Below are 115,343 nucleotides of genomic sequence, written 5' to 3' on the forward strand. Positions count from 1 at the left end.
CGGCGAGCTCGCGCACCTCGGCGGCGTCCTGCTCGGCCCGCTCGCGGGTGTCCGCGGCGTCCTGCTCGGCGGTGGCCCGCAGCGCGGCGATCTGCTCGGCGGCGGCCTCGTGCAGGCCGGCCACCGACTGGCGGACCTCGGCGGCCTCGTCCTCGGCGGTGGAGACCAGCTCGGCGCCCTCGGCCCGGGCGGCGGCCACCACGTCCTGGCCGTCGGCGCGCGCCTGCTCCAGCTCGGCGGCGGCCTCGGCGCGGATGGCGTCGGCGGTGGCGCGGGCCTCGGACAGCTCCCGGCCGGCCTCGGCCCGGACGGTCTCGGCCTGCTCGTCGGCCAGCGCCAGTTCGGCGGCGGCCTTCTCGCGGGTGGCCTTGGCGTCCTGGGCGGCCTCGGCCCGGCGCTGCTCGGCGGCGGCGCCGGCCTGCTCCAGCAGCTCGTCGGCCTCGGTGCGGTGGTCGGCGGCGTACTGCTCCGCCTCGGTGCGCAGCTCGGTGGCGTGCTGTTCGGCTTCGGTGCGGACGCGGTCGGCGTAGGCCTCGGCACTCTCGCGCTGCTGGGTGGTCTCCTGCTGGGCGAGGGCGCGCAGCTCGGCCGCGGCCCGCTCGGCCTCGGCACGGTGCTCGGCGGCGTACTGCTCCGCCTCGGTGCGGTGGTCGGCGGCGTACTGCTCGGCCTCGGTGCGCAGGTCGGTGGCGTGCTGTTCGGCTTCGGTGCGGACGCGGTCGGCGTAGGCCTCGGCACTCTCGCGCTGCTGGGTGGTCTCCTGCTGGGCGAGGGCGCGCAGCTCGGCCGCGGCCCGCTCCGCCTCGGCACGGTGCTCGGCGGCGTACTGCTCCGCCTCCTCGCGCTGCTCGGCCGTCTCGTGGTCGGCGCTCTCGCGCTGCTCGGCGGCGTACCGGTCGGCGGCCGCGCGGACCTCGGTGCTCTCCCGGGCGGTGCGCTCGGTCAGCTCGGCGGCGCCCTGCTCGGCCTGCTCGCGGGCGGTGCGGGCACCGGCCAGCTGCTCGGCGGTCTCCTCGCGCTCGCGCTGCAGCCCGGCGGCGGCCTCCTCGTACTCGCGCCGGCTCTCCTCGCGCAGCGCGTTCGCGGTGGCCTCGGCCTCGGCCCTCGTGCGGGCGGCCTCGGTGTCGGCCTCGGTGCGCACCCGCTCGGCGTCGGCGACCGCGGCGTCCCGGACGGCGTTCGCCTCGGCCTGGGACTCGGCGGCCAGGGCCTCTGCGGCAGCGGTCGCCGCGGCGCGCACCTGCTGGTCGAACTCGGTTGCGCCGCGCCGGAGTTCGGCGGTCTCCCGCTCGGTGGCGGCGCGGTTCTCGGCGGCCGCGGCCTTGGCGGCGGTCACCGCGTCCTGGCCCTGCTGCTCGGCGGCCGAGGTGATCTTCTCGGCCTCGGTCCGGGCCCGGGCCAGGGTCTGCTCGGCCCGGCCCTGGGTCTCGGCGGCCTGCTCCTGGGCCTGGGTGCGCAGCCGCTCGATCTCCCCGGCGGCACCGGCGCGCAGCTCGTCCGCGTCGGCCTTGGCCTTGGTGAGCAGCTCCTCGGCGTTCTTCGCCGACTCCTCGATCTGCAGCACGGCCTGGCGGCGGGCCTCGCTGCGGGCCCGGTCGGCCTCGGCGGCGGCCTGGGCGCGCAGCTCCTCGGCCTCGGCGCGCAGCCGGGCGGCCTCGTCCTGCATCTGCTCGATCCGCTCGCGGATCGCGGCGGCGTCGTCCAGGGCGGCGTTCTGGGCCTGCTCGACGGCGGCCTGGGCCTGCTCGCGCAGCCGCTGGGCCTCGGCGTGCGCCTCGGCGCGGATCCGCTCGGCCTCGGCGGAGGCCTCGCCGCGGGCGGTCTCGGCGTCCTGGTTGGCCCGGCCGAGCACCTCCTCGGCGGTCTTGGCGGCCTTGGCGAGGTGCACGGTGGCGTCCTTGGCGCCGGCCGCGCGGCCGGCCTCCTCGGCCTCGCCGCGCAGCCGCTGGGCGTCGGCCTCGGCCTGGGCCCGCAGCTCCGCCACGTCCCGGTCGGCCTGGGCGCGCAGCTCGGCGATCGCCGCCTCGGCCTCGGCCTTCAACTGGGCGGCGACCGACTCGGCGGTGGCCCGCAGCCGCTCGCTCTCCTCGGCGGCGGCGGCCTTGGCGGCGTCCGCCTCGGCCTGCCGGGTGGCGGCGTTGCTGCGGATCGCCTCGGCCTCGGCCCGGATGGCCTCGGACTCCTTGGTGGCGTTGGCGACCAGCCGGGCGATCTCGGCCCGGGCGGTCTGCGAGCGCTGCTCGGTGGCGGCCTCACCGTCGGCGACCTTGCGCTCGGCGGCGGCCTCGGCGTCGGCCTGCAACTGCTCGGCGGCCTGCTCGGCCTGGACCCGCAGCTCGGTGGCCTCCCGGCGGGCGCGCTCGGCCTCGGCGATCGCCGCGTCGCGCAGCCGCTCTATCTCGGCCTTCGCGGCGCCCAGCTGCTGCTCGGCGCGGGCCTGCTCGGCGGCGGCCTGCTCCTTGAGCCGGCTGATCTCGGTGTGGGCGACGGCCAGCTGCTGCTCGGCGGCGGCGTGGGCGGCGGCCAGCTCCTGCTGGGCCTGGCCGCGGGCCGCGTCCACGTCGGCGGCGGCCTGGGCACCGGCCTGCTGGGCGTGCTCGGAGGCGGCGCGCAGCAGTCGCTCGGCGTCGTTCTGGGCCTTCTGGAGGGCGGCCTCGGCGGCGGCCTGGGCCTCGCCGCGGGCGGCGTCCACGTCAGCGGCGGTCTGGGCGCGGGCGTGGTCGGAGAGGGCGGCGGCCTCGGCGCGGGCCGCGGCGACCATCCGCTCGGCCTCGGCGCGGGCGTCCTGGAGGAGGCGCTGGGCCTCCTGCTCGGAGCCGGACCGGGTCTGCTCGGCCCAGCCGTTGACGTGCTGCTCGGCGGAGCGGCGCAGCTCGGTGAGCTCGTCCTCCAGCTGGCGGCGGCGTGCGGCGAGCTCGGCCTCCAGCCGGGCGGTGCGCTCGGCGGTCTCGGCCATGATCCGCTGGGTGGCGGCCTGGGAGTCGCGCAGCTGGCGCTCGGCGTCGGCGCGCATCTGCTGGGCCTGCATCTCGGCGGTCCGCAGCATCTGCTCGGCCTGGCCGGAGACGGCGTCGAAGGCGCGCGGCTGGGCGAGCATGCGCCGGGATTCGTGCAGCTTGGCCCGGAGCACCTCCACCTGGTAGGCGAGGTCCTCGGCATGCTCGACTGCTTTGTCCCGCTCCTTCCGAGTCCGACCCATCTCGGCCTCGAACTGGGAGAGGTGATCGTCAACCTCGTAGCGGTCGTTGCCCCGCACTCCGCGGTCCCATCCATCTCCTGGTCGCGTCCTCGACCGGGCCGGTCCCGGCCACCCGTGTCCGGGGTCCTGGTCCGACTGGTCCTTGCATCCGCGCCCACCGGACGACCCGCTGCCAAGCCGGAGCCGTCCGCCGCGGTCGTCGGAGTCCTGGTCGCGGGAGCGCGGACGTGCCGCGTTCCCCCGTCCGGGTGGACTCCTGGGCGAACTCTTGCCTGTGGAGAATGGTGACAGATCCGTCTTGCGACTGTTCAGCCGTGCCCGCGTACTGGACTCCCCTGCGACGGGCCGGCCACCGGAGGGCGGACAGGCCTGTCATCGGCCGTGCCCGTCGCCTCCGTCCCCCGGAGTCTTCGCGCACCTGGGCATTGTAGTGGGCGCGCACCGCGGGGGAATGGCCGCGTGGGGGTTTTCCGGCTGCCGGACCACGTTACTGACGGGTCGCTAGTGCCGAATTCCGGTGTGCCGCCCGGTCCCGGGCGGCACCGGGAGCGGTTCCGAGGTCGTTTCAGTGCCCTTCGTGCTCGCCCGGCTGGGCCGAGGTGACCAGCTCGGTCAGCACGCCGCCGCAGTCCTTGGGGTGCAGGAAGGTGATCCGCGAGCCCATCGAGCCGATCCGCGGCTGGTCGTACAGGACCCGGACGCCCTTGTCGCGGATCGCCTCGGCGTCGCCGTCCACGTCGGCGGTGCCGAAGGCGATGTGGTGCACGCCCTCGCCGTTCTTCTCCAGCCACTTGGCGACGGTGGAGTCCGGGCGGGTGGGCTCCAGCAGCTGGAGGTACGAGGCGCCGCCGTCGTCCGTGCCGTTGATCCGGAGCATGGCCTCGCGGACCCCCTGCTCCTCGTTGACCTCGCTGTGGAACACCTCGAAGCCGTAGGTCGCGCGGTAGAACTCGACCGTCTTGTCGAGGTCTCGGCAGGCGATGCCGATGTGGTCGATGCGGGTCAGCACGGCGCCTCCAGGGGGCGGTGGACGGACAGTGGCACCCAGTGCAGCGTACGGCCCCGAGGCGGCGCCAGTGCCGGACGTGCGAGCCTGCTCACACGCCGGGAATCACCCGGACGTTCACCCGGATCGCATTGACACGGTGTTGACTGGACGGTGCCAGTGCGCTCGATCACACCGTCGCTCCGGTGACGGGCGGAAAACGGGTCAGTACCCTGAGCGCATCCTCACCACCTGGCCACGACGTGCGAAGGGGCCCGTCCCATGACCAACACCACCTCTGTGATCGTTGCCGGTGCGCGGACCCCGATGGGCCGCCTGCTCGGTTCCCTCAAGGGCTTCTCCGGTGCCGACCTCGGCGGCTTCGCGATCAAGGGCGCGCTGGAGCGGGCCGGCATCACGGGTGAGCAGGTCCAGTACGTGATCATGGGCCAGGTGCTGCAGGCCGGCGCCGGCCAGATCCCGGCCCGCCAGGCGGCCGTCAAGGCCGGCATCCCGATGAACGTCCCGGCGCTGACCATCAACAAGGTCTGCCTCTCCGGCCTGGACGCCATCGCCCTGGCCGACCAGCTGATCCGGGCCGGCGAGTTCGACATCGTGGTGGCCGGCGGCCAGGAGTCCATGACCAACGCCCCGCACCTGCTGCCGAAGTCCCGCGAGGGCTACAAGTACGGCGCGGTCGAGGTGCTCGACGCGATGGCGTACGACGGTCTGACCGACGCCTACGAGAACATCCCGATGGGCGAGTCCACCGAGAAGCACAACACCCGCCTGGGCATCGCCCGCGACGTGCAGGACGAGATCGCCGCCGCCTCCCACCAGCGGGCCGCCAAGGCGCAGGCCGACGGCGTCTTCGAGGCTGAGATCGTCCCGGTCGCCATCCCGCAGCGCAGGGGCGAGCCGGTGCTGTTCAGCCAGGACGAGGGCATCCGCGCCGACACCACCGTGGAGGGCCTGGCCAAGCTGCGCCCCGCCTTCACCAAGGACGGCACGATCACCGCCGGCACCTCCTCGCAGATCTCCGACGGCGCCGCCGCCGTGGTCGTGATGAGCAAGGCCAAGGCCGAGGAGCTGGGCCTGACCTGGATCGCCGAGATCGGCGCCCACGGCAACGTGGCCGGCCCGGACAACTCGCTCCAGTCGCAGCCGTCCAACGCGATCAGGCACGCGCTGGGCAAGGAGGGCCTGGAGGTCTCCGACCTCGACCTGATCGAGATCAACGAGGCGTTCGCGGCCGTCGCCCACCAGTCGATGAAGGACCTCGGCGTCTCCGCCGACATCGTCAACGTCAACGGCGGCGCGATCGCGCTCGGCCACCCGATCGGGATGTCCGGTGCCCGCGTGGTGCTGACCCTCGCGCTGGAGCTGCAGCGCCGCGGCGGCGGGGTCGGCGCGGCCGCGCTGTGCGGCGGCGGCGGCCAGGGCGACGCGCTGATCGTGCGCGTGCCGAAGGCCTGATCTGTTCCGACCTCCGGGGCTGTGGACCGCCACAAGTGGTCCGCGGCCCCTTCGGCATCTGCCGTCGTTCGCCGCCGTACGCCGCCGCCACCCGCCGGCATCCGCGCAAGGAGCTCCTGATGATCGATGTCGCCACGCTGGTCGAGCAGGCCCGGGAGGGCCGGCCGCGGGCGGTCGCCCGGCTGATCACGCTGGTCGAGAACGCCGCCCCGCAGCTGCGGGAGGCGATGGCCGCGCTCGCGCCGTACACCGGGCAGGCGTACACGGTGGGCCTGACCGGCTCGCCTGGGGTGGGCAAGTCCACCTCCACCTCGGCGCTGGTCTCCGCCTACCGGCGGCTCGGCAAGCGGGTCGGGGTGCTCGCCGTCGACCCGTCCTCGCCGTTCTCCGGCGGGGCGCTGCTGGGCGACCGGGTCCGGATGCAGGACCACGCGACCGACCCCGAGGTGTTCATCCGCTCGATGGCCACCCGCGGGCACCTGGGCGGGCTGTCCTGGGCGGCGCCGCAGGCGCTGCGGGTGCTGGACGCGGCGGGCTGCGAGGTGATCCTGGTGGAGACCGTCGGCGTGGGCCAGTCCGAGGTCGAGGTCGCCGCCCAGGCGGACACCGCCGTGGTGCTGCTGGCCCCCGGGATGGGCGACGGCATCCAGGCCGCCAAGGCGGGCATCCTGGAGATCGGCGACGTCTTCGTGGTCAACAAGGCCGACCGGGACGGCGCCGACGCCACCGCCCGGGAGCTCAACCACATGCTGGGCCTCGGCGAGGCCCGCGAGGCGGGGGACTGGCGCCCGCCGATCGTGAAGACCGTCGCGGCCCGCGGCGAGGGCGTGGACGAGGTGGTCGAGGCCCTGGAGAAGCACCGCGCCTGGCTGGAGGAGACCGGCGAGCTGGCGGTGCGCCGCCGCCGTCGGGCCGCCCAGGAGATCGAGGCGATCGCGCTGGCCGAGCTGCGCGCCCGGATCGGCGACCTCTCCGGCGACCGCCACCTGGTCGGCCTGGCCGAGCGGGTGGTCAACGGCGAGCTGGACCCGTACGGCGCGGCCGACGAACTGGTCGCGGGCCTGACCACGGGCTGAGCGTCGCGCGCGGGGCCCCGGACCGGGTGCGGTCCGGGGCCCCGCCGCTGTCCGCGGTGCGGCCAGGAGCGGCTACGAGCGGCCGCGGAGGCCGCGGAGGTGGTCGGCGACCGGGGCCAGGGCCTCGTAGAGGGCGTCGAGCTGCTCCGGGGTGAAGCGGTCGATGAAGTGGGCCCGGACGCTGCGCACGTGGTCGGGGGCGACCCGCTGCATGGTCTCCCAGCCCTGCTCGGTGAGGTGGGCGAAGAGGCCGCGGCGGTCACCGGGGCATTCCTGGCGCAGCACCAGCCCGGCGTTCTCCATCCGGGTGATCTGGTGGGAGAGCCGGCTCTTGGACTGGAGGGTGGCGGTGGCGAGGTCCGTCATCCGCATCCGGTGGTCCGGGGCCTCGGAGAGCACGACCAGGATCTCGTAGTCGTTGATCGCCAGGCTGTGGGGCTGGAGCTCGCGGCTGAGCTGGTAGTCCAGCAGCTTGGCGACCTCCAGATGGGCGCGCCACATCCGCTGCTCCCTGGCGGTCAGCCAGGGAGTCTCCTCCTCGGGCTGCGACGGAGGAGTGTCCGCAGTGTCGGTCGTGTGCGTATCCATGGGGTCCAGCATAGCCGATTTAGTTCAATCTTGTACGAGTTTACAGGCCGAAACGCCGCCCGAGTTCGCCCAGGTTACCGAGGCCGGGGGTGTTGGGGTGGTCGCCGGCGTGGCCCGGCTGGTTCGGCACCCCGCCGACCGGGACCCCGGCCTCGGCGTCCACCCGGCCGACCGACCGCTCGGCCAGCAGCGTCTCGCTGGACTGCACCAGCACCTGCCCGGCCCCGATGAACTCGAACTGGTGCTCCTCGCCGGAGGCGCCGCCGATGCCGGTCAGCCGGCGCAGGCCGCCGACCACCCCGTGCAGGTAGTCGTGGTCGTAGTGGTGGCAGGGTGCCGGGCAGTCCGCCCAGCCCACCAGCGCCTGCGGGTCCACCCGGACCGGCGGCTCCACGAAGTGCACCGGCCCGTTGGAGGCGGCGACGAAGCGGCCGGTGCCGATCAGGGTCAGGAAACCCGGGATGATCGACTGTTTGAGCCGCAGCGTCGGGTCGAAGGCGAGCAGGTTGCCGGAGCGGACGGTCAGGTTGCCGTCGTCCAGGTCGTAGGAGTTGAGGTCGAAGGCCCGGTCGGCCAGCAGCAGCCGGCCGGAGCCCTGGGCGACCACCCAGTCCGAGGCGTGCAGCGGCGAGTTGAAGTGCTGGCCGAGCACCCGGTCGACCATCCCGGCGCCGACGCCGCGGAAGGAGATGTCGCCGTAGTAGGCGACCATCTTGCCCTTCTGCAGGAAGTAGGAGCCGTTCAGCTCGACCGCGAAGGCGTACGGGTTGACGTTGTCGTTGGACGGCAGGGTGTGCGCGTCGTACACCACCGGGCCGGAGCCGCCGTGGGCGGTCGGCAGCGGGGCCTGCGCGCCGCCGAACTGCTCCTGGGCGTAGGACTGCTGGGGCTGCTGCGGCTGGGCCTGCGGCTGGTAGGGCGGGGGCGGGGGCGGCGGGTACCCGGCGGCGCGGCCGTAGTCCGGCGGCACCGTGAAACCCGGCTGGGTCGGCTGGTCGTGCGGGGAGCCTCCCCCGTACGGCGGCTGCGGAGGCTGCGGCGGGTGGGACATCAGAGCTTCTCCTCGCTCGCCTGGACGTACGCCGTGCCCTGCCCGGACAGCTCCAGCTGGAACGCCTCGCCCGAGCCGCGGCCGATCATCTCGCGCCAGCCGATCGCCGTGGACAGCTTGTTGCGCACCTCGCCGCGGTGCGCCACGTACGCCTGGGGGTCGACGTGCACCGACTGGCCGGGGGTGATCGGCAGTTCGAAGACGCCGCCGTGGGCCATGACCGCGACCGAGCCGTGGCCCTCCAGTCGGGTGGTGAACAGGCCCTGCCCGCTGACCTGGCCGCGGACCATGCCCATCACCCCGCCCTGCGAGCCGAGGAAGACGGTGGACTGGCGCAGGGTGCCCTCGAAGGCGAGCAGCCGGTCCGCCTCGACGAACAGGGTGTCGCCGACCAGGTCGATCACGTGCACGTGGTGGCCGCCGTGGCCGAACATCACCCGGCCGTGGCCCTCGACCGTCATCAGCGGGGTGTCCTCGTTGGCGACCCGCCGGCCGATCATCGACATCACCCCGCCCTGGCCGCCGGTGATGTTCGGGGTGAAGCGGACGTCCCCGGTGTACCCGAGCATCGCCCCGCGCTGGCTGAACAGCCGCTGGCCGGGCACCACCTGGGCCTCGACCATCTTGCCGTTGATCCGGGTGAAGCCCATCAGACGTCACCCCCGAGGGTGACCTTCTCCGAGGGCTGGACGTACACCAGGCCCTCGCCGGTGAACTCGACCTGCACGGCCTCGCCGCCCCCCTCGCCGATCACCGTGGTCCAGCCCGCGCCCGACTTCACGCTGCGGTGCAGGTTGCCGGTGTGCGCGACGTACGCGCCCGGGTCGACCCGCAGCGGCATGTCCTTGCCGACCCGCAGGATGACGGCCGGCCCGTTGGAGGTGACGGCCGCCCAGCCGTGCCCCTCCACCTTGGTGGTGAAGAGGCCGTTGCCCGAGGAGACGCCGTTCAGCCCGGTGAAGCTGGTGCCGGTGTGCAGCCCGGCCTCGGTGCAGAGCAGGTTGTCCGCCTCGACGTAGAGCGTCTCGCCGTCGAGGCGGACCAGGTTGATCTCGGTGGCCCGGTCGGCGAAGTAGCAGGTGCCCTGCCCCTTCACCTCCATGACCGTCATCCGCTCGCCGGTGAGTCTGCGGGCGACCATGCCGCGCAGCCCGTCCCCGCCGCCGGTCAGTTTCTTGAAGGTCATCTGGCCGGTGTACGCGACCATCGAGCCGTGCCGGGCCTTGACGGCGTCCCCGCCCAACTCGACGGCGAGGACCCTTGATCCCTGGAGTCTGAACTGTGCCACGGCCGCAATCTAGCCGCCGCGGGGGCGGCCGGGCGAGAGGGCCGGGGCGGACCGGTACGGACTCGGGACAATCGTTCGCGTCAGGAGCGTGCGTGCGCCCCGTGGCCGTGGCCCGGGTGCGGGACGGTCCCGGCGGCCTCCTCGACCTCCAGCAGCGAGGCCGAGTGGCGCTCCGCCTCGAAGGCCACCACGCCGCCGCGCAGGCCGAACAGCCGCTTGGAGAGCATGATCCAGAGCACCGCGGCGATGTTCAGCAGCAGGGTGCAGACCTTCACGGCGCTGACGTGCTCGTGCAGCTCGTAGCCCTCCAGCGGGAGGAAGGCGGCGGTGGCGACCACGGTCAGGTACTCGGCCCAGCGCCGGCCCAGCCAGAGGCCGACCGCCTCGACGATCTCGATCAGCGCGTAGGCGATCATCGCGCCCGCGACGACCAGCAGGGTCTTCTTCTGGTAGCCGAAGGTCTTGCGGATGGTCTCGACGATCGGGGCGTGGTCGAGGTCCCAGTGGAAGTGGTCGGTGACCGGCTTGAAGATCGTGAGGTCGTCCTCGAAGATCCGCTGCACGGCCTCCTGGCTGTTGGAGAACTTCCAGACGCCCCAGGCCATCAGGATGATGATCACGCCGCGCAGCACCCGCTCGACGGCCAGGAAGCGCAGGATGAAGAGGTCCCGCAGCGCCTTGCCGCGGGGCACCAGCGGGGCGTCCGCCGCCGGGCCGGAGCCGTGCGGGGCGCCGAGCGCGAAGTCGCCGCAGCGCAGGCAGCGCCAGGCGTCGCCGACGGCGGTGGCGGTGTGCAGCCGGGCGGCCAGCTCGGGCTCGGTCGGCGCGTAGGTGGTGTGGCCGCGCTTGGCGCAGGTCCTGCGGTCCCAGTCACGCTTGAACATGTGGTGCTACCCCCGTGGTGCGATGCCGGTGGCGCCCGGTTCCGTTGGGCGCGCGGGCAGCAGGATAGGGGGTACGGGGGACGCCCTGCTGCGGCCGGCGGGGTTCTGGCGCGCGGCTGTGACATCCGGCACGGTGGCCACCCCCGGCCCGGGGCCCGTACGTGTGCTCGGTGATAATGGCCGGAAGGCTTGTGAGTCGCTTCACAAGCGTGCCCACGCCTCCGACCCCCGTATTGAGGTATCCAACGTGAACAGCAGCGCCGTCCACCGCCTGCGCCTGGTCTCCGCCCCCGAGGCGATCTCCTTCGTCCTGCTGCTGATCTGCTCGGTGCTGAAGCGGACCACGTCCTTCGACGCCGTGCCGGTGATGGGCATGGTCCACGGGGTCCTGTTCGTCCTGTACGTGGTCTTCTGGATCCAGGCCTGGCAGGCGCAGAAGTGGGACGTCAAGCGCGGCGCCCTGCTCTTCGTGCTCTCGGTGCTGCCCTTCGGCGGCTTCTTCGCCGAGCGGATGCTCGGCCGCGAGGAGCGCGGCGAGCTGGAGCCCGCCACCGCCTGATCCCGCTCCGGGTGGACGGCCGACAGGCTGCCACGGCCTCCTCTCCCAAAGGGCCGCGGCAGCCTGTCGCCGTTTCTTACCGGGGATGGCTCGTACGGGGCGCGGTCAGTTGACGTTGACCCCGCTCCAGGCCGCCGCCACCGCCTTGTACTCGGCGCCGTTGGCGCCGTAGAGGTCGGCCGCGGCCTTGAGGCTCGCGGTGCGGGCGGCCTTGTAGTTGGTGGTGGAGGTGAAGTACACGGTCAGCGAGCGGTACCAGATCGCGGCCGCCTTGTCCCGGCCGATGCCGGTGACCTTCGAGCCGTTGGAGGTCGGGCTGTTGTAGTTGTAGCCGTTGATGCTCTTGGCGCCGCTGCCCTCGGAGAGCAGGTAGAAGAAGTGGTTGGCGATGCCGGACGAGTAGTGGACGTCCAGGTTGCCGACGCCGGAGTACCAGGAGTCCGCGGACTTGCCGTCCAGCGAGGGCTTGTCCATGTAGCGCAGCGGCTTGCCGTTGCCGAAGATGTTGATCTTCTCGCCGATCCAGTAGTTCGGCGGGTTCGCCGGCAGGTTGGCGTACCACTCGACCATGGTGCCGAAGATGTCCGAGGTGGCCTCGTTGAGGCCGCCGGACTCGCCGGAGTAGTTGAGGCCCGCGGTGGCGGAGGTGACGCCGTGGGTCATCTCGTGGCCGGAGACGTCGATCGCGGTGAGCGGGTTGGTGTTGCCGTTGCCGTCGCCGTAGGTCATGCAGAAGCAGGAGTCGTTCCAGAACGCGTTGACGTAGTTCGAGCCGTAGTGCACCCGGCTGAGGGCGCCCACGCCGTTGTTCTTGATGCCGTTGCGGCCGAAGGTCTTCTTGTAGAAGTCCCAGGTGGCCGAGGCGCCGAACTGGGCGTCCACGGCGGCCGACTGGCGGTTGGAGGTGAGGCCGTTGCCCCAGGTGTTGCTGGTGGCGGTGAACAGCGAGCCGTTGCCCGAGGTGCCGCCCTTGAGGTCGGTGGTCGACTGGTTGCCCCGGGTGGCGTCCTTGAGCGAGTAGGTCGAACCGCTCTGGGTGGTGGTCAGCGGGACGGTGCCGACGTGGACGCCCTTGCCGCTGCCGGCCGCGGTCTGGACCTCCTCGTGGGTGGAGAGCAGGTCGCCGGTGGCCGCGTCGGTGACCACCTGCTGGCTGCTCGGGGTGCCGTCGGCGCGCTCGCCGCGCACCACCGTGCGGTGGGCCAGCCGCGGGTTGCCGTCGGCGGCCCAGACCACCAGGTCCGTCCGGTCGGTGCCGTCCACCCGGCTGAGCGCGGCCTCGTCGTCGTCGGCGGCCAGGCCGACGGTCGCCCGCACCGCGTCGGTGGCCCGTGCGGCGGCCTGGTCGGCGGACAGGCCGGGGGCCAGGCCGTTCGGCAGGGCGATCCGGCCGTCGAAGGCGCGGTCCACCGAGGCCACCGAGCCGTTCGGGCGCTGGTGGACGACCAGGTCGCCGCCCAGCACCGGCAGGCCGGCGTAGGTGCGCTCGTACCGGAGGTGGCGGGTGCCGTCGGCGTCCACCACGGCGTCCTTGGCGACCAGCCGCTCCTGGGCGCCCAGGGCGAGCGCGCCGGCGAGTGGGGCGCTCTGGCCGGCGGCGATCGCGAGCGGCGCGGACTGCGACAGGTCGGCGGCCTGGGCGGCGGGGAGGGCGGCGATCTGGACGACGCCGGCCAGCAGTGCGGTGGCGGAGAGCACCGCCGGGAGGGTCAACTTTCGCTTCACGTGGGGCAGTTCCTTCCACGGGACCCGCGCGTGCGTGCGGGTGCGCCGCGTACCGGGGCGCCGGGGGTGGCGCCGTTGGGGCGGTAGGGCGCGAACGTGCTGCTCCCGTGCGGCCGCTGACGGTCCGTCGGTCGGGTGGGGGCGACGGATCGTCGGGCGGGAGCTTGGTCATAAGCATGACAATCCGTGGCAGGAAAGGACAGGGCGCCTCCCGGGATTGGCCAGGAGTCGCCAGGGGCGGTGCGGATGGTTCGGTTGCCGTCCACTGTCCGGAATCGTCGGTTCGTCCCGGCTGGCGGGACTCCGCCAACCGGGACCGCTTGACGCGCCGCGGGGCGCGGCGGGCCGGCGGCGAGGGGGCGCGGCGGGCCGGCGGCGGACATGGACGGACGCCCGGGGCCTGCCCTCCAACGGGGCCCCGGGCGTCCAGCTCACCTTCCGCCGGGCGTCACTTCACGTTGACGGCGGTCCAGGTCGCGGCGACGGCGCTGTACTCGGCGCTGGTGGCGCCGTACAGGTCCGCCGCGGCCTTGAGGGTGCCGGTGCGGGCCGCCGCGTAGTTGGTGGTGGAGGTGAAGTAGGTGGTCAGCGCGCGGTACCAGATCTTCGCCGCCTTGTCCCGGCCGATGCCGGAGAGGCTGGAGCCGTTGTACGTCGGGCTGTTGTAGTTGACGCCGTTGATGGTCTTGGCGCCGCTGCCCTCGGACAGCAGGTAGAAGAAGTGGTTGGCGACGCCCGAGGAGTAGTGGACGTCCTTGTTGCCGACCGTGGAGGACCAGTAGTCCGCCGAGGCGCCGTCCTTGGACGGCTGGTCCATGTAGCGCAGCGGCTTGCCGTCACCGTTGATGTTGATCTGCTCGCCGATGAGGTAGTCCGGCTTGTCGGAGGGCAGGTTGGCGTACCACTCGACCATCGTGCCGAAGATGTCCGAGGTGGCCTCGTTGAGGCCGCCGGACTCACCGGAGTAGTTGAGGCCGGCGGTGGCGGAGGTGACGCCGTGGCTCATCTCGTGGCCGGCCACGTCCAGCGCGGTGAGCGGGTGGGTGTTGCCCGAGCCGTCGCCGTACGTCATGCAGAAGCAGGAGTCGTCCCAGAACGCGTTCACGTAGTTGGAGCCGTAGTGGACCCGGCTGGCGGCGCCGACGCCGTTGTTCTTGATGCCGTTGCGGCCGAAGGTGTTCTTGTAGAAGTCCCAGGTGACCGCGGCGCCGTACTGGGCGTCCACGGCGGCGGACTCCGCGTTGGAGGCCAGGCCGTTGCCGAAGCTGTTGGTGGTGTTGGCGACCAGGGTGCCGGAGCCGGAGGTCTTGCCCTTGAGGGTGTAGGTCGCCTGGCCGCCGCGGGTGGCGTCCTTGAGCTGGTAGGAGCTGCCGCTCTGGGTGGTGGTCAGCGGGACGGTGCCGACGAAGACGCCCTTGCCGGTGCCGGCGGCGGTCTGCACCTCCTCGTGGGTGGACAGCACCTGGCCGCTCGCCGCGTCGGTGACCAGCAGCTGGCGGCTCGGGGTGCCGTCGGCGCGCTCGCCCTCGACCGTGGTGCGGTACGCCAGGCGCGGGCTGCCGTCGGTGGCCCAGACCACCAGCTCGGCCTTGCCGGTCTGGTGCACCGCCGTCAGCGGCGCCTCGTCCTCGTCGACGGTGATGCCGACGGTGGACTGCACGGCGCCGGTGGCCTGGGCGGCCGCCTTGTCCGCGGGGATCTGCGGGGTGAGGCTGGGCAGCGCGAGCTTGGCGCCGACGGCCTTGTCCACGGCGGTGGTGGTGCCGTCCGCCTTCTGGTGCACGACCAGGTCGCCGCCGAGGACGGGGAGCCCGGCGAGGGTGCGCTCGTAGCGGAGGTGGCGGGTGCCGTCGGCGTCCACCACGACGTCCTTGGCCACCAGCTGCTCCTGGCCGCCGAGGGACAGGGCGTGGGCGACCTTGCCGGACTGGCCGTTCGCCTGGGCGAGCAGGGCGGCGAGCTGCTGGGAGCTGCCGGCCTGCGGGGCGGGGTCGGCCTGGGCCGCGCCGGCCTGGACGACACCGGTGAGCAGAGCGGTGGCGGAGAGTACGGCGACTGCGGCGAGCTTTCGCTTCACGGACGAGTCCTTCCGGGAAACCGCGTGTGGGCGCGGTCGCGCCGCGTCCCGGGGGGCCGGGTTCGGCACCTTCGGGGCGGGACGGGCGCTGACGTGCGAGGACCCCGAACGGTCGTGCGGCTGCCACCGGTTGGGTGGGGGTGGTGGCGGTCGAACGGGGTTGGCGGAAAGCATGACAATCGAGCAAATCAAATGACAGGTCTTCCTCATGAATTGGCCAAGTCCCGCCAAGACGAAGGAATGTGAACGGGCGGACAAAGGGGGCGTTCCGCCCCGACTTTCAGCGGGTTCCGGTCCGAACCGAGGCCTGCTAGCGGGGCGTTCGGGCGTTCGATGGTCAACCCCGTTGTGCCGGGCGGCTGTTGCCCGCAGTTCACACCGACGCAATGTCCAGGTATGGACCTGGCCGTCCGATTGGCGGGATCCCGCCACGCGTCGCGCTTGTCCACCATCAGGACGGCTGGTAGCACACGTCCCGTCCGCCGGTACGGTAAGGAGGTGGCCAAGCCCCTCGCACTCGACTTCGACCCGATCGCCCGCGCCGACGAACTGTGGGCCCGCCGCTGGGGCACCGTGCCCTCGATGGCGGCGATCACCTCGATCATGCGCGCCCACCAGATCCTGCTGTCCCGGGTCGACGCGGTGCTCAAGCCGTACGGACTGACCTTCGCCCGGTACGAGGCGCTGGTGCTGCTGACCTTCAGCCGGACCGGCGAGCTCTCGCTCTCCAAGATCGGCGAGCGGCTGATGGTCCACCCGACCAGCGTCACCAACACCGTCGACCGCCTGGAGCGGGCCGGCCTGGTCGCCCGCCGCCCCAACCCGCTGGACGGCCGCGGGGTGCTCGCCGCGATCACCGGGCGCGGCCGCGAGGTGGTCGAGGAGGCCACCCGGGAGCTGATGTCGATGGAGTTCGGGCTGGAGGAGTACGGCCCCGAGCAGTGCCGGCAGGTCTTCGAACTGCTCAGGCCGCTGCGGATCGCGGCGGGCGACTTCGCCGAGCCGGACGAGGGGGCTGCGGAAGGGCGGCCGTGAGGGCGGCTACCCTCGTGGGAGCGGTGCGCGGATCCGGGCGTACCGGCCGAAAAAGCCGAGCGAGGCGAGGAAGAGTATGAAGGCGACCCCCCTGCTGGGCTGGTACCGCGGCCTGGCCATTGCGACCGGTGTGGCACTCCTGGTGTTCTGCGGCTTCATGGTCGCGAAGTACGGGTTCAGCACCGCCGAGGACCTGACCACCTACGTCGCGATGCTGCACGGCTACCTGTACATCGGGTACTTCGTGGTGACCTTCCTGCTCGGGCAGAAGCTCAAGTGGCCGCTCGGCCGCCTGGTGCTGACCCTGGCGGCGGGCTGCATCCCGTTCCTCTCCTTCGTCTTCGAGCGCCGGGTGGCCCGCGAGGCCGCCGAGCAGCTGCCGGCGGGCGGCGCCCGTCAGCCGGCCGGCGTCTGAGCCGCCCGCGCCACGAGCACGCGCCACGAGCACGCGCCACGAGGGCGCCCCTTCCCCGAGCGGGGGAGGGGCGCCCTCGGCGCATCCGGGTCCGACCGGGCCGGGTCGTTCCCGGCCGCTGCCGTTTCCGCGGGCGGGGCTCCATCGACAAGTACTAGGACGTCCGAGTAAATTAGTAGGACGTCCTAATAGCTGTGCCGCCCGGTGCCGTGGCGGCCGTACGGAGCGGAGTTCGGCCCATGGACGCCGAGGAGATCGAGCGCGGACGGCAGCGCTGGCAGCAGCGGTACGACAAGGCCCGCAAGCGCGACGCGGACTTCACCACCCTCTCCGGCGACGAGGTCGAGCCGGTCTACGGCCCGGCGCCCGGGCAGCCCGTCGAGGGCTTCGAGCGGATCGGCTGGCCCGGCGAGTACCCGTTCACCCGCGGCCTGCACCCCACCGGCTACCGCGGTCGCACCTGGACCATCCGGCAGTTCGCCGGCTTCGGCAACGCCCAGCAGACCAACGAGCGCTACCGGATGATCCTGGACGCGGGCGGCGGCGGCCTCTCGGTCGCCTTCGACATGCCCACCCTGATGGGGTACGACTCGGACGACCCCAAGTCGCTCGGCGAGGTCGGCCACTGCGGCGTCGCCATCGACACGGCCGCCGACATGGAGGTGCTGTTCGCCGGCATCCCGCTCGGCGAGGTCACCACCTCGATGACGATCAGCGGCCCGGCCGTCCCGATCTTCTGCATGTACCTGGTCGCCGCCGAGCGCCAGGGCGTGGACCCGGCGGTGCTCAACGGCACCCTGCAGACCGACATCTTCAAGGAGTACATCGCCCAGAAGGAGTGGCTGTTCGCCCCCGAGCCGCACCTGCGCCTGATCGGCGACCTGATGGAGCACTGCGCCCGGGGCATCCCGGCGTACAAGCCGCTCTCCGTCTCGGGCTACCACATCCGCGAGGCCGGGGCGACGGCCGCGCAGGAGCTGGCGTACACCCTCGCGGACGGCTTCGCCTACGTCGAACTGGGCCTGTCCCGCGGCCTGGACGTGGACGTCTTCGCGCCCGGCCTGTCCTTCTTCTTCGACGCCCACCTGGACTTCTTCGAGGAGATCGCCAAGTTCCGCGCCGCGCGCCGGATCTGGGCCCGCTGGATGCGCGACCGCTTCGGCGCGAAGACCGACAAGGCGCAGTGGCTGCGCTTCCACACCCAGACCGCCGGCGTCTCGCTCACCGCGCAGCAGCCGTACAACAACGTGGTGCGCACCGCGGTCGAGGCGCTCTCCGCGGTGCTCGGCGGCACCAACTCGCTGCACACCAACGCGCTGGACGAGACCCTGGCGCTGCCCTCCGAGCAGGCCGCCGAGATCGCGCTGCGCACCCAGCAGGTGCTGATGGAGGAGACCGGCGTCACCAACGTGGCCGACCCGCTGGGCGGTTCCTGGTACGTCGAGGCGCTGACCGACCGGATCGAGCAGCAGGCCGAGGCGATCTTCCGGCGGATCCTGGACAAGGGCCGGGAGGACCACGAGATCGGCCCGATCACCTCCGGCATCCTGCGCGGCATCGAGGAGGGCTGGTTCACCGGCGAGATCGCCGAGGCGGCCTTCCAGTACCAGCAGTCGGTGGAGAAGGGGGACAAGCGCGTGGTCGGCGTCAACTGCCACCCGCGCAGCGTCACCCCCGACCTGGAGATCCTGCGGGTCAGCCACGAGGTCGAGCGCGAGCAGGTGCGGGTGCTGGGCGAGCGCAAGGCGGCCCGGGACGAGGCGGCGGTGCGGGCCGGGCTGGACGCCATGCTGGCGGCGGCCCGCTCGGGCGAGTCGATGATCCCGCCGATGCTGGACGCGGTGCGCGCCGAGGCGACCCTGGGCGAGATCTGCAACGCGCTGCGGCAGGAGTGGGGGACGTACCAGGAGAACGCGGCCTTCTGACCCGCTGAGCACCCGAGCCGCCGTACGGAGGTCCGTACGGCGGCTCCGGCGTGCCGTCAGCCGATGATCAGCGGTCCGAGCAGCAGGTCGATGAAGCGGCGGGTCCACGCGGGGGTGATCGGCTCGCCGCTGACCAGCACGCGGTGCTCGACGGTGCCGGCGATGGTGTCGAAGATGATGTCGACCTCCTCGCAGGCCGAGGCGGTGTCGGTGTCCGCCTCCAGTTCGCCGCGCGCCTGGGCGGCCGCCCGGCCCTGCCGGACCAGCCGCTTCTGCGGGTCCACGATGGCCTCCCGGATCCGGCGGCGCAGCTGGGGGTCCCGGGTGCCCTCGGCGAACAGGGCGAGCAGCGCGGCCTGGGTCTCCGGGCGGGCCAGCAGGTCGGCGAACTGGCCGACCACGGCCTCGATGTCGGCCCGCAGGCTGCCGAGGTCGGGCATCACCAGCTCGTCGAAGAGGCTGGCGACGGCGTCGACCACCAGCTCGTTCTTGGAGGGCCAGCGCCGGTAGAGCGTGGTCTTGGCGACCCCGGCCCGGCTCGCGACGTGGCCCATGGTCAGTCCGCCCCAGCCGAGTTCGGCGAGGGCCTCGCGGGTGGCGTCGAGGATCGCGAGGTCGGCGGCGGCGCTGCGCGGGCGGCCCTTGGCCCGGACGGCGCCCTCCCGGGCGGTGCCCTCCCGAGCGGAGCCGTCCCGGACGGTGTCGTCCGGTCTCACGGAGGGCTGGGCGGCCGGCACCGGGCCTCCTTGCGATCTACTGGTAAGTAACCTGGGTGGGGCTGGTAACGGTAGCGACTGTTCGCCGATTCGGGCAGCCGGGCGGACCGTGAAAGTGGGGCAGCTCACGTCCCCGAACCGCCGGTGGGGCTTGCGGCCGGGGCACCGGCTCCAGTTACGCTACGACCTGTAGCGAAAGCAGTGACAACCAGGCGCCGATCCCGTGGGACGGGGCGGCGCGGGTGCGGGTGGGGATCCGCGCCGAACGGTTCAGGCTACCGGGGGAAGGGCGCACCGACCGGGAACCCGCACCGCGCAGCCCGCGCGGGGCGACTTTCCGGAGGTTGGTGCCCGCGAGCAGTACGGACGGGGGAGGATGGTGCCATGCAGCCACGGAATTCGCGTCTCAACAGCTCCTCCCTGCGCGGTGCGGTCGACCTCGCCGCGGTGAAGGCGGCCGGTGAGGCCGCCCAGAAGGCCGAGCAGGCCCGGGCCGAGCGGGCCCGTCAGGCGGCCGCCGCCGAAGCGGACGGAGTCGCCGCCCCCCAGCCCGCCTACCCGCTCGTCATCGACGTCACCGAGGACACCTTCGAGACCGAGGTCGTCCAGCGCTCCGCCGAGGTGCCGGTCGTCATCGACTTCTGGGCCGAGTGGTGCGGGCCCTGCAAGCAGCTCAGCCCGATCCTGGAGGGCCTGGCCGAGGAGTACGCCGGCCGCTTCGTGCTCGCCAAGATCGACGTGGACGCCAACCAGCTGATCGCCCAGCAGTTCGGCATCCAGGGCATCCCGGCCGTGATGGCCGTGGTGGCCGGTCAGCTGGTGCCGCTGTTCCAGGGCGCGGAGAGCGCCGCCAACGTCCGCAAGGTGCTGGACCAGCTGATCCTGGTCGCCGAGCAGCGCTTCGGCATCTCCGGCGGCGCGGTCGTCCCGGGCGAGGCCGACGACGCCGCGGTGCAGCGGCCGGCGGACCCGGCGCTGGCCGCCGCGCACGACGCGCTGGACGCCGGCGACCTGAGCGGCGCCGTCCAGGCGTACCGGAACGTGCTGGTCGACCAGCCGGGTAACACCGAGGCCAAGCTGGGCCTGGCGCAGGCCGAGCTGCTCCACCGGGTCGAGGGCCTGGACCTCCAGTCGGTCCGGGCGGCCGCCGCCGCCGACCCGAAGGACGTCGCCGTCCAGCTGCAGGCCGCTGACCTGGACCTGGTGGGCGGTCACGTCGAGGACGCCTTCGGGCGCCTGGTGGACACCGTCGGCCGGACCTTCGGCGAGGACCGGGACACCGCCCGGCTGCGCCTGCTGGAGCTGTTCGAGGTGATCGGCCCGGAGGACCCGCGGGTGGTCGTGGCCCGTGCGGCGCTGGCCCGCGTGCTGTTCTGAGCCGCGTGCTGTTCTGAGCCCGCCGTTCCGAGCCGCTCCCGCGGCGGCCCGGCCCCGGTGCTGGCACCGGGTGCCTGGCACCTCGGATGACCTGCGGTGTCGCCTGGTGATTTGGCGACAATCCGGTCAACCGGACAGAGGTTTACCAAATCTTGATTTCACCCGTGGGTGGTCACTTTCCGTGACCACCCACGGGTGTTTCGTTCCTGTTTCCGGCAGATTTCGCCGTCACGTTTCCTTCAACACGTCACGCACGGTGCAACTCGGGTCAATTCCATGATCAATGCCACCTGGTGTTGCATTACCCGTCAGTAAGGCACCCCTTGTGCTTCGCCCGGGATTCAAGCACGATCGGCCACGCCCGGTCCCAGACTCCACACCCTCCGACAGCCCGTCGGCCACGCGGAGCGCGGGATCCCCACCGGGTGATCCGCCGGCTCCGGTCGGCGGTAGGGAGGGCAGGGGGGTATCCGCGGTCCCACGGCGGTTCCTGTCCTCGACCGGCCGCGCGGCCCTGCGCGGTCGCTGGTTGTCGCTCGGGGGTGATCGCCGATGTCGTCGGTCCGACCCGTCGTCCCGCAAGGACGGCCGGTTTCGGGACGGGAGTGCCGCAGTACGCAGGCCGCTCCCGCGTCCGACGACGCCCAAGGCGCTCTCCGCTACCGAGGACGTAGCTCTCTCCCATCCCAGGCTCCCACCGGCGCGGGACGCGCCGCCGGGAAGCCGGAGATGTACGTCCTAGAAGGAGGACTCGCATGTCCAAGACCTACGGCAAGACCCGCTGGAAGCGCTTCGCCCTGGTGATGGTGCCGAGCGTCGCGGCCACCGCGATGGTCGGCGTCTCGATCGCCAACAGTGCGCTCGCCGCCTCGTTCAGCATTTCCGGCCAGCAGTTCAAGGTCAGCACCGACCAGCTGCACGGCACCAACTTCTCCCAGTTCGGCTCGGTCGACATCGAGGCGAACGGCAAGCCCCACCCGGTCGCGGTCTCGGCCTTCGACCACGCCGACATCACCAACCTGTGCCAGTCGGTGGTGACGGACCTGTCCGGCTTCGGGCTGGGCAAGATCACCCTCCAGCTGCACGCCGGTACCGAGGCGGGCAAGCCGGTCCAGGCCGACAACCTGCTGATCGACCTGGAGCAGCTGAAGGCGGACGCGACCTTCACCCAGATGAACATCGGCCAGGACGCCTCCACCCTCTCGGGTACGGCCACCCAGGGCTGGGCCCCGCACGCGGGTGTCACCAAGGCGGGCGGCGGCGCCGGCCTGCCGACCGGCGCGACCGGCTTCGCCCAGTCCGCCAAGACCGCCGACCTGAGCGGCGTCCAGCAGACCGCGCGGGCCACCTCGGCCGGCACGTTCAAGCTGAACGGCCTCAACCTCGCGCTCAAGAGCGGCGACGGCGCCGGCAACGAGTGCTTCTGAGTCACGTCTGACGGCACGCCGACCGGCGTGCCCGGATGACTGGGCAACCCGGGGCCGGGGGCGGCGGGCGACCGCCACCCCCGGCACCCACCTTTTTCGTTCTTCCCTCGTAGCGACGTCGAGGAGCTGCACCATGTCCAGCGCAACGGTCGAGACGCGGCCCCGTCAGCAGAACCCCGTCGGGTGGCTCTGGCGGCACTTCCGTGAATTCCGCCGCTCCAGGCCCTTCTGGGGCGGCCTGCTGGCCATGATCGCCGGCGTCCCGATCCTCTACTTCCCGTACGCCCACCTCACCTTCGGCGGGCTGACCATCGCGATGTCCACCACGGCCGGTGCCGGGTCGCTGATCATCGGGGTACTGATGATCATCCTCGGGCTGACCGCCTGGTTCCAGCCCGCCGTCCGGGTCTTCGCGGGCATCGCGACCATCCTGCTGACGCTGGTCTCGATCCCGGTCTCCAACCTCGCGGGCTTCGGCCTCGCCCTGCTGCCCGGTCTGATCGGCGGCGGACTGATGGTCTCCTGGGCGCCGCTGCCGGAGCCGTCCACCGCGCCGGCCAAGGGGCGGCGCGCACGGCGCGGTCGGCCGGCGGACGGTGCGGTGGCGGAGAGCGTCGCCACCGAGAGCGCCGCTGCCGAGGCCACCACCGCCGAGGCCACCACCGCCGAGGCTGCCACCGCTGAGGTCGCCACCGCTGAGGTCGCCACCGAGACCGCCGCCGTCGAGGCGCCCACCGCGAAGCTGCCCGCCCAGGGCGGGCCCGTGGAGCAGGCGGCCGAGCCCGCGGCCGAGCCCGCCGCAGAGGCCGCCGCCGAGGCCGCCGTTCCGAAGCAGGGCACCGCCGGGGAGCAGGAGGGGGCGCGGTGACCGGGCCGGCCGAGCAAGCAGAGGGCACGGCCGTCCCCGCGCAGCGCTCCGGCCGGCACGCCGCGCCGCGCACGCCGGTCCGGGTCCGGCTGAGAGGCCGCGCCCTGGCGATGGCCGCGGTGCCGACCGCGCTGCTGATGGCGGCCGCCTACACGCCCAACCCGGCGGTCGCCGAGTCCGCCGCGGGCAAGCCGTGCGGCAACGCGCCGGTGGCCGTGCCGGACGTGGCGCCGGTCGAGGAGACGCCCGTCCCCAAGAGCGAGCTGCCCGAGCCGCCGCCCGCGCCGACCGGTACGCCGGGGGCGACCGGGAGCCCGACGACGACGCCCTCGTCCGGCCCGAGCTCGCTGCCGACCACCACGCCGACCACCGCGCCGACCCAGATACCGACCACGGCGCCGACCACCGCGCCGGTGAAGCCCCCGCCGGCGACGGCGGCCACCCAGTCGGCCGTCCGCTCCGCCACCACCGGCGGCTCCGGCGCGGTCAGCGCCGTCTACCCGGGCACCGGGAGCGGCACGGCCACCGCGAGCCGGGCCGGGCTGATCGACGACCTCGTCGGCGGCATCAACCACCTGCTGAACCCGGGCGGTTCGGCCACTCCTTCGCCGAGCGCGACACCGAGTGCCACCCCCCAGGGCCCGGCCGCCCCCGCCCCGCGGGTCGGCACCCCGGCGCAGCCCGCCCAGCCGCAGGCCCCGGCCGCCGGCACCCAGCAGGCCGCGCCGCCCGCAGCACAGTCCCCGGACGGGAAGTCCGCCGCCGACCAGCCCTCGGGCGGGCAGCCCTCGCCGGCCGCCACCGCCTCGGGCGCCAAGGCGGGCGGCAGGGCGAGTGGCAAGGCGGCTCCGTCCACGACCCCGTCGGCGGGCTCCTCGGCCGCCGCCACCCCGTCCGGCTCGCCCACCGCGAACCCCAACTGCGACGTGGACGCCCGGAACCTGACCGCCGGTGCGGCCACCGCCGAGCACGTCGTCCCGGAGCAGAACTGGACGCTGCAGACCAGCCGCCTCGGCCTGCACGGCGCGGCCTTCCACGGCGTCTACGACGTGAAGACCCCGACCGGCACCAAGCGGGTGCTGAAGTTCGTGGTCGACAGCGTCGACATCGAGAACCTCGACATGTCGACCCTGGAGGGCAACGGCGTCACCTTCCACGTCCAGAGCGCCCCGGGTTCGACCTCGACCATGCGCAACGGCCCGGTCACCATGTACGTGGAGCGGCTGTCCGGCCACCTGTCCAAGCTGCTCGGCCTGCCGATCCCGATCGACCTGGGCGAGATCACCCTCACCCCGGACACCCTGCCGCGCTGGCTGTACGACCTGATCGGCGCCATCCCGATCCCGCTGGACATCGAGCTGACCGGGGTGACGGCCAAGCAGGCCGGCCAGTTCGGCGGCACCCTGCACATCCCGGGGATGCACCTGTTCAACGACGACGCGCCCTACAGCGACAAGTGACCGCCGAGCGGCGGACGCACGGCGCCGGGTAGCGGACGCGGAAACGCCGGTGGGGCGGCCCTCCCGTAACGGGAGGACCGCCCCACCGGCGTTCGTTCTACCGGGGCGTCACTCGCCGTGGCCGCCCACGCGGTGCACCTGCACCATGTTGGTGGTGCCGGGGATGCCGACCGGGACACCGGCGGTGACGATCACGGTGTCGCCCTCGCCCAGCTCGCCCAGCTTCAGCAGCTCGCGGTCGACCTGCGCGACCATCGCGTCGGTGGTGGCCACCTGCTCGGTGACGTACGACTCGACGCCCCAGCTCAGCGAGAGCTGGTTGCGGGTGGCCGAGTCCGGGGTGAACGCGATCACCGGGATCGGCGAACGGTAGCGGGACAGCCGACGCGCGGTGTCACCGGACTTGGTGAACGCGATCAGCGCCTTGCCGTTCAGGAAGTCGCCCAGCTCGCACGCGGCGCGGGCGACGGAGCCGCCCTGGGTGCGCGGCTTGCGGCCCGGGTTGAGCGGCTGGAGGCCCTGGGAGACCAGTTCCTCCTCGGCCTTCTCGCAGATCCGGCTCATGGTGCGGACGGTCTCGACCGGATACTTGCCGACGCTGGACTCGGCGGAGAGCATCACCGCGTCGGTGCCGTCCAGGATGGCGTTGGCGACGTCGGAGACCTCGGCGCGGGTCGGGCGCGAGGCGTGGATCATCGACTCCATCATCTGGGTGGCGACGATGACCGGCTTGGCGTTGCGGCGGGCCAGGGTGATCAGCTGCTTCTGGACCAGCGGCACCCGCTCCAGCGGGTACTCGACGGCCAGGTCGCCGCGGGCGACCATGATGGCGTCGAAGGCGAGGACGATCTCCTCCATGGCCTCGACGGCCTGCGGCTTCTCGATCTTGGCGATGACCGGCACCCGGATGCCGACCTCGTCCATGACCTCGTGGACGTCCTTGATGTCCTCCGCGTTGCGGACGAAGGACAGCGCGACCATGTCGACGCCCAGATGCAGCGCGAAGCGCAGGTCGTCCTTGTCCTTCTCGGACAGGGCGGGGACGTTCACGGCCGCACCGGGCAGGTTGATGCCCTTGTTGTTCGAGAGCACGCCGCCCTCGACCACCACGGTCTTCACCCGCGGGCCGTCGACGCTGACGACCTCCAGGGCGATGACGCCGTCGTTGATCAGGATCGGGTCGCCGGGCTTCACGTCGCCGGGCAGGCCCTTGTAGGTGGTGCCGCAGATGTGCTGGTCACCGGGGACGTCCTCGGTGGTGATGGTGAACTCGTCGCCGTTGTCGACGGTCACCGGGCCGTTGGCGAAGGTCGCCAGACGGATCTTGGGACCCTGGAGGTCGGCCAGGACGCCGATGGCCTTGCCGGTGTCCTCCGAGACCTGGCGGACCTTGCGGTACCGCTCCTCGTGGTCCGCGTGGTTGCCGTGGCTCATGTTCAGTCGGGCGACGTTCATGCCCGCCTCGACGATGGCCTTCAGCTGTTCGTAGGAGTCCGTGGCCGGACCCAGGGTGCAGACAATTTTCGCTCGGCGCATATGGATCAGTCTATCCGTTCGTGTTATAGGTGCATTCGGCACGGACCGGGAGGAATCGCCGACGAATGATCCCGAGGAACGAGACGATTCCGTGTCAGTCCTCGGACAGCTCGCTCTCGCGGTGCACCAGGGCGAAGGCCTGCCGGGCGATCTCCAGCTCCTCGTCGGTCGGCACCACCGCGACCGCCACCCGGGAGAACCCGGGCGAGATGATCCGGGCGTCGCCCGAGCGCACCGAGTTCAGCTCCGGGTCCACGGCGATGCCCAGCTCCTCCAGTCCCGCGGTGGCCGCCGCGCGCACCGGCGCGGCGTTCTCCCCGACGCCCGCGGTGAACGCGATCGCGTCCACCCGGCCGAGCACCGCGTAGTAGCCGCCGATGTACTTGCGCAGCCGGTGGACGTACGCGTCGAAGGCGAGCTGCGCGTCCGCGTCCCCCTCGTCGGCGCGACGCATGATCTCCCGCATGTCGTTCTCGCCGCACAGGCCGCGCAGCCCGCTGCGGCGGTTGAGCAGGTCGTCGATCTGGTCGACGGACAGGCCGCCGACCCGGTGCAGGTGGAACACCACGCCCGCGTCGATGTCACCCGAACGGGTGCCCATGACCAGGCCCTCCAGGGGGGTGAGGCCCATCGAGGTGTCCACGCAGCGGCCGCCGCTGACCGCCGAGGCGGAGGCGCCGTTGCCCAGGTGCAGCACGATCACGTTGACCTCGGCCGGGTCCTTGCCGAGCAGCCGGGCGGTGGCCCGCGAGACGTACTGGTGCGAGGTGCCGTGGAAGCCGTAGCGGCGCACCCGGTGCTCGTCGGCGACGGCCTTGTCGATCGCGTAGCGGGCCGCGTACTCGGGCATCGAGGCGTGGAAGGCGGTGTCGAACACGGCCACCTGCGGCAGGTCCGGCCGGAGCGCCCGGGCCACCTCGATGCCGGTGATGTTCGCCGGGTTGTGCAGCGGCGCGACCGGGATCAGCCGGCGGATCTCCCTGAGCACCTCGTCGGTGATCACCGTCGGCTCGGTGAACCGCTTGCCGCCGTGCACCACCCGGTGGCCGATCGCGGCCAGCTCGGGGGAGTCCAGCCCGATGCCGTCGGCGGCCAGCTCCTCGGCGACGGCCTTCAACGCGGCCGAGTGGTCCGGGAAGGCCTGCACCAGCTCGCGCCGCTCGCCGGCCCGCGGGGTGTGCACCAGCCGGCCGCCCGCCTCGCCGATCCGCTCCACCAGCCCGGAGGCGAGCCGGGCGCCGTCCAGCATGTCGATCAGCTGGTACTTCACCGACGAGGAGCCGGCGTTGAGTACGAGGACGCGCGTCCCTGCGGTCATGCCTGCGGCTCCTTGTCGTCCTGGGCCTGGATGGCGGTGATCGCCACGGTGTTGACGATGTCCTCCACCAGCGCGCCGCGGGAGAGGTCGTTGACGGGCTTGCGCAGCCCCTGGAGCACCGGGCCGACCGCGACCGCGCCGGCCGAGCGCTGGACGGCCTTGTAGGTGTTGTTGCCGGTGTTGAGGTCCGGGAAGATCAGCACGGTCGCCCGCCCGGCCACCGGCGAGCCCGGCAGCTTGGTGGCCGCGACGTGCTCGTCCACCGCCGCGTCGTACTGGATCGGGCCCTCCACCAGGATGTCCGGCCGCAGCGCGCGGACCAGCTCGGTGGCCTTGCGGACCTTGTCGACGTCCGCGCCCGAGCCGGAGGTGCCGGTCGAGTACGAGAGCATCGCGACCCGCGGCTCCACCCCGAACTGGGCGGCGGTGGCGGCCGACTGGATCGCGATGTCGGCCAGCTGCTGGGCGTCCGGGTCCGGGTTGACCGCGCAGTCGCCGTACACCAGCACCTTGTCGGCCAGGCACATGAAGAAGACGCTCGACACGATGGACGCGCCCGGCGAGGTCTTGATCACCTCGAAGGCGGGGCGGATGGTCGCCGCGGTGGAGTGCACCGCGCCGGAGACCATGCCGTCGGCGATGCCCTCCTGGACCATCAGGGTGCCGAAGTAGGAGACGTCGGTGACCACGTCCAGGGCCAGCTCGACGGTCATCCCCTTGTGGGCGCGCAGCCGGGCGTACAGCTCGGCGAACTGGCGGCGCAGCGGGCTGGTGCTCGGGTCGACGACCCGGAGCTGGGCGCGGTCGGCGCCCGGGTCGTCCTGCGGGAGGACGATGCCCAGGCCCGCGGCCTTGCGGCGCACCGCGTCGACCTCGCCGAGCAGGGTGAGGTCGCAGATGTTGCGGCGCAGCAGGATCTCCGCCGCCCGCAGCACCCGCTCCTCGGTGCCCTCGGGCAGCACCACGTGCCGGCGGCCGGCCCGGGCGCGCTCCAGCAGCTCGTGCTCGAACATCATCGGGGTCACCCGCTCGGACCGGCCGACCTCGATCCGGTTGGTCAACTCGGCGGTGTCCACGTGCAGTTCGAACAGTCCGAGGGCGATCTCGGCCTTCCGGGGGCTGGCCGCGGTGAGCTTGCCCTCCAGGTGGGTCAGGGTGGCGGCGGTGGGCCAGCTGCCCTCCGGGACGACCGCGACGGGGGTGCCGGGGGCGAGCCGGGCGGCCAGCGCCATCACGTTCGGGCCGGGGTGCTGGCCGAGGGTCAGCAGCACGCCGGCGATCGGCGGGGCGCCGGCCGCGTGCGCGGCCAGCGAGCCGATCACCAGGTCGGCGCGGTCCCCGGGGGTGACGACCAGGGCGCCCTCGGTCAGCGCGTCCAGGAAGGTGGGCAGCATGGCGCCGCCGAAGACGAAGCCGCGGACGTCCCGGGCCAGCCCGGCCGCGTCACCGAGCAGCACCTCGGCGCCGGTCGACTCCACCAGCTGGGCGACCGTCGGCGCGGCCAGCGCCGGCTCCTCCGGGATCACGTACGCCGGGATCGGCAGCTTCTCGGTGAGCGTGCGCTGGATCCGCTGCTTGGCGCCCGGGGAGGTCCGGTTGGCGATCATCGCCAGGGTCTCGCAGCCGAGGTCGGTGTACGCCCGGTGGGCGTTGCGCACCTCGGCGATCACGGCCTCCGGGTCCTTGCCCTGGCCGCCGACCACCGGCAGTACGGCGGCGCCGAACTCGTTGGCGAGCCGGGCGTTGAAGGCCAGCTCGTCCGGGATGTTGGTGTCGGCGAAGTCGGTGCCGAGCACCAGCACCGCCTGGCAGCGCCGCTCCAGCGCCCGGAAGCGGTCGACCAGCGCGGAGACCAGCTCGTCCTGCCCCTGGGCGGCCTGGAGCGCGGCCGCCTCCTCGTAGGTGAGCCCGTACAGCTCGGGGCCCGGCAGGTCGATCCGGTACCGCCCGCGCAGCAGCTCGACGACGTGGTCGGAGCCGGACTCGCCGGGCGCGGCCGCGTGCACCAGCGGACGGAACACCCCGACCCGGTCCACCTGGCGGGTGAGCAGTTCCATGACCCCGAGTTCGACGGCCTGCCGGCCGTCCCCCCGGTCGATCCCGGTCACGTACACGCTGCGCGCCACGCGGATGTCTCCGTCCCGTCGCCTCGGAAGCTGGTCATCTCGACCATACCTTCGCACCACGAACGCCCGTCCGCGAGCAGAGGCAGGGGGGAGGGGCAAGGGACCAAGGGCCCGGGCCGGGGACTTGCGCCGACGCCTGCCCTTGATGTACCTACCTCATGTAGTTACATTGGCTGGTATGGAGACCATGGGACTGCGTGAGTTGAACCAGAACCCGTCCAAGGCAGTCGCGCGGGTCCGGGCCGGCGCGACGATCGTCGTGACCGACCGCGGGCGGCCCGTGCTGAGACTGGTGCCGGAGACGGCCCCGGAGTCGACCCTCGAACGCCTGGTCGCGGCCGGCGAGGTCACTCCGCCCACCGAGCAGGGCATGCCCGAGCTCGCCCTCGACCTGCTGCCGGACGTCGGCAGCCTGTCGGACCTGCTGATCGAGGACCGGAACCGGGAGCGCGACCGTTGATCTACCTGGACTCCTGCGCGCTGCTGAAGTTCATCAAGCCGGAGCCGGAGACCGCCGCGCTGCGAGCCTGGCGGGAGGCGCTGCCCGACGGCACCGAACTGATCACCAGTGAACTGGCCCGGCTGGAGATCACCCGCACGCTGATCCGTGCGGGCCTGTCGCACCAGCTGGTCCCGTACCACGTGGACCAGGCGCTCCGGGGGGCCTACCGGGTCGACCTCAGCAGCGCGGTGCTGGCCAGGGCGCTCGCCTACCGCACTCCGCGGCTGGGATCGCTGGACGCGCTCCACCTTGCCAGCGCGGAGCCCTTCCGCGCCGAACTCACCGACTTCGTCACCTACGACCGCGAGCTCGGCCGGGCCGCCGAGGAGCTCGGGTTCCCGGTCACGGCCCCCCGGTGACGCCCGCCCGTGGGGGCGGGCGCCCGGGGCTGCTCAGGCCGGGCGGAGCCAGAGGGTGGCGAGCGGGGGGAGGACCAGTTCGGCGGAGCGCGGCTGGCCGTTCCACTCGACCGGATCGGCCTTGATCGGGCGGGAGTTGCCGGTGCCGCTGCCGCCGTAGGCCTCGGCGTCGGTGTTCAGCAGCTCCTCCCAGAGCTGCTCGCGGCCGTCCAGGGCGGGCAGGCCGACCCGGTGGCCGTGGCGGACGACGGGGGAGAAGTTGCAGACGGCGACCAGCGGGGTGCCGTCGGCGGCGAAGCGGACGAAGGAGAGCAGGTTGTCCTCGGCGGAGCCGCCGTCGAGCCAGCGGAAGCCGTCCGGGGTGGTGTCCAGCTCCCAGAGGGCGGGGGTGTCCCGGTAGGCCCGGTTGAGGTCGCGGACGAGGCGGCGCACGCCCCGGTGGTCCTGGTGGGCGGGCCACTGCTCGTCGAGCACCCACCACTGCGGGCCCTGCTCGTGGTCCCATTCCGCGCCCTGGGCGAACTCCTGCCCCATGAAGAGCAGTTGCTTGCCGGGGTGGGACCACATGAAGCCCAGGTAGGCGCGGTGGTTGGCGCGCTGCTGCCACCAGTCGCCGGGCATCTTGGAGACCAGGGCCTGCTTGCCGTGGACGACCTCGTCGTGGGAGATCGGCAGGACGTAGTTCTCGGAGTAGGCGTACACCATCGAGAAGGTGATGTCGTTGTGGTGGTACTTGCGGTGCACCGGCTCCTTGGACATGTAGACCAGCGAGTCGTGCATCCAGCCCATGTTCCACTTGAGCCCGAAGCCGAGGCCGCCGGCGTCGGTGGGCCGGGTGACGCCGTCCCAGGCGGTGGACTCCTCGGCGATGGTGATCACGCCGGGGCAGCGCCGGTAGACGGTGGCGTTCATCTCCTGGAGGAAGGCGGCCGCGTCCAGGTTCTCCCGGCCGCCGTACTGGTTGGGCGTCCAGCCGCCGCCCTCGCGGGAGTAGTCGAGGTAGAGCATCGAGGCGACCGCGTCGACCCGCAGGCCGTCGATGTGGAACTCCTCGCACCAGTACACGGCGTTGGCGACCAGGAAGTTGCGCACCTCGGTGCGGCCGTAGTCGAACTCCAGCGTCCCCCAGTCGGGGTGCTCGGCGCGCTGCGGGTCGGCGGGCTCGTACAGCGGTTCGCCGTCGAAGCGGGCGAGGGCGAAGTCGTCCTTGGGGAAGTGCGCGGGCACCCAGTCGACGATCACGCCGATGCCGTGCCGGTGCAGGGTGTCGACCAGGTACCGGAAGTCGTCGGGGCTGCCGAGCCGGGCGGTGGGGGCGAAGTAGCCGGAGACCTGGTACCCCCAGGAGCCGCCGAAGGGGTGCTCCATCACCGGCATGAACTCCACGTGGGTGAAGTTCAACTCCTTGAGGTAGCGCGGCAGTTCCTCGGCGATGGCGCGGTAGGTGGTGAGCTCGGGCCGCCAGGAGGCGAGGTGCAGCTCGTACACCGACATCGGGGCCCGGTGGTGCGCGGTGCGGGCCCGGCGGGCCATCCACTCGTCGTCCTGCCACCGGTGGGTGGAGGAGGTGACGACGGAGGCGGTGCCGGGCGGGCACTGGGCGGCCCGGGCGAGCGGGTCGGCCTTGTCGAGGACCCAGCCCTGCCGGGTGTGGATCTCGTACTTGTAGGTGGCGCCCTCGGCGACGCCCGGGACGAACAGCTCCCAGACGCCGGAGGAGCCGAGCGAGCGCATCGGGTGGCCGCTGCCGTTCCAGTGGTTGAAGTCGCCGATCAGCCGCACTCCGGCGGCGTTGGGCGCCCAGACCGCGAAGGCGGTGCCGGCCACGCCGTCGACGGTGCGCACGTGCGAGCCGAGCGCCTGCCACAGCTGTTCGTGCCGGCCCTCGGAGATCAGGTGCAGGTCGAGTTCGCCGAGGGTGGGCGGAGTGCGGTAGCCGTCGTGCTGGCGCTGGGGTTCGCCGTCGGGGTAGTCCACCAGCAGGGTGTAGTCCGGTTGTTCGCCGCCCGCCAGCAGGCCGGTGAACAACCCGCCCTGCTGGTGGGTGAGTTCGGCGGGGCCGTGGGCGGTCTCCACCACCACCCGGTCGGCGAACGGGCGCAGCACCCGGATCGCCGTCCCGCCGTGCACCGGGTGGGCGCCGAGCAGGGCGTGCGGGTCGTGGTGCTGCCCGTTCACCAGCCGGTCCACCTCGGCCGGCGGCAGCGGCGCCTCGGGCAGGCGCAGGGCGCCGACCGGGGCGTCCGCGGCGGGACCGGCCGGGGCGGCGGCCCTGCGGTCGGTCCCGCGTTCGGAGCCCCCGCGTTCGGAGCCCCCGCGGTCGGCGGCCCCGGGTTCGGCGGCCCCGGCCAGGAAGGTGGCCGGAACGGGGCGGGTGGGGCGGCCGGTCGGGTCGAGCGGCGTCACGGCGTGGTCCTCCAGCGGCGGGGATGGGCGAACTCGTGGCGGGCGGGCGGGACGGGAGCGCGGGGTCAGACGGACAGGGCGAGCCGGTTGATCGCGGCGAGCGGGATCGGCAGCCAGCTGGGCCGGTGCCGGGCCTCGTACACCACCTCGTACACCGCCTTGTCGATCTCCAGCGCCCGCATCAGCTCGGGTGAGGCGGCCGGGTCGGCGCCGCCCCCGGCGGTGTAGCCGGCGCAGAAGGCGGTGCGGTTGCGCTGGGCCCAGGCGGCGGCGAGGTGGGCCAGCTCGGGGTCGACCGGGCCGCCGGCCAGCAGGTGGGCGGCCGCGTAGTCGAAGGAGCGCAGCATCGCGGCGACGTCGCGCAGGGCGGGCTGGGGTTCGCGGCGCTCGTTGACGGATTTGGCGGGCTCGCCCTCGAAGTCCAGCAGCACCCAGCCGTGCGGGGTGCGCATGGCCTGGCCGAGGTGGAGGTCGCCGTGGATGCGCTGGACCGGCAGGCCGTCCGGGTGGGCGTCGGCGAGCTGCTGGAAGGCGGCGCGCAGGGCGGCGCGGAAGCGCAGCAGGCCGGGGACGGCGGCGACGGCGCTGTCCAGCCGGTCGGCCATCGCGGTGGCGAGCCGGCCGGTCTCGGTGCGGTCGAGCCGGGCGACGGGCATGGAGCGGGCGAGCACCCGGTGCACCTCGGCGGTGGCCCGGCCGAGCCGGTGCGCCTCGATGGCGAAGTTGCCGGGGGAGCGGTCGCCCTTGAGCCGGCCGACCTGGTCGAGGGCGAGTTCCCAGCCGTCCTCGGCGTCCGGCAGGTAGCGCTGGAGCAGTCCGAGGGTGGCGGGTTCGGCGCGTTCCATCCGGCTCTCGAACCAGGCGGCGACCCGGGGGATGCGGGTGGAGCCGGCCCGGGAGAGGGCGAGGGAGAGTTCCAGGTCGGGGTTGGTGCCGGGGTGGACGCGCCGGAACAGTTTGAGGATGTACGAGGTGCCGTAGATGACCGAGCTGTTGGACTGTTCGGCGGTGGAGGCGCGGCCGGGGAGGTTGGCGGGCAGTCCGGAGCCGGGGGTGCGGCGGAAGGAGAGCGAGCCGAACCGGTCGCCGGTGGCCAGGTGTTCCAGGAGGCGTCCGGTGAGTTCGGGGTCGTGCACGGCGTCGTAGAGGGCGGCGCCGTCGTACGGGCCCTGGGTGAGCCGGCCGAGCACGGCGCCGGGTTCGATCCCGGCGGGCCCCTGGGAGCGGATGCCGAGCAGCAGTTGGTAGGTGTCGCCGTGCGGGAGGCCGGCCGTGGTGGCGTGTTCGACCCGCAGCAGCAGGTGCAGCAGGGCCGGGTCGCCGACCTGCAGCGGGGTGCCGACCACCGGGACGAGGCCGGTGATGGGGCGCCCCTTCCCGGCGTACCAGCGCTGGGTGGGGAGCCAGTCGGCGATCAGCGGCAGGGCCGCCTGGACGAGCTCGCTGACCCCCAGGGCCGTTCTCCGGACCCCGGTGCCCCGCGCGCCCGGGTGCGGCGCGGAGCCGGCCGGGGCGTCGTGCTGCACATGGGCTTGCGAACGGGAGGTTTCGGACATGACTCCCTTTCCCCGGAAGCACGCGGACGGCCCGACGGGTCGTGGCCGGGGTCCGTCAGTCTTCCGGATTTCGGCGGCGCGGCGGTCGCGGCACGCGAGCACGGCTCGGGTGTCACGCCTTCGTGTGGGTGGCCGTTGGGCTGTTCTCCGTACGCGGTGGTGCAGAGAACTCCGGGGGCGCGGGGGTCAACTCGCGCCCCCGGAGGGTCTGGTGGTGCTGTGCGGGCCGCTGGTGGCAGGGCTCGGCGGATCGTTACTTCGACCGCCCGGTTCCGCTCGTGCGCGGGGGCTGCCGGAGTTGGAACCAGTAGAAGCCGTGGCCGGCCAGCGTGAGCAGGTAGGGCCACTCGCCGATCGACGGGAAGCGCACTCCGCCGATCAGCTCGACCGGGTACCGCCCGCCGTACTGCCGGAGGTCCAGCTCGGTCGGCTGCGCGAACCGCGAGAAGTTGTTCACGCACATGACCAGGTCCCCCTCGTACTCGCGCACGAAGGCCAGCACGGCGGGGTTGCTGGACGGCAGTTCGGTGTAGGTGCCCAGGCCGAACGCCGGGTTGAGCTTGCGGATCTCGATCATGCGACGCGTCCAGTGCAGCAGGGAACTCGAACTGCTCTGCTGCGCTTCGACGTTGGTCACCTGGTAGCCGTACACCGGGTCCATGATGGGCGGCAGACTGAGCCTGCCCGGGTCGGCGGAGGAGAAACCCGCGTTGCGGTCCGGGGTCCACTGCATCGGCGTGCGCACGCCGTCCCGGTCGCCCAGCCAGATGTTGTCGCCCATGCCGATCTCGTCCCCGTAGTAGAGCACCGGCGAGCCGGGCAGGGAGAGCAGCAGGGCGGTGAACAGCTCGATCTGGTTGCGGTCGTTCTCCAGCAGCGGGGCGAGCCGGCGGCGGATGCCCACGTTGGCGCGCATCCGCGGGTCCTTGGCGTACTCCGCGTACATGTAGTCGCGCTCCTCGTCGGTGACCATCTCCAGGGTCAGCTCGTCGTGGTTGCGCAGGAAGATGCCCCACTGGCAGCCGCCCGGGATCGCCGGGGTCTTGGCCAGGATCTCCGACACCGGGTACCGGGACTCCCGGCGCACGGCCATGAAGATCCGCGGCATCACCGGGAAGTGGAACGCCATGTGGCACTCGTCGCCGCCGGCCGTGAAGTCGCCGAAGTAGTCGACCACGTCCTCCGGCCACTGGTTGGCCTCGGCGAGCAGCACGGTGTCCGGGTAGTCGGCGTCGATCTCCTTGCGGACCCGCCGGAGGAACTCGTGGGTCTCCGGCAGGTTCTCGCAGTTGGTGCCCTCGCGGGCGAACAGGTACGGCACCGCGTCCAGCCGGAAGCCGTCGATGCCGAGGTCGAGCCAGAACCGCAGCCCGGCGATCATCTCGTCCTGGACGCGGGGGTTGTCGTAGTTGAGGTCCGGCTGGTGGGAGAAGAACCGGTGCCAGTAGTACTGCTTGCGCACCGGGTCGTAGGTCCAGTTGGAGGTCTCGGTGTCGACGAAGATGATCCGGGCGTCCGGGTACTGCTTGTCGTCGTCGGCCCACATGTAGAAGTCGCCGTACGGCCCGTCCGGGTCCGCCCGGGAAGCCTGGAACCACGGGTGCTGGTCGCTGGTGTGGTTCATCACGAAGTCGATGACCACGCGCATGCCGCGGGCGTGTGCGGCGTCGGTGAACTCCATGAAGTCGGCGAGGTCGCCGAACTCCGGCAGCACCGACTTGTAGTCGGCGACGTCGTACCCGCCGTCGCGCAGCGGCGAGGCGAAGAACGGCGGGAGCCAGAGGCAGTCGACGCCGAGCCACTGCAGGTAGTCGAGCTTGGTCGTGAGCCCCTTGAGGTCCCCGACCCCGTCGCCGTTGCTGTCCTGGAAGGACCGCACCAGCACCTCGTAGAAGACCGCACGTTTGAACCACTCCGGGTCCAGGTTCTTCTTCGAGGTCTCCGGAAAGGTGTCGGGGACGGGCTCGTTCACTGTCACGCTGGGTTCCTCCGAACCGTGAGGAGGTGAGCCGGCTCGGCTGAGGGATCGAGCCGGACGTAGTTGTGCCGGCCCCAGGTGTAGGCGGCGCCGGTGAGCTCGTCGTGCACCGCGTGGGGCCCGTCGCCGTCGAGCGTGACGGTGGCCTCCTGGACGTGGTGCGGGTCGAGGTTGACCACGGTGATGACCCGGTCGGTCAGGCCGTCGGCGGTGGTCGCGGTCTTGGAGTAGGCGAGCACCTGCTCGTTGTCGGTCGGGTGGAAGCGCAGGTCGCGCAGCTGCTGCAGGGCCGGGTGGCGCCGGCGCAGCCGGTTCAGCACGGTGAGCAGCGGGGCGAGGGTGTCGGTGCGGTTCCAGTCGCGGGGGCGGAGCTCGTACTTCTCCGAGTGCAGGTACTCCTCGGAGCCGGGGTGGGCCGGCTCGTTCTCGAACAGCTCGTAGCCGGCGTAGACGCCGTAGCTGGGGGAGAGGGTGGCGGCGAGCACGGCGCGGATCGCGAAGGCGGCGCGGCCGCCGTGCTGGAGGTAGGCGTGCAGGATGTCCGGGGTGTTGGCGAAGAAGTTGGGGCGCATGTAGGCGGCCGCGTCGCCGGTGAGTTCGGTGAGGTACTCGGTGAGTTCGCGCTTGGTGGTGCGCCAGGTGAAGTACGTGTACGACTGGTGGAAACCGATCTTCGCCAGGGTGTGCATCATCGCGGGGCGGGTGAACGCCTCCGCCAGGAACACCACGTCCGGGTCGGTGCGGGCGATGTCGCCGAGCACCTTCTCCCAGAACACCACCGGTTTGGTGTGGGGGTTGTCGACCCGGAAGATCCGGACGCCGTGCGACATCCAGAACCGGAGGGTCCGGACGGTTTCCTTGACGATTCCGTCCATGTCCTGGTCGAAGTTGACCGGATAGATGTCCTGGTACTTCTTCGGCGGGTTCTCGGCGTACGCGATGGTGCCGTCGGCGCGGTGGCTGAACCATTCCGGGTGCTTGTTCACCCACGGGTGGTCGGGGGAGCACTGGAGGGCGAAGTCCAGCGCCACCTCCAGGTGCAGCGCCCTGGCCTCGGCGACGAAGTGGTCGAAGTCCTCGATGGTGCCGAGGTCCGGGTGGACGGCGTCGTGGCCGCCCTCCGGCGAGCCGATCGCCCAGGGCGAGCCGACGTCGTGCGGACCGGCCGTCAGGGTGTTGTCCGGGCCCTTGCGGAAGGCTCGTCCGATCGGGTGCACCGGCGGCAGGTAGACCACGTCGAAGTCCATCGCGGCGACCGCCGGCAGCCGTTCGGCGGCGGTGCGCAGGGTGCCGGAGCGCGGCGGCTCGACCCCGTTCGGGTCCACCACCGCGCCCTCCGAGCGCGGGAAGAACTCGTACCAGGAGCCGAACAGCGCGCGCTCGCGGTCCACCTGGAGCGGCAGCGGGCGGGAGGCGCTGAGCAGCTCCCGCAGCGGGTGGCGGGCCAGCAGCTCCAGCACCTCGGGGGCGAGCGCGGCGGCCAGCCGGGACAGCGGCGGCAGGCCGGGGTCGCGCAGCGCGTCCGCGGCGGCCAGCACGTGCGCCCGGCCGTCCTTCTTCGGCACCCCGGCGGCGGCCTGCTCCAGCAGCCGGGCGCCCTCCTCCAGGACCAGCGCGGTGTCGATCCCGGCCGGCAGCTTCACCGCGGCGGTCTTCCGCCAGGTGGCGACCGGGTCGCTCCACGCCTCCACCAGGTACGACCAGCGGCCCGGGCCCGTCGGGGTGACGTGCGCCCCCCAGCGGTCGGTGCCCTCGGCGAGCTCGCGCATCGGCGTCCACGGGCCGCTGCGCCCGCGCGGGTCGCGCAGCACCACGTTGGCGTTGACGGCGTCGTGGCCCTCGCGGAAGACGGTCGCGGTGACCGGGAAGGTCTCGCCGACGACGGCCTTGGCCGGGCGGCGGCCGGCGTCGATCTGGGGGCTGACGTCCAGGACGGGGATGCGGCCGATCACGGTGTCGCTCTCTGTCGTCTTGCGGGCGGAGGGCTTGGTGGCGGTCTTGGTGGCGGTCTTGCGGGCGGGGGCCTTGCGCGCGGGCGTCCTCGCGGCGGTTCCCGAGGGCTCCGGCGGGGTGGCCCCGGAGCCGGCCCCCGCGGTGGCGGTGCTGCGGCGCGTGGTGGTGGTGCGCCTGCGCGGTGCCGCCGCCGGGCCCTCCTCGGCCCCGGGTTGGGGGGCCGCTGCGGAGGGCTGCGTCGTGGGAGCCTGTGCTGCGGAGGATTCGGTACGGACCGCCCCGGACACCCGGGGCGACGGCATCGCCGGGTCTGTCCGAGTGTCAGAATCCATCCGTCCGGCGGATTCCGCGACCGCTGCGTCGACGGTGTCGGCCACCGGTGTGGACTGGTCCCGCGTGTCGCCGTGCATGCCAAACTCCTGCCCGAGATCAGCGGCAGCTCCCGCGCGGGCCGGGGGTGGGCCGGGGGGAGTACCGGGAGGACTGCTGGGTGGGGTGGACGTGCGACCGGAAGCCTGCCCGCGCCGCTGTCCCCGGCAACCTGCCCGGCGCCCGCCGAACCGGTGGCGGGGCGCCCCGGAACCGGTGCGCGTTCCGGCGCACGCCTCCGCGGGCACGCCCCCGGGCGGGCCGGTCGACCCGTGAACGAGCCGACCGTGCGCGAGGACACGCGCCGGTGCGCGGCGAGCGCCGAACGGGCTAAGGGAGAAGGGGAAGGATCAACGCGAAAAGGATTCGGACGTGCTGCTCCACGGGGGACGCCACCCGTCGTCGTTGTCCCCGCAGCATCAACGACCTTCGGCCATCCTCGCACCGGCGACACGGTTTTCGCAGCGGTACGACAGTAGTTTCGGGATTTGTCCGGGGCCGTGGATCAGCCGGAAATGGATCTGTTCCGCAGAGTTCACGCATTGGTAGCGCGACGACCGGAAATGTGCGCCTCGCGCGCCCCCCGTGCAGACCAATGCGCCGAATGCGATCTCATCAATAGCCCGAACGGATGCCCAATAGTCCACTTGACCCGTAGTCGGACCGGGCGTCGAGGCTACGCTTCACCGCTGTGAAGGCAATCCGCAGATTCACCGTCCGCACCGTCCTGCCCGAACAACTCCAGCCGTTGCACGAGCTGGCCCTCAACCTGCGCTGGTCCTGGCACCCCGAGACCAGGGACCTCTTCCGGTCCGTGGACCCGGAGGTCTGGGCCGCGACCGGCGAGGACCCGGTGCGGCTGCTCGGGGAGGTCCCGGCCGCCCGGCTGGCCGCGCTCGCCGCCGACCGGCGCTTCCTGCGCAGACTCGGCGACCTCGCCGACGACCTGCGCGAGTACCTCACCGGCCCGCGCTGGTACCAGGCCCAACAGGACGGCGGCGCCACCCCGCCGCCCACCGCCATCGCCTACTTCTCGCCCGAGTACGGCATCGCCGCCGCGCTGCCCCAGTACTCCGGTGGCCTCGGCATCCTGGCCGGCGACCACCTCAAGGCCGCCAGCGACCTCGGCGTCCCGATCATCGGCGTGGGGCTGTTCTACCGGCACGGCTACTTCCGCCAGTCCCTCGACCGGAGCGGCTGGCAGCAGGAGCGCTACCCCCTGCTGGACCCGGACGAACTGGCCGTCAGCCTGTTCCGGGAGGCCGACGGCACCCCCTGCCGGGTCGACCTCGCCCTGCCCGGCGGCCGCACCCTCGCCGCGCACATCTGGAAGGCCCAGGTCGGGCGGGTCCCGCTGCTGCTGCTCGACTCCGACATCGAGGCCAACTCGCCCGCCGAGCGCGACGTCACCGACCGGCTCTACGGCGGCGGCAGCGAGCACCGGCTGCTCCAGGAGATGCTGCTCGGCATCGGCGGCGTCCGGGCCGTGCGGGCCTACTGCCGGCTCACCGGGCACCCCGCCCCCGAGGTCTTCCACACCAACGAGGGCCACGCCGGCTTCCTCGGCGTCGAGCGGATCCGCGAACTGGTCGCCGCCGGGGCCGGGCTGGACTTCGCCGCCGCCCTGGAGTCCGTCCGGGCCGGCACCCTGTTCACCACCCACACGCCCGTCCCGGCCGGCATCGACCGCTTCGACCGGGAGCTGGTCGCCCGGCACTTCGACGGCGACGCCGCGCTGCCCGGCGTCCCGGTCGAGCCGGTGCTCGCGCTCGGCGCCGAGACCTGGGCCGGCGGGGACCCGAAGCTCTTCAACATGGCCGCCATGGGCCTGCGGCTCGCCCAGCGCGCCAACGGGGTCTCCACCCTGCACGGCGAGGTCAGCCGCTCGATGTTCAACGGCCTCTGGCCCGGCTTCGACCCCGCCGAGGTGCCGATCACCTCGGTCACCAACGGGGTGCACGCCGCCACCTGGATCGACCCGGCCGTGGTCCGCCTGGGCGCCGCCGAGATCGGCGCCGAACGCGCCGAGGAGGCGATGACCACCGGCGAGACCCAGCGCTGGACCGGCCTGGAGCGGATCGGCAACACCGAGATCTGGGACCTGCGACGCAGCCTGCGCGCCCAGCTGGTGGACGAGGCCCGCCGCCGGCTGCGCGCCTCCTGGCGCCAGCGCGGGGCCGGCGAGGCCGAGCTCGGCTGGGTCTCCTCGGTGCTCGACCCCGACGTGCTCACCATCGGCTTCGCCCGCCGGGTGCCCTCGTACAAGCGGCTCACCCTGATGCTGCGCGACCCGGTCCGGCTGCGCGCCCTGCTGCTGCACCCCACCCGGCCGGTGCAGATCGTGGTCGCCGGAAAGGCCCACCCGGCCGACGACGGGGGCAAACGGCTGATCCAGCAGATGGTCGCCTTCGCCGACGACCCGACGGTGCGCCACCGGATCGTCTTCCTGCCGGACTACGACATGGCGATGGCCCAGCACCTCTACCCGGGCTGCGACGTCTGGCTGAACAACCCGCTGCGGCCGCTGGAGGCCTGCGGCACCTCCGGGATGAAGGCCGCGCTCAACGGCTGCCTCAACCTGTCCGTCCTGGACGGCTGGTGGGACGAGTGGTACGACGGCCAGAACGGCTGGGCGATCCCCACCGCCGACGAGGACGCCGGCGTGCTCGACCCGGAGAGCAGCGAGGCCGAGCGGCGCGACGACATCGAGGCCGCCGCGCTGTACGACCTGATCGAGGAGCAGGTCGCCGGCCGGTTCTACGACCGGGGCTCCGACGGGCTGCCGCACCGCTGGATCGCCATGGTCCGGCACACCCTGGTCACCCTCGGTCCCAAGGTGCTGGCCGGGCGGATGGTCCGCGAGTACGTCGAGCGGCTGTACACCCCGGCGGCGCTGGCCCAGCGCGAGCTGGCGGTCCGCGACCACGCCTGTGCCCGGGAGCTGGCCGGCTGGAAGGCGAAGGTCCGGGAGGGCTGGCCGGGCGTGCGGGTCGAGCACGTCGAGGCGGACTGTCCGGCCGAGGCCCAGGAGCTGGGCAGCTCGCTGGCGCTGCGGGTGCAGGTCGCGCTCGGCGCGCTGGAGCCGGGCGACGTCGAGGTGCAGGCGGTCTCCGGCCGGGTCGACGAGACGGACGGCATCTCGGACGCCGAGGTGCTCGCCCTCAAGCCGGTCGGCGGGCCCGACCTGGACGGCCGCACCCGTTACGAGGGCGCGCTGGAGCTCGGCCGCACCGGCCCGTTCGGGTACACCGTGCGGGTGCTGCCCGCGCACCCCCGGCTGGCCTCGCCGGCCGAGTTGGGGCTGGTCGCCCTCCCGGCCGAGTCGACGGGGATGGACGCCGGGCTGCTGCGCTGAGGCCCCGGACCGGGTGGCTGCCGTCCGCCGTTGCTACGGACGGCAGCCACCCGCTTGCCCCGGGTGACGGGCGGGGGGAGCGTGAAGGCCATGATGCGAACCCTGCGCGCCGCCGCCCTGGCCGCGCTCTCCGTGCTCCTCGTGGCGTGGCCGGCCCAGGCCGCCACCGCCCCCCTCCCGGCGCCACCGGCGACCGCGCGGCTGTCCCTGGAGGTCTGCCCGCCGCAGGACCCGGTGGTCCCGGGCGGGACCGGGACGCTGGAGGTGAAGGTCACCAACCAGGGGCCGGCCGCCACCACCGACGACACCCTGGTGGTGGTGCACCTCCCCGCGCCGGGCGTGGTGCGGTCGGCCGACCCGGCCGTCACCCTGACCTACTTCGGCACCGGCAGCTCGTACACGATCCCGGCCGGGCTGGCACCGGGGGCGGCCTCGGTCGAGCGGCTGGCGCTGTACGTCGCGCCGATCACCGAGCCCTTCCTCACCATCGACGGCGACGTCCAGGCCTTCTACCCGGGGGACCCGGACCAGTCCGGCCACACCACCGCGTACCGCCTGACCACCGCCGACACCAGGGCCCACTTCATGGTGGGCGCCTCCTCGGCCTGGCAGGCCGGGCACCCCGTCCCGCAGCCCGGTGACCTCACCGGCAGGCCCGGGGCGACGATCGACCTGCCGCTGTGGGTGTACAACGCCGGCCCCTCGTACTCGCGGCACCCGATCGACCTGGCGGTCACCGTGCCCGAGCACACCACGCTGACCGGCACGCCCCCGTACGGCTGCACCGCCACCGGGCCGCGCACGCTGACCTGTCACTACGCGAGCGGGCCGCGGTTCCAGGACGCGGTCTTCATCGACCCGGCCGTGGTGATCGACTCCTCGGCCGTCGCCGGGCAGGTGCTGCCGGGCGGCACGCTGGACGTGGTGGCCGCGGTGGAGGACCGCCCCTCGCCGGACTGGCACACCGACTACGTGGTGACGGTGAACTGACGCGGCCGGGGCCCGCGGGGCCCGGACATGGAGCGGCCCGCCCGGGTGCGTGACGGCGCACCCGGACGGGCACAACTGTGGGGCCCTGCGGCCAGGGCCTTTCTTACACCAGACTGTCCCGCCAGGCACGATGCAGGGTGGCGAAACGGCCCTCCCCCTCGATCAGCTGCCGCGGCGAGCCGTCCTCGACGATCCGTCCCTGGTCCATCACCAGCACCCGGTCGGCGATCTCCACGGTGGAGAGCCGGTGGGCGATGATCACCGCCGTGCGGCCGGCCAGCACCGTGCGCATCGCCCGCTGCACGGCCTGTTCGCCCGGCACGTCCAGGGAACTGGTCGCCTCGTCGAGGATCAGCACGGCCGGGTCGGCCAGCAGGGCGCGGGCGAAGGCGACCAACTGGCGCTGCCCGGCGGAGATCCGGCCGCCGCGCTTGCGCACGTCGGTGTCGAAGCCGTCCGGGAGCGCGGCGATGAACCCGTACGCGCCGATCTCCCGGGCGGCCTGCTCGACCTCGGCGCGGGTGGCGCCGGGGCGGCCGATCGCGATGTTCTCGGCGACGGTTCCGGAGAACAGGAAGGACTCCTGGGTCACCATCACCACCCCGCGCCGCAGCTCCGGGGTGGCGAGGTCGCGCAGGTCCACGCCGTCCAGCCGGATCCGGCCGTCCGTCGGGTCGTAGAAGCGGGCCAGCAGCTTGGCGACCGTCGACTTGCCGGCGCCGGTCGCCCCGACCACCGCGACCGTCTGCCCGGCCGGGATCAGCAGGTCGAAGGGCGGCAGCACCTCCTTGCCGGTGCGGTAGGCGAAGCGCGTCCCCTCGAAGGAGACCGTTCGTCCCTTGGCTGTGACTCGCCCGCTCGCCTCCGGGCGCTCCGACCCGGTGCCGACGTTCTTCGCTCCGGCACTCCCTCCTTCGTCGGTCGCTTGTCGCTCATCGCTTTCGGCACCGGCGCGCCCTTCGGCTCGGGGCGGGGGCGGCAGTTCGACCGGCTCGGCCGGCTCGGCGACGGTCGGTTCGTGGGCGAGCAGGCCGGCGATCTTCTCCAGGGCCGCGGCGGCGGCCTGGTAGCTGTTCAGGAACATCGCCAGCTGGTCGATCGGGTCGAACAGGCGGCGCAGGTAGAGCGCGAAGGCGGTCAGCACGCCCAGCTCCAGCGCGTCGTCGGCGACCAGGTAGGCGCCCATCAGCACGATGCCGGTGAACCAGACGTTGGCGGTGGCGCGGGAGAGGCCGACGTACCGGGCGAGCTCCATGAAGCCCTCCGCGTTGGCCGCCGAGGCCTGGCGGTTGACCACACCGAAGGCGGCGTCGTTGGCCTTCTCGCGGCGGAAGGCCTGCACCGGGCGGATGCCGTTCATGGTCTCGGTGAAGCGCACGATCATCGAGGCGGCGGCCGTCCGCGAGCGGCGGTAGACCCGGCGCGAGCGGGTGCGGAAGGAGTGGGCGACCAGGGCCAGCGGCAGGAAGGCCGCCAGCGAGGCCAGGCCCAGCCGCCAGTCCAGCACCACCAGCAGCACCGAGATGTAGCAGACCGACAGGAAGACCGTCAGCAGCTCCTGGAGGCCCTCGGAGAGCAGTTCGCGCAGCGCGTCGATGTCGCTGGTGGCCCGGGAGATGATCCGGCCCGAGGTGTAGCGCTCGTGGAAGTCCAGGCTGAGCCGCTGGGCGTGCCGGAAGATCCGGCCGCGCAGGTCCAGCAGGACGTCCTGGTTCACCCGGGCGCTGATCTTGATGAACACCCACTGCAGCAGCGGGCTGAGCAGGGCGCAGAAGAGGTAGCCGGCCACCACCGCGACCAGCGGGCCGGAGTCGTGCGCGCGCAGCGCCGGGATGCCGCGGTCCATCGCCACCGCGACCAGCAGCGGGCCGGACTGCAGGGCGGCCTGCTGGACCAGGATCACCACCATGGCGACGGTGATCCGGGCCCGGTGCGGGGCGAGCAGCGAGCGCAGCAGTGCCCGGGGCGCTCCGGGCGGGACGGGGATGTCCTCCTCGTCCGCCGGGGGCGCGGGCAGCTCCTCCTCGGCCGGGACGGTCGGGTCGGTCTGGTCGCTCCGGTCGGCCGCGGCGGGCCCGGCGGGCCCGGCGGGTTCGACGGTGGTGGTCATCGGGTGGAGCCCTCCTCAAGGACGAACGGGCCCTCGGGCACCGGGGCGGCCTCGCCCGACATCAGTTCGCGGTAGCGGGGGCAGTCCCGGAGCAGTTCCTGGTGGGTGCCGACGGCCTCGATCCGGCCGTCCGCGAGCACCGCGACCCGGTCGGCGAGCAGCACCGTGCTGGGGCGGTGGGCGACCACCAGGGCGGTGGTGGAGCCGAGTACCTCGCGCAGCGCCCGTTCGACCAGGGCCTCGGTGTGCACGTCGAGCGCGGAGAGCGGGTCGTCCAGCACCAGGAAGGGCGGGTCGCCGACCACGGCGCGGGCCAGCGCGAGGCGCTGGCGCTGGCCGCCGGACAGGCTCAGGCCCTGCTCGCCGACCTCGGTCCCCACCCCGGCCGGGAGCTTCTCGACGAAGCCGGCCTGGGCGGTGGCCAGGGCGGAGGCCAGCTGCCGGTCGTCCGCGCCGGGGGCGCCCATCAGGACGTTCTCCCGGACGGTGGCGGAGAACAGGGTGGGCTCCTCGAAGGCGACCGCGACGAGCTCGCGCAGCTCCTGCCGGGGCAGCTCGGCGATGTCCCGGCCGTCCAGGGTGATCCGGCCGCCGGTGGCCTCGTACAGCCGGGGGAGCAGGGCGGTGAGCGTGGTCTTGCCGCTGCCGGTGGCGCCGACCAGGGCCATCGTCTCGCCGCTGCGGACGTGCAGGTCGATGCCGGCCAGCAGGTCGGGGGTGTCGTCGGGGGCGTCGGGGTAGCGGAAGCGGACGCCGGTGAAGCGGATGCCGTCCCGGGTGCCCGGCGTGCCCGGCGGGCCGGGGGCGGCGGTCGCGGTGGCCGGGTCGGCGGGCTCGGCGGGTTCGGGCTCGTCGATGACCTCGAAGAACCGGTCGGTGGCGGTGGCGGCCTCGTTGGCGTAGGCGAGCAGCCAGCCGAGCGACTCGACCGGCCAGCGCAGCGCGAGCGCGGTGGAGAGGAAGGCGACCAGGGTGCCGGCGCTCAGCTCGTCGTGGGCGACGAGGTAGGCGCCGACGGCCAGGGCGCAGCCCAGCGCGATCTCCGGCAGGCCGACGATGACCGCCCACAGGTTGGCGAGCTGGTGCGCCTTGCTCAGCTCGGTGCGGCGCAGCCGGTGGGACTGGGCGCGGAAGTGCTCGGCCATCGCGCGGTGCCGCCCGAAGGCCTTGAGGATGCGGATGCCGAGCACCGACTCCTCGACCACGGTGGCGAGGTCGCCGTTCTGGTCCTGGGCGAGCCGGGCGGTGACGGAGTACTCGGACTCGAAGCGCCGGGTGAGCACCAGCAGCGGCGCGGCGGGCAGCAGGATGATCACGGCGAGCCGCCAGTCCTGGGCGAACATCAGCACCGTGCCGGCCAGGAAGGTCACCGAGTTGACGACCAGGAACACCAGCGGGAAGGCCAGGAAGAGCCGCATGGCGTTCATGTCGGTGGTGGCCCGGGAGAGCATCTGGCCGGAGCCCCAGCGGTCGTGGAAGGAGACCGGCAGCCGCTGGAGCTTGGCGTAGAGGTCGGCGCGCATGGCCGCCTCCAGCCGGCCCAGCGGGCGGGACAGCACCACCCGGCGGGTGTAGAACAGGGCGGCCTCGACCAGTCCGAGGAGCAGCAGCAGGCCGATCGGCGGCCACAGCGCGTCGAGGTCGTGCCGGGCGAGCGGGCCGTCGACGATCCGGCCGAGCACCACCGGGACGGCCAGGGTGCTCAGCATGGCGAGGGTGGCGGCCGACACCGAGACCAGGAGCCGGCCGCGGACGGCCCGGGCGTAGGGCCACAGGCGCAGCAGTGAGCGGACCGTGGAGCGGCGTCGCCCGGTCGTGCGGTCGGAGTCTTGTCGGTTCTCGGCCATCGCGGTGAGGGTAGGCAGAGTGCCCGTCATTTCTCATCCGGTTTTTCGCCCCTGTCGGTGAAGGCCGCCGAGAACCGGCCACCCGAACGGGTGAGGCGAGGGCGTGCTGAGGGGCGTGCGGAACCGTTCGTGCAGGGAGGAGTGCGCCGTGCGCCTCTTGCGGGCGCCTGCCGAACGGCCGATTACATCTCCTGACGGATGCTCATCGGCAAGCGAGTGACAGGAGTGTGTGGACATGACGGTCGACACCGAGCCCACCCCCGGCCCAGGATCGGCAACCGTGCAGGTCAGGGCCCAGCTCAGCCTCAGCACCACGGCCGCCCGCAACCTGGCGACGACCACCAAGTCGAAGCCGCAGATGCAGGAGATCACCTCCCGCTGGCTGCTCAGGGTGCTGCCGTGGGTGCAGGTCAGCGCGGGTACGTACCGGGTCAACCGTCGCCTCAGCTACGCCCCCGGGCGCGGCCGGGTGGGCTTCGCCAAGGCCGGTTCCACGGTGACGGTGATCGCGCCCTCGCTGGCCGAGGTGCCGGCGTTGCGCGGGTTCGAGGACCAGGAGGTGCTGGCCGAGCTGGCCCGCCGCTTCGTGCAGCGGGACTTCGCGCCGGGCGACGTCCTGGTGCGGGAGGGGGCGCCGATCGAGGAGGTGTTCCTGATCGCCCACGGCAAGGTCGACCGGATCGGCACCGGCAAGTACGGCGAGGAGACGGTGCTCGGCACCCTCGCGGACGGCGACCACGTCGGCGACGAGGTGATCACCGAGCCCGGCGGCAGCTGGCCGTACACCGTGCGGGCGGGCACCGCCGGCGTCGCCATGGCGTTGAACGCGGCCGGGCTGCAGGAGCTGGTCGACCGCTCCGCGCCGCTGCGCGAGCAGCTGTTGGGCTTCGCCGCCGACGCCGCCCAGGCGCAGAACGCCCACGGCGAGGCGGAGATCGACCTCTCGGCCGGCCACCAGGGCGAGTACGAGCTGCCCGGCGCCTTCGTGGACTACGAGTTGGCGCCGCGCGAGTACGAGTTGAGCGTCGCGCAGACCGTGCTCAAGGTGCACACCCGGGTCGCCGACCTCTACAGCAAGCCGATGAACCAGACCGAGGAACAGCTGCGGCTGACCATCGAGGCCCTGCGCGAGCGGCAGGAGTACGAGATGATCAACAACCCGGAGTTCGGCCTGCTCCACAACGCCGACTTCGACCAGCGGATCCAGACCCACGCGGGCGCGCCCACCCCGGACGACCTGGACGAGCTGCTCTCCATGCGCCGCGACACCGACTTCCTGTTCGCCCACCCGAAGGCGATCGCCGCCTTCGAGCGGGAGTGCACCAAGCGCGGCATCGACCCGGGCACGGTCGACGTCCTGGGCAAGCGGCGGCCGGTCTGGCGCGGGGTGCCGATCCTCACCTGCGACAAGATCCCGGTGGCGGCCGACCGGACCACCTCCTTCCTCGCGCTGCGCGTCGGCGAGGACGACCAGGGCGTGGTCGGCCTCACCCAGGTCGGCATCCCGGACGAGGTCGAGCCCGGCCTGAACGTCCGCTTCATGGGCATCAACGAGCAGGCGCTCTCCTCCTACCTGGTCAGCGCCTACTTCTCGGCGGCGGTGCTGGTGCCGGACGCGCTCGGCGTCCTGGAGAACGTCGAGGTCAGCCACCCCTTCAACTGACCAGGGCGTCGCGGGCGGGTGCGCGCAGCAGTTGCAGCGAGCGCCCGCCCAGTACCACCGCGCCCCGCGGCCGGGCCTCGCCGGTGCCCGCGGCGGCCGTGTCCAGCACCGTCTCGTAGGCGGCCTCCGGCTCCGCCCAGGGTTCGCCGGGCAAGGTGAACGCCACCGGTTCGGGGCCGGAGTTGAGCAGCAGCAGGAAGCTGTCGTCGGCCAGCGGGAGCCCGGTGTCGTCCCGTTCGGGCAGCGCGGCGCCGGAGAGCAGCATGCCGAGGCAGGCCGTGGGGCCGAACCAGTCGGCCTCGGTCATCTCCTTGCCCAGCGGGGTGAACCAGGCGAGGTCCGGCTGTCCCCCGGGAGTGGCGGCCCGGCCGGAGAAGAACGCCCGCCGGCGCAGCACCGGGTGGGCCCGGCGCAGCCGGACCAGCCGTCCGGTCAGTGCGCACAGCTCCTGCCAGCCGGGCTGCTCCAGCAGCGACCAGTCCAGCCAGCTGACCTCGCCGTCCTGGCAGTAGGCGTTGTTGTTGCCGCCCTGGGTGCGGCCCAGCTCGTCCCCGGCGGTGATCATCGGGACGCCCGCGGAGAGCAGCAACGTGGCGGTCAGGTTGCGCAGTTGGCGCAGCCGCAGGGCGTTCACCTCCGGGTCGGTGGTCTCGCCCTCGGTGCCGTGGTTCCAGGAGCGGTTGTCGTCCGTGCCGTCCCGGTTGGCCTCGCCGTTGGCCTCATTGTGCTTGCGGTCGTAGGAGACCAGGTCGCGCAGGGTGAAACCGTCGTGCGCCGTCACGTAGTTGACGGAGGCGTACGGGCGGCGGCCGGCGCGCTGGTAGAGGTCGGAGGAGCCGGCCAGCCGGTAGCCGAGCTCGCGCACGTCCGGGCGGGCGCCGCGCCAGAAGTCCCGGACGGTGTCGCGGTAGCGGTCGTTCCACTCGGCCCACAGCGGGGGGAATCCGCCGACCTGGTAGCCGCCCGGGCCGACGTCCCACGGCTCGGCGATCAGCTTCACCCGGCTCAGCAGGGGGTCCTGGGCGATCGCGGCGAGGAAGGGGTGCTCCATGTCGACGCCGTCGCTCGCCCGGGCCAGGGCGGCCGCGAGGTCGAAGCGGAAGCCGTCCACGCCCATCTCGGAGACCCAGTAGCGCAGCGAGTCGGTGATCAGCCGGATCACCTGCGGGCGGCGGGTGTCCAGGGTGTTGCCGCAGCCGGTGTAGTCGGCGTAGCCGCGCGGGCGGTGCGGGGCCAGCCGGTAGTAGCCGGCGTTGTCGATGCCGCGCAGGGAGAGGGCGGGCCCCAGCTCGGCGCCCTCGGCGGTGTGGTTGAACACCACGTCCAGGATCACCTCGATCCCGGCGGCGTGCAGGGCGCGGACCATCCGCTTGAACTCGCCGACCTGGCCGCCGCGTGAGCCCGAGGCGGAGTAGCCGGCGTGCGGGGCGAAGTAGCCGACGGTGTTGTAGCCCCAGTAGTTGACCAGGCCGCGGGACTGGAGGTGGTCCTCGCTGGCGTACTGGTGCACCGGCAGCAGCTCGACGGCCGTCACCCCGAGGCGGGTGAGGTGGGCGAGGGCGGCCGGGTGGGCCAGGCCGGCGTAGGTGCCGCGCAGGTGCGGGGGGATGTCGGGGTGGCGCATGGTGAAGCCGCGGACGTGCAGCTCGTAGAGGACGGTCTCGGCCCAGGGGGTCTTCGGGCGGTGGTCGTCGTACCAGTCGTCGTCGTCGTGGACGACCACGGATCTGGGCACGTACGGGGCGGAGTCGCGGTTGTCCCGGACGGTGTCGGCGACGTCGGCCTCCGGCCAGTTGCGGACGGCGGAGCACGCGGCGTCGTGGGAGGTGTAGCAGCCGTCGACGGCGCGGGCGTACGGGTCGAGCAGCAGCTTCGCGGGGTTCCAGCGGGCACCCGTCCACGGGTCCCAGCGGCCGTGCACCCGGAAGCCGTAGCGGGTGCCGGGGCGGACGCCGGGGAGGAAGGCGTGCCAGACCTGGAGGTCCTGCTCGGTGAGGCGGTGGCGGTGCTCCCGGCCGTCCTCGTCGAACAGGCACAGGTCGACGGCCTCGGCACCGGCCGCCCAGAGGGCGAAGTTGGTGCCGGGGCCGCCCGGCCGGTCCGTCCGGAAGCGGGCGCCCAGGGGCTGCCAGCTGCCCGGCCGTACCCCGGCCTCCTCGGCTTCCAGGTCCTGGCCTGAGGTCATGGTCGTGCCCTCCCTGAACGGGGGGTCCCGGGCCCCGTTCACCTTCTCTTTCCCGTTTACGCCCCTCTCCGCACCCACCCCTTCCACCGTCCCCTCCCGCAGCGTGTCCCGCTCGCCCCGGTCGGTGGGTGGGGGTGGTCGGTGGGGATGGGGTGGTGCGGGTGGTGGGCGCGTGTCCCGGGGTGGTTCGGGGTCGTTGTTCCCGGAGTCCGGTGTTCCAGGCGTCGGACCCGAGCAGTGGGAGGCCCCGGGATGCGGCGCCGAGGTGGGGTGTGGGCGCGCCGGGTGGCGGCGGCGGTGTGCTGTCTGGCCGTGGTCAGCGGCTGCGGCGGGTCGGCCGGGGCGCCGGCGGGGGACGCGGTGGGGGCCGGGGCGCCCACGCCTCCTCCGCCGCCGTCGCGGGCGGTGCTGGCGGCGGTGCCCGCGGACGGGGCGCAGGACGTGCCGCCGGAGGGGCCGGTGCGGGTGGGCGTGACGCAGGGGCGGCTGGTGTCGGTGCGGCTGGCCGACGCGAAGGGGGTCGAGCTGCCGGGGGCGATCGGCGCGGACGGTGCCAGCTGGGCGCCGGAGGGGGCGCTGCCGCTGGGGACGGCCTTCACCCTGGACGCGGTCGCGGAGGACGACCAGGGCCAGCGGGCGGCCCAGCACTCGGAGTTCTCCACGGCGGCCCGGGCGCACACCTTCGTGGCGTTCTTCACGCCGGAGGACGGGTCCACGGTCGGGGTCGGGATGCCGGTCTCGCTGCGGTTCAGCAGGCCGATCGCCGACCGGGCGGCGGTGGAGCGGGCCGTGCAGGTCACCGCGGACCCGCCGGTGCCGGTGGCGGCGCACTGGTTCGGCAACCAGCGCCTGGACGTCCGCCCGCAGCAGTACTGGGCGGCCGGCACCAAGGTGACGGTGGCGCTGCGGCTCAAGGACGTGCAGGGGGCGCCGGGGGCGTTCGGCAGCCAGAACCGGGACCTGCGCTTCACGGTGGGCCGGGCCCAGGTGTCCACGGTGGACCTGGACGCGCACACCCTGACGGTCCGGTCCGGGCCGGGCGGCAAGGTGGTGCGGGTGCTCAAGGTCTCCGGGGGCAGCCCCGAGCACTCCACCTACCGGGGGGTGATGGTGGTGTCGGAGAAGTACAAGCTGACCCGGATGAACTCGCAGACCGTCGGGATGGGCGACGAGTACGACATCAAGGACGTCCCGCACGCGATGCGGCTGACCACCTCCGGTACCTTCCTGCACGGCAACTACTGGGCGGACCAAGGGGTGTTCGGCACCGCGAACACCAGCCACGGCTGCATCGGGCTGGCGGACGCCAAGGGGGGCGCCGGCAAGGACACCCCGGCGGGGTGGCTGTTCGAGCACACCGTCCCGGGCGACGTGATCGAGGTGCGGGCCTCGGCCGGGGACTTCGTGCCGCCGTCGAACGGGCTGAACGGTTGGAACGTGCCGTGGGACCAGTGGGTGGCGGGCAGCGCGCTGCGGTAGCCACCTCCCCCCAGCCACCTCCCCGGGATCCGCTCGGACCGCACGGTTATCCTGCTCCGACGCGTCGGGCCCGATGCGAAAGATCGGGACCCGGTGCAACTCTTCCGGGCGCCCATCGCGTCAAGTGAGTGAATACCTGGAGGGGAGATTCCGTGAAGACGGGGAACACGGCCGGCGCTGCGATACGCACCGGTGGGCGCTACCGGCGCAGGGGCGCGATGGCACTGGTCATGGGGAGCGTGCTGCTGCTCACCGCGGCGTGCAACGACGACAAGGGCGCCACCTCGGGTGACGCGACGGCGGCGGCCCCGGCGGACGCCGGCGGGACGGCCGCCCCCGGAGGCGGCGGTGCGGCCACGCCGAAGACCTCGGCGGCGGTGCTCTCGGTGTCGGCGAAGGACGGTGCCGAGGACGTCGCGCCGAACGCGCTCCAGGTCTCGGTCTCCAACGGCAAGTTGACCGCGGTCGAGGTGACCGACAAGAACGGCAAGCCGGTCGAGGGCGCGATCGCCCCGGACGGCGCCGGCTGGAAGCCCGCGGCGGCGCTCGCCGTCGGCATGGCGTACAAGGTGAACGCGCAGGCGAAGGACGACGCCGGGCTGGTGGCCGCGTCGACGACCTCGTTCACCACGCTGACGCCGGAGAAGAAGGCCTCCGTCAACGACAACATCGCCGACGGCGGCACCTACGGCGTCGGCATGATCGTCTCGGTGAGCTTCAACAAGGACGTCAAGAACAAGGACGCCGTCCTGAACGGCATCACCTTCGAGGCCAGCGACGGCACCAAGGTCAAGGGCCACTGGTTCGACAGTCGCCGGGTGGACTTCCGCCCGGAGGACTACTGGAAGCCGGGCACCAAGGTGACCATCAAGTACCGGTTGAAGAGCGTCGAGATCGCGCCGGGCGTCTACGGCGACGTGGACAAGGACGAGCCGTTCAACATCGGCCGCTCGATGGTCTCCACCGCCGACGCCAAGTCCCACAAGATGACGGTCGAGCGGGACGGCAAGAGCACCACCCTGCCGGTCACCATGGGCGCGGACGCGACGCCGTCCTGGAGCGGGACGATGGTGGTGATGGCCAAGGAGGGCATCACCCACATGGACTCGCGCACCGTCGGCCTGGGCGGCGAGTACGACATCAAGGACGTGCCGCACGCGATCCGGCTGACCACCTCCGGCACCTTCGTGCACGGCAACTACTGGTACAAGGGCATGCCGTTCGGCAACCTCAACGGCAGCCACGGCTGCATCTCGATGCAGGACGTGCAGGGCGGCAGCGACTCCTCGGTGGCCGGCAAGTTCTACAACGACTCGATGGTCGGCGACGTCGTGAAGGTCGTGAACAGCAAGGAGAAGACCGTCTCGCCCTCCAACGGGCTGGGCGGCTGGAACATCGCCTGGGCCAACTGGTAGGCCCGGTCGGATTTCTGTACGAGCGGCCCGGACTCACCCGTTGGGGTGGTCGGGCCGCTCGGTTTTCGGGGCAGAAAGCCCCTCGAACGGCGCAACCTTTCCGGTGGCCCGGCACATCTATGGGGCGGGTCCGTCGTGACCGCGGGGAGCAAGGGAGGGAATCGGCGATGAGGTCGATACGCAGAGTGGTGGCCGTCGGTTTGGTCGGCGGGGCGATGACGTTGACCGCGGCCTGTGGCGGCGGCAACGGGGGCGGCAGCGGGAGCGGCGCCGCCAAGGCCGATCTGGGGGCCGGTGCCGGGGCCTCGGCGTCCGCCTCGGCGCCCGGCAGTTCGGCGCCGAAGGTGTCCACGGCCGCGGTGAGCATCGAGCCGAAGAACGGCGCGGTGGACGTGGCGCCGGGCACGCTCAAGATCGGTGCGACGGGCGGCAAGCTGACCACCGTCAAGGTGAGCGACAAGGCCGGTAAGGAGGTCCCCGGCACGATCGCCGCGGACGGCGCCAGCTGGACCCCGTCCGCCGGGCTCTCGGTGGGCACCGCCTACCAGGTCAGCGCGATGGCGGCGGACGCCAACGGCGCGGTCGCCGAGGCGGACAGCAGCTTCACCACGCTGACCCCGGCGGCGCTCGCCAAGGCCTCCGACAACGTGGACGACAACGCGATGTACGGCGTCGGCATGATCGTCTCGGTGGACTTCAGCAAGGACGTCAAGAACAAGGACGCCGTCCTGAACGGCATCACCTTCGAGGCCAGCGACGGCACCAAGGTCAAGGGCCACTGGTTCGACGACCGCCGGGTGGACTTCCGTCCGGAGGAGTACTGGAAGCCGGGCACCAAGGTGACGGTGCACTACCGCCTCAAGAGCGTGGAGATCGCCCCCGGGGTGTACGGCAGCGACCGGGACGAGCCCTTCACGATCGGGCGATCCCAGGTCTCGACGGTTGACGCCGCCGCCCACACGATGACGGTGGTCCGGGACGGCCAGTCGAACTCCATCGACATCACCTCCGGCTCGGACGAACACCCCACCTGGAACGGCACGATGGTGGTCATGTCCAAGGAGGGCACGGTGCGGATGCAGTCCAGCACCCTGCCCGGGATGACCGGCGCGTCCTACGACCTCCAGGTGCCGCACTCGATGCGGCTGACCACCAGCGGGACGTACGTGCACGGCAACTACTGGAGCGGCTCCGCCTTCGGCGAGGACAACGTCAGCCACGGCTGCGTGGGCCTGCGCGACGTCAAGGGCGGCGGGGACTCCACCTCGATGGGCAAGTTCTACGCGGACACGCTGGTCGGGGACGTCGTCACCGTGAAGAACTCCATCAAGAAGGAGACGCTCGACCCGGCGAACGGGCTGAGCGGCTGGAACCTGCCGTGGAGCAAGTGGTAACCAGCAGGTCGCTGCGGTGAGACGTCAACCCGGGCTTGACTTCGGTCGGCCCGGGTCGACGCTTTTCCGGGGCCGGGTTGCTGGAGGCATATGCCGACTCGGGCGAGATCGTTTGCTCATTGTCCGTACGCGGCCGCTTGCGTTCCGCAATGATGGACGGCATGGCGGGTTGGGGCGAAGCAGATCAGTCATCGGTTCCCGTGGCCGGCAGGGTCGCGGAGGCGTCGTGGATCGACGTCCAGGGTGCGCTCTCGGCGTTGGAGCGGCTCAGCTCCGAGGAGCTGCAGGAGATGTACTCCGGCAGACTGTGCGACCAGTCCGCGCCCAACGAGGTGCGGCTGCCGTCCCGGCCGGAGTCGGGCCCGGTGGCCCGTCGGCTGGTCCTGAACGTCCTGGAGTCCTGGGAGCTCCACCAGCACCTGGAGGCCGGTGAGTTGCTCACCAGCGAGCTGGTGGCCAACGCGGTGCGGCACGCCGCCGGGCGCACCATCGGGCTGCACGTCAGCCGCAAGCCCGGGTGGCTGCGGATCGAGGTCCGCGATTCGTCGAGGGCGTTGCCCTGCATGATCCTCGCCGAGCCCCGGCCGGTGAACGAGCGCGGGCGCGGCCTGAAGATCGTCGACGACCTGGCGGACCGGTGGGGTGCGGACCTGCTGCCGCGGGGCAAGGGCGTCTGGTTCGAGTTGAAGGTCCGCGAGCGGGGCTGAGGGGCGGGCTTCCGGGTCCTGGTTTCCGGGCCCGGGCGTCAGGGTCCGGATACGCGCAGGGCCCCCGGATTCGCCGTGGTCGGCGGTGGGGGCCCGTGCAGGTCATCGCGCGGCCAAGGGGGTGCGTGTCGCGCGATGGGTGTCGGCAGTGCCAGGTCGGGCCCGCCGAAGTTCTCGATGTCTTGACTATCGCACGGATCTCAGCATGTGGGCAAACCGGGCGTCTTGGATTGCAAGGTTTGTAACCTACTTCACCTTGGGATTTTGCATAGGTTCACGCTCCGGCCTGTGAATATTCACGATCGCGCTGATGTGATCACCGCTCGGCGGGCACGTGCGGCATGTGCGCGGACGGCGGCCGGGGAGAGGTGCCGGTGCGACGGCGGCGGGGCCGTGGGGGTGCCGCGGCAGGTGCGGCAGAGGCCGCCGAGGAGGGCGTGCGGGCGGCACGGGGTGCGGCAGTCGGTGCACTCGGCGATGCGGGCGGCCTGCTGTTGGGGGAGCGGGCGTTCCGGGGGCAGCTTGTCGAGCAGGCGGCGGCGGGTGAAGGCCACCGGGCTGTGGATGCCGTCCGGCGGGAGGCCTGCGGTGAGGGCGGCCGTGAAGAGGGCCGGGGTGGCGCCCCGGGCGAACCACTCGGCGGCGAGCGGTTCGAGGGCCGCGCAGTCGGCGGCGGAGAGCGGGAGGCGGGCGTCCGTGAGGCCGAGGCCGGCGAGGGCGGCGTAAGCGGGGGAGACGACGGCGCGTCGCTCTTCCGGGGGATCGGGCGCCGAATCCGTTGACGCCTCCGGGGCCTGGAGTTCCTCCCCGGTGGCGATGAAGTGGTTCCACCAGGCGTCGGAGCGGGGCGTCCGGGAGAAGTAGGTGCGGAACACCCACTGCGGACGGTCGGCGTTCACGCGCTCGCGGACGCGACGCAGGTGACCTGCGGTGGAGAGGTTGTTGAGGGCCGTGCGGACGGCCATCTGCCCGAAGAGGGGGTTGATGGCGGCGAGGGTCTTGACGTCCATCGCGGCACCGTCGGGGAGGTGGTCGACGAACGAGGCGAGGTACGCCTCGCGGGCCGGGAGGTGGCCGAAGTCGTCGGCGCCCCGGGGGAGTTCCCCCGGGGCGGACTGCTTGCCGTATCCGGGGGAGGCCATGGCGGTAGAGTCGTGGGTAGCCACAGGATCGAGTTCCGATCGATCGGGGTGGTCAGACCCCCGTTCGGTGTTGGTAGCACCGGTCGGGGGTTGTTCTCGTTATGGGCACGCTACACGGCGCGACGGGTGGTGGTGAAGTCGTGACGATAAGTCATATGTGCTGCGTGCAGGGGTGGTTGGAAGGTGGTTACCCACCCATTCGACTAAAGGGTCACTCGGCGTCGGCGGCTTGAGCTTCGGTGGCGAAGGTGACGAATGCGGACCACGCCTCGGGGGAGAAGGTGAGGGTCGGGCCGGCCTTGTCCTTGGAGTCCCGGACGTGGATGGCGGAGAGGGAGGGAGCCACCTCGACGCAGTTGCCGGCGTCGTGGTCGCTGTAGCTGGAACGGAACCACGGCATGGTGGCGTTCATAGTTGCTCCAGTGCCTTTCGGAGGAACTGTGCTGATTCTTGCGGGTTCAGGGCCTGCGAGCGGATCATCGCGTGGCGTCGGCTGAGCTGGCCCACGAGTCGCGGTTCGGAGTGGAGAGCGTTCGTTCCATGCGTCTCAACATACGCATACTGCTCGTTGTTGATCGTTTCCAAGATGATGAGCGATCCCGAGAGGCCTGAAGGGGGAATCTGCTCGGTGGGCACGATCTGAATCTGGGTGTTGCGTGAGTTCTCGAACTCAAGCAGCCGGTGGAGCTGCTCCTTCATGACCTTCCTGCCGCCGACGGAAGTGTGGAGGGCCGCTTCGTAGATGGTGAAGCTGAACATCACCTCGGGCTCCAAGAGCCTCACTTGCCGCTTGAGGCGGATCGCTAGGCGTTCTTCAATGGTGGCGTCGTCCACGGGCGGCATGTGGCGGCTGAGAACCGTCCTGGCGTAGTCCTCGGTCTGCAGCAAGCCCGGGATGTAAAGGGCCTCATAGAAGTAGCAGGCGACTGCCTCCTTCTCGACCTCGAAGAAGACATCGCTGCGCGCAGGCCTGGTCTCCGGGATGAGGTACGGGTGAGCCCCCAGCAGCATTCCCTTCGCGTTGCACAACTCATCCGCCGCCTGGAGCAGCTTGAGTGACGGCCGCCGCCTCCCCGCCTCCATCGACCGCACGCTCTCGTAGTCGTAGCTCGCGGCCTTGCACAACTGCTCGCGGGTGACCCCTGCTTGCTCCCGCCATCGCTTGATCTGATCGCCGCAGTACTTCCAGGCCATCGGGTTCTGCTTCGGCGTGGTCATCCCGAACCCCCTCATCGCCCCTGGTCATCCAGCGGTCGACTCTCACGCTGTACCGACGGTGTGACTACTGAGGGTATGCCCGGCTCCCGACTCTTGAGGGGTGAAATGGCCGAACTCAGCCCTTGCGAGTGACGCCCGGCAATCCATCCCCCCAAGGATTCTGATGATCACTCAGCCCGCCGACGCCGTCGAGTGGACGCTCCCCCGCCACCCCCGCAGTGCGAGCCGTGCCCGGATCCGGCTCCTTCGGCAGGCCTTCGAGTGGGAGATCGACGTCGAGTCCGCCGAGACCGCCCTGCTCCTCCTCAGCGAACTCGTCACCAACGCGTGCCACCACGCCCGCGGCCCGCGCGACCGCCTGATCGGTGTCCGCCTGCTCCTCCCCACCCCCACCCTCCTCCGCGTCGAGGTCTCCGACGCGAGCCCCAAGCTGCCCGTGCCCCGGCACGCCGCTCCCGAGGATGAGTCCGGCCGGGGCCTCGAACTCGTCGCCGCCCTCGCCACCTCCTGGGGTGCCGAGCTGCGCGGCGAGCGCTACATCGGCAAAACCGTCTGGTTCGAACTCGCCCTTCCCTCGCCCGCCGGCCCTGCCTCGGGCGATCTCGTCGCATCGCGGTGAGCGGGCCGACGCCTGTGGGAAATGGTGCTGCGCTCAACGACGTTCTCCGGCGGCTCGGGCCGGATGAGGACTTCGCGGCGGACGTGGCGTCCGCCCGCGCCCTGCACAGGAAGTCGGAGGGGCCGACTTCCTGTGCAGGCCCCAACAGTGTTGGCGCCCATGCGGCGCCGAAAGACATCAATTCGTGATAACCGTGAAGCACTTCCGGGGTGACGCGTAAAAAATTCCCGGTCTTTTCATCCGGGGCATATGGATTTCGTCAACGGCCGTGATCTGGCGGGATTTCGGGCCCTACCATCCAGCTTTACCGAGAAGAAGGATGGAATTGACGTGCAATCCCTGTCCCGCCTGAAACGAGCCCTGGCCTGTGGGCTCGCCGCAGTCGCCGTGTCCGGCGGCCTCGCCGTTCAGGCCCCGACGGCGTCGGCGGCGCCCCCCGTGGACACGACCTGCGGCACCCCGGCCTCCGTGGGCGGCGGCAACTGCATGACGGCGCTGATCAATTCGGCCTTCGACATGATCCGGGGCATGCGCGCCGCCGCGAACAACAACAAGCTGGACAACGCGGAGTTCACCCAGAGCACCGCGTCCAAGCTGAGCCAGAAGTTCCCGGGGTTCAACGTCCTGGTGTCCAAGACGGTGGGCACCGACCTGTACGACACCGAATGGTTCAAGGGCGAGTACAAGGCCGACATGAAGGGCGTGCTGCTCGACACCACGTACAAGCTCAACCATTTCCTGGACAAGGACAAGAAGGACCCCTCCGGCTACGACGTGTTCCGGATCTGGGTCTTCCAGGGGGACTCGACCTTCCGCAACCGCACCGACGGCGGCTTCATGAACTGGGCGTTCGTCGGCCAGGACGGTGACAGCGTCAAGAAGGAGTCGTGGACCTGCCGGTCGGGCACCGCGCGGCCCTACAAGTGCGACGGCGACGTCCGCAGCATCCACTTCCCCGGGCGCTCGGGCTACGGCACCCGGACCGGCAGCCTGACCCCCGACATCAGCCGCGACCACCACGCCTGCCTGGACGTCAGCGGCAACGGCACCGCGAACGGCACCCCCGTGCAGATGTGGGAGTGCAACGGCGGCGACGCGCAGCGCTGGACCTACAACGGGTACCGGCTCCAGGCGGCCAACGGCAAGTGCCTCGACCTGCCGGGCAACAACACCGCGAACGGGAACAAGCTCCAGGTCTGGGACTGCCTGGACAACCCCGGGCAGCGCTGGAACATGTCGGCCAGCGGCGGCTTCCGGCACCTGGTGGACCAGGAGGACCGGTCCAAGGACGTCTGCATCGACGACTTCAACTCGCAGACCGGCAACGGCAGCCCGGTGGTGGCCTGGGGCTGCGGCTCCGAGGACAAGCGGGACGCGCCCAACCAGAACTGGGCCTGGGGCGGCACCCCGCCGACCACCACCCCGACCACGCCCACCAACGGCGCCGACGTGATCCTCAAGCTCGACAACGGGCTGGGCGCCGTCCCGGTCGGCGGTTCGGCCGGCGCGTCGGTCGTCCCGGGCATCCGGGGCGGCAACGAGTCCAAGTGGAAGATCACCTCGGTGGGCGGCGGCCGCTACCGGATCACCAGCTCGTACGGGCTGGAACTCACCGAGAACAGCAACTACATGGCCGAGCTCCAGCCGTGGAGCAACGCCGACCGGCAGAAGTGGCAGCTCGTCCCGGTCGGCAACGGCAAGTACCGGATCCGGATCTCCGAGGACGACTGCCTCGCCCACGACGCCGACTTCAAGCAGCTCGGCGTGTGGACGTGCAAGTCGGGCTGGCAGCAGGAGTGGGTGCTGGAGGGCTACTCCGGCGGCGGGACCACGCCGACCAAGCCCGACCCCGGCACCGGCGGCGGTGGCACGGGCGGTGGCACCGGCGGTGGCGGTGGCGCCAGCGTTCCGACCGAGCGGCCGCTGTTCCTCAAGCTCGCCAACGGGCTGGGCGCGTCGGCGCCCACCGAGACCGCCAGCTGGGGTTCGCCGATCGTGGCCGGGGTCCTGGGGTACAAGGGCTCCAAGTGGACGATCAAGCCGCTGGGCGGGGACCGCTACCGGATCGTCAACGACCTCGGGTACAACCTCACCGAGAACCCCGACACCTACGTCGCCGAGCAGCAGGCGTGGGGTGACACCTCCAACCAGAAGTGGCAGTTCAAGAGCCTCGGCGGGGGGAAGTACCGGGTCCAGATCGACGACGACAACTGCCTCGCCCACGACGCCGACTTCAAGCAGCTCGGCGTGTGGACCTGTAAGTCGGGCTGGCAGCAGGAGTGGACCTTCCAGCTCCTCTGACCGCTCGCCGCTGCCGCACGGGAAGTTGGACCGGCCGACTTCCCGTGCGGCACCGTTTCGGCCCCGCTAGCATCGGGGGCGTGAACCCGTACTGGCGCGTCGCGCTGCCACCCCTCCGCGCCTGATCGGGCGCCCGCTCCGGTGGTTTGATCCCCGCAGCCCCGCCCAGGGGCTCAGCGGCGTGCGCCCGTTCTCGAAACCTTTCCTCTGACGGTCTTCGACGACGGAAGTTCACGACTGTGCCGAATCGTTTCTCCACGCCTACGCCTGCGCCCGCGCGCGCCCGCCTGACCCCCACCCCCCGCCGTACCCGCCCGATCGACGGGCCGGTGCCGATCCTCGTCACCGCACTGCTGTGGGGCACCACCGGGACGGCCAGTTCGCTGGCGCCGGGCGGCGCCCCGGCCACCGGCATCGGCGCGGCCGCGCTGGTGCTCGGCGGGCTGCTGCTGTTCCTCACCGACCGCACCGCCTGGTCGCTGCCCCGCCGCTGCGGGACGCGGGAACGGTGGCTGCTGGCGGCCGGGGCCGTCGCCGTGGCGGGGTACCCGCTGACCTTCTACCCGGCCGTACCCCGCGCCGGGGTCGCGGTGGCGACGGTGATCGCGCTCGGCAGCGCGCCGGTCTTCACCGGACTGCTGGCATGGCTCACCCGGCAGGGGCGGCCCGGCGGGCGCTGGGCCGGGGCCACGGCGCTGGCCGTGCTCGGCTGCGCGGTGCTCGTGCTCGGGCCCGAACTCGCCGGTGGCGGGCGGGCGGTGGACCTCCTCGGAGTGCTGCTGGCGACGCTCTCCGGACTCTCGTTCGCGGTGTACTCGCTGATCGCCGGGCGGCTGATCGGGGGCGGCCGACCGGCCGCCGGGGTGATGGGGGCGATGTTCGGCGGGGCGGCGGTGCTGGTGCTCCCGGTGCTGCTGCTCGGCGACCTCCACTGGCTGGCCTCGGCGCGCGGCGCGGGCGTCGTGCTGCACCTCGGAGTGGTCACCACCTTCCTGGCGTACCGGCTCTACGGCCACGGCCTGCGGCACACCCCGGCCCAGACCGCCACCACCCTGACCCTCGCCGAACCCGCCGTCGCCGCCGTCCTCGGCGTCGCGGCCCTGGGCGAGCGCCTCCCGGCAGCATCCTGGTGCGGCCTCACCGTCCTCGCTGCCGGCCTCGCCTTCCTCGCCCTCCCCGAACGGCGCTAGACGCACCGCTGCACGGGAAGTCGGCCCGGCCGACTTCCCGTGCAGCGGGTGAAACCGGGCCGGGCCCGCCGTCAGTCGATGCGCACGCTGGCACCGAACTCCTGCGTCGTGTGGCCCCCGGGAGGAACGACCGCGATGACCCTTCCGGTGCAGTTCGCGCCGTCGTACACGCGGGCGGGCCCGTCGGTCCTGTTCTCCAGGATCAGCGGAACGATCGGCGCGTTGTAGCAGCCGCTCGGGTTCTTGATGACCTCGCCGGGGGCGAAGACGAGCTCGCCGCGGGCGGCGAAGGCGGTGTCGGGCAGGGTGAGGGCCATGACCCCTGCGGTGGCGAGGGCGCCGAACACGGTCGCGAGACGTCGCACGATGACTCCTGGGGAGTGGGTGATCGGGGCCGGGACGCCCCAGGCCCAAACTCCCCACCCGCCGGAGCACCCGCAATCCCCGCGCGTCGCCCGAGTGACTCGCCTGCGTAGGCCGGCACCGGAAGTCGGCCCGGCCGACTTCCCCTGCGGCGGGGGTGGGTAGGGTGACGGGATCGGGTGATCCGGCGGGGGCCAAGTGGACTGCCGTGCAAGGATCCTGGCGCCCCGCCCGTTGAGGAAGGGGCTTGCTGCCATGTCGGATTCCACCAGGGCCGGTCCAATGGAGCTGCTGGCCCGGTACCGGCGGGCGATGCTCGACCTGGATGCGGACGCGCTGGCCGGGCTGTACGCCGAGGACGGGGTGCACGAGTTCCCGTTCCTGTTCCCGGGGATGCCCGCGCGCTACCGGGGGCGGGAGGAGGTCCGGGCCGGGTACCGGGCCGCGTGGGGTGCGAGCGAGGCCCGGCCGCGGGAGGTCCGGGAGGTGGCCGTCCATCCGGGGGCGGACCCCGAGGTGCTCACCGTGGAGCAGCTGGTGATCGGCACGGTCGCCTCCACCGGCGCGGAGTTCGCCCTGCCGGGGCTGCTGGTGCTGCGCGCCCGGGGCGGGCTGCTGGTGCACGTCCGGGACTACATGGACGGCCTCGGCGTCGCCCACGCGATGGGACGCCTCGGTGCGGTCGCCGCCCGGTTGGAAGCCGGGAGCTAGATGCCGAAGTGGGTGGCGATGCCGTCGAGGACGCAGTCGAGGCCGGTCTCGAAGTGCCAGGCGGGGTCGTCCTTGCGGGTGGCCCGCTGGAGGTACTGCTGGTAGGCGGGGTAGCGGCCGGTGCCCATCAGGTAGGTCATCCGGGGGGCCAGGCCGGCGCGGGTCTCGTCGCCGTCGGACCAGTTGTGGTCGCGGCGCAGGGCGGCCAGGGCGACCTCGGAGGCGACCGAGCCGTGGACGTAGCCGGCCACCGTGCGGAAGATCGCCATGGTGGTGTCGGCGTCCAGGCCGTGCTCGGCGAGGGCGGCGAAGGACCGCTCGGGGACGGCGAGCTGGTGGGGGGTGAGGGAGAACGGGGTGGCCGCCCGGACCATCCAGGGGTGGGCCAGGTTCATCGCGCGCAGGTGGACGGCGAGTGAGCGCATGGCCGCGCGCCAGCCGTCGGCGGGGGCGTCCAGGGGGAGTTGGCCGTAGACGAAGTCGGCCATCAGCTCGATGAGTTCGTCCTTGCCGGAGACGTACCGGTAGGCGGCCATCGGGGCCACGCCGAGCGCGGTGGCGAGCCGGCGCATGGTGACGGCGTCCAGGCCCTCGGCGTCGGCGATGGCGACCGCGGCCTCGGCGATCCGGTGCGGGGTCAGGGTGGTGCGCGGTGCGGCGGCCGGGCGGTCGAGCCGCTCCCAGAGGGAGAGCTGCGGCTTGTCCTGGTCGTCGTCCCCGCTGGGGGCCTGCTGAGCGGGCATGGGGGGCGGGCTCCTTCCGGTGGGAGGGGCCACCGTATCACTCGCGTGTACACCGTATCCGTCCAGTAGACGCCGTACGCATCAGTGTGTACGTTGTATCCATCACTGATACGGCGTACACATCATCTTGGAGGGGGACCCCCATGTCCACGGAGCAGAACCTCAAGGTCGCGGTCGTGCTCGGCAGCACCCGCGACGGCCGCTTCGGCCCGGTCGTCGCCGACTGGCTGCTCGGCCACCTCGACGCCCGCGGCGGCATGACCGCCGACCTGATCGACCTGGCGGCCACTCCGCTGCCCACCGTGATGCCGTCCTGGGGTGCGGAACTGCCGGAGCAGGAACGTGAGCTGCTCGCCGCGGTGTCGCCCCGGCTGGCGGCCGCCGACGCCTTCGTGTTCGTCACGCCGGAGTACAACCACAGCTTCCCCGCGCCGTTGAAGAACGCCATCGACTGGCACAACCAGCAGTGGCACGGCAAGCCGATCGGCTTCGTCTCGTACGGCGGACTCTCCGGCGGCCTCCGGGCGGTCGAGCAACTGCGCGTGGTGATGGCCGAGTTGAACTCCGTCACGATCCGCAACACGGTCAGCTTCCACGGCGCCGCCCAGGCCTTCGACGCCGACGGGAAGCCGAAGGACCCGGCCGCCGATGCCGCCGCCAAGACCCTGCTCGACCAACTGGACTGGTGGGCGCAGGCGTTGCGGGATGCCCGGCAGGCCCGGCCGTTCACCGCCTGAACCGGACGGGACAGGGGGAACCGCCATGACCACGGAACCGACCGACGACCGCCCCAAGCCGCCGCTGCTCGGCGTGCTCGGGCTGATGCTCGGCATCTTCCTCTCGGCCCTCGACGGGCAGATCATCGGCACCGCGCTGCCCACCATCGTCGGCGACCTCGGCGGACTGGAGCACCTCTCCTGGGCGGTCACCGCCTACCTGCTCACCTCCGCCGCCGCCACCCCGCTGTGGGGCCGGCTCGGCGACCTGTACGGGCGCAAGGGCGCCTACCAGTGGGCGGTGGCGGTCTTCCTGCTCGGCTCGGCACTGTCCGGACTCGCCCAGGACATGGGCGAGTTGATCGCCTTCCGGGCGCTCCAGGGGGTCGGCGCGGGCGGGCTGATGGTCGGCGCGCTCTCGGTGATCGGGGTGCTGGTGCCCGCCACCGACCGGGGCCGGGTGCAGTCGGTGATCGGGGTGCTGATGCCGATCGCCTTCGTCGGCGGGCCGCTGCTCGGCGGCTTCCTCACCGACCGGCTCAGCTGGCGCTGGGCCTTCTACGTCAACCTGCCGGTCGGCCTGTTCGCCCTGGCCGCGGTCGCCCTCGCGGTCCGGCTGCCGAAGGCCGAACGGGTCCGCGTCCCCTTCGACTGGGCCGGGGTCGCCCTGCTGACCACCGGCATCCTCGGACTCACCCTGGTCAGCAGCTGGGGCGGGACGACGTACGCCTGGACCTCGCCGCTGATCCTCGGCACCGGCGTGGTCGCGGTGGTCGCACTGGCCGCCTTCGTGCCGGTCGAACTGCGCGCCCCGGGGCCGCTGATCCCGCCCGCGCTGTTCCGCAGCCGCAACTTCTCGGTGGCCCAGGTGCTGGGCTTCCTGGCCGGTGCGGTGATGCTCGCCCTGATCGGCTACCTGCCGCAGTACCTGCAGTTCGTCCAGGGCGCGACACCGACCACCGGCGGGCTGCTCCTGCTGCCGCTGATGCTCGGCATGATGGGCACCCAGCTGGTCACCGCCCGGCTGATGGGCCGGCCCGGCGGCGAACGGCGCTACCCGGTGCTGGGCGGGGCGCTGACCCTGGCCGGGTCCGTGCTGCTGCTGTTCCTGGGGACGGACACGCCGGTGGCGGTGGCCTCCGGGCTCACGGCGGTCGCCGGGATCGGCATCGGGCTGCTGATGCAGAGCACCATGCTGACCTCGATGGGCGCGGTGCCGCGCCAGGACATGGGCGCGGCGATGGGCGTGGTGACCCTGCTGCGCAGCTTCGGCGGCTCGCTCGGCATGGCCGCCCTCGGCGCGGTCTACACGGCGCGGCTGACCGCCGGCCTGGAGGCGCGGCTGAGCCCGGCCGACGCCGCCCACCTGACCGGCGGCGGGGGGCTCACCCCGGCCACGCTGGCGGGCCTGCCCCCGGCCGTCCGGGACGCCGTCGGCACGGCGGTCACCAGCGGGCTGCACGGCGCGGTGGCCGGCGGCCTCGGCCTGGCGGCGGTGGCGACGGCGGTCGCCCTCCTGGCCCGGCCGAACCCGAACCCGGCCGCAAAGCCGACCCCGGCTGCCAACCCGGCCCCGTCGTCGAGCCCCGAGCCGAGCCCGAGCCCGGCGGTGCGGGCGGCCACGCCGTAGCCCTGCCGCCCGCCGGGGGCGGTAGGGGCCCGAGAAAGCGCGAGCGGCCCCCGGGTGGATCGGATCCGCCCGGGGGCCGCTCGTCAGCGGGCCGCGATCAGCACTCGATGACGTTCACGGCGAGGCCGCCGCGCGAGGTCTCCTTGTATTTGATCTTCATGTCCGCCCCGGTCTCCTTCATCGTCTTGATCGCCTTGTCCAGCGAGACGTGGTGGCGCCCGTCGCCGCGCAGCGCCATCCGGGCCGCGGTGACGGCCTTGACCGAGGCCATGCCGTTGCGCTCGATGCAGGGGATCTGGACCAGGCCGCCGACCGGGTCGCAGGTGAGGCCGAGGTTGTGCTCGATGCCGATCTCGGCGGCGTTCTCGACCTGCTCGGGGCTGCCGCCGAGGACCTCGGCGAGGCCGCCCGCGGCCATCGAGCAGGCGGAGCCGACCTCGCCCTGGCAGCCGACCTCGGCGCCGGAGATGGAGGCGTTCTCCTTGAAGAGCATGCCGATGGCGCCGGCCGCGAGCAGGAAGCGGACGATGCCGTCCTCGTCCGCGCCCGGGATGAAGTTCAGGTAGTAGTGCAGGACGGCCGGGATGATGCCCGCCGCGCCGTTGGTCGGGGCGGTGACCACCCGACGGCCGGAGGCGTTCTCCTCGTTGACCGCCATCGCGTAGAGGGTCACCCACTCCATCGCGTTGGCCGGACCGATGCCCTCGGCGCGCAGCGCCCGGGCGCCCGAGGCGGCCCGGCGGCGGACCTTCAGCCCGCCCGGCAGGATGCCCTCGCGGCTCATGCCGGCCCGCACGCACTCCTGCATCACGGACCAGATCTCCAGCAGCCCGGTGCGGATCTCCTCCTCGCTGCGCCAGGCCTTCTCGTTCTCCAGCATCAGGCCGGAGATCGACAGCCCGGTCTCCCGGCTGAGCCGGAGCAGTTCGTCACCGGTGCGGAAGGGGTACTTGAGCGCGGTGTCGTCGGGCTTGAACCGGTCCGCGCCGAGCGCGTCCTCGTCCACGACGAAGCCGCCGCCGACCGAGTAGTAGGTCTTCTCCAGCAGCGTCGAGCCGTCCGCCGCGAACGCCCACAGGGTCATCCCGTTGGCGTGGTACGGCAGCGAGCGGCGCCGGTGCAGGATCACCTGGCTGTCGGGGTCGAAGTCGATGGGGCGCTCGCCGAGCAGGTTGATCCGCTTCTCGGCGGCGATCCGCTCGACGTCCTTGTCCGCCTGGTCGACGTCGACGGTGCGGGGCGAGTTGTTCTCCAGGCCCAGCAGGACGGCCTTCAGAGTGCCGTGGCCGTGGCCGGTGGCGCCCAGCGAGCCGTACAGCTCGGAGCGTACGGCGGTCACCTGCTCCAGCAGGCCTTCGGAGCGCAGGCGGCGGGCGAACATCCGGGCGGCGCGCATCGGGCCGACGGTGTGGGAGCTCGACGGGCCGATGCCGATGGAGAAGAGGTCGAAGACACTGAGGGCCACGGGGGACGTCCTTGTCTGGTCTCGTGGAGGGACTGGGCGGTGCACGGAACGGGGCACCGCGCGCACTTCCAGTGTGCGCGGTGCCCCGGAGTGACAGGTGTCCGGCCGGAGTGAGGCCGGTCACCCGCGGCCGAACTAGAGGTTCGGGTAGAGCGGGTACTTCTCGGCCAGGGCGGTGACCCGGGCCTTGAGCGCGGCGGCGACGGTCTCGTCGAAGGCGGGCTTGAGCGCCTCGGCGATGACGTCGGCGACCTCGCGGAAGTCCTCGGCCCGGAAGCCGCGGGTGGCCAGGGCCGGGGTGCCGATCCGCAGGCCCGAGGTGACCATCGGCGGGCGCGGGTCGTTCGGGACGGCGTTGCGGTTCACCGTGATGCCGACCTCGTGCAGCCGGTCCTCGGCCTGCTGGCCGTCGAGCTGGCTGTTGCGCAGGTCGACCAGGACCAGGTGGACGTCGGTGCCGCCGGACAGCACCGAGGCGCCGGCCTCGGCGACGTCGGCCTGGAGCAGGCGCTCGGCGAGGATCTTGGCGCCCTCCAGGGTGCGCTCCTGGCGCTCCTTGAAGTCCTCCGAGGCGGCGACCTTGAAGGCGACGGCCTTGCCCGCGATCACGTGCTCCAGCGGACCGCCCTGCTGGCCCGGGAAGACCGCCGAGTTGATCTTCTTGGCCCACTCGGCCTTGGACAGGATGACGCCGCCGCGCGGGCCGCCCAGGGTCTTGTGGGTCGTGGTGGTGACCACGTCCGCGTACGGCACCGGGTTCGGGTGCAGGCCCGCGGCCACCAGGCCGGCGAAGTGCGCCATGTCCACCATGAGCAGCGCGCCGACCTCGTCGGCGACCCGGCGGAACGCGGCGAAGTCCAGCTGGCGCGGGTAGGCGGACCAGCCGGCGATGATCAGCTTCGGCTGGTGCTCCTTGGCCAGGCGCTCGACCTCGGCCATGTCGACCTGGCCGGTCTTCTCGTCGACGTGGTAGGCGGCCACGTTGTAGAGCTTGCCGGAGAAGTTGATCTTCATGCCGTGGGTCAGGTGACCGCCGTGGGCCAGGCTCAGGCCCAGGATGGTGTCGCCCGGCTGGATCAGCGCGAACATCGCGGCGGCGTTGGCCTGCGCGCCCGAGTGCGGCTGGACGTTGGCGTGCTCGGCGCCGAACAGGGCCTTCACCCGGTCGATCGCGATCTGCTCGACCACGTCGACGTGCTCGCAACCGCCGTAGTACCGGCGGCCGGGGTAACCCTCGGCGTACTTGTTGGTGAGCACCGAACCCTGGGCCTCCATGACCGCCACCGGGGCGAAGTTCTCGGAGGCGATCATCTCCAGCGTGGTCTGCTGGCGGTGCAGCTCGGCGTCGACCGCGGCGGCGATCTCCGGGTCGAGGGCGTGCAGGGACTGGTTGAGAACCGTCATGGTGTGGTCTTCCCGGGGAGGAGAGCGGAGGGACGGTGGGAGAGCGGGACGGACCGCCGTGCTGCGGCCCGTCCCGGCGGGGCTCAGCCCTCGGCGTGGGTGAGCGCGTCGTACTCGGCGGCGCTGAGCAGCGTGTCGGTGGCCTCCACGCGGACCTTGAACAGCCAGCCGCCCTCGAACGGGGCGCTGTTGACCAGGCTGTTGTCGTCCAGGACGTCCTGGTTGACCTCGGTGACCTCGCCGGTCACCGGGGAGTACAGGTCGCTGACCGACTTGGTCGACTCCAGCTCGCCACAGGTCTCGCCGGCGGTCACCGTGTCGCCGACCTCGGGGAGCTGCACGTAGACGATGTCACCGAGCGCGTCGGCGGCGTGCTTGGTGATGCCGACCGTCGAGACACCGTCCTCGGCGGCGGTCAGCCACTCGTGCTCCTTGGTGTACTGCAGGTGCTGGGGGTTGCTCATGGCGTCATTCTCCAGGATGGGAAGCGGGTACGACGCAGCGGGCCGCCGCACGGACGGCTCCGACGTGCGCCGATGGGAAAACGAGGGGCGGCGACGGCCTCAGCGGGCGCGCTTGTAGAACGGCAGCGCCACGACCTGGACCGGCTCGTGCTTGCCGCGGACGTCCACCGCGACGGTGGAGCCGGGGGCGGCGTGGGCCGCGTCCACGTAGGCCATCGCGATCGGCTTGCCCAGCGTGGGGGACGGCGCACCCGAGGTGATCCGGCCGATCGGGGCGCCCTCGGTGGAGACCACCGTGTACTCCGCGCGCGGGACCCGCTTGCCCTCGGACACCAGGCCGACCAGCACCTTCGGGGGGTTGGTCTCGGCCGCGGCGGCGGCCTGCTCCAGCGCCCTGCGGCCGACGAACGCGCCCTCGTTGGTGGTCTTGTCGAAGCGCACGACCCGGCCCAGGCCGGCGTCGAACGGGGTCAGGTCGGTGGACAGCTCGTGCCCGTACAGCGGCATGCCCGCCTCCAGGCGCAGCGTGTCGCGGCAGGACAGGCCGCACGGGACCAGGCCGCGGCCCTCGCCGGCGGCGGTCAGCGCCCGCCAGACCGGCTCGGCGTCGGCCGGGGCGCAGAAGATCTCGAAGCCGTCCTCGCCGGTGTAGCCGGTGCGGGCCAGCAGCACCTCCCGGCCGGCCACGGTGGCCGGGAGGATCGCGTAGTACTTGAGGCCGGGCAGGTCGGCGTCGGTGGTCTCGGCCAGGATCGCGGTGGCCTCCGGGCCCTGGACGGCGATCAGCGCGTAGGTGTCGCGGTCGTCGGTGACGACGGCGTCGAAGCCCTTGGCCCGGGCGATCAGCTCGTCCAGCACCAGCTGGGCGTTGGAGGCGTTGGCGACGACCAGGAAGGCGTCCTCGCGCAGCCGGTAGACGATCAGGTCGTCCAGGATGCCGCCGTCCTCGGCGCAGATCATGGTGTAGCGGGCGCGCAGCTCGCCGAGCGCGGAGACGAAGCCGACCAGCGCGTGGTCCAGCATCTCGCCGGCCTGCGGGCCGGTGACGGTGATCTCGCCCATGTGCGAGAGGTCGAACAGACCGGCCTTGGTGCGGACCGCGAGGTGCTCCTCGCGCTCACTGCCGTAACGCAGCGGCATGTCCCAGCCGGCGAAGTCGGTCATGGTCGCGCCGAGGGCGCGGTGCAGCGCGTCGAGCGCGGTCAGGCGGAGGGACGACATGGCCAGGAACTCCTCGGTCGGGGCACTCAGGGGTGCGCGCGCCGGACCGGACCCGCTCGGGGACCGACCCCGCGCGCGGGCATGCGGCGGCGTGGGTCTCCCCATCTGTCGTCGAACCTGAGAGCTTCACCGCCCACCTGCCCGCAGCCGGCACCAGCGTCGGCTGGTTCCAGCATCGGGGACAGGACGGCGGCTTGCACCGTGGGTGGGCGCGCGACCGGGTCGTGCGCCGCTTTCCAGATGTGCCTAACCCGCGCGGTAGGGGGGCCTGAGAGATTCCGGGGAGGACTTGCTCCTTCGGCGCCGGCTGTGCCCCCCGAGGGGCATTCCGGGCTCTCCCGCGCGGGTTCGAGCGGCCGGTGTGGAGTTGTGGGGGCCCGCGGCGCATGCCGTCGGACGCGCACATCATGGCACGTCCTCGCGGAGGAGGGGAGAGGGGACCCGGTCACACCGCGGTCGGGCGGACCCGGGCCCTAAAATCATCGCGTCGGTGCAGCAGTGGGCGGCCGACCCGGCCCTGGGCCGGATCGGCGGCGCATGGAGTACCCGGTGGAGCAGCAGCAGGGGTGGGGCGGGCCGCAGGCGGCGCCGTCGGGCGGCGCGTGGCCCGCGAACGAGCTGGAGCAGGTGCTGACGGCCGCGCTGGGCGACCCGGGGGCGACCCCGCGGGTGATCGAGGTGCTGGCCCGCAGCCAGGTGTGGATCCCGCTGCCGGCCGGGGGCGACCCGGCCGGGCAGTCGCTGGACCTGCCGACCGTCGAGCTGGCCGGGGCCCCGTTCGTACCGGTGTTCTCCTCGCAGGAGGTGTTCCTGCAGCAGGCGCCGGGGATGGCCTTCGCCGTCGCGCCGGCCTGGGAGTTCGCCCGCGGGCTGCCGCTGGGCGTGGGCATCGCGGTCAACCCGGAGGCGGCGGTGGGCATCCCGGTGCCCCCGCAGGGCGTGGCGGAGCTGCGCCGCGGCCCCCGGGAGGACCGCTGGGAGCAGCAGCCGGAGGGGCCGACCGGCGGCCGGGTGGCCCTGCGCGAGCCGGTGCCGGGCGAGGACCCGGAGCACTTCCTGGCCGCCTGCCGGGCCGAACTGTCGGCCCTGCCGGGGGTGTTGACCGCGCGCCGGGCGCTGGCCAGCATCGAGGGCGAGCCGACCGTGATGTTCGTGGGCGTGCAGCTCGATCCGGCGGCCCCGGCCGACCCGGGGGCGGTGAACGAGGCGCTCGGCCGAGCCCTGGGAACCGCACCGCTGCCGGGTGGCGTCCACCTCGTGCTGCTCGACCTCGCCGACGACCCGGTGGTCGAGTGGCTGTCGACCCGGGTCATGCCCTTCTACTCGCGGGTGTGAGCGGGGATCCTTCACAGGCACGTCGCCGTGGCGGCGGCCGGTGCCGCGCCATAGGGTGCGTGCAGGCGGCTGACGGGCCGGCGGGTTCAGGAAAGAGGCGCGGCGAGGTGGGCGCATGAGTGCGGGAACGGGAGCGGGCGGGGCGCCGGGGCCCTGGGGCCAGGCACCGGCCGGGCGCCCGGGCGCGGACCCGGGCGGGTTGGAGCAGGCTCTGCGCGAGGTCGCGCCGGAGCGCTTCGACGCGTACGAGCGGCTGCTGCACGCGCTGGCCGACGGCCAGGTCTGGATGCTGCTCTGGCACGGCACGCCGGGCAGCCCGGACGCGCAGTACGGGAACATGGAGATCAGCGGCCACGGCTACGCGCCGGCCGTCACCTCGCCCGAGCAGCTGACGGCCTCCGGCTGGGCGCGGGCCCACGAGGTCATCTCGGGGCGGGAGATCGCCGCCTCGCTGTACCGCACCCGCTGGGGCCTGTGGCTGAACCCGCACGCGCCGGGCGGCGGGGTCGGCGTGCCCTGGGCGGACCTGCGGCGGGTCGCCGCGGGCCTGGACCGGCTGCCGGCCGGTCCGTTGAAGCTGAGCGAGCCGCAGGTCGACGCGCAGCAGTTCTTCGCGCTGCTGGAGCGGCAGGCCGGTGAGGTGCGCGCGGTGCGGGCGCTGCGCCGGGCCTGGGTGCAGCCGGCGGTGGGGGAGCCGTACCTGGCGATCGGCCTGGACCTGTACGAGAGTTCGCCGCCGGCCGTGGAGGCGGTGCGGGCGCTGATGCAGCGCGCGATCGCGGTGGCCCCGGAGGGGCTCGCGGTGTCCACGGTGGCGATGGCGGACGAGTTCGACCCGGTGGCGCTGTGGATGCGCGCCAACGCGCGGCCGTTCTTCGACCGGGAGGCCGGGCGTCCGCAGACCGGCCCGTACCCGCCGGTGCCGCAGCCGTACCCGGGCCAGTCGATGCCCGGCCGGCCGGTACCCGGGCAGTCGATGCCGGGCTACGCGTACGGCACCCAGCCGCCCGCGCCGGGCTGGGGGCAGCCGGCCCAGCCGCAGTGGCCCGGCTACCCCGGGCGCTGATCACCAAACCCGGTAACCACAATCTGTCACCCGAAGCCGACTTGATTCACCATCAGGTCGGCTTCGGTGCTTTCCGGACGAATTTCCCCACTCTCCGCAGAGGCAGCTTGACATGGCAGTTACACCCATGTGAAGAGGTATATGCCGAAGATCGGAGGCGTGCATGCAGGCAGATCACAGTTGGGCATCTGTCGGTTGTCAGGGCTGGCGCAAGCCAGTTCGGATGACAGAGAGTTCTGCGCAACGCATCGCGCGTACTGGAAACCCCACGAAGGTGAACGCGCACGCCGACCGCTCGATCCACGCGACGCCCATCCCGCGTGGAGGCATTGCCCGTGCACGACGCACTGCCGCGACCACCTGCTCCTAGCACCTCCGCACGTCCGCAGCCGTACCGCCGAAGCCGGCGCCCGGCACCCGTGGGCCGGCCACCGTCGGCGAGGGGACCAACTGACCATGACCGCACCCATCACTACCGCCGGGAACGAACCCGAGGCGCCCGCCTCCCCGAGCCCGGCCAAGACGATCGAGGGCCGCTCCCTCGGTCGGATCGCCTGGACCCGCTTCAAGCGGGACAAGGCCGCCGTCGCCGGCGGCGTCGTGGTGATCCTGCTGATCCTCCTGGCCGTCCTGTCCGGCCCGATCGAGGCCCTGTTCGGGCTCGACCCCGACCAGCCGAACCCGGACCTGCTGGACGCCAACCTCGGCGGACTCCCGCTCGGGGACTGGGGCGGGATGAGCGGGGACCACCTGCTCGGCATCGACCCGTTGCAGGGCCGTGACCTGCTCTCCCGCGTGGTCGACGGCTCCTGGGTCTCCCTGCTGGTCGCCTTCGGCGCGACCGTGCTCTCCAACACCATCGGCACCGTGCTCGGAGTGATGGCCGGCTACTACGGCGGCTGGGTGGACACCCTGATCAGCCGACTGATGGACGTCTTCCTGGCGTTCCCGCTGCTGCTGTTCGCCATCGCGATCTCCGCCTCGCTCCAGGGCGGCGCGTTCGGCCTGCACGGCCTGCCGCTGCACATCCTGGTGCTGATCTTCGTGATCGGCTTCTTCAACTGGCCCTACATGGGCCGGATCGTGCGCGGACAGACCCTCTCGCTGCGCGAGCGGGAGTTCGTCCACGCGGCCCGCAGCCTCGGTGCGCGCGGCCCGTTCATCCTGTTCAAGGAACTGCTGCCCAACCTGGTCGGCCCGATCCTGGTCTACTCGACCCTGCTGATCCCGACCAACATCCTCTTCGAGGCCGGGCTGAGCTTCCTCGGCGTCGGCATCCAGCCCCCGCAGGCCTCCTGGGGCGGCATGCTGGCGGACGCGAAGAACTACTACCAGGTCGACCCCCAGTACATGGTGGTCCCCGGTGTCGCGATCTTCATCACCGTGCTCGCGTTCAACCTGCTCGGCGACGGGCTGCGTGACGCCCTCGATCCCAAGAGCAACTGACCCTGCGTCAATGCGCAGGCGCCAGGCCCTCCCTCCTCCACATCCTCAAGGGGTTGATCCCACCCATGCGTAGGTCCCGTACCGTCGCGTTGACCGCCGTGGCCGCTGCCGCGGTCCTGGTCGTCACCGGCTGCTCGTCCAGCCCGAAGAGCGCCAGCGGAAGCTCCAACTCGGCCGACTCCAACGGTGGCGGCGCCGACGCGGCCACCAAGCAGATCGTCAACGCCTCGGACAAGAAGGGCGGGACGGTCACCTACGAGATGAAGGGCACCCCGGACTCCCTCGACCCGGGCAACACCTACTACGCCTACATCTACAACTTCTCGCGCCTGTACGGGCGCCCGCTGACCACCTTCAACCCGGCCGCCGGCGCGGACGGCAACAAGCTGGTCCCGGACCTCGCCGAGTCGCTGGGCCAGCCCAGCGCGGACGGCCTGACCTGGACGTACAAGCTGCGCGCCGGCCTCAAGTACGACGACGGCACCCCGATCAGCTCCAAGGACGTCAAGTACGCCGTGGAGCGCTCGAACTTCGCGCCCGAGGTGAACTCCAACGGCCCGACGTACTTCCACGACCTGCTGGTCGACAACCCCACGCCGTACCAGGGTCCGTACAAGGACAAGACCGGCGACCTCAAGTCGATCGAGACGCCGGACGACACCACGATCGTCTTCCACCTGCAGCACCCCTTCGCGGACTTCGACTACCTGGTCAGCGCCCCGCAGACGGTGCCGGTCCCGCAGGCCAAGGACACCGGTGCCGACTACGTGAAGCACGTCGTCTCCTCGGGCACCTACAAGTTCCAGTCCTACGAGGACGGCAAGCAGGCCGTCCTGGTCCCGAACACCAACTGGGACAAGAGCACCGACCCGATCCGCAAGCAGCTCGCGGACAAGATCGTGCTCAAGATGAACATCGACCAGGCCACCATCGACAAGGACCTGCTGGCCGGCAACGCCCAGGTCGACCTGGTCGGCGGCGGCGTCGACCCGCAGACCCAGGCGCAGATCCTGCGCGACCCGAAGCTCAAGGCGAAGACCGACAACGCCTACGGCGGCCGCCTGGTCTACATGGCGATCAACACCAAGGTCGCGCCGTTCGACAACATCGAGTGCCGCAAGGCCGTCCAGTTCGCGGTCGACAAGGTCGCGGTGCAGACCGCGCTCGGCGGCCCGATCCGCGGCCAGGTGGCCAACACCGTGCTCCCGCCGGACATCCCGGGCCACCAGGACTTCAACCTGTTCGAGACCAAGGACAACAAGGGCGACCAGGCCAAGGCCAAGGACGCCCTGAAGGCCTGCGGCAAGGACGGCGGCTTCACCACCGTGCTGTCCGCCCGCACCGAGCGCGCGACCGAGGTCGCCGCGGCCACCGCGATCCAGGCGCAGCTCAAGAACATCGGCATCAACGCCGAGATCCAGCAGTTCCCGCAGGGCAAGTACCTGACCGACTCGGCCGGTGCGCCGCAGTACACCCAGGACCACAACATCGGTCTGATGATGATGCAGTGGGGCGCCGACTGGCCGACCGGCTACGGCTTCCTGCAGCAGATCGTCGACGGCCGCGCGATCAAGGCCTCCGGCAACAGCAACCTGGCCCAGCTGAACGACCCGGCCGTCAACAAGATGCTGGACGACGCCGCGGTCAACCCGGACCGGGCCGCCCGCGAGAAGATCTACGGCGACATCGACAAGAAGGTCATGGAGAACGCGGTGTACGTCCCGCTGACGGACTTCAAGGTCTTCCTGTACCGCCCGGACAGCGCCACCAACCTGGCGTCCACCCCGGCCTTCTCGGGTGAGTACGACTACCTGAACATCGGCACCACCAAGTAAAGAGCCTGGCTCCGCATCCCTGAAGGCAGGTGAAGGCAGCGGCGCCCGCCGCCGTCCGGAAGACCCCGGACGGCGGCGGGCCGCCGGAGCCGCCCAACTGTGTTTGCCTACATCATCCGCAGGATCCTCGCGGCCGCGGCGCTGCTGGTCGTCGTCAGCGCGGTCACCTTCGCGATCTTCTTCCTGCTCCCGCGCATCGCCGGCGAGACCACCGACCAGCTGGCCGCGCAGTACATCGGGAAGAACCCCTCGCCCGAGGCGATCCAGGCGGTCAAGCAGAACCTCGGCTTCGACCAGCCGCTGTACACCCAGTACTGGAACTTCCTCAAGGCGCTGGTCACCGGCGCCGAGTACAAGTTCGGCCCGGAACCGGCCACCTGCCACGTGCCCTGCTTCGGCTACTCCTTCAAGAACCACCTGGAGGTCTGGCCGGAGATGACCAGCCGGATCCCGGTCACCATCTCGCTCGCCATCGGCGCGGCGGTGCTCTGGCTGGTCTCCGGCGTCACCACCGGCGTGATCTCCGCCCTCAAGCCGCGCTCGATCTTCGACCGGCTCTCCATGGGCATCGCCCTGGCCGGCGTCTCGCTCCCGGTCTTCTTCACCGGCGCCCTGCTGCTGACCGTGTTCAGCTACGAGTGGCCGATCCTGGACAACCTGGAGTACGTCGACTTCTCCGCCGACCCGCTGATGTGGGCCCGCAACCTGATCCTCCCGTGGGTCTCGCTGGCCTTCCTCTACTCCGCGCTCTACGCCCGGCTCACCCGCGCCGGAATGCTGGAGACGATGAGCGAGGACTACATCCGCACCGCCCGGGCCAAGGGCCTGGCCGAGCGCAAGGTGGTGGTCAAGCACGGCCTGCGCTCCGCGCTCACCCCGATCGTCACCATCTTCGGCATGGACCTCGGTCTGCTGCTCGGCGGTGCGCTGATCACCGAGCAGGTCTTCTCGCTCAAGGGCATCGGCCAGTTCGCCGTCCAGGCGATCTCCGACAACGACCTGCCCAAGATCCTCGGCGTCACCCTGCTGGCCGCCTTCTTCATCGTCGCCTGCAACCTCGTGGTCGACCTCCTGTACGCCCTCGTCGACCCCCGCGTGAGGCTCTCGTGACCGACCTCCAGAAGAACCCGGCGGACGCCGCGTCCAACTCTCCGGGCGACCCCTTCCTGTCCGTGCGCGACCTGCGGATCCACTTCGACACCGACGACGGCCTGGTCCGCTCGGTGGACGGGGTCAGCTTCGACCTGCACAAGGGCCGCACCCTCGGCATCGTCGGCGAGTCCGGCTCCGGGAAGTCCGTCACCTCGCTCGGCATCATGGGCCTGCACCGCTCCAAGCGGGCCCGGATCAGCGGCGAGATCCGGCTGGACGGCGAGGACCTGATCGCGGCCGGGCCCGACCGGGTGCGCCAACTGCGCGGCCGGGAACTGGCGATGATCTTCCAGGACCCGCTGACCGCGATGCACCCCTACTACACGGTGGGGCAGCAGATCGTCGAGGCCTACCGGGTGCACCACCCCCAGGCCTCCAAGCGGCAGGCCAGGACCCGCGCGATCGAGATGCTCGACCGGGTCGGCATCCCGCAGCCGGACCGCCGGGTGGACGACTACCCGCACCAGTTCTCCGGCGGCATGCGCCAGCGCGCCATGATCGCCATGGCCCTGGTCAACGACCCCTCGCTGCTGATCGCCGACGAGCCCACCACCGCCCTGGACGTCACCGTCCAGGCGCAGATCCTGGACCTCATCCGGGACCTCCAGCAGGAGTTCGGCTCCGCCGTCATCATCATCACCCACGACCTCGGGGTGGTCGCCGAGCTCGCCGACGACATCCTGGTCATGTACGGCGGCAAGTGCATCGAGCGCGGGCCCGCCGAGACCCTCTTCGACGCGCCCGAACACCCCTACACCTGGGGCCTGCTGGGCTCGATGCCGCGACTGGACCGGGAACTGCAGGACCGGCTGGTGCCGGTCCGGGGCACCCCGCCCAGCCTGATCAACGTGCCGTCCGGCTGCGCCTTCCACCCGCGCTGCCCGTACGCCGACCTGACCGGCGGGCGCTCCACGGGCGAGGTCCCGGTGCTGACCGAGGCCGCGCCCGGGCACTTCGCGGCCTGCCACCTGGCGGCCGACGAGCGGCACCGCATCTTCGCCGAAGAGATCGCGCCCCGGCTGTGAGCCCGGCCCCGTACCACCATTCTGGAGAGAACCGATGACGGACACTCAGGGGGCCACCATCCCTGCACCGGCGCCCGCCCCCGAGCGCGAGCCGCTGTTGAAGGTCACCGGCCTGACCCGGCACTTCCCGATCCGCGGCGGACTGCTGCGGCGCCAGACCGGCGCGGTGCGGGCCGTCGACGGCATCGACTTCACCGTCAACGCCGGCGAGACGCTGGGCGTCGTCGGCGAGTCCGGCTGCGGCAAGTCGACGATGGGGCGGCTGGTCACCCGGCTCGACGAACCCACCGGCGGGACGGTCGAGTTCGAGGGCACCGACATCACCCACCTGGGCACCGGGGCGATGCGGCCGCTGCGCCGCGACATCCAGATGATCTTCCAGGACCCGTACTCCTCGCTGAACCCGCGGCACACCGTCGGCACCATCGTCAGCGCGCCGTTCAAGCTGCAGGGGGTCCACCCCGAGGGCGGCGTCAAGAAGGCCGTCCAGGACCTGCTGGAGCTGTGCGGGCTCAGCCCCGAGCACTACAACCGCTACCCGCACGAGTTCTCCGGCGGCCAGCGCCAGCGCATCGGCATCGCCCGGGCGCTCGCGCTCAAGCCGAAGATGATCATCGCGGACGAGCCGGTCTCGGCGCTGGACGTGTCGATCCAGGCGCAGGTGGTCAACCTGCTCGACGACCTCCAGCAGGAGCTCGGCCTGACCTACCTGATCATCGCGCACGACCTCTCGGTGGTCCGGCACGTCTCCGACCGGGTGGCGGTGATGTACCTCGGCAAGATCGTCGAGATCGCCGACCGCGACTCGCTCTACCGCAGCCCGATGCACCCGTACACCACCGCCCTGATGTCGGCCGTCCCGGTGCCGGACCCGCGCCGGCGCCAGCAGGGCGGGCGCGAGCGGATCCTGCTCAAGGGCGACGTGCCCTCGCCGATCAACCCGCCCAGCGGCTGCCGGTTCCGCACCCGCTGCTGGAAGGCACAGGACGTGTGCGCGAGCCAGGAACCGCCGCTGACGGCACTGCGGACCGGCCACCAGGTGGCGTGCCACTTCCCCGAGGGGACCGAGGGGAACGATTAGGCACAGCCCCGAGGGGACCGAGGGGAACGCGTAGGCACTTCCCCGAGGGGACCGAGGGGAACGGTTAGGCACAGCCCGGAGAACCGGGCCGACCGACGATGCGAGCGGAGGGGAAGGTTCCGCGCAGGTCATAGTTGTTCCCGTGACCTCGCAGATCTTCCCCTCCGACGTGCAGCAATCGTTGGACCTCGTCGGCATCTTCGTCTTCGCCCTCTCCGGGGCGCTGCTCGCCGTCCGCAAGAACATGGACATCTTCGGGATCTGCGTGTTGGCGGAGGTCACGGCCCTCGGTGGCGGGGTGATGCGCGACCTGGTGATCGGCGCCACCCCGGTGGCGGCGTTCACCAACCTCGGCTACTTCGTCACCCCGCTGGCCGCCGGCCTCGTGGTGTTCTTCCTGCACCCCGAGGTCGAGCGGATCAACCGCTCCGTGCAGACCCTGGACGCCCTCGGCCTCGGCCTGTTCTGCGTCACCGGCACCGCCAAGGCGCACGACTACGGGCTCGGCGCCGTCGCCTCCATCGCGCTCGGCATGGTGACCGCGGCCGGCGGCGGGGTGATCCGCGACGTGCTGGCCGGGGAGATCCCCTCGCTGCTGCGCTGGGACCGCGAGATCTACGCCGTCCCGGCCCTGGTCGGCGCCGCCCTGGTGGCCGTGCTGATCGGGGCCGACCGGCTCACCGGCGCCACCGGCACCGCCGCCGCGCTCACCGCCTTCGTCCTGCGGATGCTCGCCCTGAAGTACGGCTGGCGTGCCCCGCGGGCCTGGCACCGCAACGGTTCTCGCACCAGCGAGGAGTAGGCGAGCCGCCGCAGGCCAGCGAGATCGCCTCGGCCGTGCAGAGCAGCTCCGGCAGCATCCGGGCCAGCTCGGCCGGCGGCACCTGGCCGGCCGGGGCGCTCAGCGCGCAGGCCGCGACCGTCCGCCCGCCGCTGCCCGCCACCGGCGCGGCCACGCAGGTCACCGGCTCCCGGTGCTCGGCCGACTCTGCCGCCCAGCCCCGGCGGCGCACCGCCGCCAGCTCGGCCGGCAGCTCCTCCTCACGGACGCCGTCCTCCGGCAGCCCGGCGAGCAGCACCCGCCCGACGGCCGTCCCGGTCACCGGGGCGCGGCGCCCGATCCGCGGCGGCCGGGCGGCCGAGGGCGCGGCCACCTCGTCCAGGTAGAGCACCTCGCCGTCGTGCAGCACGGCCAGCTGGACGGTGTAGCCGCAGCGCGCGTTCAGCGCGGCCAGGTACGGCGCGGCGACCTGCCGGACGTCGAAGTCCTCCAGCGCCCGGTGCGCCAGCGACAGCACCCGGCCGCCGACCCGGTAGCGCAGGTCGGGCTGGCGCCGGACGAACCCGTGCTCCTCCAGGGTGCGCAGCAGCCGCAGCGCGGTGGACTTGTGCACCCCGAGGCTGCTCGCGGCCTGCTCCAGCGAGAGCGGCCCGTCGCCGAGCGAACCGAGCAGGGTCAGCGCGCGGTCGACCGACTGCGACATGGCGCCCCCTGGAACGCTGGAACCCGATGGAGAAGTGGCCGTCAGGCTAACCGCTGGGCGGCGCAGTGGTACAAACCAGTGCCGGACGCCGGCGTCCGCCGGCCGCGGCCGTGGCCGGATCGGTGCGCACCCGGGCCCGGGCCTGGTGGGGCCCCGGGGCATGCCCTCTACAATCGGATGGTTATGCCATACCTGGACCATGCGGCGACCACGCCGATGCTGCCCGAGGCGATCGCCGCGATGTCGGCGCACCTGGGGGTGGTCGGCAACGCCTCGTCCCTGCACGCGGCCGGCCGCCGGGCCCGCCGGGTGGTCGAGGAGTCCCGCGAGTCGCTGGCCGAGTCGCTGGGCGCCCGCCCGAGCGAGATCGTGCTCACCGGCGGCGGCACGGAATCCGACAACCTCGCGGTCAAGGGCCTCTACTGGGCCCGCCGGGACGCCGACCCGGCCCGCACCCGGGTGCTGTCCAGCCCGGTCGAGCACCACGCCGTGCTGGACGCGGTGCACTGGCTCTCCGAGCACGAGGGCGCGACGGTCGAGTACCTGCCGGTGGACGCACTGGGCCGGGTGCACCCCGGGGCGCTGCGCGCCGCGATCGAGCGTGACCCCGGCTCCGTCGCCCTGGTCACCGTGATGTGGGCCAACAACGAGGTCGGCACCGTCCAGCCGGTGCGCGAACTCGCCGCCGTGGCGGCCGAGTACGGCATCCCGATGCACGCCGACGCGGTGCAGGCGCTCGGTCAGGTCCCGGTCTCCTTCGCCGACTCCGGCCTCACCGCGCTCACCGTCACCGGGCACAAGATCGGCGGCCCGTTCGGCATCGGCGCCCTGCTGCTCTCCCGCGGCGCCACGCCCGTACCGCTGCTGCACGGCGGCGGCCAGGAGCGCGACGTGCGCTCCGGCACCCTGGACGCCCCCGCCGCCGCCGGCTTCGCGGCCGCCGCCGCGCTGGCCGTCGAACGGCGCGAGGAGCACGCGGTGACGCTCGGCGCGCTGCGCGACGAACTGGTCGCCGGGGTGGCCGCGGCCGTCCCGGACGCGGTGCTCAACGGCGACCCGGCGGGGGAGGGGCGGCTGCCCGCCAACGCCCACTACTCCTTCCCCGGCTGCGAGGGCGACGCGCTGCTGATGCTGCTCGACGCCCAGGGCATCGAGTGCTCCACCGGTTCGGCCTGCTCGGCCGGGGTGCCGCAGCCCAGCCACGTGCTGCTCGCGATGGGCGTCGACCCGCTGCTGGCCCGCGCCTCGCTGCGGTTCTCGCTCGGGCACACCTCGGTGCGCGAGGACGTCACGGCGCTGGTGGCGGCCATCGGCCCGGCGGTGCAGCGGGCCCGCAACGCGGGGCTGGCCTCGGTCCGCCGGTAGCCCCGTCCCTCGGAGCACCGGGGCCCCGGGCATGTCCGGCGGCCCCGTAGGCTTGTACTCACCATGACTGACTTCCCGGGTGCCCCGACCACTCCGTCCACCGGCCGCCTGCGCGTGCTCGCGGCGATGTCCGGCGGGGTCGACTCCGCCGTCGCCGCCGCCCGCGCCGTCGAAGCGGGGCACGAGGTGACGGGCGTGCACCTGGCGCTGTCCGCCAACCCGCAGTCCTTCCGCACCGGCGCGCGCGGCTGCTGCACCATCGAGGACTCCCGGGACGCCTGGCGCGCCGCCGACGTGATCGGCATCCCCTTCTACGTCTGGGACCTCGCCGAGCGCTTCCGCGAGGACGTGATCGACGACTTCGTCGCCGAGTACGCGGCCGGGCGGACCCCGAACCCCTGCCTGCGCTGCAACGAGAAGATCAAGTTCGCCGCGCTGCTGGACAAGGCGATCGCCCTCGGCTTCGACGCCGTCTGCACCGGCCACTACGCCCGCGTCGTCGACCGGCCGGACGGCTCGCGCGAGCTGCACCGCGCCGTGGACGCCGCCAAGGACCAGTCCTACGTCCTCGGCGTGCTCGACGCCGACCAGCTCGCCCACTCCCTCTTCCCGCTCGGCGACACCACCAAGGACGCCATCCGGGCCGAGGCCGAGCAGCGCGGCCTGGCCGTCGCCAAGAAGCCCGACAGCCACGACATCTGCTTCATCGCCGACGGCGACACCCAGGGCTTCCTGGCGCAGCACCTCGGCACCGCCACCGGCGACATCCTCGACGTGGACGGCACCAAGCTCGGCGAGCACGACGGCGCCTACGGCTTCACCATCGGCCAGCGCAAGGGCCTGCGGATCGGCCGCCCGGCCGCCGACGGCAAGCCGCGCTACGTCCTCGACATCTCCCCGGTGAACAACACCGTCACCGTCGGCCCGGTCGAGGGCCTGGACGTCACCGCCCTGACCGCCATCCGCCCCCGCTGGTGCGGCACCGAGCCCCTGGCCGACGGCCGCTACACCGCCCAGCTGCGCGCCCACGGCGAGGAGGTGCCGGTCGCCGCCTCGGTCGTCGACGACACCCTCCACGTCCGCCTCGACACCCCCGCCCGCGGCATCGCCCCCGGCCAGGCCGTCGTCCTCTACGACGGCACCCGCGTCATCGGCTCCGCCACCATCGCCACCACCGAACGCCCGGCGGCGCACCCCGTCGGGAGCTGACCGGATCGGTTCGAACGCCGTGCTGCACCGACATGTCGGCCCCTACGCTGGAGGCATGTCAGTGCAACCCGAGATCAGCCAGCGGGACCTGCGCAGCAGGCCCGAGGAGATCATGGACGCCGTCCAGGCCGGGCAGTCCTTCACCGTGACCAGGGACGGGCACCGGATCGGCGAGCTGATCCCGCTCAGGCGCCGTCGCCGGTTCGTTTCCCGGGCCGAATTCTCGGCCATGTCGCGCAGCGCTCCGGACCTGTCCCTGGAGGCCTTCCGGGCCGACCAGGAGGCCACGGCCGAGCAGTGGGCGGACGGCCGCCATGGCTCCTGAGCACCAGCAGGGCCTGCTCGACACCAACATCATGATCCTGCGCAAGTGGGTGGACCCGGCCGAACTCCCGGCCGAGATGGCCGTCAGCGCCGTCACCCTCGCCGAACTCTCCGCCGGACCGCACGAGGTCCGGCGGAACGAGGACCAGAACGACTACGACGAGCACGCCGAACGGGCCCGGCGCCTCGATGTGCTCCAGCGGGCCGAGAACGAGTTCGACCCGATTCCCTTCGATGCCGAAGCGGCTCGGATCTACGGTCGGGTCTGCGCCGCCGTGGTCGGGTCCGGGCGCAAGCCCAGGCGTCGGGTGGCGGACCTGATGATCGCGGCGATCGCGATCGCCGAGGAGCTGCCCCTGTTCACCACGAACCCCGACGACTTCAAGGGCCTCGAAGGGATCCTCACGGTGGTCCCGGTGACCAGGCCGCTGGTCGAGCACGCCTGAGGCCCGGTCACCACCACCGAACGCCCGGCGGCGCGGGTCTGAGGGGGTCGCGGGGGGGTGTCATCCGGAGGGATGACGGGGCTGGGCCGGGGGGATGAGCGGGGCCGGAGAGGGCATTCGGTCGGCTGATCCGGGGGGTCGGGGCGCGGACCTACCGTCGGGGACATGACCCGAATCCGCCGCATCGCGGCTGTCGCAGCGCTCGTTCTCGCCCTTCCGCTCCCGCTGGCCGGGGCCGCGTCGGCCGCGTCGGCCGCGCCTTCGCCCACGCCCGCGTCCGCCGCTGTCGCCGCCTTCCACGGCGAGCTGCCCGCCCCGACCGGGCGGTACGCGGCCGGGGAGGAGGTGCTGCGGCTGACCGACCGCAGCCGCATCGATCCGTGGGTGCCCTCCGCCGGGCCGCGGCAGCTGGCCGTGTCGATGTTCTACCCGGCCCGGCAGGGCACCGGGGCGCCGGCCCCGTACATGACCCCCGGCGAGGCACAGGGCTTCCTGGCGACCCGGGTGCCGGCCGGCACCGGGCTCACGGCGCAGGACCTGGTCGACGTCGACACCCACGCCTACACCGGGGCGAAGGCCGCGGGCGGGAGGTTCCCGCTGGTGGTGCTCTCCCCGGGCTTCGAGAACCCGCGCGCCACGCTGACCGGCCTGGCGACCGACCTGGCCGCCCACGGCTACGTGGTGGCGCTGGTCGGCCACACCTACGAGGACTCCGGCGAGACGCTCGCCGACGGCAGCACCCCCGGCTGCGCGCTGTGCGACACCGGCGCGCCGGACTCGCTGCCGGACAGCCGGGCGAAGGACGTCTCCTTCGTCCTGGACCAGCTGACCGGGCAGCACCCGGTGTGGCGCCTGTCCCACCTGATCGACCGGGACCGGGTCGGCATGGCCGGGCACTCGATCGGCGGCGCGTCGACGCTCAACGCGATGGCCGAGGACCGGCGGATCCTGGCCGGGGTGAACATGGACGGAACCTTCTTCCAGCCGGTCCCGGCCGACACGCTCGAGGGCCGCTCGTTCCTGCTGCTCGGGAAGGACAGCAACCACTCCACGAACGGCGGGGACACCTCCTGGGCGCAGACCTGGGCGGGCTGGAAGGGCTACAAGCCCTGGCTGACCGTCGCCGGCACCAACCACGCGAGCTTCACGGACGTCACCGTGCTGGCCGCCGAGGCCGGCCTCCCCGCCCCCGCGGGGTCGACCACCTCGCCGGAGCGCGGGATGCAGCTGACCCGGGAGTACGTCGGGGCCTTCTTCGACCGGACCCTCAAGGGCCTCCACCAGCCCCTGCTGGACGGCCCGTCGGCGGCGAACCCGGAGGTGCTCTTCCAGCACCCGTGACCGTCCTCCGGGGCCCGCTGTGACCGGGCCGCCCGGTCACAGCGGGCCCCTCACTGCACCTGCCGGTACCAGCGCCGGTGCACCAGGGGTTCGACGCCCAGCATGGCGGTGCCCGCGATCGCGCCGACCAGCAGGCCGGACGCACCGCCGCCGCCCAGGACCGCGCCGAGGCAGGCGGCGGCGACGGCGAGCGGGCGCAGCAGGGTGAGCGGGCCGAGGCCGATGACCATGGCGAGCGTGCTGGCGCGGAACGGCAGGGCGAAGTAGGCGGCGAGGGAGAGCAGTACGGCGCCGGCGTAGGGGACGAGCGGGAGCAGGTACCCGTCGCCGCCGGCGGCCAGGGCGGCGTAGGCCCCGGCCCGGTCGGTCGCCGTCAGCAGCAGCAGGGCGGCGGTCAGCGCGGGGGCGAGCAGCAGGAGGGCCCCGACGGCCAGCCCGCGCAGGGCGGCCCGGGCCGCGGCCCGGTGTTTGCGGATGCGGGCGTCGCGTCCGGCGTAGGCGCGGAAGCCGCTGCACGTCGCGTCGACCAGGCCGAGGAACGCGAGGGGCACGGCGGGCGTCATCGGGTGGCCCCGGCGAGGTGCTCCGGGCCCACCAGGCGGCGGGCGGCCCGGCCGAGGGTCCGGCGCAGCGGTGCCTCCAACGGTGGGCGCACACCGATGACCGGGCGCAGCGTGGTGCAGAACGGGTTCGACAGGCCGCGCGGTTCGTACACCAGCGCGCGCATCCCGGGTGCCGAGGCGGCGCGCAGCAGCAGTTCGTCGCTGTGCGCGCGCAGCGCGGAGACGACGCCGTCGTGGCGGCCGAGCGGGTGGCGCATCCGGGCGAGGTGGAAGATCCAGGCGCCGACGGGCGCCAGTCGGGTCGAGGCGATGTCGAAGTGGCAGAAGGCGAGTGCCGGTGAGGCGGCCTGGGCCCGGAAGAACTCGGTCAGGGCCGGGCCACGGAAGTGGTGGAGGACGCCGGTGGAGACGTAGACCGTTGCGGCCTCCGGCAGTTCGAAGGCGTTCCCGTGCACGAAACGGCAGTCGAGTCCCTCGGCGCGGGCGAGGCGCTCCGCCTCGCCGACCAGCGCGGCGTTGAGGTCGACCCCGACCAGTTCGACGTCGGGGCCCAGGGCGTCGGTGGCCGCCAGCCAGCGGACCAGGTAGCCGAGACCGCACCCGATGTCGACCAGGCGGTACGGCCCGGGCTGCCCGGTGGCCGTCCGGATCGCGGTGAAGAGCGGACCGAGGACGTGGACCAGGCGTTCGCCGATGCGCAGTTCCTCGCTCAACTGCTGGAGTTCGGTGTGCACGCTGATCAGCAGGCGGTCCACGGCACCGGGGTCGAGTGCGCCGTCCCGGTCGGTGGGCAGCCCGGCGACGATCCGGGCCGCGCGCCCGTCGCCGCTCTCGCGCAGCTGCCGGACGACGTCGTCGCGCCGGACCGGGAGCCGTCGGCCGTCGCGCGGGTCCACGGCCGTGATCAGGTCGGATATCTCGAGGTGGCGCACGGACAGCACCCTAGGGGTTGCGGGGAGTCGTCGGTGAGGAGGGAGCCGGGGGTAAAGCCGGTGAGCGGCGGCGGGCGGACGTGATAGACCGGACGGCATCATGAACATCTGCGTCTTCTGCTCCGCGTACTCGCTCGACGACCGCTACTCCGCCCCCGCCGCCGAATTCGCCCGGCTGCTCGGGGAGGGCGGGCACACCCTGGTCTGGGGCGGCTCCAACGCCGGCCTGATGGGCCTGCTCGCCGACGAGGTGAAGGCGGCCGGCGGCCGACTCGTCGGCGTGCTGGTCGAGATGCTCAGGCACAAGGGATACGACGGTGCCGACGAGCTGGTGATGACCGCCGATCTGGCCGAGCGCAAGCGGGAGTTGGCCGCCCGGGCGGACGCCGTCGTGGTGCTGGTCGGCGGGCTGGGCACGATGGACGAGGTCACCGAGGTGCTGGAGCTCAAGAAGCACGGGATCTTCGACAAGCCGGTCGTCCTGCTGGACACCGAGGGCTTCTACACGGGCCTGCGCACCCAGCTGGAGCGGATGGACGCCGAGGGCTTCCTGCCGCGGCCGCTGGCCGAGCTGGTCGGCTTCGCCGACACGCCGGCCGAGGTCTTCGCGCTGCTCAAGGCCTGAGAGGATCGGGACCATGGCTGCACACCTGATCACCGGTGCCGGTTCCGGCATCGGCGCCGTCCTGACCGAGAAGCTCGCCGAGCGCGGGGACGAACTCTGGCTGCTCGCCCGGGACGCCCGGCGGGCCGGCGAGCTGCGGGACCGCTTCCCCGGTGCCCGCACCCTGGTCGGCGACCTCGGCGACCCCGCCAAGCTGTCCTGGGCCTTCGGGCACCAGGCCCTGCCCGTCGAGCTGGACTCCGTCCTGCACGTGGCCGGCGCGGTGGAGCTGGGCACGGTGGGCGACCTGCCGGTGAAGGCCTGGCAGGACACCCTGAACGTCAACCTGGTCGCCCCCGCCGAGCTGACCCGGCTGCTGCTGCCCTCGCTGCGCCTGGCCAAGGGCCACGTGGTGTTCGTCAACTCCGGCGCCGGCCTCACCGCCCACGCCGAGTGGTCGGCGTACGCGGCCAGCAAGCACGGGCTCAAGGCGCTCGCCGACGCGCTGCGCCAGGAGGAGCACGGGAACGGCGTGCGGGTCACCTCGGTCTACCCGGGCCGCACCGCCACCGCGATGCAGGCCAAGGTGCACCAGCAGGAGGGCAAGGAGTACGACGCCGCCCGCTGGATCGAGCCGGAGTCCGTCGCGAAGGCCGTCCTGGCGGCCCTGGACGCCTCCCGGGACGCCGAGATCACCGACATCACCGTCCGCCCCGGCCGCTGACCGGCGGCGCTGACCGGGACACCGGCGAACGTCGGCGGCGCCGCGCACTAGGCTCGGACGGGTGAGCACCGGACACCCCTTCCCCGACCTGCGCGGCGCCGCCACCGGCGTCGGCTCGCTGCCCGGCACCGACGCCCGGGAGGCCGCCAGGACCTCCACCGGGGCGCTGGAGCAGCTGCCGTTCCTGCCCGAACTGCCCGCCCGCGGGCCGGGCGCCGACATGATCGGCCGCAGCGCCGGCCTGCTGGTCGAGCTCTTCGCGCAGACCGAGCCCAGCGGCTGGCGGTTCGCCGACCGCCCCGGCCGGGACACCCGCCGCGCCCACTCCTGGCTCGGCGAGGACCTGGACGCCCTGGAGGAGTACACCCAGGGGTACCGGGGGGCGCTCAAGCTCCAGGCCGTCGGCCCCTGGACGCTGGCGGCCGCCATCGAGCTCAAGCACGGCGAGAAGGCGCTCGCCGACCCCGGTGCCTGCCGGGACGTCGCCGGCTCGCTCACCGAGGGGCTGCGCCGCCACCTCGCCGAGGTCCGCAAGCGCGTGCCGGGGGCCGAGGTGGTGCTCCAGCTGGACGAGCCCTCGCTGCCCGCCGTGCTGGCCGGGTCGGTGCGGACCGCCAGCGGCTTCCAGCGGCTGCGCGCCGTCGACCGGCAGGTCGCCGAGGAGGTGCTGCGCGAGCTGATCCGCGGCCTGGACGCGCCGGTCGTGGTGCACTCCTGCGCGCCGGAGGTGCCGGTGCCGCTGCTGCGCCGGGCCGGAGTCGCCGGGATCTCGCTGGACTTCTCCCTCCTCACCGAGCGCCAGGACGACGACCTGGGCGAGGCGGTGGAGGGCGGCACGGCGATCCTCGCCGGTGTCGTGCCCTCCGTTGACCAGGCGGTGTCCGACCCGGCCGGTAGTGTCCAGGGGATCAGGACCTTGTGGCGCAGGCTCGGGTTCGCTCCGGAGCTGCTGGGCCGCCGCGTGCTGGTGACGCCGACCTGCGGGCTCGCCGGGGCCTCCCCTGCCTACGCGCGCACGGCGCTGCAGCTCGCTGCGCGGGCGGCGCAGAGCCTGGTGGACAACCCGGAATGAGAACGTAGGAGGGCTTGCGGTGACGGCTGTCGAGGGCTGGGAGGACGTCCCGGCGGAGGTGCGCCGGCGGCACGCCGAGCTGGCGCAGGAGATCACCGACCACCGCGCCCGGTACTACGAGCAGGACGCGCCGGTCGTCAGCGACGCCGAGTTCGACGCGCTGATGCGCGAACTGGAGGAGCTGGAGGCCGAGCACCCGGCCCTGGTGACGCCGGAGTCGCCGACCCAGCGGGTCGGCGGCGCCCCCACCGCGCTGTTCGCCGCCGTCGAGCACCGCGAGCGGCTGCTCAGCCTGGACAACGCGATGGACGACGAGGAGCTCGGCGCCTGGGCGGACCGGGTCGCCACCGAGCTGCACGGCATCGAGTACCACTACCTGTGCGAGCTCAAGGTGGACGGCCTGGCCGTCAACCTCACCTACGAGAACGGCCAGTTGGTGCAGGCGGCGACCCGCGGCGACGGCCGGGTCGGCGAGGACATCACCGCCAACGTCCGCACCATCAAGGAGATCCCGCACCGGCTCAAGGGCGACGACCTCCCGGCGCTGGTGGAGATCCGCGGCGAGGTCTACTTCCCGACCGAGGAGTTCGACGCGCTCAACGCCTCGTTCGCGGCGGAGAACGAGCGCCGTCGGCAGGAGAACGAGGAGCGCGCCAAGGAGGGCAAGCGGCCCCGGGCGATGATCCGGCTGTTCATGAACCCCCGCAACGCCGCGGCCGGTTCGCTGCGCCAGAAGGACCCGCACGTCACCGCCTCCCGCCCGCTGCACATGGTGGTGCACGGCATCGGCGCCCGGGTCGGCTTCGACATCGACAACCAGTCGCACGCCTACCGGCTGCTGCACGACTGGGGTCTGCCCACCGCCCGGCACAACAAGGTGGTCGGCACGCTGGCCGACGTGCGCGCCTTCATCAAGTACTTCGGCGAGCAGCGGCACTCGGTCGAGCACGAGATCGACGGCGTCGTGGTCAAGGTGGACGAGATCGCCCTCCAGGGCCGGCTCGGCGCCACCTCCAAGTCCCCGCGCTGGGCGATCGCCTGGAAGTACCCGCCGGAGGAGGTCACCGGCAAGCTGGCCGAGATCAAGGTCGGCGTCGGGCGCACCGGCCGGGCCACCCCGTACGCGGTGCTGGCCGAGCCGGTGAAGGTGGCCGGCTCGATGGTGCAGTACGCGACGCTGCACAACCAGGACGTGGTCAAGGCCAAGGACGTCCTGCTCGGCGACACCGTGGTGCTGCGCAAGGCCGGTGACGTCATCCCGGAGATCCTCGGCCCGGTCTACGACCTGCGGGACGGCACCGAGCAGGCCTTCGTGATGCCCTCGCACTGCCCGGAGTGCGCCGCCGAGCTGCGCCCGATGTCCGAGGGGGACATCGACCTGCGCTGCCCGAACGCCCAGCACTGCCCGGCCCAGATCCGGGAGCGGATCGCCTTCCTCGGCGGCCGGCAGTGCCTGGACGTCGAGGGGCTGGGCTACGTCGCGGCGACCGCGCTGACCCAGCCGCTGGAGCCGGCCGAGGCCCCGGTGCACAACGAGGGGGACGTCTTCGGGCTGACGGCGGAGCAGCTGCTGCCGATCAAGGTGCTGGTGCGCGACCAGAAGACCGGCATGCCCAAGCTGGACGACCGGACGGGCAAGGAGAAGGAGGTCTTCTTCTTCGCCACGACCAAGGGCGAGCCGAAGAAGTCGCTGCAGACCCTGCTGGACAACCTGGAGGGGGCGAAGGACCGCCCGCTCTGGCGCTTCCTGAACGGCCTGTCGATCCGGCACGTGGGCCCGGTGGCGGCGCAGGAGTTGGCGCGCGAGTTCCGTGACCTGGACCGGGTCTTCTCGGCCACCGAGGAGGAGTTGGCGGCGGTCGAGGGCGTGGGCCCGACCATCGCCCGCTCGATCCGGGAGTGGTTCGAGGAGGAGTGGCACCGGGAGATCCTGGAGAAGTGGCGGGCCGCCGGGGTCCGCTTCGTCGAGGAGTTCGCGGACGAGGAGGAGGCGGAGCGCCCGCTGGAGGGCCTGACCGTGGTCGTCACCGGGACGCTGGCGGGCCACACCCGGGACGGCGCCAAGGAGGCGCTGACCTCGCGTGGAGCGAAGGTGACCGGTTCGGTTTCGAAGAAGACCGACTTCGTGGTCGCCGGTGATAACCCAGGGTCCAAGTATGACAAGGCAGTTCAGCTCGGCCTGCCGGTCCTGGACGACGCGGGCTTCGCGGTGCTGCTCGCCGACGGACCGTCTGCCGCCCGCGCCCACCTGGGACTTCCGGAGCCCGCCGCGGCGGAGGAGGTCGTCGAGGCACCCGCGGAGGGCTGACCCCGGGCGGACCCGGGCCGCCGCCGGCCGGATCCGGGTTGTTATCGTCCTGATGCGGCGTCACCGGGTGCCGCCCGGTGAAAGCGGGCATTGTGTCACTGTGCGACACCCGGGCGCGGTGGCGCGTTTCCGGTTGTCCGAAAGTCTGCCCACCGGGGAGACCCCGGCATACCCTGGAGCGCAACAGAGTGTCAGCAGGGGTGGGGGCACCGGCCGAGCCGGTGCTCCTCGGGGTCGCTCCATGCCCGGCAGCTGTCGGTACCGGCACGGTGCCTCACCGTAAGGCGGCCTGACGGGGCGGGCCCGACGGAGGACAGGGCTTATGGATCGTTCGACCGGCGGCGCGCCCACACGCCCGCCGCAGGGGGTGGCAGGTGCGGTCCTGCTGCTCGGCGTGCTGCTGGCCGGAGCCGCGCCGCTCATCCCGCTGGCCGTCCTGGTCTACCGGTTCGAACCCGAACTGCTGCCGCTGTTCGCGGTACCGCTGGCCGTCCTGGTGGCGGCCTGGCGGATCGCCCGGGACCGGGCCCGCGACCAGCTGACCGATCCCCTGACGGATCTGCCCAACCGTCAGGCCTTGCTGCTGGCCGCCCAGGAGGCGATCGTCGAGCGCGAGGAAGGGTACAGCGTCGGTCTCATCCTGCTTGACCTCGACCGCTTCCGATCACTCAACGACACACTTGGTCATACGGCCGGTGACCGCCTCCTGGTTCACATCGCCCGCCGACTGCACCGGGCGCTGCGTTCCGGCGGCCCGGCCGGCAGCGCCACCCGGGAGTCCATCGACGACGTCTTCGCCGGCCTGCCCCGGCACTACCGGCGCGGACGCCCCATGGTGGCCCGGATGGGCGGCGACGAGTTCGCCGTCCTGCTCCCCGGCATCAACTGCCCCGACAGCCTGGAGCGGGTCGCCAAGGCCCTGATCGCCGAACTCGCCGCGCCGATCCGGCTGGACGGCCTGCTGCTGGTGCTGGAGGCCAGCGCCGGCGTCTGCGTCTACCCGCAGGGCGCCCAGGACGCCGAGTCGCTGCTGCGCCGCGCCGACGTGGCGATGGGCCACGCCCAGCGCGAGTGCAGCGGGGTCGCCCAGTACGACGAGACCCAGGACGCCGACACCCCGTACCGGATCGGCCTGCTCGGGGACCTCCGCCGGGCCCTGGAGACCGGCGAGGTGCAGCTGCACTACCAGCCGAAGGTGGCCTTCGACGGCCGGGTGGTCGGCCTGGAGGCCCTGCTGCGCTGGGAGCGGCCCGGACAGGGGAAGGTCTCCCCGGACGAGTTCGTCGGGCTCGCCGAGTCCAGCGGACTGATGCCCCGGCTCACCGACTACGTGCTGGAGGCGGCGGTCGGCCAGCTCGCCTACTGGCGCGAGCAGGGCCTCCAGGTGCAGGTCGCGGTCAACGTCTCGCCGCGCGACGTGCTCAACCCCGGCTTCGCCCAGCGCGTCGCCGGGCACCTGGTCCGCCACCAGGTGCCGGCCCACGCGCTCCAGCTGGAGATCACCGAGCGGCTGCTGCTGGACGACTCCCGGCGCGCCGCCGACACCCTGGCGGAACTGCGCGGCTACGGCGTCGGGATGTCCCTGGACGACTTCGGCACCGGGCACTCCTCGCTGGTGCGGCTGCGCAGCCTGCCGGTCGGCGAGCTCAAGATCGACCGTTCCTTCGTCTCCCGGATGGTCGCCGACGACCACGACGCGGCGGTGGTCCGCTGCTCGGTCGAGCTGGCCCACTCGCTCGGCCTGACCGTGGTCGCCGAGGGCGTCGAGGACGACGAGACCTGGGAACGGCTGCACTGCATGGGCGTGGACGCCGTCCAGGGCTGGCTGGTGTCCGCCGCGCTGCCCGCCGAGCAGGCCACCGCCTGGCTGCGGGTGCACCGCACCACCGGCGCCCCGACGGTGGAGCGGCTCGGCGCGCCGCCGCAGCTCCCGTCGATCATCAAGCCGGTCGACCGCGCCGCCGCGGTCAAGCCGGCCGACCGGCCGTCCCCGCTGTCGCCGGTGCGGCCGCCGACCCTCCCGCCGGTGCTGCCGCCCGCCCTGCAGGCCGGGCAGCGCGGCCAGGCGCTGCCCGCCGCGCAGGTCGGCTTCCAGACGCCGGGCGCGCAGGGTTGGGCCCGCACCGGGCCGCAGTAGCGGCGGGGGTGACGGGGGCGACGGGGACGGTAACGGGGCCGCAGGTCCACTCGTTGGCCGGTGGCCGGGCCGGGCCCCATAGGATGGGGTCCAAAGACCACGAGGACGGAGCGCCGAACCCGGCTGCTCCTGCCCGGGCCCGGCACCGCCGCAGGCGTCGCCGGGTCTCACCAGAACTCACCCTGAGGATCGCTGCATGCCTGGCATCACGCGCGAGGAGGTCGCCCACCTCGCCCGGCTGTCGCGTCTTGAGCTGAAGCCCGAAGAGCTGGACCACTTCGCCGAGCAGCTCGACGTGATCATCGGCGCGGTCGCCCGCGTTTCCGAGGTCGCCGGACAGGACGTCCCGCCGACCTCCCACCCGCTGCCGCTGACCAACGTCATGCGCGCGGACGAGGTGCGACCGTCGCTGACCCCGGAGCAGGCGCTGTCCGGCGCCCCCGCCGCCGAGGAGCAGCGTTTCCGTGTGCCGCAGATCCTCGGGGAGGACTGACCGAGATGACCGAGCTGATCAAGTACACCGCGGCCGAGACCGCGGGCGCCATCGCCAAGGGCGAGGTCTCCGCCGTCGAGGTCGCCCAGGCGCACCTGGACCGCATCGAGGCCGTCGACAAGAAGGTCAACGCCTTCCTGCACGTCGACACCGAGGGTGCGCTGGCCGCCGCCAGGGCCGTCGACGACAAGCGCGCCAAGGGCGAGGAGCTGGGCCCGCTGGCCGGCGTCCCGCTCGCGCTCAAGGACGTCTTCACCACCAAGGGCATCCCGACCACCTGCGGGTCCAAGATGCTCGAGGGCTGGATCCCGCCCTACGACGCCACCCTGACCACCCGTCTCAAGGACGCGGGCGTGGTCATCCTCGGCAAGACCAACATGGACGAGTTCGCGATGGGCTCCTCCACCGAGAACTCGGCCTACGGCCCGACCGGCAACCCGTGGGACCTCACCCGCATCCCGGGCGGCTCCGGCGGCGGTTCGGCCGCCGCGCTGGCCGCCTTCGAGGCCCCGCTGGCGATCGGCACCGACACCGGCGGCTCGATCCGCCAGCCCGGCGCCGTCACCGGCACCGTCGGCGTCAAGCCGACCTACGGCTCGGTGTCCCGCTACGGCCTGGTCGCCTTCTCCAGCAGCCTGGACCAGGGCGGCCCGTGCGCCCGCACGGTGCTGGACGCGGCCCTGCTGCACGAGGCCATCGCCGGCCACGACCCGCTGGACTCCACCTCGATCGACGCGCCCGTCCCGGCCGTGGTCGAGGCCGCGAGGATGCGCGACGTCCGCGGCATGCGGATCGGCGTCGTCAAGGAGTTCGCCGGCGAGGGCTACCAGACCGGCGTGATGCAGCGCTTCGACGAGTCGGTGGAGCTGCTGCGCGAGCTGGGCGCCGAGGTCGTCGAGGTGTCCTGCCCGTCCTTCACCCTGGCGCTGCCGGCGTACTACCTGATCGCGCCGTCGGAGTGCTCCTCCAACCTGGCCCGCTTCGACGCCATGCGCTACGGCCTGCGGGTCGGCGACGACGGCTCGCGCTCGGCCGAGGAGGTCACCGCGCTGACCCGCGAGGCCGGCTTCGGCGACGAGGTCAAGCGCCGCATCATCCTGGGCACCTACGCCCTCTCCTCGGGCTACTACGACGCCTACTACGGCTCGGCCCAGAAGGTCCGCACGCTCATCTCGCGGGACTTCGACGCCGCCTTCGCCGGTGTGGACGTGCTGGTCTCGCCGACCACGCCGACCACCGCCTTCCCGATCGGCGAGCGCGCCGACGACCCGATGGCGATGTACCTGGCCGACCTGTGCACGATCCCGTCCAACCTGGCGGGCAACGCGGCCATGTCGCTGCCGGTCGGCCTGGCGCCGGAGGACAATCTCCCGGTCGGCCTGCAGATCATCGCTCCCGCGATGGCGGACGACCGCCTGTACCGCGTGGGCGGTGCCGTCGAGGCCGCACTCAACGACAAGTGGGGGCACACCCTGCTGGAGGAGGTACCGGCACTGTGAGCAAGATCGAGAAGGCCAAGGCCCCGAGCTCCGTCAAGGCCCAGAGCTCCCTCAAGGCCCAGAGCTCCCTCAAGGGGTTCAAGCACAGCAAGCCCGGGCTGTGGCTGTCCATCGGTACCAGCGCGTTCGGTGCGATCTCCGTGGTCAAGGACGTCCGCAAGGCGCGCGAGGAGAGCGACACCCTCAAGCTGGTCAACGCCCTGGTCGGCGCCGCCGCGCTGATCACCGGCACCGCCCTGCTGGTGCGCGAGCTGCGTCAGCTCGCCTCCGACGACGTGCTGCTGGGCTGAGTCGATCCGAGCGCCCCGGCCCGGCCCCGCGCGATGCGGCGGCCGGGCCCGTACCTCCCAAGCTTCAAGTGAGAAGGGACGCTGTGAGCGTCATGAACCTGGTCTCCTACGAGGACGCTCTCGCGTCGTACGACCCGGTGATGGGCCTTGAGGTCCACGTCGAGCTGGGTACCAAGACCAAGATGTTCTGCGGTTGCTCGACCGAGCTGGGCGCCGAGCCGAACAGCCAGACCTGCCCGACCTGCCTGGGCCTGCCGGGCTCGCTCCCGGTGGTCAACGCGATCGGCGTGGAGTCGGCCGTCAAGATCGGCCTCGCGCTGAACTGCGAGATCGCCGAGTGGTGCCGGTTCGCGCGGAAGAACTACTTCTACCCGGACATGCCCAAGAACTTCCAGACCTCGCAGTACGACGAGCCGATCGCCTTCAACGGCTACCTCGACGTGCAGCTGGAGGACGGCACGACCTTCCGGGTGGAGATCGAGCGCGCCCACATGGAGGAGGACACCGGCAAGTCCAGCCACGTCGGCGGCGCCACCGGTCGCATCCACGGGGCCACCCACTCGCTGCTCGACTACAACCGGGCCGGCATCCCGCTGATCGAGATCGTCACCAAGCCGATCGTCGGCGCCGGCGAGCGCGCCCCCGAGGTCGCCAAGGCCTACGTGGCCGAGCTGCGCGAGCTGATCAAGGCGCTGGGCGTCTCCGAGGCCCGGATGGACAAGGGCCAGATGCGCTGCGACGTCAACCTGTCGCTGCGCCCGAACGGCACCGAGACCTTCGGCACCCGCTCGGAGACCAAGAACGTCAACTCCCTGCGCAGCGTGGAGCGGGCCGCCCGGTTCGAGATCCAGCGGCACGCCACCGTGCTGACCGACGGCGGCACCATCGTCCAGGAGACCCGTCACTTCCACGAGGAGGACGGCTCCACCACCTCGGGCCGGATCAAGGACAACGCCGAGGACTACCGCTACTTCCCCGAGCCGGACCTGGTGCCGGTGGCCCCCGCCCGGGCGTGGGTCGAGGAGCTGCGGGCCGGGCTGCCGGAGCTGCCGCGGGTGCGCCGCGCCCGGCTGCAGGCCGAGTGGGGCCTGACCGACAAGGACATGCAGTCGGTGCTCAACGCCGGTGCGGTGGAGCCGATCCAGGAGACCATCGCGGCCGGCGCCCCCGCCGACCAGGCCCGCAAGTGGTGGATGGGCGAGCTGGCCCGTCGCGCCAACGAGACCGGTACCGAGCTGAGCGAGCAGCCGATCACCCCGGCGCAGGTCGCCCGGGTCACCGCGCTGGTCGCCGAGGGCAAGCTGAACGACAAGCTGGCCCGCCAGGTCATCGAGGCCGTGCTGGCCGGCGAGGGCGAGCCGGACGAGGTCGTCGAGAAGCGCGGCCTGGCCGTGGTCTCGGACGACTCCGCGCTGGGCGCCGCGGTCGACCAGGCCATCGCCGAGAACGAGGCGATCGCCGCCAAGATCCGCGACGGCAAGGTCGCCGCCGTGGGCGCGCTGGTCGGCGCGGTCATGAAGGCCACCCGTGGCCAGGCGGACGCGGCCCGGGTCAAGGACCTGATCCTGGAGAAGCTGGGCGTCTCGGCCTGAGCCACCTGAGAAGGCTCGGCGGCCTAGGCCGTCAAGCCCGCCTTCCTAAGGCGTCTAAGGCGTCTAAGGCCCCCTAAGTAAGGCCTAAGGCCCCGTCTCACCTACGTATCTAGGTGAGGCGGGGCCTTAAACCTTTTCTGGCGCCGAATCTAAGGCACTCGGCCTTCGGAAGATGGGGCACGCTCCCGATGTGGCACCCCCCACTGGGGGAGGAAGCTCTTACATGTCAGGGAAACGAAGGCGAAACCCCAGGGGGGAACCCGAAGTGATCGAGTACCAGCTCATCCAGCAGCACGCCCACGAGCTCGAAGCCCGCGCCGAGCACGAGCGTCTGGTCCGCGAGGCCAAGCAGGTCGCCCGGCTGCGCCGCCGTCCGGTGGCCGCCCGCTTCCAGCGTCGCCCCGTGCGTCAGACGGAATGCTGACGACCCGGCACCAGGACGGTGCCGATGCAGTTCCGGAGGGGGAGGCGCCGCGGGGGAGCGCCTTCCCCTCCGGGCGTTCGCCCCGCGAGATAACCCCTCTCACCAGTGGCTCCGGCTATGGCATGCTCGCCTCCATGCAGCAGATATCGGTGAGTCCCGTCTTCGTCGGCCGCGGCAGCGAGATCACCGAACTGACCGACGCGCTGCGCCGGGCGGGCACCGGCAGCCCGCAGGCCGTGCTGATCGGCGGCGAGGCCGGGATCGGCAAGACCCGGCTGCTGGAGGAGTTCCTCCAGCGGGCCGCCGACGGGGGAGCGGTCACCACGCTCGGCAGCTGTCTGGAGGTCGGCGCCGAGGGCCTGCCCTACGCGCCGCTCGCCGCCGCGCTGCGCCGGCTGCACCGCGCGCTGGGCGCCGAGTTCGAGGCGGCCGCGGCCGGCAGCGAGGGCCATCTCGCCCGGCTGCTCTCCGAGTTCGGCGAGGGGGACGGCGAACCCAACGACGAGTACGGCCGGGCCCGACTGTTCGAGCACACCGCAAGACTGTTCGAACGGTTCGGCGCGGAACGTACCCTCGTGTTCGCCGTGGAGGACCTGCACTGGTCCGACCGCTCCACCCGCGAACTGCTCGCCTTCCTGGTGCGCACCCTGCACCGCTCCCGGGTGCTGCTGGTCGCCACCTACCGCACCGACGACCTGCACCGCCGCCACCCGCTGCGCCCCTTCCTGGCCGAGCTGGAGCGGCTGCGCACCGTGCAGCGCCTGGAGCTGGAGCGCTTCGGCCGCCGCGAGGTCGCGGCCCAGCTGGCCGGCATCCTCGGCACGGGCGCCCCCGACCGCCAGCTGGTGGACCGGATCCTGCGCCGCTCGGAGGGGAACCCGTTCTTCGTCGAGGAGCTGGCCACCGCCTTCGAGGACGGCTGCGGCGCCGGCCTCACCGACTCGCTGCGGGACATCCTGCTGGTCCGGGTGGAGAGCCTGGACGAGGAGGCCCAGAAGGTGGTGCGGATCGCCGCCGAGGGCGGCTCGCACGTCGAACACGCCCTGCTGGCCGCCGTCCTGGCCGACGACGAGGAGGCGCTGATCGAGGCGCTGCGGGCGGCCGTCGGCGCCAACATCCTGCGCCCGGACAGCGAGGGCGAGGGCTACCGGTTCCGGCACGCGCTGGTCCGCGAGGCCGTCTCGGACGACCTGCTGCCCGGCGAACGGCACCGGATCAACCGCAAGTTCGCGCTCGCCGTGGAGGCCCGGCCGCAACTCGTCCCGGCCGACGCGCTGCCCGCCCGGCTGGCCAACTACTGGTACCACGCCCACGACCCGGCCCGGGCCCTGCCGACCGCCCTGGACGCCGCCCGCGCGGCCCGGCGCCGCAACGCCTTCGCCGAGCAACTCGGCATGCTGGAGCGGGGGTTGGAGCTGTGGGACCTGGTCTCCGAGGAGGTGCTGGCGCACACCCTGCGCCCGTACGACTGGGCCGAGACCTACCCGCCCGGCTCCTGCGACCACAGCCCCGCGGACGCGGACTGCGACCGGATCCAGCTGGTCGACGTGCTGGCCGAGGCGGTGGTCGCGGCCCGGCGCTGCGGCGACCGCGAGCGCGGGCTGAGCCTGGCCAAGCGCGGCATCCGGCTGGTCGACGAGGCCGAGCACCCGGTGCGCGCGGCCTGGTTCCGGATCAACCGGGCCCGGATGCTGGGCAACCTGCGCCGCTCCGGGGACGACGAGGAGATCACCCGCGCCCACCGGCTGGTGGAGCACCTGCCGCCGTCCGCGACCCAGGCCGAGGTGTTCGCCCTGGCCGCGGGCGTGGCGGTGGTCCGGGCGCCCCGCCTCGAACACCTCAAACTGGCCGAGCGGGCGATCGGGATCGCCCGGGAGGTCGGCGCCCACTCGGTCGAGGTGCACGCCCGGATGACCCTCGGCAGCCTGCGCTACGACCTGCTGGGCGACGCCGAGGGCGGGCTGGCCGAGCTGACGGCCGCGGTCGAGCGGGCCCGGGCGCTGGGCATCCCGGACCTCCTGCTGCGCGGTATCAACAACCTGGCCAGCATGCAGCGCGGACTGGGCCGGGCCGAGGAGGCCGTCCGACTGGCCCGGGAGGGGCTGGAGTTCGCGGACGGCAACGGGCTGCAGCGCAACATCGGCAACATCCTGACCGGCAACCTGGTCGAGGCGCTCGCCGACCTCGGGCAGGTGCGGGAGGCGGAGGAACTGCTCACCGCCAGCGAGCTGATCGGCCTGCCCGGCTCCCACGCGGAGTTCCTGGACCGGATGCGCGGCGACCTCGCCGTGCTGCGCGGGGACTTCGCGACCGCGGCGACCATGCTGGCGCAGGCCCGGTCGGCGAACCGTTTCGGCCAGGCGCAGCACAGCGTGCCGATCAGCCGCCTGGCGGTGCGGATCGCCGCGCACAACGGGCGGCCGCTGGACGCCCGGGCGGAACTGCTCGCCGCGCTCGCGGAGGACGGGCGGCTCGGTTACGAGTCCGACGTCTACCCGCTGCTGGTGGAGGCCGCCGGGGTGGAGGCGGACAGCCTGGGCGTGCCGGAGACCGGCGCGGGCCGGGCCGAGGCGCTGACCGCGATCGCCGCCGCGGCCGCCCAGCTGCGGCCCCAGTCGCCGCTGCACCACGGCTGGGCCCGGCTGCTGGAGGCCGAGCTGGCCCGGGCCGCGGCCGCGGACACCACCGGGCAGTGGGCGGAGGCGGCCACCGAGCTGCGGTCGACCGGGCTGCCGTACCCGCTGGCGCTCGCGCTGCTGCGCGGCGCCGAGGCCCAGGTGCGGGCCGGGCGGCGCGAGGCCGCGACCGAACTGCTGCGCGAGGCGGGCGAACTGGCGACCGCCCGGGGCGACCGGCCGCTCGCGGCCCAGGTCACCGCACTGGCGGAGCGCGCGGGGCTCACGCTGGCCCCGGTGGAGCGCCCGGCCGCGGCGGCGGGACCGGCCCCGGCGGTCGGGGACTCCTTCGGGCTCACCCCCCGTGAGCGGGACGTGCTCCGGCTGCTCGCCCGGGGCTGGACCAACCGGCAGATCGCCGAGGAGCTGTACATCTCTCCGAAGACCGCAAGCGTGCACGTGTCCAACATCCTGGGAAAGCTGGAGGTCGGCGGCCGTGGCGAGGCCGCCGCGCTGGCCCACCGGCTGCGGCTGTTCCCCGACGACCCGGCCCCCTCGGGCTGGTGAACCCGCAGGTCGCCGACCGTGTCCGAACAGTCGGCGGCCGGGGCCGCCCGGGTGGCCGGGCGCCGTTGCGTGCTCCCGTGCGCGCCGCGTGAGCCCCTGCCCGCGCGCCGCCGCCAACCGGGCCGATCGGTCGGAATCGGGTGCCTTTCCCCGCTCTGTCGCCATTACTCTAAGTTGAGTGTGCGTGTCATTGAGTGACGGAATTGGTGTAGGGTCCCGACCGGGAGCATCGGTGCGGTGCGGTGGCCGGACGGCCGCCCACCCCCTGGGCCGCCGTCCCGACGGGGCGCCAGGCCACCGCGTACGGTCGAGAGGTGCGCGGCCGGTGGTCCGTGGCCGGGGCGCCAGGCCCCGGGCCGGAGGGGGAGAGGCCGAGTGAGCTCCACCGATACGGTGCTGCCCGGATCCGGACGACCGGGCGTGCCGCCCGCCGACACGTCCGCGCCCGAGCCGCCGGGGCCGGTCGGACGCGGTCCGCTGGGCCGGCTCCGGGAGAGCCGCTCGCTGCCCGGCCTGGTCCTCGGCGTGCTCTGCCTGGCCTATGCGCTGGGCGCCGCCACCAGCTGGGGATCCCACCAACTCGCCGCCTTCATGGGTGACTTCGGGCTCGCCGCGGCGGCCCTCGCGGCCGCGCTGTCCTGCCTGGTGTACGGCTGCACGGTCGCCGGCCACGCCCGCCCGGCCTGGCTGCTGTTCGGCCTCTCCTCGCTCATGGTGGCCTTCGGCAACGGCACCTGGGGCTGGTACGAGGTGGTCGTGCGCACCGCGCTGCCGCAGAACTCGCTCGCCCCGTACGCCTTCCTGCTGTTCGCCCCGCTCGCCATCACCGGCGTGCTGGTGCTCGCCCAGCACCCGCGGACGGCGGCCGGCTGGCTGTGCCTGCTGCTCGACGGCTGGCTGATCGCCGGCTCGCTGTTCACCCTCAGCTGGAGCCTGGCGCTCGGCCGGATCGCGGCCGGCGAGGACGGCTCCCCGCTGCGGCTGGCCCTCAACCTGGCCTACCCGGTGCTGGACATCCTGCTGGTCAGCCTGGTGGTGGGACTGCGCTTCGGCGGCCGGGACGGCAACCGGGCGGCGGTGCACACCGCGATGATCGCGCTCGCCGTCACGGTCATCTGCGACGCCCTGTTCACCTCCCCGGAGCTGCACAGCAACTACCACTCCGGCGAACTGCTGGACGCCGGCTGGTTCTCCGGCAGCCTGCTGCTCGCGTGGGCGCCGTGGTCCTCGCGCTGGCGCCGCCCGCTGCGCGAGCACCCCTCGGCCGGCGGCCTGCCGCGCCGCCGGGTGGCCACCACCTTCAGTGCGCTCACGCCCTACGCGGCGGCCGCGGTGTGCACCGCCGGAATCCTCTACAACGCCCTCGGCGGACGGCAGTTGGACCGCGTGGTGGCCGCGGCCGCGTGCACCGTCGGGCTGGCACTGATCCTCAGGCAAGGCGTCATGCTGCTCGACAACCTCTCGCTGGCCCAGGAACTCGCCCACAAGGAGTCGCACTTCCGCTCCCTGGTGCAGGGGTCCAGCGACGTCATCATGATCGCCGGGGCCAACGGCGTGCTCTCGTACGTCTCCCCGGCGGCGCTCGGCGTCTACGGGCGGGACCCGGAGGAACTGGTCGGCGGCAACCTGCTGGACCTGGTCCACCCCGAGGACGTGGACCGGGTGCTCGCCGAGGTCCGCCGCTACCTCGCGCGGGTGCGGCTGGCCGCCCACCGCACCCCGGGCACGGTCGAGCCCTCGGCCCGGGTGGAGTGCCGGATCAGCTCCGGGATCGGGGAGTGGCTGCACGTCGAGTCGACCGTCAGCCGGCACCGCGACGGGCTGCTGCTGAACAGCCGGGACGTCACCGAACGCGTCATGCTCCAGGCCCAGTTGCAGCACAACGCCTTCCACGACCCGCTCACCGACCTGCCCAACCGGGCGTTGTTCGCCCAGCGGCTGCGCGGCGCCCTCGGCACCCGCGGCCAGCAGGGCGGGACGGGCGCCGGCATCGCGGTGCTCTTCCTCGACCTGGACGGCTTCAAGGCGGTCAACGACACCGCCGGCCACCAGGTCGGGGACGAGCTGCTGGTGCAGGCGGCCCGCCGGCTGCAGGGCGCCGTCCGCTGCGGGGACACCGTGGCCCGGTTCGGCGGCGACGAGTTCGCCGCGCTGGTCTGCGGCCCGCTCGGCCGGCTCCAGGTCCAGGAACTGGCCGAGCGGCTGCGGGTCGCGCTCTCCGAGCCGTACTGGATCGGCGGCGTCGAACTCGGCGTCGCCGCCAGCATCGGCATCGCCTTCGGCACCCCCGAACGCGGCCCGGCCGCCGACCCCAGGGCCGCCGCCGACGAGCTGATGCGCAACGCCGACCTGGCGATGTACCGGGCCAAGTCCGAGGGCAAGGGCCGGGTGGTGCTCTACGCCCCCGCGATGCGGGCCGACCTGGAGCGCCGCTCCGAGCTGGAGGAACGGCTGCGGGTGGCCGTCCGGGAGGGCGGCTTCACCCTGCTCCACCAGCCCGTGGTGGACCTCACCAGCGGCGCGGTGACCGCCGTCGAGGCCCAGGCCCGCTGGCGTTCGGCGGGCGGGCTGCTGCTCACCCCGGCCGAGTTCATGCGCTCGGCCGAGCACGGCGACGCGGCCACCCGGTTCTCCCGCTGGCTGGTGCACGAGGCGGTGGCGGCCGCGGCCGACCGCCGCGACCCGGCCGGCCGGCGCCCCGGCGCCCCGGCGCCCGTCCCGGTGGCCGTCCGGCTCTCGATCGAGCGGCTCTGCTCGCCCGGCCTGTACGAGACGGTGGCCGCGGCGCTGCGCGACAGCGGGCTGCCGGCCGGCGAGCTGGTGATCGAGGTGGCCCGGATGGGCCCGGACCCGCTCGCGGACGAGCTCGGCCGCCGACTGGCCGCGCTGCGCAGACTCGGCGTCTCCACCTGGCTGGCCGGCTACGGCGCGGGCAGCGGCTCGCTGGGGGCGCTCGCCCGACTGCCGCTGGACGGGCTCAAGCTGGACCGCACGCTGGTCCAGGACCTGGGCGAGTCCGGGCTCAGCCGCACCCTGGCCGGGCACGCCCTGCGGCTCGGCCGGGACCTCGGGATGGCCACCGCCGCCGAGGGGGTGGACCTGCCCCGGCAGGTCGCCGCCCTCCAGGAGCTGGGCTGCCGGTTCGGCCAGGGCTCGGCCTTCGCCCCGCCGCTGGACGAGACCCGGCTGCGCCGGGCGCTGGCCCGCCGCGGCTACCCGCTGCCCAAGCCGCTCGGCACGCTCTCCGCCCGCCGCGGCTACCTGGCCGCGGACACCCGGACGAGTGGCCGCCCGGACGCCCAGGGGGGCCGTGCCGTACCCCACCACGGGGCCCCCGACCTGCCCGAACACCGGGCCGTGACCGGTCCGGGAGCCGGTCCGCATGGCGAGACGGTCATCCCACCTGCTTGACACGCCACCCCGGACGGGAGGAAGGTCGTTGCCATGCGCACCCGAATTCTCGTACTTGGCGGGCGCGTCGGCTGAGTGGGCTCGCAAGCCCCGCTCGTGACAGACCGACGCGCCACCCCTCGCATGCCCTTGGGCACGAGGGGTTTTTTGTTGCACTGACGCTGTTCCAACCGCAAGACCCCTGGCCCCGACCGCCCCGAGACGTCCGACTCGTCGGAATCGGCGGGACGATTGAGGCAGAGCCGGCGATCGGCCCGGACCGGGACCCCACCCTCGCAGCACCGGGGCCCGCAGCACCGGGCCGGCAAAACCCGAGAAGAGACAGGCAGATGACCGAGCACGCCGCATCCCCCCGCCGCGGGGACACCCCGGCCGCCCAGGCTCCCCAGCACGTCGCCGAGACCATGACCGGCGCCCAGTCGCTCATCCGCTCGCTCGAGGCCGTGGGTGCCGACACCGTCTTCGGCATCCCGGGCGGGGCCATCCTCCCCGCGTACGACCCGCTGATGGACTCGGTCAAGGTGCGCCACATCCTGGTCCGGCACGAGCAGGGCGCCGGTCACGCCGCCACCGGGTACGCCCAGGCCACCGGCCGGGTCGGGGTCTGCATGGCCACCTCCGGCCCCGGTGCCACCAACCTGGTCACCCCGATCGCCGACGCGTACATGGACTCCGTGCCGATCGTCGCGATCACCGGCCAGGTCGCCTCCAAGGCGATCGGCACCGACGCCTTCCAGGAGGCGGACATCTGCGGCATCACGATGCCGATCACCAAGCACAACTACCTGGTCACCGACCCGGCCGAGATCCCCCAGGTGATCGCCGAGGCCTTCCACATCGCCGCCACCGGCCGCCCCGGCCCGGTCCTGGTCGACATCGCCAAGGACGCCCTCCAGGCCACCACCACCTTCCGCTGGCCGGTCGAGACCGCGCTGCCCGGCTACCGCCCGGTCACCAAGCCGCACGCCAAGCAGATCCGCGAGGCCGCGAAGCTGCTGGTCGGCAGCAAGCGCCCGGTGCTCTACGTCGGCGGCGGCGTGCTCAAGGCGAACGCCACCGCCGAGCTGCGGATCCTCGCCGAGCTGACCGGCGCCCCGGTCGTCACCACCCTGATGGCCCTCGGCGCCTTCCCGGACAGCCACCCCCAGCACCTGGGCATGCCCGGCATGCACGGCTCCGTCCCGGCCGTCACCGCGCTGCAGAAGTCGGACCTGCTGTTCACCCTCGGCGCCCGCTTCGACGACCGGGTCACCGGCAAGCTGGACAGCTTCGCCCCGTACGCCAAGATCGTGCACGCGGATATCGACCCGGCCGAGATCGGCAAGAACCGCCCGGCGGACGTGCCGATCGTCGGCGACGCCCGCGAGGTGCTGGCCGACCTGATCGTCGCCGTCCAGGCCGAGTTCGACGCCGGCCACAAGGGCGACTACACCGAGTGGTGGGAGAAGCTCGACGCGTGGAAGAAGACCTACCCGCTGGGCTTCGAGCCGGCCCCGGACGGCCAGCTCTCCCCGCAGCAGGTCATCGAGCGGATCGGCCAACTGGTCGGCCCGGAGGCGATCTACGCGGCGGGCGTCGGCCAGCACCAGATGTGGAGCTCGCAGTACATCCGCTTCGAGAAGCCCGGCACCTGGCTCAACTCCGGCGGCGCCGGCACCATGGGCTACGCCGTCCCGGCGGCGATGGGCGCCAAGGCGGGCCGCCCGGAGTCCGCGGTCTGGGCCATCGACGGCGACGGCTGCTTCCAGATGACCAACCAGGAGCTGGTCACCTGCGCCCTGAACGACATCCCGATCAAGGTCGCGGTCATCAACAACGGCTCGCTGGGCATGGTCCGGCAGTGGCAGACGCTGTTCTACAACCAGCGCTACTCCAACACCGTGCTGCACTCCGGCCCGGAGCACGACGGCATCGCGCCGCCGGCCCAGGGCACCCGGATCCCCGACTTCGTCCTGCTGTCCGAGGCGATGGGCTGCGTCGGCCTGCGCTGCGAGCGCCCCGAGGACCTGGACGCGGTCATCCGGCAGGCGATGGAGATCAACGACCGCCCGGTGGTCATCGACTTCATCGTCCACCAGGACGCGATGGTGTGGCCGATGGTCGCGGCCGGCACCAGCAACGACGAGATCCAGTTCGCCAAGGGCGTCCGGCCCGACTTCGGCGACGACCTCGACTGACGGCCCCTGACACTCCGGAACGACTGAGGAACCACATGTCCAAGCACACCCTCTCCGTCCTGGTCGAGAACAAGCCCGGCGTGCTCGCCCGCATCGCCGCGCTGTTCTCCCGTCGGGGCTTCAACATCGACTCCCTCGCCGTCGGCCCGACCGAGCACCCGGACGTGTCCCGGATGACGATCGTGGTCAACGTCGAGGACCTCCCGCTGGAACAGGTCACCAAGCAGCTCAACAAGCTCGTGAACGTGATAAAGATCGTCGAACTCGACCAGGCCGCTGCGATCCAGCGGGAACTGGTTCTGGTGAAGGTCCGCGCCGACAACGAGACCCGGTCGCAGATCGTCGAGATCGTCCAGCTGTTCCGTGCCAAGACCGTCGACGTGTCGCCGGAAGCGGTGACCATCGAGGCCACCGGCAGCTCGGACAAGCTGGAGGCCATGCTCCGGATGCTGGAGCCTTACGGCATCAAGGAGTTGGTCCAGTCCGGCCTGGTCGCCATCGGCCGCGGCGCGCGTTCCATCACGGACCGCTCGCTGCGCGCCCTCGACCGCAGCGCCTGACCCCAGCGCTGTCTCACCTTCTGAAGTAAACGACCGCACCGCGCCGGGTGCGCATACGGTAGGAAACCGCGTACCCGGCACCAACACGCAAGGAGATGTGCCCCCGTGGCCGAGCTGTTCTACGAAGACGACGCCGACCTGTCCATCATCCAGGGCCGCAAGGTCGCGGTCATCGGCTACGGCAGCCAGGGCCACGCCCACGCGCTGTCCCTGCGCGACTCCGGCGCCGACGTCCGGGTCGGCCTCAAGCCGGAGTCCAAGTCCCGTGCCAAGGCCGAGGAGGCCGGCCTGCGCGTGGTCACCCCCGCCGAGGCCGCGGCCGAGGCCGACGTCATCATGATCCTGGTGCCGGACCCGATCCAGGCCGACGTCTACGAGGCCGACATCGCGCCGCACCTGAAGGCGGGCGACGCCCTGTTCTTCGGGCACGGCCTGAACATCCGCTTCGGCTTCATCAAGCCCCCGGCGGACGTCGACGTCTGCATGGTCGCCCCGAAGGGCCCGGGCCACCTGGTCCGCCGCCAGTACGAGGAGGGCCGCGGCGTCCCCGCGATCGTCGCGGTCGAGCAGGACGCCTCGGGCAAGGCCTTCGACCTCGCGCTGTCCTACGCCAAGGGCCTGGGCGCCACCAAGGCCGGCGTCATCAAGACCACCTTCACCGAGGAGACCGAGACCGACCTGTTCGGTGAGCAGGCCGTCCTCTGCGGTGGCACCGCAGCCCTGGTGAAGGCCGGGTTCGAGACCCTGGTCGAGGCCGGCTACCAGCCGGAGATCGCCTACTTCGAGTGCCTGCACGAGCTCAAGCTGATCGTCGACCTGATGTACGAGGGCGGCCTGGAGAAGATGCGCTGGTCGGTCTCCGAGACCGCCGAGTGGGGCGACTACGTCACCGGCCCGCGCATCATCACCGCCGACACCAAGGCCGAGATGAAGAAGGTCCTGGCCGAGATCCAGGACGGCACCTTCGCCAAGACCTGGATCGCCGAGTACAAGGCGGGTCTGCCCAAGTACAACGAGTACAAGAAGGCCGACGAGGACCACCTGCTGGAGACCACCGGCAAGAAGCTGCGCTCGCTGATGAGCTGGGTCAACGAGAAGGCCTGAGCCTTTTCGTCCCGTATTTTGTAACTTCCTTGTACAAGTAGGCTGCTCTCGTCCGGGTGATTTCGCCGGACGGGAGCAGCCTGGTACCCAGCCCGTCGATACACTCCCGAGTGCGCGTCAGGCCCACAGCGTCGTGCGTCTACCTACGCGGCCATGCCACCTTCCCCGCCCTCACACGCCACCTACGTGCGCCGGGGAACCGGACAGTTAAGGACAACACTGTCGTGAGCACTGTGACCTCCAAGAGCGCCGTCGTACTGATCGCCGAAGAGCTGTCGCCCGCCACCGTCGACGCCCTCGGCCCCGACTTCGAGATCCGCCACTGCAACGGCGCCGACCGCACCGAGCTGCTCACCGCGATCGCCGACGTGGACGCGATCCTGATCCGCTCCGCCACCAAGGTCGACGCCGAGGCGCTGGCCGTCGCCCGCAAGCTCAAGGTGGTCGCCCGGGCCGGCGTCGGCCTGGACAACGTGGACGTGGCCGCCGCCACCAAGGCCGGCGTGATGGTCGTGAACGCGCCGACCTCCAACATCGTCACCGCCGCCGAGCTCGCCTGCGGCCTGCTGATCTCCGTCGCCCGCAACATCGCCCCGGCCAACGCGGCGCTCAAGCAGGGCGAGTGGAAGCGCAACAAGTACACCGGCGTCGAGCTGAGCGAGAAGACCCTCGGCGTGGTCGGCCTCGGCCGGATCGGTGTCCTGGTCGCCCAGCGGATGTCCGCGTTCGGGATGAAGATCGTCGCGTACGACCCCTACATCCAGGCCGCCCGGGCCGCCCAGATGGGCGTCAAGCTGGTCTCGCTGGAGGAGCTGCTGGAGGTCTCGGACTTCATCACCGTCCACCTCCCCAAGACCCCCGAGACGATCGGCCTGATCGGCGACGAGGCGCTGCACAAGGTCAAGCCGAGCGTGCGCATCGTCAACGCCGCCCGCGGCGGCATCGTGGACGAGGAGGCGCTCGCCGCCGCCCTGCGCGAGGGCCGGGTGGCCGGCGCGGGCCTGGACGTCTACGCCAAGGAGCCGTGCACCGACTCCCCGCTGTTCGCCTTCGACAACGTGGTCGCCACCCCGCACCTGGGCGCCTCCACCGACGAGGCACAGGAGAAGGCCGGCATCGCGGTCGCCAGGTCGGTGCGCCTGGCGCTGGCCGGCGAGCTGGTACCGGACGCCGTCAACGTCCAGGGCGGCGTGATCGCCGAGGACGTGCGCCCGGGCCTGCCGCTGGCCGAGAAGCTCGGCCGGATCTTCACCGCGCTGGCCGGCGAGGTGGCCGTCCGGCTGGACGTCGAGGTCCGCGGCGAGATCACCCAGCACGACGTGAAGGTGCTCGAACTGTCCGCGCTCAAGGGCGTGTTCGAGGACGTCGTGGCGGAGACGGTGTCCTACGTCAACGCCCCGCTGTTCGCCCAGGAGCGCGGCGTCGAGGTCCGCCTGACCACCTCCAGCGAGAGCGCCGAGCACCGCAACGTGATCACCGTGCGCGGCACGCTCGGCAACGGCGAGGAGATCGCCATCTCCGGCACGCTGGCCGGCCCCAAGCAGGCCCAGAAGATCGTCGGCGTGGACACCTTCGACGTCGACGTGGCGCTCACCGACCACATGGCCTTCTTCAAGTACGAGGACCGCCCCGGCGTGGTCGGCGTGCTCGGCCGCCACCTCGGTGACGCGGGCATCAACATCGCGGGCATGCAGGTCGCCCGGGACGGCGGCAGCGCGCTCGCCTCGATCACCGTGGACAGCGAGATCCCGCAGGACGTGCTGACGGCGATCGCCGCCGAGATCGGCGCCCGCTTCGCGCGCTCGGTCGACCTGGGCTGACCCCCGTACCGGTCTGACCAGGGCCCGGACCGCCGTTCCATCGGCGGTCCGGGCCCTGGTGCGTTCCCCCGGGTGACAGCCGTCTCAGATACTAGGAAATCCAAGTATTCGTGCAGACACGGCCGGGGCGGGGTCGTACCGTGGAAGGGCCATACGGTGTGCCGCCCCTGTAGCCAGGGTGTGCGGCCCGTGTGCGCGTGCGCCCCCACGGGCAGGCGACCCCTGCCCCCGCGCGTACCTCTCCCACCCCCTGCCGCGCTTGCCCGCGCGCCGCTTCCAAGGAGCCCGGTATGCCCACCACCGCCGACCGCCACGCCACCCCCGCCCCCGCCGCCACCCCCGTCCGCGCCCCGCGCCGCCGCCGGGCCAGCGAGCGGAACCCCTTCGCCGCCGCCGCGCTGCAGCGTTCGCTGGACCGCCGGGACAACGGCGGCGCCACCGGGCACAGCTGAGCGCGGCCGCGGCCGGCCGGTGCCGCCGGTCGGTGCCACCGACCGGACCGCCGATCGGCGTTGATCGGCCTACTGAGCCGACCGGGCTGACGCTGCGTCACTCCATCGGGTGCGAACCGGACCCGTTCGAGGGAAGGCGCTCGCGCCCGTCATCGCGATCATCCTAATTTGGGGCCCCCGGAAGGGTGATCGACGTCCGCGTGGGCGGGCGTCTGCGACACGGCGTGCGGATCAGTCCCCCTCCCGGGGGAGAGCCACCAGTGCGTCTGCCACCCGTCCGCCGACCGGTCGCCCGGATCGGCCTCACCCTGGTCCTGCTGGCCGCCGGAGCTGCGCTCGCCGCCACCCCGGCCGCGGGCGGACCGCCCAGCGCCGGGCCACCCAGCGCAGGACCACCGGGCCGGACGGCCTCCGTCCTGCTCGAACTCGACACCGAGGCGGCCGGACCGGCCTGGCGCAGCGCCGCCGACGGCGCCCGGCGGGCCCGGCGCTCGCCGGACGCCGTCCGCCGGGAGGCCGCCCGGGCGGGCGCCGCCCAGCGCTCCCGGGCCGGGGACGCGCTCGACCGGCTGGCCGGGGCCGTCCACCGGTCGGCGCCCGCCGCCCGCGAGCTCTACCGCACCCGCACCCTGCTCACCGGCCTGGCGGTCAGCCTCCCCGCCGACCGGCTGCCCGCCCTGCGGGCGCTGCCCGGCGTCCGGGCCGTCCACCCGATCGTGAACAAGCAGCGCGACAACGCCTACTCCGTCCCGCTGACCGGAGCCCCCCAGGTCTGGTCGGGCGACACCGCGCCGGACGGGAACACCGGCCGGGGCGTACGGATCGGCATCATCGACAGCGGCATCGACTACACCCACGCCGACTTCGGCGGCCCCGGCACCGAGGAGGCCTTCCGCTCCGTCGAGCGCGGCAAGCCCGCCCCGGCCGCGCTGTTCCCCAACGCCAAGGTGGTCGGCGGCAAGGACCTGGTCGGCGACGACTACAACCCCGACCCGGCCGCCCCCAACCACCAGCCGGTGCCGCACCCCAGCGACAACCCGCTGGACTGCGTGCGCAACGGGCACGGCACCCACGTCGCCGGGACGGCCGCCGGGTACGGCGTCACCGCCGACGGCCACCCGTACGCCGGCCCGTACCGGCCCGGGCTCGACCCGGCCTCGTTCCGGATCGGCCCCGGCGCCGCCCCCGGCGCGCAGCTCTACGCGATCCGGGTGTTCGGCTGCGACGGCTCCACCGACCGGCTCGCCCAGGCCCTCGACGTGGCCGCCGACCCGAACGGCGACGGCGACCTCGGCGACCGGCTCGACGTGGTCAACCTGTCGCTCGGCAGCCGCTTCGGCAGCCCCGACGACGCCGACGCGCTGGCCGTCGACCGGCTCGCCGAACTGGGCACCGTGGTGGTCGCGGCGGCCGGCAACGAGGGCGACGTGTACGGCATCGGCGGCAGCCCCGGCACGGCCGTGCGGGCGGTCACCGTCGCCGCCTCCGTGCACGGGCACGCCGACGTGGACGGCATCACCGTGCTCGCCCCCACCGCGCAGGCCGGGGTCGTCCCCGGCCACTGGAGCGAGCGCTACCAGGGCTGGAGCACCACCGAGGTGACCGGCGGGCTCGCCGTGCCCGCCGACCAGGCGGACGGCTGCACCGAGTTCAGCGCGGCCGACCAGCAGCGCCTCAAGGGCCGGATCGCGGTGCTCACCTGGAACACCCGCGACCCCGACCGGGCCTGCAACTCCGGCCCGCGGGCCGACCACGCCGCCGACGCCGGGGCGATCGGCGCGCTCTACGCCGCGGACAGCGACCACCTGGCCGAGATCTCCGGCAACGACCGGATCCCGGCCGTCCTGCTCGGCCGCGCGGACGGCGAACGGCTGGTGAAGGCCGCCGCCGACGGCGACGTCCGGGTCCGGCTCGCCGCGCCCGGCAATCCGCTGCACGGCTCCGTCGCGCGGAACCAGCCGGCCCGGGTCGACACCCTCACCGACTTCACCTCCCGGGGCATCGGCCTGCCCGGCGTGGTCAAGCCCGACCTCGCCGCCCCCGGGGAGACCATCTGGTCCGCCCTGGTCGGCAGCGGCACCGGCGGCCAGCGCGAGAACGGCACCTCGATGGCCACCCCGCACGTCGCCGGACTGGCCGCGCTGGTCCGCGCCGCCCACCCGGACTGGCCGGTCGAGCAGGTCAAGGCCGCCCTGATGAACACCAGCACGGACACCTACCTGGGCGACGACCGCAGCGGGCCGGTCTACGGCCCCGAGCGCACCGGCGCCGGGCGGGCCCGGGTCGACGGAGCGGTCCGCACCCCGGTGGTGGCCTACGCGGCGGGGGAGGGCGCGGCGCCGGGCGGCGTCGGGGTCTCCTACGGGCCGGTCGAGGTCGGCGGGCCGACCGCCCTGGTCCGCGAGATCGAGCTGGCCAACCACGCCTCCGCGCCGCTGAGTTACCGCACCGGCTACGCGGCCGCCACCGAACTGCCGGGCGCCGCCTTCGAGGTGAGCCCGGCGCGGGTGGAGGTGCCGGCCGGCGGCACCGCGCGGGTGCGGGTCACGCTGTCCGTCCCGGGGCGGCTGGGGCGCACGCCCGATCCGACCATCGACACCGAGCAGGGCGGCCGGGCCCGCAGCTACCGGGGCGAGCTGTCCGGCCGCGTGCTGCTCAGCCCGGTCACCGACGGGGCCCTGCCGCAGCTGCGGGTCCCGGTGTTCGCCGCCCCGCGCCCCACCGGCGACCTCGGCGTCACCGCCTCCGCCCGGACCCCCCGGGACGGCACCCTGGTCACCCTCGGCGGCAGCGCCGCGCCGGGCGCGGCACCCGGACTGGTCAGCGCCTTCGCCCTCGGCGGCGAGGGCGCCCGCTGGCCGGACTGCCGACCCGGCGACGGCAAGGCCGTCGGCCCCGGCGCGGGCGTCCGGCCCGAGGACGCCGGGGAGTCGGCCGAGCCGCCCCAGGAACTCTGCGTCGAACACCCCGGCGACCGGGTCGCGGACCTGCGGGCCGTCGGCGCGGCCGCCGACTCCGACCTGCTGTACGTGGGAGCCCGGCTGTGGGCCCCCGCGGCCACCCCGGTCGGGCTGTACGGGGTGCGGGTGTCGCTGGACACCGACGGGGACGGCGTCACCGACGTGATCCTCAAGGCCGACCGGCTGCGCGGCAGCGACGTCCTGGTCTCCCGGGCCCTGGACGCCCGCACCGGCGCCGAACTCGACGTCCAGCCGCTGAACGCCCGCTGGGGCGACACCGACACCGAGCTGCTGGACAGCGACGTGGTGGTGCTCCCGGTCCGGCTGGGCGCCCTGCCCGGCGTCGGGCCCGGCCACAGCACCGTCCGGTACGGGGTCTGGACCGGCGTGGCCGCCTCCGGCACGCCCGACCCGGCCGACTCCTTCTCCTCGATCGGCCTGCGCGGCACCCGTCCGACCGTCCCGCTGGACGTCCTGCACCCGGCCCTCACCGTGCGGTCCGGCCTCGCCGGTCCGGTCGCGATGGTCACCCCGGCGGGCCCCGGCACCTTCCTCGACGTGCACCGCGCGCCCGGCGACGGCTCCCGGCTCCTGCTGCTCTACCACCTCAACCCGGCGGACCGCCGGGCCCAGGTGCTCGACCTGCCGTGACCTGACGTCAGGGCCCGAGGGGCGGCCCGCCGGAACCCCCGGCGGGCCGCCCCTCGCCCCTGTCCGCCCCTGGCGTCGTCCGCTCAGTCCCGTGCGGCCAGTCGGCGTTCGCGGCGCGGGACGCGGGTGGGGCGGCGGGAGAGCCGGGCGAAGACCGCGACCAGGACGAACACGGCGGCGGTGCCGGAGGCGACGGTGAGGCCCTCGGTGAGGCCGGGCGGGCGGAACGCGCAGGAGACCCGGCCGGCGCCGCCGCCGAGCGGGACGCCGATCATGCCGAGGACCGGGGTGGGCACCACGTGGGCGCCGCCGTCGACGGCGCAGGTCCAGCCCTCGGTGGCGGGGACGGAGAACAGCGCGGTGCCGGTGGAGCCGGCCGGCAGGGCGGCGGTCAGGGTGTGGCCGCCGGCCTCGACCCGGGTGGCGCCGGCGGCGGTGAGCCGGGTGACGGCGGCCGCCAGGGCGTCGGCCCGCAGGCAGCCGATCGGGCGGGCGGGGACCTGGCTGACCACGTCCGAGCGCAGGGTCACCCGGACCGTGCCGTCGGCCGGGACGGTCCCCAGCCGGTGCACGGGCACGGCCGTGGTGGGCTGCTCGCCGTCGCTGCGGAAGTCGGTGCCCAGGCCGCTGACCGTGCCGCGGTACCAGAGCGGGTGGACGTACGCCGTCGAGCCCGGGGTGCAGGCGGCCGTGAACACCGTGCCCTCCGCACC

The 115,343-nt window shown here is 72.8% G+C and carries 88 protein-coding genes, 1 pseudogene and 1 riboswitch (1 of these 90 running past the window's edge); of the genes and pseudogenes, 56 read left to right on the top strand and 33 right to left on the bottom strand.

Features of this window, described 5'->3' with window-relative positions; all coding sequences use genetic code 11:
- Positions 1-3,256: hypothetical protein (locus ACFY2K_RS03040; RefSeq protein WP_387709338.1), on the bottom strand; the 3,256-nt coding region annotated here is incomplete at its 3' end.
- Positions 3,257-3,764: 508 nt separating this feature from the next.
- The gene (mce, locus tag ACFY2K_RS03045; RefSeq protein WP_375892942.1) at positions 3,765-4,208 is read right to left on the bottom strand and encodes a methylmalonyl-CoA epimerase; all 444 of its coding nucleotides are present in this window, start codon (positions 4,206-4,208) and stop codon (positions 3,765-3,767) included.
- A 258-nt stretch (positions 4,209-4,466) separates the two neighbouring features.
- Between mce and ACFY2K_RS03050 the strand changes: the two genes are divergently transcribed.
- Together ACFY2K_RS03050 and meaB are read left to right on the top strand one after the other, a co-directional pair.
- On the top strand, positions 4,467-5,660 hold the full coding sequence (locus tag ACFY2K_RS03050; RefSeq protein WP_375892941.1) for an acetyl-CoA C-acetyltransferase: 1,194 nt from the start codon (positions 4,467-4,469) through the stop codon (positions 5,658-5,660).
- Between the two features lie 119 nt (positions 5,661-5,779).
- Entirely contained in the window at positions 5,780-6,736 is a 957-nt protein-coding gene (meaB, locus tag ACFY2K_RS03055) for a methylmalonyl Co-A mutase-associated GTPase MeaB (RefSeq protein ID WP_387709341.1), read from the top strand.
- A gap of 72 nt (positions 6,737-6,808) precedes the next feature.
- Here the strand turns inward: meaB and ACFY2K_RS03060 are convergent, their stop codons facing one another.
- The 5 genes from ACFY2K_RS03060 to ACFY2K_RS03080 all read right to left on the bottom strand — a co-directional run bounded on the left by ACFY2K_RS03060 (position 6,809) and on the right by ACFY2K_RS03080 (position 10,547).
- On the bottom strand, positions 6,809-7,324 hold the full coding sequence (locus ACFY2K_RS03060; protein WP_375891481.1) for a MarR family winged helix-turn-helix transcriptional regulator: 516 nt from the start codon (positions 7,322-7,324) through the stop codon (positions 6,809-6,811).
- A gap of 40 nt (positions 7,325-7,364) precedes the next feature.
- Complete coding sequence (locus tag ACFY2K_RS03065) at positions 7,365-8,165, bottom strand: AIM24 family protein (protein WP_375891555.1); 801 nt, start codon at positions 8,163-8,165, stop codon at positions 7,365-7,367.
- A 209-nt stretch (positions 8,166-8,374) separates the two neighbouring features.
- On the bottom strand, positions 8,375-9,025 hold the full coding sequence (locus ACFY2K_RS03070; RefSeq protein WP_380396786.1) for an AIM24 family protein: 651 nt from the start codon (positions 9,023-9,025) through the stop codon (positions 8,375-8,377).
- Positions 9,025-9,663 carry an AIM24 family protein gene (locus ACFY2K_RS03075; protein ID WP_375891483.1) on the bottom strand — a complete coding sequence of 213 codons (639 nt, stop codon included), beginning with the start codon at positions 9,661-9,663 and terminating at the stop codon, positions 9,025-9,027. The genes ACFY2K_RS03070 and ACFY2K_RS03075 overlap by 1 nt, the downstream gene beginning before the upstream one ends.
- An 80-nt stretch (positions 9,664-9,743) precedes the next feature.
- Positions 9,744-10,547 carry a DUF2127 domain-containing protein gene (locus ACFY2K_RS03080; protein ID WP_380639542.1) on the bottom strand — a complete coding sequence of 268 codons (804 nt, stop codon included), beginning with the start codon at positions 10,545-10,547 and terminating at the stop codon, positions 9,744-9,746.
- A gap of 247 nt (positions 10,548-10,794) precedes the next feature.
- Between ACFY2K_RS03080 and ACFY2K_RS03085 the strand changes: the two genes are divergently transcribed.
- The gene (locus ACFY2K_RS03085) at positions 10,795-11,106 is read left to right on the top strand and encodes a DUF3817 domain-containing protein (protein WP_375891485.1); all 312 of its coding nucleotides are present in this window, start codon (positions 10,795-10,797) and stop codon (positions 11,104-11,106) included.
- A 105-nt stretch (positions 11,107-11,211) separates the two neighbouring features.
- On the opposite strand, the gene ACFY2K_RS03090 is transcribed toward ACFY2K_RS03085, so the two are convergent.
- Positions 11,212-12,831: a M4 family metallopeptidase gene (locus ACFY2K_RS03090; protein ID WP_380586803.1), complete on the bottom strand. Its 1,620-nt coding sequence runs from the start codon at positions 12,829-12,831 to the stop codon at positions 11,212-11,214.
- A gap of 448 nt (positions 12,832-13,279) precedes the next feature.
- Positions 13,280-14,908 (bottom strand): M4 family metallopeptidase, encoded by a 1,629-nt coding sequence (locus ACFY2K_RS03095; protein ID WP_380521977.1) that lies wholly within the window; start codon positions 14,906-14,908, stop codon positions 13,280-13,282.
- A gap of 498 nt (positions 14,909-15,406) precedes the next feature.
- Here ACFY2K_RS03095 and ACFY2K_RS03100 point away from each other — a divergent pair, with 498 nt between their 5' ends.
- The 3 genes from ACFY2K_RS03100 to ACFY2K_RS03110 all read left to right on the top strand — a co-directional run bounded on the left by ACFY2K_RS03100 (position 15,407) and on the right by ACFY2K_RS03110 (position 18,283).
- On the top strand, positions 15,407-15,943 hold the full coding sequence (locus tag ACFY2K_RS03100; RefSeq protein ID WP_387709344.1) for a MarR family winged helix-turn-helix transcriptional regulator: 537 nt from the start codon (positions 15,407-15,409) through the stop codon (positions 15,941-15,943).
- 76 nt (positions 15,944-16,019) lie between these two features.
- The gene (locus tag ACFY2K_RS03105; protein WP_375891489.1) at positions 16,020-16,358 is read left to right on the top strand and encodes a DUF3817 domain-containing protein; all 339 of its coding nucleotides are present in this window, start codon (positions 16,020-16,022) and stop codon (positions 16,356-16,358) included.
- 239 nt (positions 16,359-16,597) lie between these two features.
- A complete protein-coding gene (locus ACFY2K_RS03110) occupies positions 16,598-18,283 on the top strand; it encodes a methylmalonyl-CoA mutase (protein WP_375891490.1) in 1,686 nt (561 codons plus the stop codon).
- Between the two features lie 56 nt (positions 18,284-18,339).
- Here ACFY2K_RS03110 and ACFY2K_RS03115 read toward each other — a convergent pair whose 3' ends face one another.
- Positions 18,340-18,891, bottom strand: a complete 552-nt coding sequence (locus ACFY2K_RS03115) for a TetR/AcrR family transcriptional regulator (RefSeq protein ID WP_380522065.1) — start codon at positions 18,889-18,891, stop codon at positions 18,340-18,342.
- 492 nt (positions 18,892-19,383) lie between these two features.
- Here ACFY2K_RS03115 and ACFY2K_RS03120 point away from each other — a divergent pair, with 492 nt between their 5' ends.
- The 4 genes from ACFY2K_RS03120 (at position 19,384) to ACFY2K_RS03135 (ending at position 24,131) form a co-directional block, all read left to right on the top strand.
- Entirely contained in the window at positions 19,384-20,376 is a 993-nt protein-coding gene (locus ACFY2K_RS03120) for a tetratricopeptide repeat protein (RefSeq protein ID WP_387709347.1), read from the top strand.
- Positions 20,377-21,131: 755 nt separating this feature from the next.
- Entirely contained in the window at positions 21,132-21,803 is a 672-nt protein-coding gene (locus ACFY2K_RS03125; protein WP_375891492.1) for a DUF6230 family protein, read from the top strand.
- 133 nt (positions 21,804-21,936) lie between these two features.
- The gene (locus ACFY2K_RS03130; protein WP_380521973.1) at positions 21,937-22,671 is read left to right on the top strand and encodes a DUF6114 domain-containing protein; all 735 of its coding nucleotides are present in this window, start codon (positions 21,937-21,939) and stop codon (positions 22,669-22,671) included.
- Positions 22,668-24,131, top strand: coding sequence for a hypothetical protein (locus ACFY2K_RS03135; RefSeq protein WP_380521971.1), 1,464 nt, complete (start codon positions 22,668-22,670; stop codon positions 24,129-24,131). The genes ACFY2K_RS03130 and ACFY2K_RS03135 overlap by 4 nt, the downstream gene beginning before the upstream one ends.
- Positions 24,132-24,239: 108 nt before the next feature.
- Here ACFY2K_RS03135 and pyk read toward each other — a convergent pair whose 3' ends face one another.
- From pyk to pta, 3 genes are all read right to left on the bottom strand, one after another.
- The gene (gene pyk, locus ACFY2K_RS03140; RefSeq protein WP_387709350.1) at positions 24,240-25,667 is read right to left on the bottom strand and encodes a pyruvate kinase; all 1,428 of its coding nucleotides are present in this window, start codon (positions 25,665-25,667) and stop codon (positions 24,240-24,242) included.
- Positions 25,668-25,761: 94 nt separating this feature from the next.
- A complete protein-coding gene (locus ACFY2K_RS03145) occupies positions 25,762-26,985 on the bottom strand; it encodes an acetate kinase (protein ID WP_375891496.1) in 1,224 nt (407 codons plus the stop codon).
- On the bottom strand, positions 26,982-29,111 hold the full coding sequence (pta, locus tag ACFY2K_RS03150; RefSeq protein WP_387709353.1) for a phosphate acetyltransferase: 2,130 nt from the start codon (positions 29,109-29,111) through the stop codon (positions 26,982-26,984). The genes ACFY2K_RS03145 and pta overlap by 4 nt, the downstream gene beginning before the upstream one ends.
- Positions 29,112-29,289: 178 nt before the next feature.
- Here pta and ACFY2K_RS03155 point away from each other — a divergent pair, with 178 nt between their 5' ends.
- Both ACFY2K_RS03155 and ACFY2K_RS03160 read left to right on the top strand, forming a co-directional pair.
- Positions 29,290-29,571: a type II toxin-antitoxin system Phd/YefM family antitoxin gene (locus ACFY2K_RS03155; protein WP_375891498.1), complete on the top strand. Its 282-nt coding sequence runs from the start codon at positions 29,290-29,292 to the stop codon at positions 29,569-29,571.
- Entirely contained in the window at positions 29,568-29,972 is a 405-nt protein-coding gene (locus ACFY2K_RS03160) for a type II toxin-antitoxin system VapC family toxin (RefSeq protein ID WP_380521963.1), read from the top strand. Before ACFY2K_RS03155 ends, ACFY2K_RS03160 begins: the two co-directional genes overlap by 4 nt.
- Before the next feature lie 33 nt (positions 29,973-30,005).
- Here the strand turns inward: ACFY2K_RS03160 and glgB are convergent, their stop codons facing one another.
- The 4 genes from glgB to ACFY2K_RS03180 form a co-directional block, all read right to left on the bottom strand.
- Positions 30,006-32,378, bottom strand: coding sequence for a 1,4-alpha-glucan branching protein GlgB (gene glgB, locus ACFY2K_RS03165; protein WP_380639532.1), 2,373 nt, complete (start codon positions 32,376-32,378; stop codon positions 30,006-30,008).
- A 65-nt stretch (positions 32,379-32,443) separates the two neighbouring features.
- Positions 32,444-33,934: a phosphotransferase gene (locus tag ACFY2K_RS03170; protein WP_375891502.1), complete on the bottom strand. Its 1,491-nt coding sequence runs from the start codon at positions 33,932-33,934 to the stop codon at positions 32,444-32,446.
- Between the two features lie 253 nt (positions 33,935-34,187).
- The gene (treS, locus tag ACFY2K_RS03175; protein WP_380521959.1) at positions 34,188-35,912 is read right to left on the bottom strand and encodes a maltose alpha-D-glucosyltransferase; all 1,725 of its coding nucleotides are present in this window, start codon (positions 35,910-35,912) and stop codon (positions 34,188-34,190) included.
- Complete coding sequence (locus ACFY2K_RS03180; RefSeq protein WP_380522063.1) at positions 35,909-37,864, bottom strand: alpha-1,4-glucan--maltose-1-phosphate maltosyltransferase; 1,956 nt, start codon at positions 37,862-37,864, stop codon at positions 35,909-35,911. Before ACFY2K_RS03180 ends, treS begins: the two co-directional genes overlap by 4 nt.
- A gap of 1,061 nt (positions 37,865-38,925) precedes the next feature.
- Between ACFY2K_RS03180 and glgP the strand changes: the two genes are divergently transcribed.
- Positions 38,926-41,589, top strand: coding sequence for an alpha-glucan family phosphorylase (gene glgP / locus ACFY2K_RS03185; protein WP_380586823.1), 2,664 nt, complete (start codon positions 38,926-38,928; stop codon positions 41,587-41,589).
- A 90-nt stretch (positions 41,590-41,679) separates the two neighbouring features.
- Positions 41,680-42,579, top strand: a complete 900-nt coding sequence (locus ACFY2K_RS03190; RefSeq protein WP_380521957.1) for a hypothetical protein — start codon at positions 41,680-41,682, stop codon at positions 42,577-42,579.
- A 103-nt stretch (positions 42,580-42,682) separates the two neighbouring features.
- Here the strand turns inward: ACFY2K_RS03190 and ACFY2K_RS03195 are convergent, their stop codons facing one another.
- Complete coding sequence (locus ACFY2K_RS03195; RefSeq protein ID WP_387709356.1) at positions 42,683-44,689, bottom strand: ABC transporter ATP-binding protein; 2,007 nt, start codon at positions 44,687-44,689, stop codon at positions 42,683-42,685.
- Complete coding sequence (locus ACFY2K_RS03200; protein WP_387709358.1) at positions 44,686-46,536, bottom strand: ABC transporter ATP-binding protein; 1,851 nt, start codon at positions 46,534-46,536, stop codon at positions 44,686-44,688. The genes ACFY2K_RS03195 and ACFY2K_RS03200 overlap by 4 nt, the downstream gene beginning before the upstream one ends.
- 235 nt (positions 46,537-46,771) lie before the next feature.
- Between ACFY2K_RS03200 and ACFY2K_RS03205 the strand changes: the two genes are divergently transcribed.
- Positions 46,772-48,199 carry a family 2B encapsulin nanocompartment shell protein gene (locus tag ACFY2K_RS03205; protein WP_387709360.1) on the top strand — a complete coding sequence of 476 codons (1,428 nt, stop codon included), beginning with the start codon at positions 46,772-46,774 and terminating at the stop codon, positions 48,197-48,199.
- Here the strand turns inward: ACFY2K_RS03205 and glgX are convergent.
- Complete coding sequence (glgX, locus tag ACFY2K_RS03210) at positions 48,192-50,384, bottom strand: glycogen debranching protein GlgX (protein ID WP_380521951.1); 2,193 nt, start codon at positions 50,382-50,384, stop codon at positions 48,192-48,194. The two genes, ACFY2K_RS03205 and glgX, sit on opposite strands and share 8 nt — an antisense overlap.
- Positions 50,385-50,636: 252 nt before the next feature.
- On the opposite strand from glgX, the gene ACFY2K_RS03215 reads away from it, so the two are divergent.
- The 4 genes from ACFY2K_RS03215 (at position 50,637) to ACFY2K_RS03230 (ending at position 55,379) form a co-directional block, all read left to right on the top strand.
- Positions 50,637-51,863 (top strand): Ig-like domain-containing protein, encoded by a 1,227-nt coding sequence (locus ACFY2K_RS03215; RefSeq protein WP_375891510.1) that lies wholly within the window; start codon positions 50,637-50,639, stop codon positions 51,861-51,863.
- Between the two features lie 152 nt (positions 51,864-52,015).
- A complete protein-coding gene (locus ACFY2K_RS03220; protein WP_380521949.1) occupies positions 52,016-53,278 on the top strand; it encodes an Ig-like domain-containing protein in 1,263 nt (420 codons plus the stop codon).
- A gap of 215 nt (positions 53,279-53,493) precedes the next feature.
- A complete protein-coding gene (locus ACFY2K_RS03225; RefSeq protein ID WP_380396832.1) occupies positions 53,494-54,672 on the top strand; it encodes an Ig-like domain-containing protein in 1,179 nt (392 codons plus the stop codon).
- 200 nt (positions 54,673-54,872) lie between these two features.
- Positions 54,873-55,379: an ATP-binding protein gene (locus ACFY2K_RS03230; RefSeq protein ID WP_375891513.1), complete on the top strand. Its 507-nt coding sequence runs from the start codon at positions 54,873-54,875 to the stop codon at positions 55,377-55,379.
- Positions 55,380-55,675: 296 nt separating this feature from the next.
- On the opposite strand, the gene ACFY2K_RS03235 is transcribed toward ACFY2K_RS03230, so the two are convergent.
- The 3 genes from ACFY2K_RS03235 to ACFY2K_RS03245 form a co-directional block, all read right to left on the bottom strand.
- Positions 55,676-56,521, bottom strand: a complete 846-nt coding sequence (locus tag ACFY2K_RS03235; protein ID WP_387709364.1) for a hypothetical protein — start codon at positions 56,519-56,521, stop codon at positions 55,676-55,678.
- A gap of 211 nt (positions 56,522-56,732) precedes the next feature.
- Complete coding sequence (locus tag ACFY2K_RS03240; protein ID WP_387709366.1) at positions 56,733-56,933, bottom strand: DUF397 domain-containing protein; 201 nt, start codon at positions 56,931-56,933, stop codon at positions 56,733-56,735.
- The gene (locus tag ACFY2K_RS03245; RefSeq protein WP_387709368.1) at positions 56,930-57,739 is read right to left on the bottom strand and encodes a helix-turn-helix domain-containing protein; all 810 of its coding nucleotides are present in this window, start codon (positions 57,737-57,739) and stop codon (positions 56,930-56,932) included. Before ACFY2K_RS03245 ends, ACFY2K_RS03240 begins: the two co-directional genes overlap by 4 nt.
- A 163-nt stretch (positions 57,740-57,902) precedes the next feature.
- Here ACFY2K_RS03245 and ACFY2K_RS03250 point away from each other — a divergent pair, with 163 nt between their 5' ends.
- The 3 genes from ACFY2K_RS03250 (at position 57,903) to ACFY2K_RS03260 (ending at position 61,849) form a co-directional block, all read left to right on the top strand.
- Complete coding sequence (locus ACFY2K_RS03250) at positions 57,903-58,358, top strand: ATP-binding protein (protein ID WP_387709370.1); 456 nt, start codon at positions 57,903-57,905, stop codon at positions 58,356-58,358.
- Between the two features lie 438 nt (positions 58,359-58,796).
- On the top strand, positions 58,797-60,659 hold the full coding sequence (locus ACFY2K_RS03255; protein WP_387709372.1) for an RICIN domain-containing protein: 1,863 nt from the start codon (positions 58,797-58,799) through the stop codon (positions 60,657-60,659).
- Positions 60,660-60,988: 329 nt separating this feature from the next.
- Complete coding sequence (locus ACFY2K_RS03260; protein WP_387709374.1) at positions 60,989-61,849, top strand: DMT family transporter; 861 nt, start codon at positions 60,989-60,991, stop codon at positions 61,847-61,849.
- A 71-nt stretch (positions 61,850-61,920) separates the two neighbouring features.
- Here ACFY2K_RS03260 and ACFY2K_RS03265 read toward each other — a convergent pair whose 3' ends face one another.
- A complete protein-coding gene (locus ACFY2K_RS03265; RefSeq protein WP_387709375.1) occupies positions 61,921-62,214 on the bottom strand; it encodes a hypothetical protein in 294 nt (97 codons plus the stop codon).
- A 253-nt stretch (positions 62,215-62,467) separates the two neighbouring features.
- Between ACFY2K_RS03265 and ACFY2K_RS03270 the strand changes: the two genes are divergently transcribed.
- Positions 62,468-62,923 (top strand): nuclear transport factor 2 family protein, encoded by a 456-nt coding sequence (locus tag ACFY2K_RS03270; RefSeq protein WP_387709377.1) that lies wholly within the window; start codon positions 62,468-62,470, stop codon positions 62,921-62,923.
- On the opposite strand, the gene ACFY2K_RS03275 is transcribed toward ACFY2K_RS03270, so the two are convergent.
- A complete protein-coding gene (locus tag ACFY2K_RS03275) occupies positions 62,920-63,666 on the bottom strand; it encodes a TetR/AcrR family transcriptional regulator (RefSeq protein ID WP_387709379.1) in 747 nt (248 codons plus the stop codon). The two genes, ACFY2K_RS03270 and ACFY2K_RS03275, sit on opposite strands and share 4 nt — an antisense overlap.
- Before the next feature lie 143 nt (positions 63,667-63,809).
- Here ACFY2K_RS03275 and ACFY2K_RS03280 point away from each other — a divergent pair, with 143 nt between their 5' ends.
- Together ACFY2K_RS03280 and ACFY2K_RS03285 are read left to right on the top strand one after the other, a co-directional pair.
- A complete protein-coding gene (locus tag ACFY2K_RS03280; protein WP_375891524.1) occupies positions 63,810-64,403 on the top strand; it encodes an NADPH-dependent FMN reductase in 594 nt (197 codons plus the stop codon).
- Between the two features lie 25 nt (positions 64,404-64,428).
- Entirely contained in the window at positions 64,429-66,012 is a 1,584-nt protein-coding gene (locus ACFY2K_RS03285) for an MDR family MFS transporter (protein ID WP_387709381.1), read from the top strand.
- A gap of 97 nt (positions 66,013-66,109) precedes the next feature.
- On the opposite strand, the gene ACFY2K_RS03290 is transcribed toward ACFY2K_RS03285, so the two are convergent.
- From ACFY2K_RS03290 to gcvT, 4 genes are all read right to left on the bottom strand, one after another.
- On the bottom strand, positions 66,110-67,477 hold the full coding sequence (locus ACFY2K_RS03290; RefSeq protein ID WP_387709383.1) for an L-serine ammonia-lyase: 1,368 nt from the start codon (positions 67,475-67,477) through the stop codon (positions 66,110-66,112).
- Positions 67,478-67,612: 135 nt separating this feature from the next.
- Positions 67,613-68,881: a serine hydroxymethyltransferase gene (glyA, locus tag ACFY2K_RS03295; RefSeq protein WP_375891527.1), complete on the bottom strand. Its 1,269-nt coding sequence runs from the start codon at positions 68,879-68,881 to the stop codon at positions 67,613-67,615.
- A gap of 83 nt (positions 68,882-68,964) precedes the next feature.
- On the bottom strand, positions 68,965-69,345 hold the full coding sequence (gene gcvH / locus ACFY2K_RS03300) for a glycine cleavage system protein GcvH (RefSeq protein ID WP_375891528.1): 381 nt from the start codon (positions 69,343-69,345) through the stop codon (positions 68,965-68,967).
- Between the two features lie 99 nt (positions 69,346-69,444).
- Positions 69,445-70,566 carry a glycine cleavage system aminomethyltransferase GcvT gene (gene gcvT, locus ACFY2K_RS03305; RefSeq protein ID WP_375891529.1) on the bottom strand — a complete coding sequence of 374 codons (1,122 nt, stop codon included), beginning with the start codon at positions 70,564-70,566 and terminating at the stop codon, positions 69,445-69,447.
- Between the two features lie 246 nt (positions 70,567-70,812).
- Positions 70,813-70,917: riboswitch (glycine riboswitch) on the bottom strand.
- A gap of 186 nt (positions 70,918-71,103) precedes the next feature.
- On the opposite strand from gcvT, the gene ACFY2K_RS03310 reads away from it, so the two are divergent.
- The 8 genes from ACFY2K_RS03310 to ACFY2K_RS03345 all read left to right on the top strand — a co-directional run bounded on the left by ACFY2K_RS03310 (position 71,104) and on the right by ACFY2K_RS03345 (position 80,308).
- Positions 71,104-71,901: an enhanced serine sensitivity protein SseB C-terminal domain-containing protein gene (locus tag ACFY2K_RS03310; RefSeq protein ID WP_387709385.1), complete on the top strand. Its 798-nt coding sequence runs from the start codon at positions 71,104-71,106 to the stop codon at positions 71,899-71,901.
- 115 nt (positions 71,902-72,016) lie between these two features.
- Positions 72,017-72,967: an enhanced serine sensitivity protein SseB C-terminal domain-containing protein gene (locus ACFY2K_RS03315; RefSeq protein ID WP_380586871.1), complete on the top strand. Its 951-nt coding sequence runs from the start codon at positions 72,017-72,019 to the stop codon at positions 72,965-72,967.
- Between the two features lie 456 nt (positions 72,968-73,423).
- Positions 73,424-74,413 carry an ABC transporter permease gene (locus ACFY2K_RS03320; protein WP_375891532.1) on the top strand — a complete coding sequence of 330 codons (990 nt, stop codon included), beginning with the start codon at positions 73,424-73,426 and terminating at the stop codon, positions 74,411-74,413.
- A gap of 65 nt (positions 74,414-74,478) precedes the next feature.
- Positions 74,479-76,248 carry an ABC transporter substrate-binding protein gene (locus tag ACFY2K_RS03325; RefSeq protein WP_375891533.1) on the top strand — a complete coding sequence of 590 codons (1,770 nt, stop codon included), beginning with the start codon at positions 74,479-74,481 and terminating at the stop codon, positions 76,246-76,248.
- A gap of 99 nt (positions 76,249-76,347) precedes the next feature.
- Entirely contained in the window at positions 76,348-77,358 is a 1,011-nt protein-coding gene (locus ACFY2K_RS03330) for an ABC transporter permease (protein ID WP_375891534.1), read from the top strand.
- The gene (locus ACFY2K_RS03335) at positions 77,355-78,425 is read left to right on the top strand and encodes an ABC transporter ATP-binding protein (RefSeq protein ID WP_375891535.1); all 1,071 of its coding nucleotides are present in this window, start codon (positions 77,355-77,357) and stop codon (positions 78,423-78,425) included. Before ACFY2K_RS03330 ends, ACFY2K_RS03335 begins: the two co-directional genes overlap by 4 nt.
- A 34-nt stretch (positions 78,426-78,459) precedes the next feature.
- Entirely contained in the window at positions 78,460-79,506 is a 1,047-nt protein-coding gene (locus ACFY2K_RS03340; protein WP_375891536.1) for an ABC transporter ATP-binding protein, read from the top strand.
- A gap of 142 nt (positions 79,507-79,648) precedes the next feature.
- A complete protein-coding gene (locus tag ACFY2K_RS03345; protein ID WP_380396874.1) occupies positions 79,649-80,308 on the top strand; it encodes a trimeric intracellular cation channel family protein in 660 nt (219 codons plus the stop codon).
- Here the strand turns inward: ACFY2K_RS03345 and ACFY2K_RS03350 are convergent.
- A complete protein-coding gene (locus tag ACFY2K_RS03350) occupies positions 80,214-80,990 on the bottom strand; it encodes an IclR family transcriptional regulator (protein WP_375891539.1) in 777 nt (258 codons plus the stop codon). The two genes, ACFY2K_RS03345 and ACFY2K_RS03350, sit on opposite strands and share 95 nt — an antisense overlap.
- A gap of 183 nt (positions 80,991-81,173) precedes the next feature.
- On the opposite strand from ACFY2K_RS03350, the gene ACFY2K_RS03355 reads away from it, so the two are divergent.
- From ACFY2K_RS03355 to ACFY2K_RS03375, 5 genes are all read left to right on the top strand, one after another.
- Complete coding sequence (locus ACFY2K_RS03355; protein WP_375891540.1) at positions 81,174-82,355, top strand: cysteine desulfurase family protein; 1,182 nt, start codon at positions 81,174-81,176, stop codon at positions 82,353-82,355.
- Positions 82,356-82,418: 63 nt separating this feature from the next.
- Entirely contained in the window at positions 82,419-83,564 is a 1,146-nt protein-coding gene (gene mnmA / locus ACFY2K_RS03360; RefSeq protein ID WP_380528996.1) for a tRNA 2-thiouridine(34) synthase MnmA, read from the top strand.
- Positions 83,565-83,619: 55 nt separating this feature from the next.
- Positions 83,620-83,889: a type II toxin-antitoxin system Phd/YefM family antitoxin gene (locus ACFY2K_RS03365; RefSeq protein ID WP_380396878.1), complete on the top strand. Its 270-nt coding sequence runs from the start codon at positions 83,620-83,622 to the stop codon at positions 83,887-83,889.
- The gene (locus ACFY2K_RS03370; RefSeq protein WP_380644185.1) at positions 83,879-84,334 is read left to right on the top strand and encodes a type II toxin-antitoxin system VapC family toxin; all 456 of its coding nucleotides are present in this window, start codon (positions 83,879-83,881) and stop codon (positions 84,332-84,334) included. The genes ACFY2K_RS03365 and ACFY2K_RS03370 overlap by 11 nt, the downstream gene beginning before the upstream one ends.
- Before the next feature lie 165 nt (positions 84,335-84,499).
- Positions 84,500-85,675, top strand: a complete 1,176-nt coding sequence (locus ACFY2K_RS03375) for an alpha/beta hydrolase family protein (RefSeq protein WP_387709390.1) — start codon at positions 84,500-84,502, stop codon at positions 85,673-85,675.
- Positions 85,676-85,725: 50 nt separating this feature from the next.
- Here ACFY2K_RS03375 and ACFY2K_RS03380 read toward each other — a convergent pair whose 3' ends face one another.
- Both ACFY2K_RS03380 and ACFY2K_RS03385 read right to left on the bottom strand, forming a co-directional pair.
- On the bottom strand, positions 85,726-86,226 hold the full coding sequence (locus tag ACFY2K_RS03380) for a hypothetical protein (RefSeq protein ID WP_380593887.1): 501 nt from the start codon (positions 86,224-86,226) through the stop codon (positions 85,726-85,728).
- Positions 86,227-86,234: 8 nt separating this feature from the next.
- Positions 86,235-87,170: a class I SAM-dependent methyltransferase gene (locus ACFY2K_RS03385; protein ID WP_380528989.1), complete on the bottom strand. Its 936-nt coding sequence runs from the start codon at positions 87,168-87,170 to the stop codon at positions 86,235-86,237.
- A gap of 100 nt (positions 87,171-87,270) precedes the next feature.
- Between ACFY2K_RS03385 and ACFY2K_RS03390 the strand changes: the two genes are divergently transcribed.
- From ACFY2K_RS03390 to ACFY2K_RS03475, 18 genes and pseudogenes are all read left to right on the top strand, one after another.
- Positions 87,271-87,795 carry a TIGR00730 family Rossman fold protein gene (locus ACFY2K_RS03390; protein ID WP_375891543.1) on the top strand — a complete coding sequence of 175 codons (525 nt, stop codon included), beginning with the start codon at positions 87,271-87,273 and terminating at the stop codon, positions 87,793-87,795.
- 13 nt (positions 87,796-87,808) lie between these two features.
- Positions 87,809-88,498: an SDR family oxidoreductase gene (locus ACFY2K_RS03395; protein ID WP_375891544.1), complete on the top strand. Its 690-nt coding sequence runs from the start codon at positions 87,809-87,811 to the stop codon at positions 88,496-88,498.
- A gap of 61 nt (positions 88,499-88,559) precedes the next feature.
- Positions 88,560-89,570: a methionine synthase gene (locus ACFY2K_RS03400; protein WP_380528986.1), complete on the top strand. Its 1,011-nt coding sequence runs from the start codon at positions 88,560-88,562 to the stop codon at positions 89,568-89,570.
- Positions 89,571-89,589: 19 nt separating this feature from the next.
- Positions 89,590-91,878: an NAD-dependent DNA ligase LigA gene (gene ligA, locus ACFY2K_RS03405; protein ID WP_380528984.1), complete on the top strand. Its 2,289-nt coding sequence runs from the start codon at positions 89,590-89,592 to the stop codon at positions 91,876-91,878.
- A gap of 385 nt (positions 91,879-92,263) precedes the next feature.
- Positions 92,264-94,015: pseudogene (locus ACFY2K_RS03410) on the top strand (putative bifunctional diguanylate cyclase/phosphodiesterase); the annotation flags it as partial.
- Between the two features lie 196 nt (positions 94,016-94,211).
- Positions 94,212-94,508 carry an Asp-tRNA(Asn)/Glu-tRNA(Gln) amidotransferase subunit GatC gene (gatC, locus tag ACFY2K_RS03415; RefSeq protein WP_030057414.1) on the top strand — a complete coding sequence of 99 codons (297 nt, stop codon included), beginning with the start codon at positions 94,212-94,214 and terminating at the stop codon, positions 94,506-94,508.
- Between the two features lie 5 nt (positions 94,509-94,513).
- Positions 94,514-96,007, top strand: coding sequence for an Asp-tRNA(Asn)/Glu-tRNA(Gln) amidotransferase subunit GatA (gatA, locus tag ACFY2K_RS03420; protein ID WP_380396893.1), 1,494 nt, complete (start codon positions 94,514-94,516; stop codon positions 96,005-96,007).
- A gap of 5 nt (positions 96,008-96,012) precedes the next feature.
- Positions 96,013-96,297 (top strand): hypothetical protein, encoded by a 285-nt coding sequence (locus ACFY2K_RS03425; protein ID WP_380644187.1) that lies wholly within the window; start codon positions 96,013-96,015, stop codon positions 96,295-96,297.
- Between the two features lie 83 nt (positions 96,298-96,380).
- Positions 96,381-97,889: an Asp-tRNA(Asn)/Glu-tRNA(Gln) amidotransferase subunit GatB gene (gatB, locus tag ACFY2K_RS03430; RefSeq protein WP_380528980.1), complete on the top strand. Its 1,509-nt coding sequence runs from the start codon at positions 96,381-96,383 to the stop codon at positions 97,887-97,889.
- 265 nt (positions 97,890-98,154) lie between these two features.
- Positions 98,155-98,313 carry a hypothetical protein gene (locus tag ACFY2K_RS03435; protein ID WP_375891549.1) on the top strand — a complete coding sequence of 53 codons (159 nt, stop codon included), beginning with the start codon at positions 98,155-98,157 and terminating at the stop codon, positions 98,311-98,313.
- Between the two features lie 134 nt (positions 98,314-98,447).
- On the top strand, positions 98,448-101,495 hold the full coding sequence (locus ACFY2K_RS03440) for a helix-turn-helix transcriptional regulator (protein ID WP_387709393.1): 3,048 nt from the start codon (positions 98,448-98,450) through the stop codon (positions 101,493-101,495).
- A gap of 477 nt (positions 101,496-101,972) precedes the next feature.
- Positions 101,973-104,906 carry a putative bifunctional diguanylate cyclase/phosphodiesterase gene (locus ACFY2K_RS03445; RefSeq protein ID WP_380593889.1) on the top strand — a complete coding sequence of 978 codons (2,934 nt, stop codon included), beginning with the start codon at positions 101,973-101,975 and terminating at the stop codon, positions 104,904-104,906.
- 329 nt (positions 104,907-105,235) lie between these two features.
- The gene (locus ACFY2K_RS03450; protein WP_387709394.1) at positions 105,236-107,083 is read left to right on the top strand and encodes an acetolactate synthase large subunit; all 1,848 of its coding nucleotides are present in this window, start codon (positions 105,236-105,238) and stop codon (positions 107,081-107,083) included.
- A 35-nt stretch (positions 107,084-107,118) separates the two neighbouring features.
- The gene (gene ilvN / locus ACFY2K_RS03455; protein ID WP_097236150.1) at positions 107,119-107,643 is read left to right on the top strand and encodes an acetolactate synthase small subunit; all 525 of its coding nucleotides are present in this window, start codon (positions 107,119-107,121) and stop codon (positions 107,641-107,643) included.
- Between the two features lie 105 nt (positions 107,644-107,748).
- Positions 107,749-108,747 (top strand): ketol-acid reductoisomerase, encoded by a 999-nt coding sequence (gene ilvC / locus ACFY2K_RS03460; RefSeq protein WP_375891552.1) that lies wholly within the window; start codon positions 107,749-107,751, stop codon positions 108,745-108,747.
- A 233-nt stretch (positions 108,748-108,980) separates the two neighbouring features.
- Positions 108,981-110,567, top strand: a complete 1,587-nt coding sequence (gene serA / locus ACFY2K_RS03465; RefSeq protein WP_375891560.1) for a phosphoglycerate dehydrogenase — start codon at positions 108,981-108,983, stop codon at positions 110,565-110,567.
- Positions 110,568-110,857: 290 nt separating this feature from the next.
- A complete protein-coding gene (locus tag ACFY2K_RS03470; protein ID WP_380532377.1) occupies positions 110,858-111,019 on the top strand; it encodes a hypothetical protein in 162 nt (53 codons plus the stop codon).
- Between the two features lie 260 nt (positions 111,020-111,279).
- Positions 111,280-114,630, top strand: coding sequence for a S8 family serine peptidase (locus ACFY2K_RS03475; RefSeq protein ID WP_380532375.1), 3,351 nt, complete (start codon positions 111,280-111,282; stop codon positions 114,628-114,630).
- Between the two features lie 83 nt (positions 114,631-114,713).
- Here the strand turns inward: ACFY2K_RS03475 and ACFY2K_RS03480 are convergent, their stop codons facing one another.
- A protein-coding gene (locus ACFY2K_RS03480) for a YfhO family protein (RefSeq protein ID WP_387709395.1) crosses the window boundary here: on the bottom strand, positions 114,714-115,343 show its 3' portion. The gene runs 1,845 nt beyond the window's last position; 630 of the gene's 2,475 nt are visible here — the last part of the coding sequence; its start codon lies off the right edge, out of view — the gene reads right to left on this strand; its stop codon occupies positions 114,714-114,716.

It is taken from the genome of Kitasatospora sp. NPDC001309 (assembly GCF_042896295.1).
Classification (GTDB): Bacteria; Actinomycetota; Actinomycetes; order Streptomycetales; family Streptomycetaceae; genus Kitasatospora.

What these genes read in the sequence shown, in the direction of transcription:
- ACFY2K_RS03050 (WP_375892941.1), top strand. Translation starts at nt 4,467, where the DNA reads ATGACCAACACCACCTCTGTGATCGTTGCCGGTGCGCGGACCCCGATG.
- meaB (WP_387709341.1), top strand. Translation starts at nt 5,780, where the DNA reads ATGATCGATGTCGCCACGCTGGTCGAGCAGGCCCGGGAGGGCCGGCCG.
- ACFY2K_RS03060 (WP_375891481.1), bottom strand. Translation starts at nt 7,324, where the DNA reads ATGGATACGCACACGACCGACACTGCGGACACTCCTCCGTCGCAGCCC.
- ACFY2K_RS03070 (WP_380396786.1), bottom strand. Translation starts at nt 9,025, where the DNA reads ATGGGCTTCACCCGGATCAACGGCAAGATGGTCGAGGCCCAGGTGGTG.
- ACFY2K_RS03080 (WP_380639542.1), bottom strand. Translation starts at nt 10,547, where the DNA reads ATGTTCAAGCGTGACTGGGACCGCAGGACCTGCGCCAAGCGCGGCCAC.
- ACFY2K_RS03105 (WP_375891489.1), top strand. Translation starts at nt 16,020, where the DNA reads ATGAAGGCGACCCCCCTGCTGGGCTGGTACCGCGGCCTGGCCATTGCG.
- ACFY2K_RS03110 (WP_375891490.1), top strand. Translation starts at nt 16,598, where the DNA reads ATGGACGCCGAGGAGATCGAGCGCGGACGGCAGCGCTGGCAGCAGCGG.
- ACFY2K_RS03120 (WP_387709347.1), top strand. Translation starts at nt 19,384, where the DNA reads ATGCAGCCACGGAATTCGCGTCTCAACAGCTCCTCCCTGCGCGGTGCG.
- ACFY2K_RS03125 (WP_375891492.1), top strand. Translation starts at nt 21,132, where the DNA reads ATGTCCAAGACCTACGGCAAGACCCGCTGGAAGCGCTTCGCCCTGGTG.
- ACFY2K_RS03130 (WP_380521973.1), top strand. Translation starts at nt 21,937, where the DNA reads ATGTCCAGCGCAACGGTCGAGACGCGGCCCCGTCAGCAGAACCCCGTC.
- pyk (WP_387709350.1), bottom strand. Translation starts at nt 25,667, where the DNA reads ATGCGCCGAGCGAAAATTGTCTGCACCCTGGGTCCGGCCACGGACTCC.
- ACFY2K_RS03145 (WP_375891496.1), bottom strand. Translation starts at nt 26,985, where the DNA reads ATGACCGCAGGGACGCGCGTCCTCGTACTCAACGCCGGCTCCTCGTCG.
- ACFY2K_RS03155 (WP_375891498.1), top strand. Translation starts at nt 29,290, where the DNA reads ATGGAGACCATGGGACTGCGTGAGTTGAACCAGAACCCGTCCAAGGCA.
- ACFY2K_RS03170 (WP_375891502.1), bottom strand. Translation starts at nt 33,934, where the DNA reads ATGTCCGAAACCTCCCGTTCGCAAGCCCATGTGCAGCACGACGCCCCG.
- ACFY2K_RS03190 (WP_380521957.1), top strand. Translation starts at nt 41,680, where the DNA reads ATGATGCGAACCCTGCGCGCCGCCGCCCTGGCCGCGCTCTCCGTGCTC.
- ACFY2K_RS03195 (WP_387709356.1), bottom strand. Translation starts at nt 44,689, where the DNA reads ATGACCACCACCGTCGAACCCGCCGGGCCCGCCGGGCCCGCCGCGGCC.
- ACFY2K_RS03200 (WP_387709358.1), bottom strand. Translation starts at nt 46,536, where the DNA reads ATGGCCGAGAACCGACAAGACTCCGACCGCACGACCGGGCGACGCCGC.
- ACFY2K_RS03205 (WP_387709360.1), top strand. Translation starts at nt 46,772, where the DNA reads ATGACGGTCGACACCGAGCCCACCCCCGGCCCAGGATCGGCAACCGTG.
- glgX (WP_380521951.1), bottom strand. Translation starts at nt 50,384, where the DNA reads ATGACCTCAGGCCAGGACCTGGAAGCCGAGGAGGCCGGGGTACGGCCG.
- ACFY2K_RS03215 (WP_375891510.1), top strand. Translation starts at nt 50,637, where the DNA reads ATGCGGCGCCGAGGTGGGGTGTGGGCGCGCCGGGTGGCGGCGGCGGTG.
- ACFY2K_RS03225 (WP_380396832.1), top strand. Translation starts at nt 53,494, where the DNA reads ATGACGTTGACCGCGGCCTGTGGCGGCGGCAACGGGGGCGGCAGCGGG.
- ACFY2K_RS03235 (WP_387709364.1), bottom strand. Translation starts at nt 56,521, where the DNA reads ATGGCCTCCCCCGGATACGGCAAGCAGTCCGCCCCGGGGGAACTCCCC.
- ACFY2K_RS03240 (WP_387709366.1), bottom strand. Translation starts at nt 56,933, where the DNA reads ATGAACGCCACCATGCCGTGGTTCCGTTCCAGCTACAGCGACCACGAC.
- ACFY2K_RS03245 (WP_387709368.1), bottom strand. Translation starts at nt 57,739, where the DNA reads ATGACCACGCCGAAGCAGAACCCGATGGCCTGGAAGTACTGCGGCGAT.
- ACFY2K_RS03250 (WP_387709370.1), top strand. Translation starts at nt 57,903, where the DNA reads ATGATCACTCAGCCCGCCGACGCCGTCGAGTGGACGCTCCCCCGCCAC.
- ACFY2K_RS03270 (WP_387709377.1), top strand. Translation starts at nt 62,468, where the DNA reads ATGTCGGATTCCACCAGGGCCGGTCCAATGGAGCTGCTGGCCCGGTAC.
- ACFY2K_RS03275 (WP_387709379.1), bottom strand. Translation starts at nt 63,666, where the DNA reads ATGCCCGCTCAGCAGGCCCCCAGCGGGGACGACGACCAGGACAAGCCG.
- ACFY2K_RS03280 (WP_375891524.1), top strand. Translation starts at nt 63,810, where the DNA reads ATGTCCACGGAGCAGAACCTCAAGGTCGCGGTCGTGCTCGGCAGCACC.
- ACFY2K_RS03285 (WP_387709381.1), top strand. Translation starts at nt 64,429, where the DNA reads ATGACCACGGAACCGACCGACGACCGCCCCAAGCCGCCGCTGCTCGGC.
- glyA (WP_375891527.1), bottom strand. Translation starts at nt 68,881, where the DNA reads ATGACGGTTCTCAACCAGTCCCTGCACGCCCTCGACCCGGAGATCGCC.
- gcvH (WP_375891528.1), bottom strand. Translation starts at nt 69,345, where the DNA reads ATGAGCAACCCCCAGCACCTGCAGTACACCAAGGAGCACGAGTGGCTG.
- gcvT (WP_375891529.1), bottom strand. Translation starts at nt 70,566, where the DNA reads ATGTCGTCCCTCCGCCTGACCGCGCTCGACGCGCTGCACCGCGCCCTC.
- ACFY2K_RS03310 (WP_387709385.1), top strand. Translation starts at nt 71,104, where the DNA reads ATGGAGTACCCGGTGGAGCAGCAGCAGGGGTGGGGCGGGCCGCAGGCG.
- ACFY2K_RS03315 (WP_380586871.1), top strand. Translation starts at nt 72,017, where the DNA reads ATGAGTGCGGGAACGGGAGCGGGCGGGGCGCCGGGGCCCTGGGGCCAG.
- ACFY2K_RS03320 (WP_375891532.1), top strand. Translation starts at nt 73,424, where the DNA reads ATGACCGCACCCATCACTACCGCCGGGAACGAACCCGAGGCGCCCGCC.
- ACFY2K_RS03325 (WP_375891533.1), top strand. Translation starts at nt 74,479, where the DNA reads ATGCGTAGGTCCCGTACCGTCGCGTTGACCGCCGTGGCCGCTGCCGCG.
- ACFY2K_RS03340 (WP_375891536.1), top strand. Translation starts at nt 78,460, where the DNA reads ATGACGGACACTCAGGGGGCCACCATCCCTGCACCGGCGCCCGCCCCC.
- ACFY2K_RS03350 (WP_375891539.1), bottom strand. Translation starts at nt 80,990, where the DNA reads ATGTCGCAGTCGGTCGACCGCGCGCTGACCCTGCTCGGTTCGCTCGGC.
- ACFY2K_RS03355 (WP_375891540.1), top strand. Translation starts at nt 81,174, where the DNA reads ATGCCATACCTGGACCATGCGGCGACCACGCCGATGCTGCCCGAGGCG.
- mnmA (WP_380528996.1), top strand. Translation starts at nt 82,419, where the DNA reads ATGACTGACTTCCCGGGTGCCCCGACCACTCCGTCCACCGGCCGCCTG.
- ACFY2K_RS03365 (WP_380396878.1), top strand. Translation starts at nt 83,620, where the DNA reads ATGTCAGTGCAACCCGAGATCAGCCAGCGGGACCTGCGCAGCAGGCCC.
- ACFY2K_RS03370 (WP_380644185.1), top strand. Translation starts at nt 83,879, where the DNA reads ATGGCTCCTGAGCACCAGCAGGGCCTGCTCGACACCAACATCATGATC.
- ACFY2K_RS03375 (WP_387709390.1), top strand. Translation starts at nt 84,500, where the DNA reads ATGACCCGAATCCGCCGCATCGCGGCTGTCGCAGCGCTCGTTCTCGCC.
- ACFY2K_RS03390 (WP_375891543.1), top strand. Translation starts at nt 87,271, where the DNA reads ATGAACATCTGCGTCTTCTGCTCCGCGTACTCGCTCGACGACCGCTAC.
- ACFY2K_RS03395 (WP_375891544.1), top strand. Translation starts at nt 87,809, where the DNA reads ATGGCTGCACACCTGATCACCGGTGCCGGTTCCGGCATCGGCGCCGTC.
- gatC (WP_030057414.1), top strand. Translation starts at nt 94,212, where the DNA reads ATGCCTGGCATCACGCGCGAGGAGGTCGCCCACCTCGCCCGGCTGTCG.
- gatA (WP_380396893.1), top strand. Translation starts at nt 94,514, where the DNA reads ATGACCGAGCTGATCAAGTACACCGCGGCCGAGACCGCGGGCGCCATC.
- ACFY2K_RS03440 (WP_387709393.1), top strand. Translation starts at nt 98,448, where the DNA reads ATGCAGCAGATATCGGTGAGTCCCGTCTTCGTCGGCCGCGGCAGCGAG.
- ACFY2K_RS03450 (WP_387709394.1), top strand. Translation starts at nt 105,236, where the DNA reads ATGACCGAGCACGCCGCATCCCCCCGCCGCGGGGACACCCCGGCCGCC.
- ilvN (WP_097236150.1), top strand. Translation starts at nt 107,119, where the DNA reads ATGTCCAAGCACACCCTCTCCGTCCTGGTCGAGAACAAGCCCGGCGTG.
- ACFY2K_RS03470 (WP_380532377.1), top strand. Translation starts at nt 110,858, where the DNA reads ATGCCCACCACCGCCGACCGCCACGCCACCCCCGCCCCCGCCGCCACC.